This is a genomic window from Sphingomonas sp. (genome assembly GCF_024508665.1).
GTDB lineage: Bacteria > Pseudomonadota > Alphaproteobacteria > Sphingomonadales > Sphingomonadaceae > Sphingomonas.
Genome location: NZ_JANINP010000002.1, coordinates 461,374 through 552,301 on the forward strand (window position 1 = coordinate 461,374; position 90,928 = coordinate 552,301).

Consider the following 90,928-nt stretch of genomic DNA (forward strand, 5'->3'; position numbering starts at 1 on the left):
CAAGGAAATTCGCAAGCCCAAGAAGCCGGAGCCTCCCAAGGTCAACGCTTCCAATCCCTCGACTAAAGGCACTCCGATCAAGCAGCCAGTCTGATCGCTACTCGGGATTTCGACGCCGGCCTTCGGATCAGCAATCGGTCCCGCAATCGGCGCCGTGCTCGATCTGGATCGTGGTGTGCGCGATGCCGAAGCGATCATGGAGCATCTTCGCCGCGTCCCCGAGGAATGCCGGCCCCCGTTCTTCCGTCATCACCAGATGCGCGGTCAGCACCGTCTCGGTGGTTGACATCGGCCAGATATGGAGGTCGTGGGTCGCGCTGACGCCGGGCATTGCCGCCAGGGCGGCCTTGACCTCGTCATAGTCGATCCCGCGCGGGACGGCGTTCAGCGACATTTCGATCGTTTCGCGCAGCAGGCCCCAGGTTTGCCAGAAGATGATCGCCGACACGATGATCGATACGACCGGGTCGATCCATTCCAGGCCGGTGAACCAGATCACCACGCCGGCCAGCATCACCCCCGCCGAGACCGTAGCGTCGGCTGCCATATGCAGATAGGCGCCGCGCAGGTTGATGTCCGATTTCTGCCCGCGCGCGAACAGCCAGGCCGAGGCCGCATTGACGAGGATGCCGGCAGCGGCGACCACAACGACCACCGCGCCCTTGACCGGAGCGGGATCGCCGATCCGCGTTACCGCCTCGAACACGATCGCGCCCATCGCCATCAGCAGCAGCAATGCGTTGATCAAGGCGGCCAGGATGGTCGAGGCCTTGAGCCCGTAGGTGAAGCGCTTCGACGGACCGCGCCGCGCCAGGGTGGCGCCGCCCCAGGCGACGCATAGCCCGAACACGTCGGACAGATTATGCCCGGCATCCGCCATCAGCGCGACCGAATGGGCAATGAAACCCAGGCCGAATTCGACGACGACGAAGAGAATGTTGAGCGTGATGCCGATCGCGAAGGCGCGATCGAAGGTCAGCGGCCCGTGACTATGGCCGCCATGGCCGTGACCATGACCATGACCATGACCATGACCATGACCATGACCATGCTTATGGCCATGGCCGTGCTTATGACCATGGTCGTGCTTATGGTCGTGGTCATCGCCGTGAGCGTGATTATGGTCGTGCGGCCCGTGCATGATGGCTGCCTAGCATCCCATGGGCAGGAGATACTAGGACGCCGGACTGTCATCGCCGGAAAGTTTCTGCCACAGCGTCACGATTGCCGATGCAGCCCATAAAGCTTCCTGTCGAAACGGTTCTCCCGCAGCTGCTCGCCGCGCTTGAATCCAGCGCCAATGCCGTGCTCGTCGCACCGCCCGGCGCGGGCAAGACGACCGCGGTCGCGCCCGCCTTGCTCGGCCAGAGTTGGTGCAGCGGGGAGATCCTGCTGCTCAGCCCCCGACGTATCGCGGCACGCGCGGCGGCCGAGCGGATGGCGGCGCTGGCGGGCGAGCCGGTCGGCAAGACGTTCGGTTATGCGACGCGGATGGACAGCAGGCGCTCGGCCGCGACGCGCGTGACGGTGGTCACCGAGGGCATCTTCGTCGCGCGGATTCAGGCGGACCCCGAGCTCGCCGGCATCTCGGCCGTGCTGTTCGACGAGGTCCACGAACGCAATCTCGACAGCGATTTCGGCCTCGCCTTGGCACTCGACGCGCAAAGTGCGCTACGCCCCGACCTCCGGCTCGTCGCCATGTCGGCGACGCTCGACGGCGCGCGCTTCGCGAAGCTGCTCGGCGACGCGCCGGTGATCGAGAGCGAAGGACGCAGCCATCCGCTCGACCTGCACTATCTCGGCCGGCGCGGCGAGGCGCGGATCGAGGATGAGGTCGCCGCCGCGATCCGGCTGGCGCTGCGCGAGGAGCAAGGCGGCGTGCTCGCCTTCCTTCCCGGCGTCGCCGAGATCGAGCGCACCGCCGATCGGCTCGGCGACTTGCCCGGTGTGCGCCTCCACCGCCTCCACGGCACGATCGCGCCGGCCGACCAGCGCGCCGCGATCGCCGCCGAGCCCGACGGGATGCGCAAGCTCGTGCTGGCGACGAGCATCGCCGAGACCAGCCTCACGCTCGACGGCATCCGCGTGGTGGTCGATTCCGGACTCGCCCGCCGCCCGCGCTACGATCGCGCCGCGGGGATGACGCGACTGGTCACCGAACGCGCCAGCCAGGCCGCCGCGACCCAGCGCACCGGCCGCGCCGCGCGGCAGGGGCCCGGCGTTGCCTATCGCTTGTGGGAAGAAGCGGCGACCGCCGGGCTGCCGCGGTTCGACCCGCCCGAAATCCTCGAAGCCGACCTGTCGGGTCTGGTGCTCGATTGCGCGATCTGGGGAGTCGCCGATCCGCGCGCCCTGGCCTGGCTCGACCCGCCGCCCGAAGCGGCGGTGGCGGAAGGGCGCGCTCGCCTCGCCATACTCGAGGCGCTCGATAGCGATGGCCGGCCTACGGCGCATGGTCGCGCGATCGCCAAACTGCCGATGCCGCCGCGGTTAGCGCACATGCTGGTACGCGCGGGGGAGATGGGGCTGGCGAACGAAGCGGCGGAGATTGCGGTCCTGCTGGGAGAACGCGGGCTAGGTGGCCCGGGGACCGATCTCGAAACGCGAGCCCGCAGGTTCCGAACGGAGCGAGGGCGGCGTGCGGAGAGTGCGCGTAAGTTGGCCGAACGGTGGGCCAACTCCATTCCCCTCCCTTCCAGGGAGGGGTTAGGGGTGGGTGGACGTATCCCGACACACGCCCCCCAAGTTTCAGCACCGCGTCCCGCCCGGACGCCACCCACCCCCGGCCCCTCCCTGGAAGGAAGGGGAGTTGCTGTAGCCATCGCCCTCGCCTTTCCCGACCGCGTCTCGCGTCGGCGCGATGCCTCGGGCGAGCGCTGGGCCTCGATCGGCGGGCGCGGGTTCAAGCTCGATGCGACCGATCCGCTCGCCACCGCGCAATGGCTCGCCGTCGCCGAGACGCAAGGGGTCGCCGCCGGGGCGCGCATTCTGTCGGCGGCGGCGATCGATCAGGCGACGGTCGAAACCTTATTCGCGGACAAGATTGAAACACGCCGCACCCTCGCGTTCGATCCCGCCACCGGCGGCGTCGAGGCAGTGCGCGAGCGCCGGCTGGGCGCGATCGCTTTGTCGCGCGGACCGGATAGCAATGCCGATCCGGCCGCGGTCGCCGCCGCCCTGGTCGAGGGGGTCCGCGAGCATGGTCTGCACCTGCTGCCCTGGGGCGAGGCATCGACCGCGCTTCGCGAGCGCGCGGCGTTCGCGGCCGGGCACGGCTGGGACGGGGCGCTGGACGACGAAATGCTCGCCGCCCGTCTCGACGACTGGCTTGCCCCCTTGCTCGACGGCAAGCGCCGCCTGTCGCAACTGGGCGACGCCGATCTTGCCGAGGCGTTACGCAATCTCGCCGGCTGGGACGCGATGCGCGCGCTCGATCGTATCGCGCCCGCGCGGCTCGAAACGCCTGCGGGATCGAGCCATGCGATCGATTATGCCGCCGAGGCCGGCCCGACCGTCGAGCTTCGCCCCCAGGCCTTGTTCGGGCTCGCCACGCACCCGATCGTGGCCAATGGCGTGCCGCTGGTGCTCAGCCTGACGTCGCCGGCCGGACGCCCGATCCAGACGACGCGCGATCTGCCCGGTTTCTGGGCGGGGAGTTGGGCCGCGGTCGCCAAGGAAATGCGCGGGCGCTATCCCAAACATCCCTGGCCCGACGATCCGGCCGCCGCCAACCCGACGCTGAGAACCAAAAAAGCCGATGCAAGGTTCGGAAAGTCAGGATAAGGGAAACGCCATGCCTACCGCCCGTATCTATCAGCGTCCCAAGAACGCGATGCAGTCCGGACGTTACCGGACCGATCGCTGGATTCTCGAATTCGAGCCTGCCGAGGCCAAGCGCCCCGATCCGCTCACCGGCTGGGCCGGATCGGGCGACACGCGCGAGCAGGTCCGGCTGACCTTTCCCACCGCCGAGGCCGCGCAGGCCTATGCCGAAAAGGTCGGGCTCGCCTTCCACGTAGTGCCGGCGCCGACGCGCACGCTCAAGCTTCAGAGCTACGCCGACAACTTCCGATGAGCCTTCCCATTGCTACGCCCAGGGGCGTGGTGCGGCGCTGGATCGCGGCCTTCAATGCCGCCGACCCCGATGCGCTCGCCGCGCTCTATCATGACGACGCCACCAATCATCAGGTCGCCCTGCATCCGGTCAAGGGTCGCGACGCGATCCACGCGATGTTCGTGAAGGAATTCGCAGGCACTCAAATGGAATGCCTGCCGGTCAACCTGTTCGAGGACGGCGAATGGGCGATCCTGGAATGGAAGGATCCGCAGGACCGGCTCGGCTGCGGGTTCTTCCACGTGATCGACGGCCGTATCGCGCTCCAGCGCGGCTATTGGGACAGCGCGACGTTCGCCGCGCCCAAGCGCCGGGCGCCGGTGAAGAAGACCGCCGCCAAGCCCAAGCCGAAGGCCTGACCCCGCGGCATTATCCGTTCATCGGTCCCCGAGCTCGATCCAGACGGGCGCATGGTCGCTCGTCTTCTCCCAGGCCCGCACGCGCTTCTCGACGCGCGCATCGACCAGCCGCGGCGCCAGGTCGGGACTGAGCAGGATGTGATCGATCCGCAGGCCGGCATCCCGTTCGAACGCACTGCGGAAATATTTCCAAAAGGTATAGATGTGCTCGCCGGGATGGCGTGACCGCAACGCGTCGGTCCAGCCCTGTTCCAGCAGAGCTGCATAAGCCTGCCTGACCTCGGGCGCGAACAACGCGTCGTCCAGCCATCGTTCGGGTTTGTAGACGTCGAGTTCGGTCGGCATGACGTTGAAGTCGCCGGCAACCACCACCGGCACGCCCGCATCGCGCAGGGACTGGGCATGCCGGGCGAGCCGCTCGAACCAGCGCAGCTTGAAATCGAATTTGGGTCCGGGCCGCGGATTGCCGTTGGGCAGATAGAGGCACGCGATGACGATGCCGTTGATCGCAGCTTCGAGATAGCGGCTCTGGTCGTCCGTGCGGTCGCCGGGCAATCCGCGCCGGGTTTCGTGGATCTCGCCTATCCGGCTGAGGATCGCGACGCCGTTCCAGCTTTTCTGGCCGTGCCAGATGGCATTGTAACCCAAGTCCTTCAGCGCCGCTTCCGGGAAGCGGTCGTCCGGCGCCTTCAATTCCTGAAGGCAAACCACGTCCGGCCGGTCCTCGGACAGCCAGCGCAGGAGGACGGGGAGGCGCCCATTGACCCCATTCACATTGTAGGTCGCGATCCGCATCAAGCGTCCGCCTTCGACTTCGGCACCACGCTTATCTTGCCGCCACGTTCGAAGGTCGCGAGTTCCACGTCTTCCACTCGCGCCGTCTGTTCCATCCGCAGCCCCTCGATCAGGTCATCCTCGCTGAGATGATTCCAGTGCAACGCCGCGCGATCGATCTTGCCGTCGCGAACCAATGCGACCGGACGTCCCTTGATGAAGCGAGCCAGCAGGTTCGAGTGCACCGTCGCCATGGCCAGCAGGCGATGCAGCACGACGAGCAGCAACGTCGCGGCCAGGGTCGGCACGAACGGCGCCTTGCCGGTCATCGCGCGGCTGATGTTCGATCCCACCACGATCGCCACGAAGATATCGAGCGGTGTGAGGTTCGAGAAGGTCCGCCGGCCGGCAATACGGATACAGAGGATGCCGTAGGGCAGCAGCAAGAGCGCGCGGGTGCAAAACTGCCATGTCGAGCCGCTGCCGTCATCGGGTCCGATCAACGCGGTCAACCAAGACGTCACTGTTGCCTCCCTAGCTTTACCTAGCTGGACGGCAGGACCACCATTCCGATGACCGCCGCCGCCATCACGGCGGTGCTCGCCCAGCCGAACAGCTTCAACGTTCTGGATGCCGTAAAGTCGCCCATGGTCGACCGTCGGGAGACGACCAGCATCGTTCCGATCAGGATCGGCACGGCAACGACGCCATTGATCACCGCGCTCCAGAACAGCGCCTTGATCGGGCTGATCGGCGACCAGTCGATGCCGACGCCCAGTGCCATCGCGACGCCGATCACGGCATAGAATAATTTGGCCTGGTGCGGCCGGAGCTCGAGACCCGTTTCGGAGCCGGCGGTCTCGCCGATCGCATAAGCGGCGGATCCGGCGAGCACCGGCACCGCGAGCATGCCCGTGCCGATGATGCCGAGGCTGAACAGCGCAAAGGCGAAGTGACCGGCGATCGGCTCGAGCGCCTTGGCCGCGTCGGCCGCGGTCTGGATGTCGGTCTTGCCCGAGGCATGGAGCGTGGCCGCGGTGCCCAGAATGATGGCGATGGCGACGAGATTCGAAATCGCCATCCCGGCGAACGTGTCGTAGCGCATGCGGATTTCGGCGTCCGCGGCCTGCTCCGGGGACTTTTTGAGCGGCTCGCGCTCATCGACGACGTCGATCTCCTCGACTTCCTGCGATGCTTGCCAAAAGAAGAGATAGGGGCTGATCGTCGTGCCGAAGATGGCGACGATCATGGTGATCGCCGCTGTTCCAGGGATGGTCGGGACGACCATGCCGTGCAGCGCCGCGGCCCAATCGACCTTCACGATGAAGATGAGCGCCACATAGGCGAGCAGCACCATCGTCAGCCATTTCAGGAAGGACGAATATTTGCGGTAGGGAATGAAGAGCTGAAGCAGCAGCGACACGATCGCGAAGCCGATCGTGAAGAAATGGCCGCCGCCGCCGGCGACCAATTGGGCGGCATCGCCCATCGCGGCGAGATCGGCGCCGATATTGATCGTATTGGCCACGAACAGCAGCCCGACCAGGATCATGACGACCCATCGCGGCATCACGCGGCGCAGATTCCAGGCGAGCCCGCGTCCCGTCACCCGACCGATACGCGCGCTGATCAATTGCACCGCGCTCATCAACGGATAGGTCAGCACCATCGTCCACAACAGCACCGGTCCGAAGGCGGCGCCGGCTTGCGAATAGGTGGCGATGCCGCTTGGATCGTCATCGGCCGCGCCGGTGACCAGTCCCGGACCGAGTTTTTCGAAGAATTTCTTGAGCGCCATGCCGTTCCCCTGATTTATATTAGCGGTACAGCATTTGACGGGCGCATCCGGTTCCACCGCGGCGATCGATCGACGTCCGCGGGTTTCGCAATGGTGGCGGTCGACCCGGGAAATCCGGCACTGCGATGCTTGCCGCAGCGCACAGAGCGGGACGAGGCACGGCATGACTGGTCTTGTACTTGGCTGGGCCGTACAAATTCTTCGAATGTCGAGTCATGGCGCCGCCCCCGCCAACCTGCTAGCGCTTCGCCATGCCGCTCACCGCCGCTGCCTCCGCACGAGAAATCCTGGTCCGCCTGCACGACGTGATGGCGGCGCGATCATCCGCGCAGGCGAAACTCGACGCGGTCGCGCGGATCATCGGCGAGGCGCTGGATAGCGAGGTCTGCTCGATCTACCTGCTGCGCGAGGGGCTGCTCGAACTCTATGCAACGCGCGGGCTCGACCAGGCGGCGGTGCACGTGACCAAGCTGGCGCTGGGCGAAGGCCTGGTCGGCACGATCGCCAAGAATGTCGAGACGCTGAACCTGGACGAGGCGGCGTCGCATCCCGATTTCGCCTATCGCCCCGAAACCGGAGAGGACGAATTCCACAGCTTCGCCGGCGTGCCGATCATTCGCCGCGAACGCGCGGTGGGCGTGCTGGCGGTGCAGCATGCCGAACCGCGCAAATATGACGATGTCGAGATCGAGGCGCTGCAGACGGTGGCGATGGTGCTCAGCGAGCTGATCGCCAATGCCGGGCTGATCGACCAGCGCGGGGACGGTGCGACGCGCCCGCAATCGACGGCGGCGACGCGGCTGGAGGGCCTCAAGCTGGTCGAGGGGATGGCGATCGGCCATGCCGTCTATCACCAGCCGCGCATCACCATCGAACATACAGTCGCCGAGGATATCGAGGCCGAGCGTCACCGCGTCTATGCCGCCTTCGACAAGATGCGCGAGCAGATCGACCGCATGGCGCAGCAGGCCGAATTCGGTCTGGACGGCGAGCATGAAGAGGTCCTCGAGACCTACAAGATGTTCGCCTATGACGAAGGCTGGTCGCGGCGGATCAACGAGGCGATCGATTCCGGACTGACCGCCGAGGCGGCGATCGAGCGCGTCCAGCAACGCACGCGGATGCGCATGCGCCAGATCGGCGACCCCCTGCTCCAGGACCGGATGCATGACCTGGAGGATCTGTCCAACCGCCTGCTCCGCATCGTGTCGGGGCAGATGGGCACCGCGGCGCAATTGGGCCTGAGGCAGGACACGATCCTGATCGCGCGCAATCTGGGTCCGGCCGAATTGCTCGAATATGACCGGCGACGGCTGAAAGGTGTTGTGCTCGAAGAAGGCTCGCTGACCGCGCATGTGACGATCGTCGCGCGCGCGATGGGCGTGCCGGTGCTCGGGCGCGTGCGCGGCGTCCGCCAGACGATTGCCGACGGCGACCTGTTGCTGCTCGACGTGACCGAGGCCGGGTCGGTGCTGGTCCGGCCGTCCGCCGCGATGGAAGAGGCGTTCGACGCCAAATTGCTCGTCCGCCAGAAGCGGCGCGCGGCGTTCGCTGCGCTGAAGTCGGAAGCGCCCGTCACACTCGACGGCGACCGCCTGACGGTGATGGTCAATGCCGGGCTGCGCGACGATGTCGCCGCGCTCGACGTGACCGGCGCCGACGGGATCGGCCTGTTCCGCACCGAATTCCAGTTCCTGGTCTCGGCGACCCTGCCGCAGCGCGAACGGCAATTGCGCCTGTACAAGGACGTGCTCGACGCGGCGGGCGACAAGCCGGTGGTGTTCCGCACGGTCGATATCGGCGGCGACAAGGCCCTGCCCTATCTCAACCATCATGACGAGGATGAGGAGAATCCGGCGATGGGCTGGCGCGCGCTTCGGCTCGCGCTCGAACGCGGCGGGTTGATGAAGGCGCAGGCGCGCGCGCTGATCGAGGCGGCGGCCGGCCGTACGCTCAACGTGATGTTCCCGATGGTCAGCGAAGCGTGGGAGCTGGACGAGGCCAAGGCCTTGTTCGAGGCGCAGCGCGAATGGCTGGGCAAGCGCGGCAAAAGGCTGCCGACCGAGATCCGCTATGGCGCAATGCTCGAAGTGCCCGCGCTGGCCGAGCAGCTCGATTTGTTGCTGCCCAACATCCAGTTCCTGTCGGTCGGCACCAACGACCTGACCCAGTTCCTGTTCGCCGCCGATCGCGCCAATCCCAAGCTCGCCGAGCGTTACGATTGGCTGTCGCCGTCGATCCTGCGCTTCCTGAGGCGCGTGGTGACGCCGTGCAACGAAGCGGGCGTAGCACTGACCGTGTGCGGCGAGATGGGCGGGCGGCCGCTCGAGGCGATGGCCTTGATCGCGCTGGGCATCGAGCGGCTGTCGATCACCCCGGCGGCGGTCGGGCCGATCAAGGCGATGGTGCGCAGCCTCGATCGTGGCAAGGCGATGCGCTTCATGGACGAGTTGCTGGCCAGGCCGCCGCGCGGCCTGCGCGCCGCGTTGGCCGGCTGGGCGGCCGAAAACCATGTCGAATTGGCCTGAGCCGGGGGCGAAACGCGCTAACGCGCCGTTGACAGTCTTACCCGCTTTGGCCGACAGCCGGTACCGGCGGGTGGCCATCCCCAGGTCGCAAACCCCTACCCGCCGGAGAAGGTGATGGACGAGGACGAAGCGGCGGGCGCTCCCGATCAGGCGTCGCTATTCCCCAAGACCGTAGGTGACAAGCTGCGCGAGGCGCGCGAGGCACAGGGACTGACCCTGGCCGACATCGCCAGCCGGACGCGCGTGCCGATGCGCCATCTGGAGGCGATCGAGAACAACCGGATGGAGGGTATGGCCTCGCCGGCTTACGCCATCGGTTTCACCAAGACCTATGCCCGTGCCGTCGGGCTCGACGATCGCGCGATCGCCGCCGAATTGCGCCAGAGTCCGCAGATGCCGCTGTCGCCGACGACCCGGTTCGAGGAATATGAGCCGACCGACCCGCGCCGCGTGCCGTCGAGCGGAATCGCCGGCATCGCCGCAATCATCGCCCTGCTGCTGCTGGTCGGCGTCGGCATCTGGTACGGAACGACGTGGCTGCGCGGCACCGGCGAGGAACCCGTGCCGCTCGCCACGCCCGAGCCGTCGCCCAGCATCGCCGCCGCACCCGAGGCGACTCCGGCGCCGGTCGCCGGCGGCCAGGTCGTGCTGACCGCGACCGATGCGGTCTGGCTGCGCGTCTATGACGCGACGGGCAAGACGCTTATCCAGAAGACGATGCAGCCGGGCGAGCAATATTCGGTGCCGACCGACGCCGCCAATCCGATGATCAATATCGGCCGGCCCGACAAATTGCAGGTGACGATCAACGGATCGGCCGTGCCCGCGCTGGGTGACGGCAAGCGCCCGATCAAGGACATGCCGATCAGTGCCGCGGCGCTGCAGGCGCGCGGGACTGCCGCCGCTCCGGCCGCTTCTGCGGCTGCGCCGACTCCGCCCGCCGCTGCTTCGACACCGAGCGCGACATCGACCAAGCGCCCCGGAGCGAACGACGTGCCCGACTTCTTCCGCAAGCCGAGCGACAAGCCGACCGCGTCGGCGACGCCGCGCCCGGTGGCGACGCCGGACCCGGTATCCTTGCCCGCCGCGGCACCAACATCGGCGCCTTAGGCCGGAGGGGCGAAACCCCGCGTGCGGGGAGTCAAATCGGGCAATGACGCCAACCACATATAGTGGCGCGGGCGCGCGTTCCGCGTTAGGTTAACCATAGCGGGTCATTCTGGGGACAAGTATGCGTAGTTTGTTGACGACGGTCATGATCGCGGCGGCCGGACTGGCGATCGCGGCACCGGCGCACGCGCAGGACCGGTCGGTCGATGCGCGGCTGGGCCAGCTGGAAAAGCGGATGAACACGGTCGAACGCGTCGTGTCGCGCACGTCCGGGCCGCTGATCCAGCCCGAAATCGGTCCCGACAACCAGCCGGTCACCGCCCCGGGCACCCCCGCCAGCGCGCCGCTCGCCGATCTCGAACAGCGCCTGACCTCGGTCGAATCCGAATTGTCGAGCTTCACCGGGCGGCTGGAGACGGACGAGCACAAAATGCAGCAGCTCGAAGCCGATTTCGCCGCGTACAAGCGCGCGACCGATGCGCGGCTGAAGGCGCTGGAGGATCGCGGCGCGGCCCCGGCCGGCGATGCCGATTCCGCCGCGGTCGCCGACGGCCCGGCGCCGGCTCCGGTCAAGTCGGGCCCTAAGCCCTCGGCCGGCTCCGCGCCCAAGCCCGCCCCTGCCGCCGGCGACCCCGATCGCGCCAAGGCGGTCGCCGCCGTGCCCAAGCCCGCCGGCAAGGACGCGGTCGACAAGGCAATGTACGCCTATAATTACGCCTATCGCTTGTGGCAGGCGCAATTCTATCCCGAGGCCGAGGCGCAATTGCAGGGTTTTGGGACCAAATATGCCGGTCATCGCCTGGTCAGCCGCGCGCAAAACCTGCTCGGCACGATCTATATGGACGACAACAAGCCCAATCTGGCCGCGCAAATCTATTACGAGAATTATTCCAAGCTGCCCGATGGCGAGCGCGCCGCCGACAGCCTGCTCAACCTGGCCAAGGCGCTGACCGTGCTCAAGAAGCCGCGGACCGACATCTGCCGCGTCTATACCGAGCTGAACGACGTCTATGGCTCCAAGCTGACCGCCGCGCAAAAGGCCGATGCGGAAAAGGGCCGTGCCGCCAACCGATGCGCCGCCTGAGCTGACGCGCGCGATCGACCCGGCGACGCTCGCGCGGTTCGCCGCCGATCTGTCGGCGCTGTGCGACCCGGCGCGCGACCGCGTGCTGGTCGCGGTATCGGGCGGGCCCGACAGCCTGGCGCTGCTGTTGTTGACTCACGCCTTGCTCGGCGATCGCTGCGTGGCGGCGACGGTCGATCATGGATTGCGCCCCGAAGCGGCGGACGAGGCGGCGTGGGTCGCCGATCTCTGTGCGGCGCGCGGCATCGACCATGCCGTGCTCAGCGGTCCCCTGCCCGAGCGGGCGGGGCACACGGCCAATCTGTCGGCGAGGGCGCGGGCGCTGCGCTACGAATTGCTCCAGGCCCATGCCGACGCGGTCGGAGCCACCCATATCGCCACCGCGCACCATGCCGACGACCAGGTCGAGACGCTGATCATGCGGCTCAACCGCGGCGCCGGGGTCGGCGGGCTGGCAGGGGTACGCGCGAGTGGTCAGAGGATGGGCGGACGCGTGATCCGGCCGCTGCTCGGCTGGCGTCGCACCGAGCTGGGCGCGATCGTCGCGGCGGCGGGGATCGTCGCGGTCGAGGATCCGAGCAATGTCAGCGACCGGTTCGACCGCGCGCGGCTGCGCAAGCAACTCGCCGCCATCGACTGGATCGACCCCTTGCGAGTCGCGGCGAGCGCCGCCGCCTTGGCCGATGCCGAGGACGCAATCGCCTGGATGGTGCGTCAGCTTGGGACGGATCGTATCGCGGCCGACGGTGATTCGCTGACGCTCGACCCCAGCGGCTTGCCGTTCGAGCTGGTCCGCCGGCTGGTCGAGCAATGCGTCCGCCAAATGGACGCCAGCGCGGAAATCCGCGGCTCCGCATTGGTACGGATGGTCAAGGCGCTGGAATCGGGCGACACTGCGATGCTGGGCGATGTGACGGCGGTGGCGCTGTCGCCCGCGGCGTGGCGCTTTCGCAAGGCTCCGCCGCGTCGATTGCTCTGATCGACGTTGTTCCATTGCCATTAAGGCTTGGTGCCTTATCTTTAAGGGCACGAAAGGTATCTCGCGACGATGAACGACAACGACAAGCAGCCCGGCCAGGACGGCGGCGGCAACAACTGGGCCCGGAACCTGTTGCTCTGGGTGGGTATCGCGGTTGCGCTGGCGGTGCTGGTGGCCATGCTCGGCGACCGCGCGACGACCCCGGCGGGCCAGCAATTGTCCTATTCGGGCTTCGTCGCCAAGGTGAAGGACGGATCGGTCAAGAAGGTCGAGATCGCCGGCACCGCGATCAAGGGCACGATGAAGGACAATTCGACCTTCACCACCAATGCCGGCGTGCCCGATCCGCAATTGGTCCAGCGCCTGATCGACAACAATGTCGAGGTCGTCGCCAAGCCCGAGGAAACGCCCTCGATCTGGCAATATCTGCTCGTCCAGTCGCTGCCGTTCGTGCTGATGCTGGCGATCGCGTTCTTCGTCATCCGCCAGATGCAGAAATCGTCGGGCTCCGGCGCGATGGGCTTCGGCAAGAGCCGTGCCCGCATGCTGACCGAGAAACAGGGCAAGGTGACGTTCGACGACGTCGCCGGCATCGATGAGGCGCGCGAGGAATTACAGGAGATCGTCGAGTTCCTGAAGGACCCGACCAAGTTCGCCCGCCTGGGCGGCAAGATCCCCAAGGGCGCGTTGCTGGTCGGATCGCCCGGCACCGGCAAGACGCTGCTGGCGCGCGCGATCGCGGGCGAGGCGGGCGTGCCGTTCTTCACCATCTCCGGCTCGGACTTCGTCGAGATGTTCGTCGGCGTCGGCGCCAGCCGCGTGCGCGACATGTTCGAACAGGCCAAGAAATCGGCGCCGTGCATCGTCTTCATCGACGAAATCGACGCGGTCGGCCGCCATCGCGGCGCCGGCCTGGGCAATGGTAACGACGAACGCGAACAGACGCTCAACCAGCTGCTGGTCGAGATGGACGGGTTCGAGGCGAACGAAGGCATCATCATCATCGCCGCGACCAACCGGCCGGACGTGCTCGACCCCGCGCTGCTGCGCCCGGGCCGGTTCGACCGCCGCGTGACGGTGCCGCTGCCCGATATCGAGGGGCGCGTGCAGATCCTCCAGGTCCATATGAAGAAGGTGCCGCTGGCCCCCGACGTCGATGCGCGCACGCTCGCGCGCGGCACGCCGGGCATGTCGGGCGCCGACCTCGCCAACCTGGTCAACGAAGCCGCTTTGATGGCGGCGCGATTGGGCAAGCGCTTGGTCGCGATGGCGCAGTTCGAGCTCGCCAAGGACCGCGTGATCATGGGCACCGAGTGGAAATCGCTCGTCATGACGCCCGAGGAAAAGAAGATGACCGCCTATCATGAGGCGGGGCATGCGCTGGTCCGCATCCATGAGCCGGCGTCGGATCCGATCCACAAGGCGACGATCATTCCGCGCGGCGGTGCACTGGGCATGGTCGTGTCGATGCCGGAGCGCGACAATTACTCCTATCATCGCGACAAGATGTACGCCGACCTCGCCACCGTGATGGGCGGGCGCGCGGCCGAGGAGATCATCTTCGGCTACGACAAGGTCTCGTCGGGCGCGAGCGGCGACATCAAGCAGGCGACCAAGCTCGCCCGCGCGATGGTGATGCGCTGGGGCATGTCCGACAAGCTCGGCCCGCTCGAGTACGAGGAAGAGCAGGGCGAGACGTTCCTGGGCTATTCGCAGACCCAGCGGCACAATATGTCGAACGAGACCGCGCTGATGATCGACAGCGAGATCAAGGCGCTGATCGACGGCGGCCACAAGCGCGCGACCCAGGTGCTGAGCGAGAATATCGACCAGCTCCACCGCGTGGCGGGCGCGCTGCTCGAATACGAAACGCTGACCGGCGACGAGATCAAGGCGATCGCCGCGGGCGAGGACATCAACCGGCCCGACGCGGGTGCTACGACCTCGACCCTGCCGAGCAGCGGGACGTCGATCCCGAAGACGCGGCGACCGTCGGGACCGTTCGGGAATCCGGCTCCGGCTGGGGCGTAAGGTTCAGCGATTGTAGTGATGCGAGAGGCCCTTCCCGCGCGAGCGGGGAGGGCTTTTTTTTTGTTTGCGAACTCGATATCGCAACTTGCCGGCTGTCGTAGTACGGATCCATATGGGATATGACTTCTTGAGCTGCACGTCGGAGGATCGCTAGGCGGACCAGACGTTGGCTGGGGCCTTGGTGATCCAGCAGTGCAGCCAACGTAATTGCACAGCTGCGTGCAATCCGCGGTGCCCTCAACGGCAGGTAAGCGCGCTAAAGGCGGTCGTTGGACGGCCTGGCCGCCGGTCCCGAAACCGGCCATTCGTTCAGGCTTGCGATTAACGTCGGCTACTGGGTGGTTAGCTGCCATTGACCCCGCGAGTGTCGGCGATACCGTGGCGAAATGCTGACAAAGCGTCTTTTCCGGTTTGGCTATGAAACTCCCGGCCAAGCTGAGAGAAACGCTAAGCATGGCTGGGACGACGAGGACAGCGCCGGTGTCTGGATCGCCAGCGTCTCAGAGAAGGAGGCAATGCAGTGGGGTCGCGCTATCGCAGAGCAGTTTGTTTCGTCATTGTTCGCGCAAGGCGGCAACGCATACTTGTGGACGGGTGATGGCTTCGCCCATTGGATAGAAGACGACCCCGCGATCTTAGCAGCCGCCGGCGATCTACCGGTTGTGACGGTCGGCGAGATGCCTGATTTCGACGCGATGCGGAGCAGTGTCTAGCATCCGCAAATGGGTCGGGAGCGGCCATTGTCGCCGATCCGGATTTGATTGACTGCTTCGCGCCCCATCGTCGGTCGTTCAGCGATCGGCTGCGTTCGCTGAACGCTGACCCTCGTGCCGCTGCCGCAGAGTGTCGGCCATTAGGTAGAAAGCGGTCGTTGGGCGGTCCCCCGAGGCGCTATCATCCCCCGATCGCGGGTGCGCGTGCGAAAACCCTGCCAGTCGCCAATTCAACCTCGGAGGTTTGACTTCTCAGCACCGCCGCCCGCAGCGCTTTGTCAGGGTGAAGGTGCTTTAACCGACAAATCACATTGGCAGCAATGGAACGGCGGCTTTGGGGATCGCATGACGGACGTGTGCGCTGTTTTTGCCATGAATCAAGCGGCGATGCGGGAGCCCGCCTTCTTCAAAAGGTCGGTGAAGTCCAGCATCAGAAATAGCTCCGCATCATCGCTCGTATTGGTGGTTCGACTGTTGCAATTGGTTATATTGCCAGCATGGCAAATCACGAGCATCCGACCATCAACGATTTCCTCGCCCGGCTCTACACGATCCGCGATGATGCCGGTGCCCGCGCGAAGGCGGAGGCGAACGCGATCTCGACGCGCAACGCCGCGCGGGGCTTGCTCCGATCAGGAGCTACGCTGAAGGCAATGGCCGAGCTGATCGAGAAGGAGTTCGATGCGGCCCTTAGCGAGATGCTGGCGGCGCTCCGCCATATGAAGTCGGTGCCGGACATCGACTATCAGGCCTGCCGGGATCAGGCATTCTTCCGGGCACGCGACCTTCTTCCCGTGCTGCGCGGCGCAGCCGAGCTGGATAAATGGATCAACATGATGGGGCGCGGCACGGCCGGAGACGTAATCAACAAGCGCGTGGAGGCTCTGCTTCCCAAGATCGATTACCGCTTCCGGCAATTTGATGTCGGCCTGGATCAGGTCCGGGTTGCGAAAGGTGAGCCGGAGTCACCGGCGGCGTCGGCAGAGTCACCCGTGCTACCGGCTGACCCGCCAGTTGCTGCACAGCTTGAACATGAGCCCCGCCCGTATCAGGTGGCGCTGTCGTTCGCGGGTGAGCAGCGCGAGTATGTGCGCGACGTTGCCCGCGCTCTCGCTGCCCGCCACGTCGCCGTCTTCTATGATGAGTTCGAGGCAAATACCCTCTGGGGCAAGGATGGCGCCGAGCACTTCCACCAGATCTACTCGCGCGGCACCCAGTATGTGGTGATGTTCATCTCGGCCGAGTACGTCGCAAAAGCATGGACTCGTCAGGAGCGGCGCTCGGCGATCAGCCGTCAGATAAAGGACGAGGCCGAATATATCCTTCCTGTCCGGTTCGACGACACGGCGGTGCCCGGGCTCCCCGATACAATCCAATACCTCTCGGCGGGACGCTACACACCGGCCGCGCTCGCGGTCGAAATTGCGAACAAGGTCGGGGTCGGACCGACGTCGGGCAAGGCGTCCGACGTGCCTCCGCCTACGTCCGGGGCCATGTCTGGCGAGGTGACGTTCGACTACGGCGCGTTCAACGGCCGGTACGTCATCGGCACCGGCGCAACGGCATTCGAGACCCAGTGGAGCAAGGGAAGCGACACCAGCATCCATCTCTACAACGACCCCCAATCGATCCATGGTATCGCCGTTGCGCGCGGGGCGACCGCCATCGAGCAGATCACCGATGCGTCCGCTTATGACTTCACCTCCCGCTCGCGCACCCTCCAGACCGGTGAAATTGCAGTCCTTCGCAATACCAACGGCTTCTTCGCGGCGGTCCAGATCCTTGGAGTCGATGACGGCGCGCGGGGGGCTCCAAGTGATGCGCTGACCATGCGGTATTTGATCCTTGCCCTAGGGGAGCATGATTTCAGTGCGCGGATTGGCGCGGCGACGATGGCCTGAGTGGATGAGCGGAGGATCACAGGTGTCGGCAACGCGCCCATCGCCTGCCGAAACCGTCGCCGGCATGACGACGAAAGCCGATAAGATCCGCGCGCTCGCGCTCGCAGGATATCTGCGGACCGAAATCGCGACCCACCTCGACATCCGATATCAGCATGTCCGTCAGGTTCTCGAGCGATCGGGGATCGATCTCGGCCGATCACGAGGCAACTCCGCTGGCGCTGCGCCGGCAGCACGAAAGGCGGTGGTAGAAGCTGTCGCATCGACGGCGAAGGCGGCTCTCCCCTATCCGGTGGAGCGGCTGATCGCGGCCGGCTTCTCGCGGCTCGGCCAATGGGCGCTGGTCGGCGATGGCGCCTTTGAGCTTGATTGCATCGTTCCGGCCGACCCTGGGGTCTATGTCTTCGTCGTCGACGGTGTCATCCGGTATATCGGCCTGACCCAGCGCGGCTTGCGCGGGCGCATGGGGCACTATGTCCGAGGTCACAGCCGTCAGCGCACAAGCGCGCGCGTGAAAGGCTTGATCCTTGCCGCCCTAGGCGCTGGCAGCCGCGTTGAAATCCTGATCGCAACCCCGGAAGCCACGGAATGGCGGGGGCTTCCAGTGTTGACGGCCCCCGGCCTTGAGGCCGGACTTATCCGAATGATCCAGCCCGACTGGAATATGCAAGGGATCCGGGCCCGATCCGGCGAACCGAAAACAGACTCGCTTGACGAGGAGTCTCAGGAACATAGCAGGAGTAAGTGAGTCTCTGTGACCGATGCCCACCAAGCCGTCTTTTTCTGACGGTCTGCGGAGCGATCCATAGGCAGCTTCTGTCAGGAGCTGACCACGGTAGCTGATTTGAACGACTGACGCCGGTCGCTAGCCGACACCGGCGCGCTGAGTGTGAGAACGGCAGTTATCCCGGTTCGATTGCCCGAAACCCGCCTGTCGGAAGACGGCCCAAAACGAGACATCCGAATTACGGTGACTGAATTACGGTCAATCCGTAACGCCTCCCCATCGGCCCGCACCCTCGCCCTTCCACGTCGCCACAAACACATCCCGATACGCCGGCCTCCTCGGGTCGATCGGCCGGATCGGCGTCACGCCGTGCAGCACGCGGTGATCGTCCAGCAGCACGGCGTCGCCCGGCGCCGCCAGGGTGAAGCGGTCGATCTGCGGCTGGCCGGCGATGCGGATCTCGGTCACGCCTTCGTCGGCGTTCACTCGATCGATCAGCATCACCAGCACCCAGTCGACGCCGTCGCGGTGCATTCCCTCCGGGGTTGGGCGGCCCGCTTCGTGCGCGGTCGCCTCTATCCGGAACTGGTGGAGCTCGACATGCCAAAGGCGGGCCGCGTCGCCGCCGCCGGCGCGCTCGAAGCAATCGGTCGCGCCGCGGAGCAGGTGCCGCATCATCGCGCTGTCGACGATGCCGTCTTCGATCGGTTCGAACCAGCGCTGAACGTCGCCGTTCAGCCGATTATAGTCGCGGCTCTGATAATGCGGCTGGTGCGGCTTTCGCGCGATCGCATCCGGCGTGATCGCCAAAGCGGCGTGGCGCCGCCGGCGATAGCGGCCGCCATCGGCCATATAGCGATCGAGCCCGAGCCGGTTCCACGATTGGGCGAAGTCCCGCCATTCCGGATCCGACGCCGCCGCCGGCAACCAGTCGATCGCGCCCGGCGCCGGGCGAACGAAGCCCTGTGCCGCCAGCTCGCCGGCCAGGCGCTGGTCGGTCTCGTTCCCGATCGTCTCCAATGGTCGAGGCACGGTGCGGTCCCCTATCGATGGCGCGCCCCGGTCATCGAGGCGCGCCGCCCGCCATATAATCCTTCGTGCGGCCAGATCATGGCGGACGCGGACCGGTGGCCGCATTCGGCCGCCCGATTGACCGCGGCGCGCCTCAGTGTATTAAATCATTATGGCACTACGAATTGACCGCGTCCCGGTGCCATTGCGGGACGCGGGTACGCCCGATTTCCACCGGCCGCGACAGGGGAGCCTGGCCGCCGATCGCCGCCGCGACACTATCTGCTGATGCCAGCCCGGAGGGTGAGATGGATCGTCGACAATTTCTGGCAAGCGCCGCAAGCATCGGGATCGTCGGCGTCTGGGCGACGCGATCGGCCGCCGCGCCGTCGCGCGTCGCGTGGCGCGAGGACCGCGCGCTCTATCCCCAGGGCGTCGCGTCGGGCGATCCCGACGACCATAGCGTGGTGCTGTGGACCCGGCGGCCGTTCGATCGGGGCGATCGCCACGCGCTGACCGTCGAAGTCGCGATGGATGCGGACTTTCGCCGCGTCGTCGCGACGGCGCGGGTGCCGGTGCTGGCGGCGGCCGACTGGACCGGCCGCGCGCTGGTCGGCGGCCTGTCCCCGGCGACGACCTATTGGTACCGGTTCACCGACGACAGCGGTGCGGGCAGCCGGGTCGGGCGCACGATCACCGCCCCGCGCGCGACCGATCCGCGCCCCGTCCGCTTTGCCTTCGTGTCGTGCAACAGCGTCAACGAGGGCGCGCAGAACGCCTATCGCCGGATGATCTGGGAGGATGAGCGCGCGCCCACCGACCGCAAGCTGGGCTTCGTGCTGCATCTGGGCGACTTCATCTACGAGGTCGTCGAATATCCCGACGAGGTGCCGCATCGCTATTCGCGCACCGTCTATGACCTTGGCCGCATTCCCGATGCGCGCAAGGTCAGCAACTTCCACGTGCCGACCAACCTGGCCGGCTATCGCCATGTCTATCGCGCGCATATCGACGATCCCGACATCCAGGACGCGCGGGCCCATTTCCCGTTCGTGTGCATCGGCGACAATCACGAATTCTCGTGGCAGGGCTGGCAGAGCTTCATCAAATATGGCGGCAAGATCGAACCCGCGCAGCCGCTGCGCGTCGCCGCCAATCAGGCGTGGTGGGAATATATCCCGTCGCGCGTCCGCAAGGCGTCCGGCGCCGGGCTCGACCAGTTCGGACCACCGGTGGTGGCGAAGGCGCCGATCGAGACGTTCGACGATCACGGCTTCGGCACCGAGCCCAATAACCGCATCGCGGTGGGCAGCATGACCGCCTATCGCGCGCTGCGTTACGGCCGGCACGTCGACCTGATCCTGACCGACTTCCACAGCTACAAGGCGGCCGACCCGACCGACCGGCCCGAAGCGGCGGCGCTCGATTCGGGCGATTATCCGGTCCTTCCGCAGGAATGGATGGAGATCGTCGACGGCGGGAGGGACTATGCCGGCGGCAAGCCCCCCGCGACGATCGCGATCGGCGACAAGACCATTCCCAATTTCCGCAAGGACGAGCCCGCCTATACCGTGCTCGGCCGCGAGCAGAAGGCGTGGCTCAAGGACCGGCTGACGCGATCGACCGCGACCTGGAAGATCTGGGGCGCGACCAACGGCACGCTCGACATGCGGACCGATCCGCAGAACCTGCCCGCCGGCCTAATCAAGGCGCCGTGGCCGGGCAAGGGGTATGGGACCTTCGGCAGCGGCGACTTCAGCGGCGCGTTCGCCGAGCGCGCGGAAATCTATGACATGGTGCGCGACCACAAAGTGTCGGGGTTCGTCACCGTGTCGGGCGACCGCCACAGCTTCTGGGCGGGCTATGCCGCGCCGGCCCTGCCGCCCGCGGGGTTCGCGCCGGTCGGGATCAGCTTCATCACCGGATCGATTTCGGCGCCCGGCCTGGGCGAGGCGGCCGAATATTTCAAGGACTCCCCCACCCTGCCGCTGTTCGTGCGCAAGCCGGCGGGCGGGGCGCCCGAACACACGATCAACCTGACGATCAAGCGCGGCGTGCGCAGCGCGCTGGAATATGCGGCGAGCGGCGACATCGCGAAGGCGCGCGCGCTGACCAATCCGGACGTCGCGCCGCACCTGGAGTTCGTCGACATGGCCGGGCATGGCTATGCCGTAGTCAGCGCCGGACCCGACGCGATCGACACCGAGTTCGTCTGCATCGTCCGCCCGATCGCGCGCGCCACCACGCCCGACGGCGGCCCGCTGCGATACCGCGTGTCGCACCAGGCGCGGCTGTGGCAGCCGGGCACTCCGCCGAAGCTCGAGCAGCGGGTGATCGAGGGAGACGCCAAATTGTCGATCTGACGGTATCGGCGGCGGGCAGTAAGACGATCAGGCGCCTGGCCGAACATCGGCGAACCTTATGGCCCGGATCGGTTATGGCCATCCAACCCCAAGCAACCGCGAGTCACGATTGGCCGGGTTATGCTCAGTCTGCCTTTGCCGCCAGCGGCGCTGCCCTGGTGCGCATCACCTTCATCGGTGGGGCGCCATCGATGAAGGTGAAGCTCGAAAAATCCGGTGCGAACTCGACCGTGACGCCCAACGATTCGGATCGGAAGCGCGTGGGAGAGAGCGCGACCAGACGTTCGGATGCCGAGGCGGGGGCCCCGACGAACCTTGCAAACAATCCGTCCGGACGGGCTTCGAGGTCGACGTTCAACCCACTACCTGCAAAACGCCCGGCAGCTTTGGAAAGCTGGGCGAACGATAACGTCCTTTCCTCGGTCGCCGGTACTACAATGTCCGGCCAACCATAGTCGGCCGCAACGGCCCGGACGACTTCATTCGTCAACCGCCGGCCGTCTCCGCCATTGGTCATCACAACGATGCCATCGCCCTTGCCGACATAGCAGACCATGAAGGATTCGAAACCCGGGTTTACGCCATCGTGGCCGAAGCGGGGGACGCCGTCCCCGTAAAGAGCAAGTCCGAGCCCCCAATTGTCCTTCACTGGCGTCATCATCACTCGCGTCATGGCGGGCGACAGGCGGTGACCCTTTTTGCCCGAGGCAGAGGCCTGCAAGTCGATCAGCAGGCGAGCGAGATCGCCCGCGGTTGTCCACAAGCCCGCCGGCGCGAGCTGGGGCATGACTTCATAATTGCCCGGCATGGGTTTGCCCCAGGCCGAACCGAATGCCATGTCGGCGCGGATCGCCGGCGAGGGCGGCATGGCGAAGGCGCTGCGCGTCATGCCAAGCGGACCCAGTATTTCGCGTTGCGCAAGGTCGGCGAAGGACATTCCGCTCACGTCCGTGAGCGCGAGTTGCGCCACCATGTAACCGCCGCCGGAATATTCGAACTGCGCGCCCGCTGGCAGTATGCTGCGAACGGGCGGGCCATCGGCACCTTCCAGGATCTGAACGGTGGTGGGGAGCGTCGCGCCGGGCCGATATCCGTGATCGAAACCGTGAACGTTCAGCCCGGCCGTGTGGCTCAGCAACTCGCGAAGAGTGACGCCGTTGGGGGCCAGTTTCTCGTCCTTCGGCAGTTGCCAGGACCGAAGCGATTCGTTGATGTTGCGATCAAGACCGATCTTGCCTTGCTCGACCAGCCGCAGCGCTATCACCGCCGTCACCACCTTGCTGATCGACGCGGCTTGAAAGGCGGTGTTGGGAGTGACCGGCGCGCAACTTGTAAGATCACGAACACCCCAGCCGCGCGCCCAGGCGATCTTGCCGGCGTGGAAGACCGCGACGCTGATCCCAGGCACATCGTACCGGCGCATCTCCTCCCTGAGAGTCAGCGGTTGGTCGCCGGGCTTGATGACCGGAGGGCGCAGGTTCGTTTCGACATTGCGGGTATGCGCATTGCTCGGTCCGCCGGCCGCGAGGGTAGGCGCGGCACACGGTGTTGGCGCGGACTGTGCCATCGCGGGGCTGCAAGCGGCCGTGCTCAGCAACAAGGCGCAGAAGATCATTCGTGCGTGTGGCATCGTCTGGGTCTCCAACAATCTGAGGGTTAGGCGAAGGAAGAGGCCGGGAAGCGCTTCGGCCCTGAAGTGCTAGCGGGTCATGACGGCGGCAAATTGAGGTCGGCGTGCCAACGCCCCAGGCCGGCGATCAACGTCAGTTCGATCCCCAGGACTCCGCCCAGCGTGACGGCTTGGCCGACGTCCAGAAACAAGCTGCCCATGAAGAGGATCTGTGTCGTGATCGCGGCGAGAATGGCGGCGCCAACCGATGTAGCTCGCCCCCAGTCGCGCTCGAGCATCAGCCATGCGAGACGCAATTGCGCGCCCCCCGATAGAAGCAACAACAGGGTCACCGAAGGTGCCGCCACGCGAAAGGCACCATCGACCAGGAGTTTCTGGCCGGAAGTCATGCTGGCGCCCAGGGCTCCTTGCTCCCCGAACAGATGAGGCAGCCCAAGAATCGCGGAGCTGATTTCGATTGCCGCTATCGGTACCATCACAGCCAGCGCCAGCGCGTAATTGGTCAGGACGAATCGCCCTTCCTCCCGCATCGGCATTTGGCGCAACGCAGCCGTCAAACATCCAATTGCGAACGTCAGCGGGCGACGGTCCTCGACGGCGGCATCGAACTCCGCCCGCATGGCTTGCGCCCACTCATGCCGGTCTTTCCCCAGACATCGGCATGCGAGCGTCATCAACGCACGGGATAGAGAGAGCATCATATCCGAACGGCTTTCGCCGATAGCGTGCGATCACTCAACGCGACGTCCTGACTCAGCGAATATCCCATGGCGGTCAGACGATAAGCATGACGCGCGGGGCGGCCGGGCTGGGCGGGCTCACGCCATTCCGCCTCTACCAGTCGCTGGTCCGTCATCCGCATCAACAGCGGATAGAGCGTGCCCGAAAGCAGTCCGGTCTCTTTCATCAGATCGTAGCCGTGGTGCCACTGTCGATCGGACAGAGCATCAAGGAGCGCGATCATTTGCTTCGACGGTCGCCGCTGTCGTGCCATTCCTCATTTTCAACATATGTAGATTTAATAGTCAAGCGCCGTCGCTTCGTGGCGGCGAGCGGTGTCAGAAACTCGCGATCGAGCTGAATGAAAGAGGGTGGGCGGAAGCGATCTTTGCAACGCCGTCTGGCTAGCGGCGCGACCAGCTTGACTTCCTTTCTCGAACTTACGTTAACGTAAGACAGTCCTCGCGGCGCCAACGCCGCGGGCAGAACATATCGGGGAGGATCGCCGACCATGCGGATCAAACACCGTCTCGCCTTCGCCTTGTGCTTCGCCGCTGCATTGGCCCCTGCCACCACCGCTTCCGCCTGGTCGAACCAGGGGCATATGGTGACCGGGGCCATCGCCTATGACGATCTGGCCAGGACCGATCCCGCGCTGATCGCGAAGATAGAGGCGATCATGGCGGACCATCCCGACAAGGCGCGGTTCGACCGGGCGCTGGCGGGGTTTTCGGGCGAGGCGCGGACCCGGCGCTTGTTCGAGCTGATGGCGCGCTGGCCGGACGATGCGCGCAAGGGGCCCTATGATCATCCCGGCTGGCATTATTGGCTGCGGCTGGTCCCGTCCCAGGCCGATCCCGCCAAGGTCCCGCCGGCGTTGCTGGCGATGAGCACCGGGGAAGCGGTCGAGGCCTATCGGCTCAACCTGGCGACCGTGCGCGATGCCTATGCGCCGGCGGCGGATCGCGCGGTGTCCTTGTGCTGGCTGTTCCACCTGGCGGGCGACATCCAGCAACCGCTGCATGGCGGGCACCTGATCTCCGCCCGCTTTCCGTTGAGCGACCGCGCGGGCGAAGCCGGCTTCGTGCGGCCGGCCGAGGGGGCGGCGGCGACCAATTTGCACGCTTATTGGGACGACACCGTCGGCGGGGACGGGGATGACGACGCCAATGTCGAGGCGGTGCGCGTGCGGCTAGACCGGGCCTGGCCGCGATCGGCGCTGAGCGAATTGAGCGGCAAGGCTGATGCCGATGCGTTCCGGTCCTGGGCGGACGAGAGTTTCGGGCTGGCGCGATCGGTCGTCTATAAGGGCGGCACCTATGAAGGCGCGGCGACGGCGGCCGCGGCCTTGCCGGTCCCGCCGGGCTATGGCGATGCGCGCCGCACCACCGGCGAACGCCGCGTCGCGCTGGGCGGCCATCGCATCGCCGATGCGGTGCGGGCGGCGTTGGGCAAATAGGGCAAGATCGTCCGTCCAAGCCCGCGCCAAGTCGATCATAAATCGGCGATTATTCCTTTCCCGACAGGAGCGGTTCAGGATCTGGAGCGTAGTGGACTCCCGAAGGATGGCCGATATGCGCGCTCGCTCCGTCTCCGTTCTGTTGTTCGGCGTGCTCGCCACGCCCGCTTTGGCTGCGCCGGCGGCGCAAGAGTCGGCGGCCTGGGTGAACCGCCTGACCTGGGGCGCGTCCGCGGCGGATACCGGGAGCGACAAGGCCGGTAGCGGCCATTGGCTCGACGCCCAGCTCAAGCATCTCGACGACAGCCTGCCGCCCGAGGCCGCCGCCCGGATCGCGGCGATGCGGATCAGCCGCGAACCGCTGGCGGCCTTGGTCGTCGAGCAGGATGCGGCGATCCGCTATGCCAACAAGCTGCCCGATCCCGCCCAGCGCGACGCCGCGCGCAAGGCCTATCAGCAGGGCATGAACGCGCTGGCCAATGAAGCGGCGACGCGGTCGTTGCTGCGCGACCTCTACGCGCCCGACCAATTGCGCGAGCAATTGACCTGGTTCTGGTTCAACCATTTCAACGTCCAGGCACAGAAGCGCGATATCCGCGCGATGGTCGGCGATTACGAGGACACGATCCGCAACCATTCGCTGGGCAAGTTCCGCGACCTGTTGGAAGCGACGCTGAAGCATCCGGCGATGCTGCGATACCTCGATAACGACCAGAACGCGGCCAACCATATCAACGAGAATTACGCGCGCGAGATCATGGAGCTCCACTCGATGGGCGTCGGGTCGGGCTACACGCAAAAGGACGTGCAGGAACTGGCGCGGATCCTGACGGGGGTCGGGGTCGACCTCAGCCCCAATGCGCCCAAGCTCAGCCCGCAGCGCCAGGCGCTCTATGTTCGCGCCGGATTGTTCGAGTTCAATCCCAACCGCCACGATTTCGGCGACAAGCAGTTCCTCGGTCATACAATCAAGGGCAGCGGCTTTGGCGAGGTAGAGGAAGCGCTCGACCTGATCGCGCGGTCGCCGGCCACCGCGCACCATGTCTCCGAGCAACTCGCGACCTATTTCATGGGCGACACGCCGCCCGCCGCGGTGGTCGATCGCATGACCGCGACCTGGCAAAGGAGTGACGGCGACATCGCGCAAGTGCTGCGCACGATGATCCGCGCGTCCGAGTTCCGGCAATCGCTCGGTACCGTGTTCAAGGACCCAGTCCATTATGCGATCTCGTCGGTGCGCCTGATGTACGGCGACAAGGTGATCGTGAACGCGCAGCCGATCATCGGCTGGCTCAACCGCATGGGCGAAGGCCTGTATGCGCGCGAAACGCCCGACGGCTATCCGATGACCTCTGCCGCCTGGACCGGACCCGGCCAGATGTCGGTTCGGTTCGAGATCGCGCGGCAGATCGGGGGAGGCGCGGCCGGGTTGTTCAAGCCCCCCGTTCCTCCCGCCGCCGTGGCCGCCGTCGGCATGGGAGAGGCGCCGACGATGATGGCGCCCGGGATGACATCCGCCACGCCGCCCGCCGCCACCGCGCCGCTCGCGCAGCCGCCCGTTCCCATACCGGCACTGCCCAGGCTGCAGACCGCCGCCTATTACAGCGCCGTCGCGCCGGCACTGGGCGGGCAGACCAGGACGGCGCTGACCCAGGCAAGCTCGCCGCAGGAATGGAATGCCCTGTTCCTGTCATCGCCCGAATTCATGCATCGCTGACGCAACGGAGAAGGCTCATGTTGCTCGATCGCCGTGACCTTATCGCCGGTGCCGCCGCATTGGCGCCGCTGATCGTCGCCGGGCGCGCCTTTGCCGCGCCGCAAGCGGGCAGCCGGATGCTCGTCGTGTTCCTGCGCGGGGCCTATGACGCCGCCAACATCATCGCGCCGACCGGAAGCGATTTCTATCACGCCTCACGCCCGACGATCGCGCTGGGCAAGCCCAATCCGGCCGACCCCAATGCGCCGATCGCGCTCGACGCCGACTGGAGCCTGCACCCGGCGCTCAAGGACTCGATCTATCCGCTGTGGCAAAAGAAGCAGATCGCCTTCGTGCCGTTCGTCGGCACCGACGATATGAGCCGCAGCCATTTCGAGACCCAGGACACGATCGAGCTCGGCCAGCCGATCGGCGGCCACCGCAACTACAATTCCGGCTTCATGGCGCGGCTCGCTTCGGCGCTGGGGCAGGACAAGCCGATCTCGTTCACCGACCAGCTTCCACTGTGCTTTCGCGGCGGGCCGGTGATCCCGAATATCGCGCTGGCGGCGGTCGGATCGAAGCCCGCCGTGCCGCCCAAGGACGCCGCGCTGATCACCGCGATGTACAAGGGGCAGCGCAGCGGCGCGAACGACCTGGGCAGCTCGGTCGCGGAAGGGTTCCAGGTGCGCGACACCGTGTTCAAGACGGTCGACGAGGAAATGAAGGAAGCCAGCCGCGGCGCGGTCAGCCCCAAGGGCTTCGAACTGTCGGCGCGGCGGATCGGGCGGCTGATGCGCGACCAGTTCAACCTCGCCTTCGTCGATGTCGGCGGGTGGGATACGCACGTCAACCAGGGCGGCGCGCAAGGCTATCTGGCGACGCATATCGGCGAGCTTGGACGCGGCCTCGCCGGCTTCGCCGATGAGATCGGCCCCGATGCCTGGCGGAACACTACCGTCGTCGTCGTCTCCGAATTCGGCCGCACGTTCCACGAGAATGGCGACAAGGGCACCGACCACGGCCATGGCAGCATCTATTGGGTGATGGGCGGCGGCGTGAATGGCGGGCGCATGGCCGGGCCTCAGGTCGCGCTGTCGCAAGCGACGCTCAACCAGGGCCGCGACCTGCCCGTCCTGACCGATTACCGGTCGATGATCGGCGGGATCGCTGCGCGGCAATTCGGCCTGGCCGGCGACCGGCTCGGCGCTGTGTTTCCCGCAGCCAAACCGGTCGACTTGCGCCTCATCTGATCAACTTCAGGGTCGGGAAGCGCGCTTCCCCACGCGCCGCCTCTCTCTCACTCGATGATCATGCCGACGACGTGCCAGGCACCGTCCTCGCGCTCGAGCGTGACGCTTTCCACCGCGTCAGGCTTGTTGGCGTAGTGGGCTCGGAACTTCACGACTTCATAGCCATAGGGTGGCGCGGGAAGGTTCTCCTCGCTGAGGAAGGTCCGCGAAATCACCGCGCCCAGCGAGGCGCGCATTTTTTCGGACACGTCAGTCCAGACTTGCGCAGTATTCAGCTTGCGGAACGCGCTTCCAGTCGCGCGATAACTGTCGTCCCAGCGATTCTGGTCGACCAGCGCCAGCCATTGTCGCGTGACGTCCATGACTTCAGCATTGGGTTTGGCGTCGACGGCGACGGGCGCCGATGGCGGCGCTGACGCGGCCTGGGGCAAGGCGACGAATGCCAATAGTCCGAGAGCAAAGGTCATGAGCAACACTCCGATGACGATCCAGGGATGGCGGGCAATCCGCCCTGCGCCGCTGACCGGCGCCCTTCCCTGATCCACGCCAACGCGGCTCGCGGCTTCCCCGATTCTTGCGTCCCCCAACAAATCGGGGGTCAGTGCGCCCGGCTCGCCACCTTCGGATTCGAACAGCAAGCGCGCGGCTTCGCGGCTGCTGGACACTGCCATCTTGCGGCGCGCGTCGCGCAATCGCTCGTTGATCGTGTGGACCGAGAGACCAAGGCTGCGCGCGACCGATTTGGCGTCGTGACCGCGGACGATCAGGCGCAGCGTCTGCTTTTCCTTCTCGGTCAGGGCGCCAAAGCCGTCTTTCACCGCCATGTTCATATCGCACCGGCCTAAGCCGGGCGCACGGTAGCAGCTACCCCAAAAAATTCGTACCTTCAGCAGCGTGGCTCGGGCAATCGCCTACGCCACCAGCACCTGTCCGTTCACCCGCACGCCATCCAGCCGCAGGTCGCGGGTGTGCGCTATCACGTTGCGCTCGCGGGCTTTCCCGACCGTCACGTTGCGGATCAGCACGTCCTGGACCGGCGCCGCCTCAACCCCGACGATGCGCAGCGCGCGGCCGGTATTGTGGCAGTCGACGCGCTCGACGGTGAATTGTTTGTAAGTAGGGGGCGCGTTGCCGCTGCGCGAGCGATGATAGGCGGTGGTGAAATCGATCAGTGTGTCGCTGTCGCGCACCTTCACGTCGCGCACGCGGACCTGGGCGATGGTGCCGCCGCGATCGAGATTGGCCTTGAAATACAAAGCCTGTTTGGCGTGGTGGACGTCGAGCCGCTCGGCGAAGATGTTGGAGGCGCCGCCCGACATCTCGCTGCCGATCGCGATCGCGCCGGCGATATGGGTCGACATCTGGCAATCGCGGATGACGACGTTGCGGGTCGGCAGCCCGACCCGCCAGCCGTCCTGGTCGCGGCCCGATTTGATCGCGATGCAATCGTCGGAGACATCGAAACGGCAATGTTCGATCAGCACGTCCTGGCACGAATCGGGATCGCAGCCGTCGGAATTTAGGTGGTGGCTGATCACCGTGACGTTCCGCACGATCACGTTGGTCGAATAGACCGGATGGATCGTCCAGAACGGCGAGTCGACGAATTTCGGTCCGTCGATCAGTACGTTGGTGCAGCGGAAGAACTGGACGAAGGGCGGGCGCAGGAAATGGCCGGGGCCGAAGCGGCGATCGGCGACGGGCGTCCCCGCCTCCCCCATGTCGCGCAGTGCCGCCTTGTCGCGATCCTGGCGAGGGCGCCATTGGAAGAAGCCCTGCCCGCCCTGGCCGTCGCACACGCCCGGTCCGGTGATCGCGACATTGGTGCAATCGCGCGCATAGATCAGCGGCGAGAAATTATAGACCTCGGTCCCTTCCCAGCGGGTGAGGACGACCGGCAGCGCGATCTCGCCCGGCTTGCCGAAGCGGAGCACGGCATCGCGTTCGAGATGGAGTTCGACATTCGAGCGGAGATGGATCGCGGCGTTGACCCGCCACAATCCGGCGGGCACGAGCACCCGGCCGCCGCCCGCCGTGGCGCAGGCGTCGATCGCGGCCTGGACGGCGAGGTGCGCCGGCGCGCCTTCCCTGGCGCCGTGATCGAGGATCGAGAAGATCGCGGCGGGGAAGACCGGCGGCCGCATCCGCGCGACGATCGCATCGGCAATGGCCCAGTCGGGATCGAGCGCAGGATCGGCGGCAGTGGCGGGAAAGCCGCCGGGAATGATGGCGGCATGCCCGATCCCCGCGCGTCCGGCAGCGGCAAATACGCACGAGCCCGCGACGAACGCGCGGCGATTGACCATCAAACCCCACCCTCTGCCCGGCATTCCACGACGACCCAGGCCGTCGCGGCCCATCCGGACCCAATAAGTGTCGGTCGGCGCGCCCGAATTGGCGACGCCCCAGAGCGACGGATGCGACCCCGCGCCGACCGATCTTGACCGGCCCGCCTCTCTCGCATGCCCCCACCGCCGCGAGTACCCAGGCAACTGACCGAACCTCGATATGCGCGACCTTACCAGCCCGGCACAGTCCGGAAAAGTCCGGAGGGGCGACGCGGCGCGACGAACTTGTTGCTTGCCGGCTCTTTTTGCACGCCCGGGCGCGCGATCAGAACTTCAGCCGCGCCGAAACCTGAAACGAGCGCGGCGGCAGATAGCTGAACTGGTCCGCCTGGCCATAGCCGCTCTGATAGGACTTGCCGTTGATCGTGACGGTCGGCGCCCCCGACGAACTGTTGGCGATCGCGGTCACCGCGCGGCTGTTGAACACATTGTTGACGGTGACGCCCAGGCGCAGGTTCTTGCCGATTTCCTGGCTGATCGCGAAGTCGCCGATGCTGTAGGGCCTGATGCGATAGAGGCGCAGGTCCGGATTGCCGCTGAATTCGGTGGCATATTGCGGTCCGGTATATTTCTGGTTGAACGACAGGCGGAAACCGCCGTTGCGATAGATGAAGCCGGCCGCGGCGGTGGTGAACGGCGCCTTGGCGATCTGCGCCCCGGTCGTCACGCTGCGCGCGTAATTGTACGATCCGTTGGCGAACAGGGTCAGCCCGGTCACAGGCATGTAGCTGACCTGGCCCTCCACGCCCTTGTAGCGAACCTGGCCGATATTCACGAGCAGGGTCGTGTCGCAGCCGGTGGTCGTGCACGTGCCGATCTTGTTGTTGACGTTGATGATATAGGCATCGGCATCGACCGAAATCTTGTTGCCGTGCCATACAGTGCCCACCTGGTAATTGGTCGTGGTCTGCGGCTTCAGGCTGTCGAGCGCACTCGAAAGCTGGCCTGAGGACGAATAGAAGCTCGACAGGTCGGGAACGTACATCCCTTGCGCATATTGGCCGTAGAACGACCAATTGCTCATCGCCTGCCAGTTGATCGTCAGGAACGGCAGCGTCTTGGTCCAGGTCGCCGAAGTGTCGAGCGGCAGGCGCGTCTTCTGGTTGACCGCGGCGTCGATCGAACGGTTGAAATGGACGTATTTGACGCCCGGCGTGATCGACAGGCTGTCGATCGGGCGGAACTCGAATTCGCCGAACAGCTGATATTGGTTCCACTTGGAATGCTGGAGGTAGTTGATGTTGGCCAACGTCGTCGGCGGCAGCGCATTCTGCGCCGTCGTGCCGTTGCCGTTGTTGAACTTCTCGTTGTAGCTCGGCTGGCCGGTCGTGAGATCGAAGTCGATATTGTGGCGATCCGTCACGGCATATTCGTACCAGCCGCCGACCCGGATCTTGCCCATCGAGAAATCGTAATCGACCTGGCCGATATAGCCCCAGACTCGATACTTGTTCATCTTGCTGTAGCCGAGAATGTCTGTGGCTGGCCCGGCCACCGCCTTGTACGGCGAGGCGGGCGTGCCCGCGCCGGAGAATCCACTGACGACGTTGCCGGTATTTCCCGACCAGGTGTTGTTGGTATAGCCGTACATATACGCACGGTTGTCCATCGAGAAGCCCGACCCGAGGTCGCTCTGCAGACGCAGATAGGAGAAATCGGTGGTCTTGTCGGTGCGGTTGTACTTCCAATAATCCTGCTGGGTCGGATCGTTGCCCAGGCCGTAATTGCGGCCATAGACGCCGACGTTCGAGCTCGCGGCGCAATTCTCACCCGACAATTGGGTCAGTGCCTTGCCGTCCGGCCCCAGCGCAGCGTTGGAAAAGCCCGCAATACCCTTGGTCGCGCTGCCGCAGGTCGCGCCCTTCAGCACGTCCGACTGGTAATAGTAATTGCGGTTCCATGTGCTCATCACGGTCAGCGTATTGGCGCTGCCGATCGGGATCACCGCCTTGCCATAGAGGTTCTTCGACCCGACCGGCGAATAGGTCAGCGCACCGTCCGACCGCATATACTGCCCAGTCAACACCACACGCGCGCCGCCCAGGCTGTCGATCTTGCCTGATTGAAGCTCGGCGCGCGCGACGAAGGTGTTCCAATTGCCCAGGATCGCCTCGACCTGCCCCCCCATCTCATCCTTCACGCCACGCGAATAGAGATTGATGTTGCCGCCGAAACTGGCCTGACCGAGCTGGCTGGCATTGCCGGGGCCGCGATCGACCACGACGGTCTCGATCGTGTTCGACGGGAAGAATGAGGTCGAATGGTGCGTGGGGTTGTTGGTGTCGGCGAACGGGATCGAATCGTAGGTGACGTTATATTCGCCGTCCTGGAAGCCGCGGATCGTCGCCTTGGTCTCGCTCAGGCCATAGCCGTTACCCGCGCCCGAGATCGAGACACCAGGCGTCAGCGCGATCAGCTCGTTGAAGTCTGAAGTCGCGGTGGCGTTATCGATATAATCGCGGCTGACCGCCGATTGCGGCTGCGTCGTGGTCAGCGACGCGGTGATCGGCGCGCTTTCGGCGGTGCGCGATCCGGTGACGATGATGTCGGACGAGGTCAGCGATTGCTTGTCGTTCGCCTGTCCCTTTTGATTGGCGCTGGTCGACTGGTCGTCGGTCGCGGGCACCGACGCATCCTTGGCCGTGCCGGCATCGGCATCCTTCGCGGCGACCGTCGTGGCGTCAGGCCCGGCGATCGCATGGGCGGGAAGCAGGAAGGCGCTGGTCGCGGCGGCGGCGAGCAAGGTGGCGCGGAAAGCAGTTCGGTTCATCATCATCCCCAGTTCGGCAAGTAGGTCGGTTACGGTCGAGCGAGTTCGCGGCGCGCGGCGGCGACCTGGTCGGCAAGGCGCGGATCGGCGAGCAGCCGGTCGGCGATCATCACCGCGACGCCATGGCTGGCTTCCAGATCGGACTGGAAATGGACACCGCAGATTTCGCGGCTGAGCGAATAGTCCTGCGCCCGCGCGATGATCGCCGGGGCGCGGTCGGGCATCAGCCGGGCGAGCGCCCAGCCGACCGACCAGGCCATGCCGCCATGGCCGCTGGGATAGCTGCGATCGGCGACCTTCCCCTTGCCGCAATGCGCCATCCGCGGATCGACGCCATAGGGCCGCGGCCGACGGAAATAGTCCTTGCCCGCGCTGACCACGCGGTTGGTCTCGCGTTGGATTCGCGTGAGCAATGCATAAGTGGCCGGAAGCTGAGCGAGGTCGCGGCCCGCCGCCTGATCGAACGCCGTCGGATTTTCGGTTTCGCCGTCGCGCTCGGCCTGGGCGAGGCGCTCGGGCGAAGCGGCGGCGCGCAGCGCCTTTACCTGCTGAAGCTCGAGCGTTTCGAGCGGCGAGTTGCGCTGCGGCGGCGGGGCGAAGGTGCGGGCAGGCGCGAATTCGGCTGGATCGAGCAACGGCGGCGCAGCATCCTTCGTCGCGGCGGCGCCGGCCGTATCAGCCATTTGCGGTGGCAACGGACTCGCCTGGACGCACGACAGGGCAAGGCCCGCCGCAAGCGCGGACGGCACCAGATATCTGGCGATCATAATGCTTCCCTTTTCACCCATGGGACCGCCAGCGCCCGGAGGCGCCGAGGTCATGTGGGGCCGCTAGGGGCGCGCGATGACGGTTCCGTGACTCCCCGGCTCCCGACCGGGCCGAAAATGCCAACATTGCAAACTTAGAATTTTGGCATCACCCGCTTGTCACATCCCCGGTGTCAAACCCGCCTGCCGCCCGATCCGGGCGCGGTCACCGTTCATGCTGGGAATCCAAAACGATGCGTCGCTGGCACAAGCTGCTTGCCCCCTGGTTCGCGCTCATCCTGTTCGTCATCGCCTTCACCGGAGCAGTGACCCAGGCCACCGCCATCCTCGACACGCCACCGGCAAAAGCCACCATTGCGGTTGGAGGCAAGGCCGATCGCGCCAAACCGGCCAAGGACGAAAAGCGCACGGCGCTGGGCGGCTGGAACCACTGGTTCAAGAAGCTGCATTCGGGCGAATCGCTCGGCCCCGTCGGCATCGCGCTCAACCTGGCTGGCGGATTGGCGGTGCTGTTCTTCGCCGGGTCGGGGGTCTGGATGTACCTGACGATGTGGCTCAAGCGGCGGCGGGCGCGGCGGTTGCGAGCAGGCTAGGCGGATCGTTCGCGGGAATGCGCACGCGCACCTCGAGCCCCGGCGCGGCATCGGCCAGGTCGATCCGCCCATGATGGAACCGCACGATCGCCTGCGCGATCGCCAGCCCCAGTCCACTGCCGCGCGTCGCCGACGCGCTCGCGCCACGCTCGAACGGGCGCGTCACCCGAGCCAAGTCGGCGGCGGCCAGGCCCGGCCCATCGTCGCGGATCGTGATCACGGCCCCGCCAGCGTCGCGTTCGAGCGACAAGCGCGCGCGTGTCCCGGCGGGCGTGTGCGTGGCAACATTTTCGAGCAGGTTGATCAGCAACTGGTTGATCAGGTCGGCATCACCGGTGATCGCGATGTCGTCGAGCCGCCCGACTTCGAGCGTGCCGCCGCGATCGGCGATCACCGGGTCCATCGTGTCGGCGACATCTTCGATCAGCGGGCGGAGCGACAGCGTGCCCATTGCCGACGGGTGTCGTCCGGTCTCGATCTCGGCGAGGCGCAACAGCGCGTCGAAGATTGCGATGATCGACGCGCATTCGCGTTCGGCGCGCTCGAACGTGCCCGACAAAGCGGGGTCGCCATCGGCGGCGCCTCGCGCAAGCGTGCCGCGCAAGCGGGTCAGCGGCGTGCGCAGATCGTGGGCGAGATTGCTCGAGAACAATCGTTGCGCGCGGACCAGTTCCTCCATCCGGTCGATCATGCGGTTGAGGCTGTCGGCCTGGACCGCGAACATGCCGTCGAGCCGGTCGGTCGGAATGCGCCGGCTGAGGTCACCGGCGGCGATGGCGTCGGCGGTGCCTTGCGTTTCGGCGAGCCGGCTGGCGGTCAGGCGCGCGAACAGGAAAGTCGCCGATACGCCCATCACCAGCGCGACCAGCGAGATCGCGAGTACCACGCCGGGAAGCAGCGCATGGAGGCTGGCGGCCGCCTCGCTATGCTGGACTATCACCAACAGGCTCCCGCTCGGCAGCCGCGTGGCGAGCGCGCGTCCCAGCTGATAGCTGCGGCCGCCGCCCAGGAAGCGCACGTCGGAAAAACCCGGGCGCGGCGGCGCGATGTCGAGCCGTCCCGCTGTCCGCGTGCCATCGCGCGAGAACAGCACATAGGTGCGCTCGCTGAGCACCTTGCGGCGTTGCCAGTCGAGGATCTTGGCCGCCACCACGGCGTCGTCGGCCCCGCGCCCGTCAGCCGGCGCGAGATATTTGGCGGCGTGATAGCGCAGGGACGTGTCGATGCGGCTCGATACCCAGGCGTCGGCGGCGCTGAAACCGATCATTCCGACCGCCAGCATCGCAATCGCGAACGCCGTACCGACCTGGATCGCGAGCCGGCCGACGCGCGGGGATCGCGACAATGCGTTGGGGATCAGGCGCACCGATCCGACCGCAAGATATAGCCGGCGCCGCGCTGGGTCTCGATCGGATCGCAGCCGAGGCCCAGCAACGCGGTGCGCAGCCTGCTCATGTTGCTTTCGACGATGTTGGTGGTCGGCGAAAAGGAATAGGCCCAGACGCTTTCGAGCAGCATCGACCGCGTGACGAGACGATCGGCATTGCCCATCAGATGCGCGAGCAACGAATATTGCTTGCGGTTGAGTGCCGCCGAGGCATCGCGATAGCGCGCGCAGTGACTGCTCGGGTCGAGCTCGAGCCGGCCGACCTGGAGCCGCGATCCTTCGGGCCGCGACACGTTGCGGCGCGCGATCGCGCTCAGCCGCGCGGCGAGCTCGTCCATGTCGAACGGCTTGGCGAGATAATCGTCGGCACCGACCTCGAGCCCCTCGATCCGGTCCTTGACCGAGCCCAGCGCGCTCAGCATCAAGACCGGCACGGCATTGCCCTGGCGCCGGACGTGATCGATCACCGACAGGCCGTTGATATCGGGCAGCAGCCGATCGAGCACGACCGCGTCATGCGGCCGCCGGTCGAGCATCAGGATCGCCTCGGACCCGGTCTGGGCGAGCGACGTCTCGTGGCCGTGCAGGCTCAGCCCGGCAGTGATATGCTCGGCGATCACCGGATCGTCTTCGACTATCAGGAAGCGCACGCCCGTCTCCACCGTCCGGATCGGTGGTTGCGGCGCGCATGTGACACGCTCATGTCATGGCCGTGACCGTTTCGGGTCGGTTATGCTCCGTCGGACGGCGGTTGGGGCGCGCCGAACCCGGCCCGCTCGTTGGAATCCTGTCGCAATAGCGCCCGCCCGCCCCAGAACAGACCGAAGCCGATCGCGAAGGGAATGCCGCCGACCAGCAGCGGCAGCATGATGATCGAGGGGTCGCGCATCGCCTCGCCGAACCCCATGAACACCACCACCAGCGAACACAGCCCGCTGCACGTCATGAGCAGGATACCGACGCCGAGCAGCAGGCCACCAAACAATTGCTTCATATGCCCGCCCTCGCTTTGGCCACCACCGCGGCACCCTCGGCGCCCGGTCGGTAGAAAGTGTTGTAGGTGTCGAACGGAATGATCTGTTTGTCCGGCGTGACGAAATGAACGCAGCTGCGCTTCACCGTCGCCAGGTCGAAATTATAGCGGTCGAGGAATTGCAGGATGACGACGCGGAAGCTGTTGGCGTAGCCGAGCTGCTCAGGCACCAGCGCCTGGGGCAGGCAGCATAGCACGCCGGCCAGTTTCTCCTCGGTATTGCATTGCGTGGTCGCCAGGCTGAGCAGGTCGAGCACCCCCTGGCGCAACGCCGGATAGGCCTCGTAGCTGATCGTGTTGGGACCGTTGAGGATCAGCTCGCGCGGCAGGAGCGAGGTGATCGGCGTCACGCTGCGGCCGGCGCGCAGGCCGTAGCCGATACAGATCTGGTCGGGATTGCACGGCAAGGGGATCATGTCTTCCGTCCCGAACACGCCTGCTTTCACCACTTCGCGGCGGATCTGCGAGAGCAGGATGCGGTTGGCCTTGGCGTCGAAACCTTCGTTGCGGCCGGCGTCCTGGACCGGCTGGAACGTGACGCCGCGCACGCACGACCAGTCGAGCGCATGGTCGACGATCGCGGCGACTTCGTGATCGTTGACCCCGCGCTTGACGACCGCGACGAGGGTAGTTGAGAGCCCAACGCGTTCGAGTTGTTCCAGTGCAGCCTGACGGATGCGCGAGAGGCGCGCGCCCCGCAGGTTCATCAGCGCCTCGTCGTCCATGCTGTCGAACTGGAGATAGACTTCGAGCCGCGGCGCGTAGCTGGCGAGACGATCGACGAATCCCGGCTCCTGCGCGATGCGCAGGCCGTTGGTGTTGATCATGACATGGCGGATCGGGCGGCGTTTCACCGCGTCGAGCACATCGAAGAAGCGCGGATGCAGCGTCGGCTCGCCACCCGATAGCTGGACGAGATCGGGTTCTCCTTCGCTCTCGACCAATGCGTCGAGCATGCCCTCGATCGCCTCGAGCGGCAGATGCCCGCCATGCATGTCCTCCGCATCGGCGAAGCACACGGGACAAGCGAGGTTGCACGCCGAGTTGATCTCGACGATCGCAAGGCAACTATGCTGCTCGTGATCGGGGCAGAGACCACAATCGAACGGGCAGCCCGCCTCGGTCCGGGTCTGGGTGCGCAAGGGGCGGTCGCCGGGCTTGAGCCAGTCCTTTTGCGAGCGCCAATAAGCGAGATCGTCGCTGATCAGCGTCTTCTGCACGCCGTGCGACCGGCAGCGCTTGAGGTACCAGACGCACTCGTCCTCGATGATGACCTTGGCGGGCACGATCTCCAGGCAAGTTTCGCACAGGCTCGTGGTCTGGCCGTGGAAGATATAGGGCGCGGCCTTACGATCGGGCGGGGAGTGGAGCGGCGCGTCCGCGAGCGATCCAGAGGAGTGCATAGGCGCTGAGTCCGATCATCACGAAGTGGAACACGTTGAACGGGCCGATCAGCGTTGGATAGGGCTTGAGGAACTCCCAGGCAAATCGCTGAACGGCATAGGCCAGGACGAAAGCGTGGAAGCCGTGCTCGACCGCCCAGCGCCGGCGGCGGACCAATGCGCGCCAATAGACCGCCAGGAACGCCGCCATCGCCAGCGATTCGTAGATCTCGACCGGATGACGCGAGACGCCGTCGCCAAGATCGACGCCCCAGGGAAGGCCGGTCGGCACGCCGTAGGTCTGGTCGCCCAAGCCGGCGAACAGGCAGCCCCAGCGCCCAACGATGATGCCGAGCGCCAAGGGGATGACGAACGGCCCGCCGGTCGATCCGCGCACGCCGCGCGCCCATTTCCACAGTTCGACCGCAATGATTGCTCCTGCCAGGGCGCCGGCGATCGAGTGCGACACGACCGGACGTGCATCACGCAAGGTATTGAGCGACCCGAGCAACCAGGCGCCGAGCGCACCGCCGACCGCGAGACTGACGAAATAACCGGGCTCGGTCTGGCGCGCGAGCCCGTCGACGCTGGTGCGGCGATGGCGATAGACCCAGCGCGCCCCGATGAACGCCGCGATCCAGGCGGCGAGATCGCCGACATAATGATACCAGGGCGCGGTCGGGACGTGGAGCACGCCGGTCGATACCATGGTTCGGCGCGATGTTCAGCGCATTCAGCCCGAACGGGCCCCGCGCCTTCCCGCCTTTCGCGGATTTCCTTGACCATGGTCAAGGAAACGACCGCCCGACGGACCGATCCTCCCGCTCTGTCGAGGAGCAAGGTTCATGTCGTTCTCAGGATCGCAAATGTTTCAGATGGCCGTCGTCGCGATGATGGTGCTGTTCATGATCGTGCTCGGCTATGAGACGATCGCGCAAGCGCTGGCCAATGTCAGGGAAAAGAATTCCCGGTAGGACTGCCCGTCCGGGGGAAGCCCTTGACGGCGGCCGGTGTTTCGCCGCGGAATAACGGTTACGAGGCGCGGTCGGGGCGAGGATGGGGCAACTCCCTGTCCCCTTGCGGGAGAGGGAAGCCCGCCGGCTTTGCCCGTTACTCCCAGCTGATCGCGTCGTTCGAAAATCCGTCGCGCTGCACGCGGACGACGCAAAAGCGCTGCCCACTCGGCGCGCGCATCACCACCCAGCGTTCCATTTGTGTGTCGATCGTCGCGCCGAGTTTCTGGAGGCGCGCGACCTCGGCGGGAATGTCGTCGGTTTCGATGTCGAGATGGATCCGGCTGTCATGCTCGACGCGCTGGATCTGCACGCTGATCTGCCCTTCAGGGGTTGCCAGCATCCGGTAATTGCCCCGCGTGCCGGGATGGTCGGGGTCGATCGGTCGACCGAGCGCTTCCGCCCAGAAATGCGCGGCGGCGTCGATATCATCCGTGTTGCAGTCGATAAGAATGCCATTGATGCGCGATCTATGCACGACACGACCTCCAGTGCGGGTAAGGGGACAGGCGGCGTCCGCCACATCATCGCAGGCAGTTTAGGCCCATTTGTCCGTGATTTACAAATCAACGTCGAGCGCGTGCGCATAAACGGAGCTTATCGATCTCCGCTCCCGCGGTCCTATCGCATGATCGCGCGCAGCTGGTCGGCGGCGGCCCTGAGCGCGCTGCTATCCTGTTCGGCCTTGGCGACGGTCATCCCGCCCGTGAACAAGGCGATCACGACATTGGCGAAAGCATCCGGATCGGGCGCGTAGGAGGCTCCGCCCAACTCCTGGTCGCGGCGGATGCGGTCGGCGATCGCCTCGCGCCAGACGCGATATTCGCGCGCCAGCGCGTTGCGGAGGTCGGCATCGGCCAGCGACAATTCGAGCACGAGGTTACCGAGCGGGCAGCCGGAGACCGCGCCTTGCGCATCCAGTGCAGCACCGACCGTGTCGAATGCCTGGAGGATACCGGCCGCCGCACTCGGCGCGTCGCGGACGGTAGCCACCCAGGTTTCGCCCAGTTCGGTGGCGACCCGCTCACCGATCACCGCCAGCGCGAGCGCTTTCTTGGTCGGGAAATGATGGTGGAGCGCACCGCCCGTGACCCCCGCCGCCCGTACCAGATCGTGCGTACTGGTCGCCGCGAAACCCGACGATTGGAACGATCGCGCCGCGGCGTCGAGCACGCGATTGCGCAAGCCGATCGGATCGTTGGTGCGGATTTTCGATCTGGCCATGCCGCCCTTCCTTTCCGCCCGCCATATCGCCCCAGTCGAAACCGGACAACCGGTTGGTTCCTGGGTCGGCCGCAATGCAACCTTTGCGAAGGATTAACCATGCGGGTCCATCATCATCCCGATAGGATGGATGAGGGCATGTTCGGCCGCACGACCACATTTTCGGAAAAGCCCAAAAGGCGCCCGGCCCTACCCAACGACGTGAGGCTGTCGCTTGACGATGTCGATCGCTACGTCGTCGCCGCGGCCCGGACGCGCGGCTATCCGGAGGATTTCCTGACCCACGCGGCGCGACAGGTGCGCTTCCTGGAGGCGCGCGGATTGCCGGGCTTTGCCTCGTTCCGGCGCGAAATGCTCGAGCATGGCACCGAGACACTGGCCCAGCGCGGACGAGTGGTCCGCCCGGATGGGCAGAGCGGCGGGCAATGTCCGATGATCGATGCGCTGCGGATCGCCGAACGGTTCGACCGGATCGTCGCGCTGCCCCCGGGCCGCGAGGCGGATTATCCGATGCCTTCCAATCCGTTGCTGGCGGTGCCGATGCTGGCCGAATGTGCCGGACGCCACTGCATCATCATGATGACGACCTTCTATATCCACGAGCGGTCAGGGGCGTATGTGTTCGTCGACGGAGATCGCGCAGCGCTGCACGGGTCGTACGGCGCGCTGTTCGAGGCGGATTCGTGGGGCATTGCGCGCTTTCCCGAGGAAACGCACGGCACGCCGCCGCTGCGCGAAGCGCATGTCGAGGCGATCGACTTTCCGGCGGACGCACTGCGCGACCTGATGACGCTGATCGAAAGCCAGCCGTAATCGGAGCTACACGCCGCTCCGCAAAAAGGGACGAACGGCGCCGGCGGTTGGCGCTCTCTATTCCATCAGCCCCAGGCCGAGCAGCAAAATCCCGAACAGGGTCAGCGTGATCGAAGCGAAGATCAGCAGCGCGAAGGTGCGCCACAACGCCGAGAACCAATTGAGCTGATAAGCGCCGCGCAGCTGGAAGAAGATGTGCACCGGCGGACCGAAAGCGATCATATTGCCATAGAGCCAGGCGGGCGCCCCGATCATCATCAACAGCGATATCGTGGTCGCGAGCAGCATCATGAAGGCCAGCGAATAGGTCACGAAAATTGCGTGGTCGTAGAGCTTGAAGCGGCGGCGCCACAGGAACAGCAGCGCCACGAACGGCACCGAGATCGGGATCAGTGCCCAGCTATATTTGTAGGCAGAGGATTGCAGCTTGTAGAGCGCGAGTTCGGGGTTCTTTTGCGCCTTTCTGATACCCTCGTCGAGCGAAGGCCAGCCGGTATCGATCTTGCCGATATTCTCCCGGACGGTCGCTTTCCCGCCCATCGCGAGCGCGGCGCGCGTTGTCTGCAGCGCCTTGAGCGAGGTCCGATAGCCGGTGATATCGTCCTGGTCATCCTCATCGGCCTTGCCCGCGGCGATGCGCTTCTCGATCCGGTCGATCTTGGCCTGCGTGCTTGCGATCTCGCCATCGAGCTTGGCCAGTTGCTCGCCGGTGGTCGCGGGCGGGGCGTCGAAGTTGAAGTCCTTGCCGCCTCCCAGTGAGTGGAAGGTCGCGAACATCAGGAAGACGAAGAACAGGAACATCGCCAGCGGCGAGACGAAGCGCGCGCGCTCGCCGTCGATATAGCGCCGCGTCAGCCCGCCCGGATGGGTGACCAGCATCGGCAGGGTGCGCCACACCTTGCCTTCGAAATGGAACACGCCATGGAGCAGGTCGTGCCCGATCGAGGTCAGGGTCTTGTGGACGTGTCCGTTCTGGCCGCAGGCATGGCAGAACGATCCGATCAACGCGGTGCTGCAATTGAGGCAGACGCCATGCGCATCTTGCCCGCCTCCATGTTCGCCCGCCTTCGGTTCGACCGCGCGCCCGATCAGCGCGCCGGTCGCGATATCGCTCGCTGCCGCAAATTCCCCGCTCATGGCGCGATGGATAGCATTGGCCGCACAAAAGGCGATAGCGCTTTGGCCACCGGTGTCGGCATGATAATTGAGCCGCCATGGAAACGACCGTCGACATCGAAATCGATCCCGTCGCGCTGATCGCGTCGATGGGTCGGCACGCGCGATCCGCGGCCCTGGTCCTCGCCGGACTGTCGAGCGCGGACAAGGCGCGCGCGCTGGAAGCGATGGCACAGGCGATTCGTGATGCGGAACCGGATATCCTGGCCGCGAACAAGATCGATATGGCCAATGGCAGCGCCGCCGGCCTGTCGGCGGCGTTGCTCGACCGGCTGAAGCTGACGCCCGAACGCGTCGCCGCGACGGCCGATGGGGTCGCCACCGTGGCGACGCTGAAGGATCCGGTCGGCGAAGTCATCGACGAGATCGAGCGCCCCAACGGCCTCAAGCTGGCGCGCGTGCGGGTGCCGATCGGGGTGATCGGCATCATCTACGAAAGCCGGCCCAACGTGACCGCCGATGCCGCCGCGCTCTGTATCGGATCGGGCAATGCGGTGATCCTGCGCGGCGGCTCCGAGGCGATCGAGAGCAACCGTGCAATCCACGCCGCATTGGTCCGCGGACTGGAAGCGGCAGGCTTGCCCGCCGAAGCCGTGCAATTGGTGCCGGTGACCGACCGCGCCGCGGTCGGCGCGATGCTGGCGGGCGAAGGCGTGATCGACATGATCGTGCCGCGCGGCGGCAAGGGCCTGGTCGCGCGCGTCCAGGCCGAGGCGCGGGTGCCGGTGCTCGCGCATCTCGACGGGATCAACCACATCTATGTCCACGCCTCGGCTGATCAGGCGATGGCCGAGGACATCGTCGTCAATGCCAAGATGCGGCGCACCGGCGTGTGCGGCGCGATGGAGACATTGCTGATCGACCGCGATTATCCGCATGCCGGACAGCTGATCCAGAAATTGCAGGCGGCGGGATGCGAGGTCCGCGGCGATCCCCTGCTCCAGCAACTGGTGCCCGGCGTCGTGCCCGCGGACCGCGAGGATTGGGACACCGAATATCTCGACGCGATCGCCTCGGCCCGTCTGGTAAGCGGGATCGAGGAGGCGCTGAGCTTCATCGCCGCGCACGGATCGCATCATACCGACGCGATCGTCGCCGAGGACGAACGCGTCGCCGAACGCTTCCTGTCCGCGGTCGACAGCGCGATCGTGCTGTGGAACGCCTCGACCCAATTCGCCGATGGCGGCGAGTTCGGCCTGGGCGCCGAGATCGGCATCGCGACGGGACGATTGCATGCGCGCGGCCCGGTCGCGCTCGAGGGGCTGACGACTTATAAATGGATCGGGCGGGGGACGGGCCAGATCCGGCCGTAACGCAGCGGTTGGCCGGACGAACCCGGCCGAGTCGTTACCTCAAGCGTAAGGCGGGCGGTGACGGCCCATCGGGCTGGTAGTGAAGATCTCGCAGCCGGTTTCGGTGATGCCGATCGAGTGTTCGAATTGCGCCGAGAGCGAACGGTCGCGCGTGACCGCGGTCCAGCCGTCGTCGAGCATCTTCACGTCGGGCCGTCCGGCATTGATCATCGGCTCGATGGTGAAGATCATTCCGGGCTTCAATTCGGGACCGGTGCCGGGCCGCCCGTAATGCAGGACGTCCGGGGCATCGTGATAGACGCGGCCGACGCCGTGGCCGACGAAATCCCTGACCACGCCATAGCGATGGCGTTCGGCGTGCTGCTGGATGGCATGGCCGATATCGCCCAACCGATTGCCCGGCCTGGCCTGCTCGATCCCGCGCATCAGGCATTCATAGGTTACGTCGACCAGCCGCCGGGCCTTCACCGACACGTCGCCGACCAGATACATGCGGCTGGAATCGCCGTGCCAGCCGTCGACGATCGAGGTCAGGTCGATATTGACGATATCGCCGTCCTTGAGCGTCCGCGGGCCGGGGATGCCGTGGCACACGACATGGTTGATCGAAATGCAGCTGGTATGGGCGTAGCCGCGATAGCCGATATTCGCAGGAATGGCCCCGGTGGCCACGATCGCGTCATGGGCGAAGACGTCGATCGCCTCGGTGCTGACGCCGGGTTGCACGACGTCCGCCAGGGCATCGAGCACCGAAGCGGTCACCTGTCCCGCCTCGTGCATCGCAGCGAAATCGCTGGCGTCGTGGAGCTTGATCGCGCCGGTGCGGCGATCGGCGCCTTTCGCCGCCGCGGCGACATAATGGGTCATTGAAGGTCTCTACTGTCCTAACCGGCGCCCGACGCGCGGTCGCCCGTGAACTATGCCCCTCGACGAGCGGGTGCAAGGTAACGGCATCGGGCGGCGCCGCGGCGACTACCGCATCCTGACCAATATCTTCGACTTGCAGAGGACGCGGCCGACCAGGCAGCCCGAACCCTTCAGCGTATTGCGGTCGACCAGCACGATAGTGCCGGAAAGCGTCTTGTTGAGGTCCGGGACGAACACCTTGCCGCGCCAATTGCCCGCCGAATCCTGCCTGAAATCGCGAAATACCTGAATGCCGATCAGGTCTTGCGTACCTCCACGCCGCGCGTCCGCGATCGCCTGATCGCTCGCCCAGACGACCTTGCCGCACAGCGAGTCGCCGCAATGGCGGATCTCGATATGCATCGTGTCGCGAACGTTACGCCACGTGCCGATCGCCGCTTCCTCATCGCTGGCGCTGGCTCCGGAAAAGGCCAGCAGGCTCAAGATGACAGCCAGGATCGCGCGCGGCATTCAGTTCCTCCAGATCGTGGGATAGCGGGTGCGATATAGCGTTGGCGCCTCCGACGGCCAGAGCAGGATATCTAGGATGATATCAAGTCATGGCATCGCATAGCTACGAATGGCTGCCGAAAGGTGCGTTGGGCGCCGTTTTGATCTACAGGCGAAGGATGGCAGACGACACGATCATCCAGACACCCGATGGCCCGATGACCTGGGCCGAGTGGAAGAAGAAGAATCCGATCCAAATTCCGTCGCGCCGCACCAAGGGCAAGGACCTGCCGAACAAGATCAAGCGCCGTACGGGCGACTGACACTGCATGCGTCCTGTCGAGACGTTCGAACTCGTCCTGGCCCTGCTGGTCGGCGTCGTCGCGCTGCATTGGGCGGCGCGGCGGCTGAAGTTGCCGCCATCGACCGCCTTGCTGGTCGGCGGCGGTGCGCTCGCGTTCATCCCGGGATTGTCGCCCGTCGCGCTCGATCCCGAACTGGCGCTGGTGCTGTTCCTGCCGCCGTTGTTGATGGACGGTGCCTATTTCACCGCGTTCGGCCGGTTCCGGCGGCATTTGCCGGGAATCCTCTCGCTCGCCATCGGCGCGATCGTGTTCACGACGCTGGCGGTCGGAGTCGTCGCGCACTGGCTGGTCCCCAGCCTGCCCTGGGCGGCGTGCTTCGCTCTCGGCGCGATCGTCTCGCCGCCCGACGCGGTGTCGGCCCGCGCGGTGCTGCAGAACGTGAAGCTCCCCCGCCGTCTGTCGGCACTGGTCGAGGGCGAAAGCCTGCTCAACGACGCGACCGGGCTGGTGCTGTTCCGTTTCGCCGTGGCGGCGACCTTGAGCGGCACGTTCAGCGCCGGCGCCGCGGTCGCCAGTTTCGCCCTGCTCGCGCTGGGCGGCGTGGTGGTCGGGCTGGCGGTGGCCGCAGCCTGGCTGTTCGTGGTCAAGCGCCTGAAGGACCAGACGCTGATCATCATGGCCAACACCCTGATGTGCTGGGTCGCCTACATCGCCGGCGAGCGGGCCCACGTCTCCGGAGTGATCGCGACCGTGGTCGCCGGACTGATGCTCGGCTGGTACCAGCATATCGTCTTTTCCGCGCCGGTGCGGCTGCGTGGCAGCGCGTTCTGGCAGACGATGGTGTTCATTCTCGAAGCGATTGTCTTCATCCTGATCGGCTCGTCGCTGCGTGGGGTGCTCGATCGCGTCGGCGGGTTCGAAGCGGTCACGGCGACGATGACGATCCCGATCCTCGGGGTCATCCTCACGATCGTCGCGGCGCGCTTCGCCTGGATCTTCACCAGTGACGGCCTGCTCTCCGCTCTCCGCGCGATGGGATTCGCACGCGCGCGACCGCTCGGCGTGCGTCAGGCGACGATATTGAGCTGGACCGGGATGCGGGGAGTGGTCACGCTGGCGGTCGCGCTCTCCCTGCCCGCGGCGATGCCCGGGCGCGACCTGATGCTGGTCACCGCCTTCGCGGTGATCTTCGCCACGGTCGTCGTGCAGGGCGCCAGCCTGGGCTGGCTGATCAGGTGGGTCGCACCCGAGGACAAGGACCCGCCGGCGAAGATGACGATGGCGGAAACCGAAGCGGCGATCGCCAGCGCGCGCAACGCGGCGGTCGAGGCCAATGCCTATGACGAGAACGGAACGCTGATCCACCCGCAATTGCTCAAGCAATCGCACAAGCGGCTGGAGGCGATCCAGCGCTACGCGGCGGATGCCGAGACGTTCATGGAGAATGTGCGCCCGCATTTCGACGTGATCCTCACCTCGATCGCCGCGGGCCGCGCCGAACTGATCCGCGTCCACCGCGCGGGGCAGATCGAGGACGAGGTATTGCAGGAGCTCGAACGCGATCTCGACGTCGAGGAGCTGGGGATCATCCTGCAACGCGGTGAGTAGCGGCGATATCAGCCCACTATTCCCGTATTTCTCCCCTCAGACCCCACTCACCACCAAGCTATAAACGATCTTGCCCAATGCCCCGAGCAGCAGCACTCCGCTGGCCGCGAACTGGATCAAGAAGCCGGTGCTGCGCTTGCCCGGATCGGCCATATAGCCGGCGGCGTAGACCAGCCGCCCGGCGATCCACACCAGGCCCAGCCCGGCAGCGACATATTCATTCCAATAGATCGCGAACAGCCACAGGCCTCCCAGGAACAGCGGCAGCCCTTCGAGCGTGTTGAGGTGCACTCTGACCGCGCGTTCGAGCAGCGGGTCGCCGGTCATTGCCGGCGCGGCGATGCCCGATTTGCCGCGCGCGCGGCCGACCTGCAGGCTCATGTAGAAATAGACCAATAGCGCCACGATCGTGACGATCGCGGTCCAGCGATGTTCCATCATCGAATGTCCCCCGGATACTGGGCAGCGCTTGTGCCGCCCTTCGTGCGTGATCCTTATCTCGGCATGCCGCTCAGCCCACTCGCCTGGCGCAGCGCGTTCCCGTCGAGGCGATAGCCGTCGAGGAACACCGTCCGGACGTGGCGGAGATTGGTGAGATCCTTCGACACGTCGCCATCGACCAGGATGATATCCGCGGTCTTGCCCGGCGCGATCGACCCGACGCCGCCATCCATCCCGGTCATGCGCGCCGGGATGATCGTCGCGGTCTGGAGCGATTCCGCATTGGTCAGGCCGGCCTGTTGATAGAGTTCGAGTTCGCGCACCAGCTCCAGGCCATAGCCATCGGTGCCCGCGACGATGCGGACGCCGGCCTGGTGAAGCCGCCCGACCAATTGGACCATCTTGACGAAGCTCTTGCGGAAATCGTCGCGCGTCAGCCCGCCGAACAGCGGATAGCCGGAAATCTTCCAGCCCCGCACGACCGCAGGCGGCGCGACGTCGGCGAACGGCGCATATTCGGGCGACAGCGCGCTGCCGTCCGAGGTCATCAGCGGCTCCCACACGGTCAGGGTCGGATCGATGATCGTCCCGCGCTTCGACAGTTCGGCGTAGAAGGCCTTCATCGCCGGCGAGTCGAGATCGACGTCCTTGCCGTATTTCGCCGGCCCTTCGAGCCGCGCGGCGGTATTGGCCTTGTCGACCACTTCCTGCGGCATCGCCTGCATCATGATGAAGTTGATGTGGGTGACCTCGTCATAGCCCGCGCGCACCGCGTCGAGCGGGCGCATCCCGGCCGGCACATGGCCATGGACATGCAAGCCGAGCTTGTGCGCCTCGCCCGCCGCCGGGGCGATCCAGGCCGGGTTCATCGAGGTGTAGAATTTGGCGCCCCACAGTCCCGCCGCCTTGATCTTGTCGACCGCGGCGACCGCCTCGGCCGCCGACGAGACGGTGAGCGCACCCTGGGCGGCGAGCGGGTCCTTGCGGTCGATGATCACCGAGATCTTGCCGTCGGGCGCGAGCAAGTCGCCCGCGGCACGGCGTTTATAGATGCTCAGCGCGTCCTCGATCAGCGACCCCGGACTGCGATAATTGGTCATGCCCGTCGCCACGTTCTGGAGCAGGCTCCAGTCGTCGCCGACATGCTGGTGCGAATCCCACAGGCCGGGCAGCAACGTCTTGCCCTTTCCGTCGATAATCGTCGTCCCCGCAGGCGCCTTGAGCGACCCCGCCGCGCCGACCGCGGCGACCTTGCCGTTCGCGATCAGCACCGCGCGGTCGGGCAGATATTTGCCCGCGACCGAATCGAACATCAGCACATTGTCGACCAAAGTCGCACTGCGGTTCGCCGGCTTCAGGAAATCATGCGCCACATCGCGGACCATCGCCGCGGTCGCCTTGTCCTGGAGGTCCTTGAGCTTGGGGCCGTTGCTCTCATAGCCTTCGGGCAATAGCGAGATCACACCGGCATTGCCGAAGAAATGGTTGTCGCTGTCCAGCCAGACCGGCGACGGACTGAAACCATAGCCGGTGATGAAGGCCAGCTTGATCGTCTTCTTGCCTTGCGGGCCATCGACCTCGACGGGCTGGCCGATCTTGATGCTGGCATGGCCGCTCGGCAGCAGGTCGATACCCTTGGCGCCGGCGGCGACGAGCGCGTTTACGTCCATCTCGCTCGCAAGCCAGGGGCCGCCATAGGTGCTGTAGCGCCTGTCGGCGAACGGCGCGGAGCCCGAATCGACGGCAGTCTTCCAATGCGCGACGCCACCCGCATCGACGTCGAAATTCTCGGTCGCGTCGCCCGAATCGGTGAAGCCGCGAATGGCGATCGCCGAGGGTCGTTTATCAGGTGCCAAGGTCACCAGCTCGTCCGTCTCGGTGACCCAGCCACGCAACGTCATCGACATGCGATACGCGACCTTGCCGTCGGGCGTCGTCCACGACCAGATGTCGCCATGCTTCCCGGCGATCGAACTGATCGTGAAGTGCCGAGCGCCCGCCGGCGCGACCATCAGCTCTTCCTTGGGTGTCGATGCGGCTCCGGCGATCGAGGCGGTGGCGACGAGCAGTGACGCGAGCAGAATCCGGCGCATGTTATTCCCCCTTGCAGGCGGGGTCGAGACTGACGCGGTCCGCCCGGCGAGGCAACCGGATATCTGCCGCGCCGTCTTCCGGTCCAATGGCGCCCCCCCGTTCGCCTCGGACTTGGCCGTAGGTCCGGCCTATGCCGATAGAAACACCACTCCGGGAATGGCGGTGCCATAGGCGGCAGCGCCGAGCCGTCCGTCCTTTTCCAGCCGGAGTCGAGCCACATTCCCCGAACGCTGGTTGGCGACCAGCATTTCTCCACGCTCCTCCAGCAGCAGGAACAGGCGTGGGCCACGCCCCCCGGATCCGGCGTGCTGCAGGAGCTTCAATCCGCCATCCGCGCCGATCGCGAACACAGCGATGCTGTCGTGACCGCGATTGGAGACGTACAGCCGTGTACCGCTCTTATTGACCGCAATGTGGGCGGCGGTCGAGGTTCCGGAGAACGCCGCCGGCAACGTCGAAAGGACCCCCTTGGCGGCAAAGCTGCCGTCCGGAAGGACCTCAAGGGTCGTCACGGTATTGGCCAATTCCGAAACCAGATAGGCGATCCGCAAGCGAGGGTGGCGCGCAAGATGGCGCGGACCCGACCCCGCCGGCGCCCGATAGGCGAGCGACGTTGATATGATCGCGCCCGACCGCGGATCCACCGCGTGCGCGAAGATGGCATCCGCGCCCAGGTCAACCGCGTGGAGCAGCTTCCCGCCCATCGCAAAACCCACCCAATGCGCATGGGCGCCCGCCTGGCGCGCGCGGTTGGGACCGCTGCCGGTATGTACCGCAAGCTGCGCTTCGCCCATCGGACGACCGGTGGTGCGATCGATCCGCCAAACGGCGACGCTTCCACTAGAATAATTGGCGACGGCCAACAGGCCGCCGTCCGGACTGAGGGCCGCATGGCAGGGATCGGCACCCTGCGTGGAGAAATCTCCCAGAAGCCGGAACCCACGATCGTAAACGCCGAGCCGGCCCTTTTCCTGTTCATCGAGCAAGTATCGAATGCCGGTCGCGCTCGCGCGCACGCCGAACGACGCGTTGCGGATCGTGTCCAGCGGATGCCCCGCTACCCAACCGCTCGGCCTCGCCATCAAAGGCACAAGGCCGGGCCCGCCTTCTTGAGCATAGGTGCCGGCGATCAGTTCGCCCGTCTTCTCTGCCAGCAGCCTGGAAGGGAGCGCGCCGAGCGCTATTGCGGTTCCGACGAGCGCGCGCCGGGAAAAGAGCAATGCGGAAGCAGGCATAGGTCGTACGGTCACGTTGGTTCCTCGGGTGAACTTGTCTGGACGATCATCGCATCGATCCTGACGATGGGGCCGCGCTATTCGTCGGCCGCATTCCTCTCCGTCCAGGCCGGGCATTCCTTTGCGAGCAAGAAGCCATAATTGGTCGGACAGGTTCAACCTAATTATCTACGGCGCTGACGATCGGAAGCCTCTTTTCGTAGCGGCAGAGCAAAATCTGTCATACAGAAATTTCGATCGAAGCTGGCGGTAAAGAATAGAATTCTGTGGGAGGGGAAGAGGCATGCCTCAGCACATTGCCTGCGCGAAAACGGGTCGCTCGCCGATCCGATACGGGCACCCTTAACCATGACGCCGGAAGATATTCGCCTGATCCTGTCGGCCGTCTCGGGGATCGGCCTGTCCGTCCTGCTGATCGTCAAGGGCCGGCTTCACCCCTTCATCGCGCTGCTATGCGGCGCGTTCGTCGCCGGCTTGGGCGCCGGCATGTCCCCGGTCGCCACGGCGGCGGCGGTGCAAAAGGGCGGCGGCGACATTCTCGGCGGAACGGGTCTGGTCGTAGCGCTGGGCCTGTCCTTGGGCGCGATGCTGCAACTGTCGGATGGCGCCGCGTCGCTGGCGCGGCGTGGCCTGAGGCTCGCGGGCAACGCCGGCGCGCCCTGGGCAAGCCTGTTGGTGGCATTGGTCATCGGATTGCCGCTGTTTTTCGAGACGGGGCTGGTGCTTCTGCTGCCCATCCTCGCAACCGCCGCCGCGAACCTTCCCGGCGACGCAAACGCCGACGCCGGCAAACTGCGGCTGATGCTTCCTGCCCTGGCCGGCCTTTCCGTCGTTCACGCCTTGGTGCCGCCGCACCCGGGGCCGCTTCTGGCCGTCACCGCGCTCAGTGCCGATCTCGGCCGGACGATTCTCTATGGCCTTGTCGTGGCGGTCCCGACCGCGATCATCGCCGGCCCGTTGCTGTCGCGATTGACCGCACGGGGGATCGCGCTGAGCGCCCCCTCGATCGAGCTGAGCGAGCCTCTGCAAGCCGCGCCGGCATTGGGCATATCGCTCGCGGTCATCCTGATGCCGGTCGTGCTGATCGCGGCCGGCCAGATACCGGCCGTGCTGCCGGCCAGCGCCGCCGCGTCGGTCGGTTGGCTCACCTTCGCGAGCAACCCGGTCTTTGCGCTGCTCCTGACCAATATCGTCGCATTGCCGCTCCTGTTCGGGCGCCGGGTAGGCGACGCCGCAGTGCAAAGGACGATCTGGACGGACGCGATGAAACCGGCGGGTACGATTCTGTTGTCGATCGGCGCCGGCGGCGCGCTCAAGCAAGTGCTGGTCAGCGCCGGACTGTCGGACTTGCTGGCGAAGGTGGCGGCGGGCGGCGCTTTATCGCCGATCGTGCTCGCCTGGCTCGTGGCGGTGGGCATTCGGCTGGCGACGGGCTCCGCCACCGTGGCGACGATCACGACTGCCGGCATCATGGGCGGAGTCGTCGCGAAGAGCGGCGCGTCGCCGGAATGGGTGGTGCTCGCCATCGGTGCCGGATCGGTGTTTTTCTCGCACGTCAACGATCCCGGCTTCTGGCTGGTAAAGGGATATCTCGGCACGAGCACGGCGGACACGTTCCGCACATGGTCGGTACTGGAGACGGTCGTGTCGGTCGTCGGACTGGCCTGTGTGCTGGGCGCGAGCTGCCTGCTGTGATCAGATTGGACCGACAATGACGCCGTCAAAAGCCCGAAGAGCCAAGGGATGAGCGAGGGCCGAGCAGCCGATCGCGCCTATACGGGTATCGTCGAGATCATCAATCGCGACCAGCTGGAGATCGGCGATCGTTTGCCGTCGGAAGCAAGGCTGGTCGAGATGTTCGGGATCTCGCGTACGATCGTCCGCGAAGCGCTGGTCCGGCTGGGCTCCGACGGCATCACCGAAGCGCGGCGAGGTGCTGGTTCGTTCGTCAAGCGGCGTCCGTCGGAGCGGCTGGTTGCGCACATGCCGATGGAGGAACTCTCCGCCACGCTGGGCAGCTATGAGGTGCGGTTCGTTCTGGAGGCGGAAGCCGCGCGGCTTGCCGCCGCACGCCGCTCCGCTGAACAGATGCGGGCCATCGACCAGGAGATGGCCCGGCTGGAAAAGGCGCTGTTGTCGAGCGGACCCGCGCATCTGGAGGACATGGCCCTCCACCGGGCAATCGTACTCGCTACCTCCAACCCCGCTTTCGTCTCGGCGTTCGACCATATGTTCGCGGACATGGATCGCGTGATGAAGGCGGGTATCGACATATCGCGGTCGCGACCTCCGGAGACGATCGATGCCATGCTGTCCGAACACCGGATGATCGTCGAAGCGATCCGGGTTCAGGACGCAGACGGAGCGGCGCTGGCCATGCGCTGGCATCTTTCGCAAGGCCGCAAGCGGCTGATGCCCTGACACCTGCCGAGCGCCGAAGACGGGGAGCTGCAGAATGGGTCCGAAGACAGCCGGTGGAGGCCGGCGACATCCGGCGCCGATCGACGGGAGAAATCTCCTTTCCTGACCAACCGCTCGCTCCAGGAAAGCCCGCTACATATCGGTATCGAAATGATATTTTTCCGTTTTCCATCGACATCCGGGAACGGAACCGTTCGGGAGGGGTTGGCGCCTAAAAGAAGATAACAAGCAAGGGTGGCCTATATGGGGAAGGCACTGAGCGTCGCTGCGGTCGCGCTCGCCTGCACCGCGACGAGCGGACAGGCGAAGAGCGGGCCGCAAACGTCCGGGACGTCCCGCTACGCGGTGGAGATCAGCGGCGTCGTTCCGGTGATCTGCCGTGCCGAAACCGACATCGCCGTCATTCCTACCGGACCGGGCGAGGTATCACTCGGCGCGCTCAAGGAATTCTGCAACAACCCCAATGGCTATGAGGTCTATGCCGATTATGCGCCGGCGTTGGCCAAGGCGAGCCTGTCGATCGACGGGCACAAGGTGCCGCTGAACGCATCGGGGACCACCCGGATCGACACATCGAACCGCGCCCGCGTCGTGACGCGCAACCTCTCGCTGACGCTACCCGAGGGCGTGCCATCGAGCACGATCGCATTTCGCATCGTCGCATTGCAGCGGTAGTTTATGGAATAAGCGCCGTGCGGGCATCGCACGAGAAATCGCTCGAATTGACATCCACTCGACTGTTGAGATGCCGCCGGTCACCTTCGCGCCGCCTCCTCCAATCGCCGCCGGCGATGGGGCGGTCTCAGCGATGCACGACAACGACAAGCGCAGGTTATTTCGGCGGATAACAATGGATGTTGAGCTTGCCGCCATCCGTGATGTCGATGCGAGGTTCGGGAACCCCGCCAGGGGATTGTGAATCGGTCTTCCAAACGCCGCTCCAACCCCATTGCGCATAGTTGCCGCTGGTGAAGACGAATTTACCGGTACCGGCGCTATACGAGTAAAATCCCGTCTTGCCGCTCGCGGTGTAGCTCGATCGCGATAGGACCAGATCTCCGATGCCTTGGCCCGACTGCATGCAGATATATTTGCCCATCGGGGGCTGAGAGGGGATCGCCGCTTTTGCCGACTGTCCGCCGATGGCGACGACATGACAGTTCTGGATATTGATGCGCTCGGCCCCCGCGATGTTTGCGTCGCCTTCCACGGTGACGGCGGCGCCATCGGGTACCGAGCGGAGTTCGCTCATGCGCTCGGGCTCGAACAGGCAAAGGACCGACGCCGTGTATCGCGACGGATCGGCATAGAGCCGCATGCTGTTGCCGCTGATCCCGATCCGTCCCGGCAGACTGGTCACGCGCACGAACTTCCCGTCATATCGCGCGACGGCAAGGTCGTGATCGCGGGAAGCAATACGAAGGACCTCCTCCGGCGTGGTCGTGACCATTGACGTGTTCGAACGCGAATCGGTCGCGCGCGTGCCGGGCGTCGTCGACACGGCGTTGCTCGCTGGCGAAGCGCGTCCGGGGACGTCGGGCATCCCCCTTTCCGGCGCGCCGTTGAAGACGCGAAGATCGGCGAAATCGATTTCGAGGTCCTGCATGAACGACCCGGTGTTCATGTTCGACGTGACCAAACATTGGTCGCCGCCATAGCTGTGACCCTTGACGACGCCTGGCCAGCGCCGATTCAGGTGCACGAACTCCACCTTCTGGCCGGCGACGCAGAGCTCCTCGCCTGCGGCGGCTTCCTGACCATCGCCTGCCGCGTTTACTGCAGCCGGTGCACCGGCATATCCCGGGTTCGCTGCGCTACTGGCGAAGAGCGCCGCGATCATCATCACATTCCAAATCCCCAACGGTCTTCCCCCCTAGGCCGACGCGCGGACGCGATAGCCAGGCCCCCGCCGAACCTTCCGCGCTCCGCATCGCGAAAGGTTCGTTATCTCCAGGAGGCGTCATTGCGATTGGCATTTTTTGACATTCTGCGGCTCGGTCGGGGCGCGGAACTGCACTCCTTGGGCCGGAGCATTCTGGCTTAGGGCGAAGAAGGGAGCGGCAGGGACGAGAGAAGTTGCGCAATGCGAGAAGAAAGGGCGCCGGATCGCTCCGACGCCCTTTTCGCTACGCTCTACTCACCTCTCCTCGAGCCCAAGCCCAGGGAGAAATTCCGATCAGGCGCTGGCGTGGGTCCGGCCACCGCCGCCTTGGCCACCACGTCCGCGGCGGCGATTGCCGCCCCGGCCACGTGGGGCATAGGGGTTGGCCGGCCGTGCTTCGTGCGTCTTGCGCGGCGGACGAACGCCACGCGGACCACGCGGACGCTCGTCGCGTTCCTGCTGCGCAGTGACCGATTGCTTCGAGCGGGTCGAGGCGATCTTCGCCGCCTCCGCCAGAAAATTCTCCGGCAGCGCCTTGAGCGGAATCTTCTGACGCGTCAGCTTTTCGATGTCGCGCAGATAGGGACGCTCGTCATCCGCCACGAAGCTGATCGCGATGCCGTCATTGCCGGCACGCGCGGTGCGGCCGATGCGGTGAACATATTGTTCGGGCACGTTGGGCAACTCGAAATTGATCACGTGGCTGACGCCCGACACGTCGATGCCGCGCGCGGCGATGTCGGTCGCGACCAGGACCGGCACCTCGCCCGACTTGAACGCGGCCAAAGCGCGCTCGCGATTGGCCTGGCTCTTGTTGCCGTGGATCGCGTTCGCCGCGATGCCGTTGCCGCCGAGCAGCCGTACGACGCGGTCGGCGCCGTGCTTGGTACGGGTGAAGACCAGCACGCGGTCGATCGCCGGATCGCGCAGGGTCATCGTCAACAGCGCCTGCTTCTCCGCCTGATTGACCAGGGTAGCATATTGATCGACGCGCTCGGCGGTGGTCGCCGCCGGCTTGATCGAAACCAGCGCCGGATCCTTGATAAACTGGTCGGCCAGTTCGCGGATCGACTGCGGCATGGTCGCCGAGAAGAATAGAGTCTGACGCTGGCGCGGGACCAGCTTCACGATCTTCCTGAGCGCGTGGATGAAGCCGAGGTCGAGCATCTGGTCGGCCTCGTCGAGCACCAGGGTCTCGATCAAATTGAGGCTGACGAAACGCTGCTCGATCAGGTCGAGCAGACGGCCCGGCGTGGCGACCAGGATGTCGACGCCGCGCGCCATGTCCTGGCGGTTCTTGTTGATGCTGGTGCCGCCGAACACGGTCGCGACCGACATGCGGCTGAACTTGCCGTAAGCGCGGGCGCTCTCGGCGATCTGGCTGGCGAGCTCGCGGGTCGGGGCGAGCACGAGCATGCGGCAATGCGTCGGCAGGACGCGCTTGCCGCTTTCAACCAGGCGCTGGATCGACGGCAGCACGAACGCGGCAGTCTTGCCGGTGCCGGTCTGCGCGATGCCGAGCAGGTCGCGCCCTTCGAGCACATGGGGAATGGCCTGCGCCTGGATCGGCGTCGGCGTGGAATAACCTTTGGCCTCGAGCGCACGGACGAGCGGCTCGGCAAGGCCGAGATCGGTGAAATTGGTCATGGAAACCTTATGCAAAAATGCCTCTCGCACGTCCGGTGGACGCACGGGCGGCGGGGTTGAATTGACACCCCGCGTGACTTGGGAAGCCTGTCGCTTGAACGACCGAGGCGGAGCCTGAACCCTAGCCGTGAAGCATAGGTTCGATCACGCTGCGTAACGCCTCGATGGCCGCGATGTATTTGCTGCAGCGCAAAAAGTCAAGATTGGGGGCGTTTGGGTCTGTTTCAGCTCTGCTGAAACAGTTGCGGTGCCGGCCCGCAGCGAAGCTGCAAAGACTCTAAGCCGCCTCGAGTTCCTCGAGAAAGCTCGTCAGATGCGTTTCGAGCGAGCGCGCCCGGTTGCCCAGCGCATCGGCCATGTCGCGCATCCGGGTCGCGTCGTCGCCGGTCGCGCTGGCGACATCGAGGATCGCACGCACGCTCTGATCGATATGGTCGGTCGCGAGGCTCGCTTCGGCGATGTTGGTCGAAATATGCAGCGTGGCGGCACCCTGGTCGTGGACCGCGGCGGCAACGGTGTCCGACAGGGTATCGACCGCGCCCACCGCCGCGACCATGCCCCCCTGCGCGAGCGAGACCTGGTCGACGGCATGGCGGATATGGGTGATATATTTGCCGATATTGCCCGCCGCGACGCGGGTCTGGGTGGCGAGCGATTTAACCTCTCCGGCGACGACCGCGAAGCCGCGTCCCGCTTCGCCGGCGCGCGCCGCCTCGATCGTGGCGTTGAGCGCGAGCATCGTGGTGCGCTGCGCGATATCGACGATCAGCGCGGTGACCGACCCGATCTGGTCCGCCGCCCCGGCCAATTGGCCGACTTGGCGCGTACCGTCGGAGACCAGGCCGACCGCCGCGCGCGTGGCGCGCTTGGCCTCCGCCATCTGCCGTTCGACGCCGTGGAGCGAATCCGCCAGCGCACCGCCGCGATCGGCAATCTCGGCCATGTGGATCGCCGCCTGTGACGCCGCGGCCGCGGCATTCGCCGTCGCGCCACCGATCTGGTCCGCGCGCTCGGCCATACGACCCGACGTGCTTACCACCAGAGTCGAAGCGCCGGCCAGGTCGGTGGCGAGGTCGCGCGCCGCGGCCTTGAAGCGTTCTCCCGCTGCCTGGATGCGGTCGGCGCGCGCCGCCCGTCTGGCGACTGCGGCGGCGTTACGCTCGGCCGCCATGCGCAACAGGCTGGGCTGGTCGAGGACGCCATCGAACCGGCCGGCATGGGTCAGGATCACGCCTTCACCACCACCGTCGCGATGCCAGGCGCGCAGGATGGCGGTGATCCCCGCCGCGCGGTCAACCGTCGGGCAGGACCGGACATGTTGGGCCAGATTACCGCCATAACTGGGGTTGGAGAGCAAAGCGAAGCCGAACGGGCTGAACAGCAACCGGCGGATGTCGCGATCGAGCAGCGCCCCGATGGGCGCCCCCGCGGCATCGACCACTGCCAATATCCTGAGCTCGGGTGCGTGGCGGAATACCTCGACCGCAGCGAGCAACGTCGAATCCGCGCCGATCGACCGCCGATCCGCGACGCGGCCGGCGCCCGATTGTTCGCCGTCGTCGTTCCACAACACCCCGCGACCCATTTCACCCCTTTCGTTACGGGGGCGACCTAGGGCGATCGAGGTTAAGCGGGGGTTAGGCTAAAGTGACAGTCCCATGACATGGAACGATTTTTATAGCTTAGCGGCCAAGATCCCGGTTGCGCAGCATCGCCACGACCATGAAGCCGATCACGGCGAGCCAAGCGAGGCCGGCGATAGACGCGATGATCGTGCTGCCGCCATGGAACAGGCGCCACAACACGACGCCCGACACGATCGCCAGCCCGCCGATCCGGCCCCATAACCGCGCCCTGCCGTGAAGCAGGATCTCGATCGCCGCGAGGATCGCGAGCAAGATCGCGACGATTGCCAAGGTCAGCAGCGATTCCTTGAGCGCGGCGAGGAGCGCTTCGCGGTGCCAATTGTTGAATACCGATCCGGCGATCACCAGCACGACCGCGATCGCGATCAGTCCGGGCGGGATGCGGCGATTGGCACCGGGCTCCGCCATCTCAATAGGCGCAGACCGAGAAGTCCTCGCCGACCCAGCAGGCGCTGTCCCGGCGCGAGCGGATCGCACGGCCCCAGCGCGAATTGATGCCGTCGCGCGTCAGTCCGCGAACGTCCGCCACGCCGCGCTGGGTAACGTAGACGGTGACGCTCACCACGCCCTCGCCGAACGACCGGCCATGGGCGGGGCTCAAGGTGAAGGTACCGCCGCGCGCAACGACATATTGGCAGGGTCCGCGATAGCTGGTTCCTTCGGAATCGATGACGCAGCGCGCGATCCGGGCCTGGGCGGGCGCGGCAGCGATTGCGGCGGCGACCAGGAGCGAGGCGAAAGCGAGCTTGCGGGTGATCATTGGACGACTCCCTGTATCGGACGGGCTGGAGGAAATACCCAACCCGCCGCACCGTCAATGGACCGCGGGTTTGCGCGCGCCTTCAACCATCCCTATGTGACGCTTCCAAGACGGGCACGCACGCCCGCCAGCGAAGGAGACTGACCTTGGACAAGACCGCGATCGCCCGATCCGTTTCTCTTGCCCAGGTGCCCTATGTCTTCGTTCGCAACCGTGGATTCGCTGTCGCTCTCGACGCCTGACGGCCGTCCGCTCTTTTCCGATCTGACCCTTTCCTTCGGCCGCCAGCGCACCGCGTTGGTCGGGCGCAACGGCTGCGGCAAATCGACCCTGCTCCGCGCGTTGGCGGGCGAGGTTGTACCGACTTCGGGAAACATCGCACGCGCCGGCAGCGTCGCCTTGCTGCGTCAGGACTGGCCGGACGATACGATCTCCATCGCGGCCGCACTGGAGGTCGCCGGACCACTCGCCTTGCTCCGCCGGATCGAAGCCGGCGGCGGCGACGCCGATGATTTCGCCGCCGCCGATTGGACACTCGAGGAGCGGATCAGCGACGCGCTAACCGGGCTCGGCTTGTCCGGGCTCGATCTCGATCGCCCGCTTGCCACCCTGAGCGGCGGACAGCGGACGCGGATCGCCATCGCCCGTGCCGTGATCGCGGCGCCCGATCTGCTGTTGCTCGACGAGCCGACCAACAATCTCGATGCCGATGGCCGCGCGGCGATCGCGACTCTGATCGCCGGGTGGAAAGGCGGCGTGGTGCTGGCGAGCCACGACCGCGCACTGCTCGAGACGATGGATCGTATCGTCGAGCTGACGCCGATCGGCTGCCGGTCGGTTACGGGCGGCTGGTCCGATTTCGTCGCGCTGCGCGATGCCGATCGCGAGCGCGCCGCACAGGCGCTCGACCGCGCCGAGGCCGGACTGCGCCAAGCCGAACGGGGCGCGCAGGAACAGCGAGAGAAGAAGGCACGCCGCGACAAGGCCGGCCGCGCCTTCGGTGCCTCGGGCAGCGTGCCGCGAATCGTCGCGGGAATGATGAAGGAACGCGCCGAGGGCAGTGGTGCGCGCGAGGGAGAGACGGCGCGACGACTGATCGGCGAGGCGGAGGCGGCCCGATCGACCGCCCGCGAGCGGGTGGAGGTCGTGACGCCGCTCCGTATCGACCTGCCGCCGAGCGGCCTCTCCTCTTCGCGCGAATTGCTCCGGATCGAGGACGCGGTGATCGCGCGCGGCGACCGGCGGATCGGTCCGCTCAGCCTGACCATCCGTGGCCCCGAACGCGTCGCGCTGACCGGACCGAACGGCACGGGCAAAACGAGTATGTTGCTGCTCGCGGCAGGTGCGATCGCGCCGGTCGACGGGACGGTGACGCGGTCCGACCGCATCGCCTTGCTCGACCAGCATGTCGGGTTGCTCGACCGCGACGCGACGATCCTCGCCAATCTCCGCGCGCTCAATCCCGAGCTCGGCGAGAATCAGGCTTATGCCGCGCTCGCCCGCTTTGCCTTTCGCAATCAGGCGGCGTTGCGCGTCGTCGGGACCTTGTCCGGCGGCGAGCGCCTCCGCGCCGGGCTCGCCTGCGTCCTGTCCGCCGCCCGGCCGCCGCAATTACTGCTGTTGGACGAGCCGACCAACCATCTCGATCTCGACTCGATCGAGATGCTCGAAGCGGCGCTGCGCGGTTATGACGGCGCGCTGCTGGTAGTCAGCCACGACCCCGCCTTTCTCGAGGCGATCTGGATCGAACGAGAAGTTGCGCTGACTTAGAGCATAATAATGGAATCGGCTGGATCCATCTTAATTACCCTCACCCTTCCGGCGCTTCGCGCCTCCCTCCCGTGTTGGGTCGGCCATGCCCCCGGCATGGCCTAAACAGCGCGGGGCGCTGTTTACCCAACGCGCCCGATGGGAGAGGGAAGGGGCCCACCGCCGCAGGCGGTGGGAAGGGTGAGGGTGAACGAATCAGGTCAAAATTCACTCCGCTCTACGCAAGTCCGAGTCGAGACTCAGATCATTTCCTTGAGCGGTACCGCCGCATCCGCAAGCCGCTCCGGATCGATCACCGCGCCGATTTCGACCAGCTTGCGGCCCTGGACGTAATCCTTGGTCGCGTTGACGCAGTCGAGCGCGATCACCTTGCCCTGTTTCAGGTGCACGACCGAGAAGCTGCGCGTCGCCGGGTCGCCACGCACCACCGCCTGATCGTAGCCGATCGAGAGGCCGATGGTCTGAAGCTTGAGATCATATTGGTTCGACCAGAACCACGGCGTCGCTTCATAGGCGACATCCTCACCCATGATCGTCTTGGCCGCGACCGTCGCCTGATCGGTGGCGTTCTGGACGGACTCGAGGCGCACCTCCGCTCCACCGGCGAAGCGGTTGGCATGGAGCGCGCAGTCGCCGACCGCGAAGATATCCGGCAGCGAGGTGCGGCATTGCGCGTCGACGCGCACGCCGTTGCCGCCCTCGGCACCGGCGGCGATCAGCGGCTCGACCGCGGGCACGATGCCGATCCCGACCACGACCAGATCGGCCGGAACCACGCCACCGTCGGCAAGGCGCACGCCGGCAACCTTGCCATCGCCTTCGATCGCGGTGACCGCGACACCCAGGCGAACGTCGACGCCGTGCGCGCGATGCTCGGCCTCGTAGAAATGCGAGAGATCCGGACCGGCGACGCGTGCCATCACGCGGTCGAGCGCTTCGAGCAGAGTCACTTTCTTGCCGAACTTGGCAAGCACCGCCGCCGCTTCGAGCCCGATGAAGCCGCCGCCGATCACCACCGCGTTCCGCACATCGGGCAGTTCGGCGATCATGCGATCGGCATCGGCACGGGTGCGCACGGTATGGACACCGGCCAGATCATGACCCTGACAACTCAACCGCCGGGCGTGGCCGCCCGCCGCCCAGACCAGCTTGCCATAGCCGATCTCCGCGCCATCGGCGGTGGTGACGCGATGTGCGACCGGGTCGACCGCGACGACGCGGCGGCCGGGCAGCATCGTCACCTGCCGTTCCTCCCAGAAAGCCGGCTGGCGGATCAGGATGCGCTCAAAGCTCTTGTCGCCGGCGAGATATTCCTTGCTGAGCGGCGGGCGCTCATAGGGCAATTCGGGCTCGTCGCCGAGGAGCGCGATCGACCCATCGAACTTGCTTTGCCTGAGCGCGATCGCCGCCTGCGCACCGCCGTGGCCCGCGCCGACGATAAGGACGTCAAACTGTTCCATCGGAATCCGTTAGGCACAAACACCGGGTCGCGCCAGCGCGGCGATGTATCGCTTGCCCTAGCTCCGCTATAGGCGGCGCGGCAGTCACCGGACCGCCGCGCCGGCCTTCACTAGAACTTCGACCCGATCCGGACCCCGACGGTCTGCGGCCGGATCGGAACGATATACGGCCGCTGTCCGCAGCTGCCGCACTCCTGGAAGCGGGAGAGCTGGCCGCGGGTGTCGAAGGCATTTTCGATGAAGACTTCGAGGTTGAAGTTCTTGAATTCCGCCCCGAGCGCGAAGTCCGCGGTAGTGAATGCTTTCAGTCGGCCGAGCAATGCCGCCGGATTAATGATGTTACCGGTTCCCGCTTCGTAGATCGCTGTACGAATGTCGGACGACGCCGAGCTCTGGTACGATACGACGGCCTGGCCGTAGATCTTCGCGTCACCAACCGGAGCGGTATAGCGCGCCGTCCCGTTGAGCTTGACCTTGGGCGTGATCGGCAGGCGCGTGCCCTTCCGCGCCGAGATGATGTTGCCGTTGCCGGTGTCAGCGCACGTGAAGGTGGGGTCGTCGAACAGGCACAGATTCTTGGTAGTCTTGGCATCGGTATAGGACCCCGACGCGGTCAGGCTGAGCCCGCCCAAGGTCAGCGCGCTGTCGAATTCCGCACCCCAGATTCGCGCATTGGGGCCGTTATGGATCTCGGTGAAGCTGTTCTGGCCGAGGAACGAGAATTGGAACTTGTCCCAGTCCTGGCGATAGAAAGCCGCATTGAAGCGGAGCTTGCCGCCCAGCCAAGTGGTCTTCGCGCCGAGCTCGTAATTGGTCAGGAAGTCCGCGGCATAGGGCGCTACGTCGACGCGACGATTGATGCCCCCTGGGCGGAAGCCGCGCGACACCGTGCCGTAGAACAGCAGGCCGGGCTTCGGCTTCCAGCCCAGGTTGAAGCGATAGGTCACGCCCTGGCCGGATGCTTCGACGGGGATGACACCCCCATTGGTATAAACGCCAAGGTTGGTACACGGTGCTCCCGCCACCGCTGGCGGTAACAGGGTCGTCGCTCCGCCGGTGGCGAGTGCATCGCGCAGACGTTGTCCGCCGGTGGTGAAACACTGGATGAAACCGGTCCTCGAGCTTCCCGCGCCATTATAGGGTGAATCGGTATAGCCGCTGCCCGGATTGCGGCCGAAACCGAAGAAGCCGATCAGCGTGTTGTCGTAGATGAACGCGCGCCCGCCGGCGGTGAACGTCAGCGTCGGCGTGATGTCGTAGCTCGCTTCCCCGAACATCGCGTAATCCTTGTCGACGCGATGCTGCTGGGTCAGCCACAAGGTGCCCGGCCAGCCGTTGACCGAAAGATCGGTAGCGAGACCCGGAATCTGATAATCCTGATGGATGAAGTTGCTCTGGCGCTGATAGAAGGCGCCGGCGACGATACGGAACCGGTCGGTCGAGGGCGAGGCGACGCGGAATTCCTGGCTCATCTTCTTGAAGTGATCGGTACCCACGACGCGCTGACGCGGATCGATCGTGTTGCCGTTATGATCCTGATAATAGAAATAGCCGGCTAGGCCGCCAACCGACGAATAGAGATTGTCATAGGCTTCCGCGTAATCGGTATAGTCGCTCGACTGCAGGTCCTTGCGATCGAGATAGGCCGCGGCATAGGTCACGTCCCAATTGCCGACCTTGCCCTCGATCGTCAGCCCGGCCTGCCAGAATTTGTCGCGGCGATATTCCGGATAGAAATGCTGGACCTGGAGGTCGCCGACCTTGGGATCGAAGCCGTACGATCCATGGCTGCGCGTGTCCTGGTAGAGGAAGCTCGGCGTGATCGTCCAATTGCTATCGAGATCGACCTTGAGCGCGGCGCGGCCACCCCAAATCTCGGTGTCGTTATAGTCCTTCTTGACGAAGGCGTTGTTGTTGACCGTGATACCGCCATCCGGCCGGATCGTATCGTTGGGCTGGGACGCGACTGCAGGAGAGGCGCCGGCGAGGAAGCTGCGCGTGCCCGGCACGTTGTCGATAAAGCCGGCGTCCTTCTCGTAATAACCGACCGCACGGAACGCGATGTTGGGCGACAGCGGCAGGTTGATCATCCCCTCCGCCTTGCCGCCCCAGCCGCCCTTGCTGACCTTGTTGCCCTCGAGGTCGACGCGGCCATAGGTGCCGGACGTGTCGGGCTTGTTGGTGATGATGCGGATCGTACCGGCTTCGGACGAGGCGCCGTACAATGTGCCCTGCGGGCCCGACAGGCTCTCGATGCGCGCAATGTCGTAGATATGGACGTCGAGATTGCCGCCGATCGTCGTCACCGGCTGTTCGTCGAGATAGACGCCGACCGAGGGCAACGAGCCCGAATGGTTGCCGTCGCCGCCCGACGCGACGCCGCGCATATAGACGACGTTGGTGCCCGGCGTGCCGCCCAGTGCCTGGAACGACACCGACGGCAGCGACGCGACGTAATCCTGGAAATTCGAGATATTGAGCTCGTCGAGCTTCTTGGTGCTCAGCGCCTGGACGCTGATCGGCACGTTCTGGAGGGTCTCCGACCGCTTCAGCGCGGTGATGACGATGTCGCCGTTCTCAGCCTGATTGCTGGCCTGGCCGTCGGGCGCCGGCGGGGCGTCCTGTGCCAGGGCCGGAGTGGCGGCGAGTGCTGCCGAGGCGAGCAACGCACTGACGACAAGACGACGGCGAAGGAGTGACATGGAAAGCCCCTTTTGCGTTTTTGTTACGGCAGCGTGTTAGCGGGCGCAGCATTCGTCAAGCGAAGAGCAGGGGGCACGATATTTACATGCCGACGCGTTGCGTTTTTACAACGCGGCCGGAGCGGCCGGATAAGCGTCGAGCACGTCGCCCAATGCGGATTTGAGCGGATCCAGCCACGCGTCGAATGGCTTCCAGGCCTCTGTACCTTCACGGAAAATAGGCTGCCGGACCTGTTCCGAACTGGCCGTCCGCACCGCTCGCTCGGTTTCGTGGAACGCCAGACAGGCCGGTTCGAACTCCAGCCCGCAATAATCGAGCAACCGGCGCACTTCGCGCTCGGTATGGTCGACCATATCCTCGTAGATCACGCGATGGACGCGGCCCGGCAGCACGCGATCGACATACGCCATCAGCCGCACATAGTCGCGGTAATAGCGCCCCATATCCTCCAGTGCGTAGCTGAACGCCTGGCCGCGCGCGAAATGCTGCTTGAAATTGGAGAAGCAGCAGCCGAGCGGGTGACGCCGCGCATCGATGATCTTCGCCTTGGGCAGGATCAGGTGGATGAACGGCAGATGCGCCCAGTTGTTGGGCAATTTGTCGATGAAGAACGGCCGGTCGGTGCGGCGCTGAATGCGCGTGCGCTTGAGATATTCCTCGCCCAGCGCACGCAGCTTTTCGGGAGGGAAATCGGCCATGCCTTCGGGGTAATTCTGGTCGCGCCGCGCCAAAGCGGGGATGTCGGGTAGCTCCGACGTGCCCTCGACCAGGCTGTGGCTCGACAATATCTGTTCGATCAGCGTCGACCCGGCGCGCGGCATGCCGAGGATGAAGATCGGGTCGGGCGCGTCGCACCCTTGCCCGGCGCGCTCGGCCAGGAAACCGGGCGTGAACAGCGCGATCGAGCGGTCGACGAAGCGTTCGGTCTCGTCGGCCTCATAGACCAGCTTCGTCCGCCGCAGCGCGTTGCCCGCCTCATAGTGACGGAAGGCGGCCTCGGCCTGACGGCGATCCTCGAACGCCTTGCCCAACGCAAAGTCGAGGTGGAAACGGTCCTCGTCCGAGATTTCCGGATCGGCGAGCGCGCTTTCCATCGCCGCGATATCCGCATCGTCGAACTTGACCGTCTTGAGATTGGCGAGGCTCCACCAGGCCTCTCCCAAGGCCGGCATCAGCGCGAGCGCGCGGCGATAGGCCGCAATCCCGTCCTGCTGGCGCCCGACCGTCTTGAGGATATGCCCATAGGTCATCCACACGCGCGGCTGGTTGGGCGCGTCCTTGAGCACCCGGTCGTACAGTGCGATCGCGCCGTCGAAATCGCCGATCCGCCCGAAGGCCGCCGCCTGAAGATTGGCGTGACCGGGATTGTCCGGATCCTCGGCGACCACGCGCTCGAGTTCGTCGATCGCCTCGCCTGGACGGTTAAGGCGGTAGAGGACCAGCGCGAGGTTGGCGCGCGCCGCGGTGAACGCCGGCGACAGTTCGATCGCACGGCGCAGCAATGCCTCGGAATCGCGATAGCGCCCGATCCGCCCGGCAAGCTCCGCCAGCATGCGCATCGCCGCGACGTCGAACGGATCGTCCTTGAGATGCTGTTTGAGCAAAGGTTCGGCGACGTGCAGTGCATTGTCGTTGAGCGCCATCGCCGCCTCGACCAGCCGCGGATGATAGCGCCCGGCCATCGCCATATTGCCCGTTCTGCCTGGTGCCTCGTTTGTCATGCAGGGGTACCCTAAGGCGCACATTCGAGGCCCGCAACGTGCCCAATAAAGCCCCTCCCCTTCAGGGGAGGGGTTGGGGGTGGGGCAGTGCCTCAAGCAAGTCGCCAAGAGGATCAGCCCCACCCCAACCCCTCTCCTCAAGGGGAGGGGCTAAAGCAGTTCTCCTAGCGTAGCCCGTTCCAACGTGCTTTGCTGCGCACGAGGGGAGCCGCGATGGACACCAGCGACAAAAGGCCTTTCGGATTCTGGACCGCAACGGCGCTCGTCGTCGGCGGGATGATCGGGTCCGGCATCTTCATGATGCCGGCCGCGCTCGCGCCGTTCGGCTGGACCGGATCGATCGCCTGGATCGTCAGCATCGCCGGTGCGCTCGCCATCGCCTATACGATCGGCCGCATGGCGCAGGCCATGCCGGAGGCGACCGGCGCGGTCGCCATCACTGGTGCAGCATTGGGCGAACTGGCGGGCGTGCTCGTCGGCTGGAGCTATTGGGTATCGGTATGGTGCGCCAATGCCGCCATCGCCACGGCCGCGACGTCCTATCTCGCCGCTATCGTCCCACCGCTCGATGCGACGCCATGGGCCGGCGCGCTGACCTCGGTCGCGCTGCTGTGGTTGCTGACCTTGCTCAACCTCGCCGGCGCGCGGGCGGCGGGACGGTTTCAGGTGGTGACGACGATCCTCAAGATCACGCCGTTGATCGCGGTCATCGTCATCGCGCTGTCGCTGGGTGTGCGCGGAGAGGTCCATCTGCCCGCATTTCCCGCGGAGCAGGCAGTGATTGCCAGCATCGCCACCGCCGTCACGCTGACCCTGTTTCCTCTGGTCGGCTTCGAATCCGCCGGGGTCGCCGCCGAGCGCGTGCGCGATCCCGAGCGCAACATCATGCGCGCGAGCATGGCGGGCACGATAGGCACGGGCTTGCTCTACATCCTGGTCTGCTCGGCGATAGTGCTGATCCTGTCGCCGGACGCAGTGACCAAATCTTCCGCGCCGTTCGCCTTGTTCGTCGGCCAGTTCTGGGGATCCGGCGCGTCGCAAACGATCGCCCTGTTCGCCGCCATCGCCGCGATCGGCGCGCTCAACGGCTGGGTCCTGATCCAGGGCGAGGTGCCGCTGGGCATGGCGCGGGCGGGCTTGCTGCCCGGCTGGTTCTCCAAGGTGTCGGCGCGGGACGTGCCGGTGCGGGTGCTGCTGCTGTCCTCGACGCTCGGAACGGTGCTGCTGCTCTTTACCGCCAGTCCCACCCTCGGCGGCGTGTTCCAGTTCATGGCGATCCTGGCGTCGTGCGCGACCCTCTGGCTCTATCTCGCCATTTGCGTGGCCGCACTGGTCCGCCGCATCGCGATGCCGACCGCGGCGATCGGCGTGGCATTCTCGCTGTTCGCCTTCTGGGGCGCCGGATGGGAAGCGGCCGGACTCAGCGTGATACTGATGCTGACCGCGATCCCGCTCTATTTCCTGCGGCCCAAGGCAACTCTGGGTGATGGTATTGACTTGGTCCATTGACCCTCACCCTTCCCACCGCCTGCGGCGGCGGGCCCCTTCCCTCTCCCGTTGGGCGTGTTGGGTAAACAGCGCCCCGCGCTGTTTAGGCCATGCCGGGGGCATGGCCGACCCAACACGGGAGGGAGGCGCGAAGCGCCGGAAGGGTGAGGGTGAATAAAGATCGATAAGCAGATCTCAGCATGTCCTAGCCGAACAGCCGGCCTAGCACCGACCGGTCGCGCAATATCTCGTGCGCCGCATTGTGCCCCGGCGCGCCGGTGACGCCACCGCCCGGATGCGTGCCCGCCCCGCACATATAGAGGCCTTTGATCGGGCTGCGGTAATCGCCGTGGCCGAGCACCGGGCGCGCCGCCCAGAGCTGATCGAGCGACATGTTGCCATGCATGATGTCGCCGCCGATCAGCCCGAACTTGCGTTCGAGGTCGAGCGGCGAGTGGATCTGGCGCGCGATGATCGACGCCTTGAAATTCGGCGCATGGTCGTTGACCGTGTCAATGATCAGATCGGCCGCCGCCTCGCGCTCGTCGTCCCAGGAACGACCGTCCGGAAGCGTCGGCGCGAATTGCTGGCAGAACAGGCTGGCGATGTGCATCCCCGGCGGCGCCAGGCTGTCGTCGACCGAGGTCGGGAGCTTCATCTCGACGATCGGCTTCTTGGACCAGCCGTGAGCCTTCGCATCGGTGAACGCCTGGTCCATATAATCGAGCGTCGGCGAGATGATGATGCCGCAGGTGTGATGCTCGGCCTTTTCCTTGCCCGGAAGCACGGTGAAATCGGGCAATTCGCTGAGCGCGACGTTCATCCGGAAGGTGCCCGATCCGGCCTTGAAGCGGTCCATGCGATGCGCGAATTCGGGCGGCAGATCGGCGCGGTCGACCAATTGGCGGAAGAGCAAGGCCGGGCCGGCGTTCGACGCGACGATCGATGCGGCGATCTCCTCGCCGCTTTCGAGCACGACGCCGGCGACCTTGCCGCCATCGACGAGCACGCGCGTGACCGGCGCTTCCAGGCTGATCTCGACGCCTGCCTCCTCGCAGGCTTCGGCCATGTATCTGGTGATCGCGCCCATGCCGCCGACCGAATGGCCCCACATGCCCTTCTTGCCATTGATCTCGCCGAACACGTGATGGAGCAGGACATAGGCCGATCCCGGCGTGTCCGGGCTGGCATAATTGCCGACCACCGCGTCGAAGCCGAACGCGGCCTTGATATATTCGTTCTCGTACCAGCCATCGAGGAAATCTCGCGCCGACTTGACGAACAGGTCCATCACGTCGCGCTGCGCCTCGATCGGCATGCCGGCGAGCTTCTTGCCCTGTGCGGCGGCGGCGATCAGCGCGCGCAGGCCGCCGCCGGCATTGGGCGGCGTCTTGAGCGAGAGGTCGCGCAGCACATCGGCGACGCGCTCGAGCGCTTCCTCATATTTCGGGAAGGTATCGGCATCCTTCTGGCTGTAGCGCGCGAATTCGGCCCGCGTCCGATCCTCGCCGCCGCCGAGTTTGAGATAGCCGCCTTCGTGCGGGAAGAAGTTGCTGATCGTGCGTTCGATGATCCGCCAGCCGCGTTCGTGCAGGCGCATGTCCTTGATCACCTTGGGCCGCAGCAGGCTGACCGTATAACTCGCGGTCGAGTTGCGGAAACCGGGATGGAACTCCTCGGTGACCGCGGCGCCGCCGACGATGTTCCGCCGTTCGAGCACGCGCACCTTGAGCCCGGCGCGCGCGAGGTAGAAAGCGCAGACCAGGCCGTTATGGCCACCGCCGATGATCAGTGCGTCGTATTTCTTGGTCACTACAAGCCCTCTCCCTTTGGGAGAGGGTTGGGTGAGGGCAGCTACTGCCTCACCGAACTGCCCTCACCCTTCCGCCGGCTACGCCGGCTCCCTCCCTCTCCCAAGGGGAGAGGGATTAATTTCTAAACTTGTCGCGGCCTTCGCGACCATCCCCGTGCCGGCGCGCGGTGCAGCCGTGCTTCCGGGATGATGTGGCGGATCTTCCTGGCGAAGCTGCGCAGGCACACTTCGCTCGCACCGATCGGGCCCGCCGCATAGCTTTGCGAGGCCATGCCTTGCTGGACGCGCTCGATCAGCCATGTATCCTCGGCATTGACCACGCGATTGATCCGCCAATTGGCATAGCGCACCAGCTTCATCTCACGCCGGCCGTCAGGCAACGCGAACGCCATCTCGCGCAATAGGCTGGTGGTCGGCGTCAGCGGCAGCCATTGCATGAAGTCGATCTGATCGGCGTAGAGGTCGAACGCCATGTTCGGCCACAGCTTGTAATACAGCCACAACCGCTGGTTCGCTTCCGGCAGGTTATCCACGCGCGGCAGATACTTCTGATAGAAGCGCTCCCAGACGTTGTCGGACACGCGATCGACAATCTGGCCCGACATCTTGTCGACCCAGGGCTGCGCCTCGATCGCATAGCTCTTGCCGAACAGGCGGGTCAGCCCGTCATGCGCGACCGGGATGTGGAGGTTGTCCGAATAATTATCTCCGACATTCTTCCAATTGACCTGGCGCTCGCGCAACCGGACCGGGCTGATGCAGCGCATGTCCTCGAAACGATAAGGCGCGATTTCGTGGTCGTAGGGCGCCATCATCGCCGCGACTGACGGGCCGCCATCGTCCTGCAACCGCACGAAGACGAAACCACGCCAGATCTCGACATCGACCGCGGCGAGCCCGTTGTCCTCCAGCCGCAACGCGGGATAATCGCCTTTCATCGGTACGCCCGACAGTCGCCCGTCGGTTTCATAGACCCAGGCGTGATAGGGGCAGACCAGCTTCTTGGCGCACCCAGTCGGCCCTTCGACCAGCCGCATCGCGCGGTGGCGGCAGACGTTTGTGAAGGCGCGAACCTCACCGTCCTGACCGCGCATCGCGATCACGCTTTCGCCGAGATAGTCGAGCGTGTGAAAGGCGCCGGGCCGGGCGATATCGCTCTCATGACAGACGATCTGCCAGGACGGGCGCAGCACCCGCGCCATCTCGACCTCGAAATATTCGGGATCGGTATAGAGCCAGCCGGGCAGGCTCCAATCGGCGTCGGGATCATGGTCCTCGATGTCGGCGTAGCGATGCGCCATGACTAATCCCCGATTGCTTGTTGTACGATCGTATAATAAGGAACCCGCTATTGCAACTACCGTCATGCCAGGCTTGTCCCGGCATCCACTGTGCATCATGCAGCGGCGGAGAGATGGAGGAGTGGACCCGGCACAAGGCCGGGTGAGGAACGATGACCAAACCCGCTTTCTCCCGCGCCGAACCCGATGCACGACGCCAGAGCCTGATCGAGGCGACCGCGCGCGTGCTGGCGCGCGACGGTGCGACCGGGGCATCGGTGCGGCCAATCGCGGTAGAGGCGGGAGTCTCGCCCGGCCTGATCAATCACTATTTCGCCGGGATCGACGCGCTGATCGCCGCGACCTATTCCTGGGTCGGCGAGCAGGTCGGCAACGCGCTCGCCGCCGCGGTCGCCGCCGCGGGGAGCGATCCGCGCGCGCGCCTGACCGCCTATGTCACCGCGAGTTTCGCGCCTCCGATCGCCGACCGCGCGCTGCTCGCGACCTGGATCGCGTTCTGGAGTCTGACCGGCAAGCCGCAGATCGCCGAGCGCCACGATGCGATCTACGCACGCTATCGCGAGGATCTGGAGGCGTTGCTGGCCGAATGCGGGATCGCGCCCGCCGACCGCCGCCTGACCGCGATCGCGATCACCGCATTGGTCGACGGGCTATGGCTAGAACTCTGCCTGTCACCCGACAGCTTCACAGCCGACGAGGCGCGCAGCCTCGCCGAACGGCAACTGGGGTCTGCACTCAGTTGCCGTGAGGATCGTGATTGCCCGCAGGAGCCCGCCGACGAGGAGCGCAGCGCGGACGCGTAGCTGAAGCTACGCGCAAGCAAGCGACGACGCTCGGCGAACTCCTGCGGGCAACCGCGAAGCGGCGGGCCGATTTTGCCGCCCGGACGTCGTCGCGCGTCGGTCCCGATGCTACAGGCATCGCTCCCTCCTTGCTCCTCGCCGGACACCAAAATCGGCTCCGTCACGACCTCGCGGTAACTGAGTGCAGACCCTGACAAGCTATTTCGTCAGATCGGCAAACAGCGATAGATAGTAATCGATCCCCGGCGTGATGTTGCTGATCGGGGTGCGTTCGTTCAGCCCATGGCTGAAATCTTCCGATTCCTTGATGAAGGTTGGGCTGGCGCCATAGCTCGGCACATTGTGGTACCGGAACCACATGCTGTCCGACGCGCCCGACGACATGGCCGGGAAGACCGGCACACCCGGATAGACCTTGCCCATCGCGCGATTGACCGCGGCGATGAAATCGGTGCGCATCGGCGAGGCGTCGTTCGCGACCGAGCCTTCGGTCACGTCCTTGAACGCGATCGCAGGATCGCCAGCGACTTTCTGCAGCTCGGCCATGATGTCGGCGGGCTTATGGCCGGGGAAGATGCGGCAATTGATGTTGGCCGTCGCCTTTTGCGGCAGCGCGTTCAAGGCATGACCGCCATTGACCATCGTCGGCACGCAGGTCGTGCCGATCCGCCCGACCGTGCTCGGGTTGTTGCGCAGCACCGCCAGCGCTTTCTCGTCGTTGGGATTGGCGACGAACGCCTTGAGCGCGGCGCCGACCTCGGGCTCCTCATAGGGCGCCGCCTTGCTCAGCGCCTCGCGCGTCAGGTCGCTCAGCTCGGGCTTGAAATGATAGGCGCCGATCTTCTCGAGCGCGGCGGATAATTGAACGATCGCATTGACCGGGCGTGGCGCCGAGGAATGGCCGCCGGGGTTGGTCACCGTCAGCTCGAAATCGGCATAGGTCTTTTCGGCACCCTGCCAGGTCCAGTATTTGGGCTTGGCGGTCGCCTCGTCGAGAATGCCGCCGCCGCCATCGATATTGAGCACGAGATCGGCATTCTTCAGCTTGTCGGCGATGATCGCCGAGGTCTTCATCCGCGTTTCCTCGTCGCCCGAAAATTCGATGATGATCGTACGCTTGGGCTTGTAGCCTTCGCGCCGCAGTTCGTTGAGCGCGGCGATCGCCATCGTGCCGTCGAGCTTCATGTCGGTGGCGCCGCGGCCGAACAGATAGCCGTTCTCGACCACCGGGGTGAAGGGATCGCGCTGCCAGTCGGACGGCTTGGCCTCGACCACGTCCATATGGCCCGAAATGACCAGCGGCTTGAGTTTGGGGTCACTGCCCGGCCATGTCGCGATCAGATAGGCGGTGTCGTCGACCGCGGTGATCTCGACATCTTTGTCGGCGAACCCGCCGGCGACCAAAGCGGCCTTGTAGAGCGCCGCCACTTGCGGCGTCTGGTTGTTCGGACCGGCGACCGAGCGCAACGCGATGGCCTTCTTGGCGAGCTCGAGCGCTTCGCTGTCAGCCTGAGGATGCCCGGCGGTCTTTGGCGCCGCCGCGCCCGCCGTTGCCATCAACGCCGCCGCCATCGCGGCCAGTCCGAACTTGTTCATCAACGACCCCTTTGTTGTACGATTGGACTGTCGACCATCCGCCGCCGCGGAGCAAGCGTAACAATCGTGCGCGGGAAATCACCAATTCGGATGTTTTTCACCATAATCGCGGTGACTTGCGGCCCGCCGTCAGTACTTCATTAACGAACGTTCTTCAGAATGGGCTGCGGCGGATTGCGGTGAGCGGGGGTTTCCCGCGAAGGGCACCGCCAGCCGGCAGCGTACCGGGCAGGACGAAGCTGGAGCGACCGCCGAATGTGGGCGATCGCCGATACCGTGGGGATGACGCTCGAAGTGGAGGGCCGCATGTTCGAATCGCATGACGATGCGCCTCTGGCCAATGCGCGGTCGAGCACATCCGTGCCTGATGAAGAACGTCGTCATGGCACCCGCCACATCGCGGTCATGCGTGTCGCCAAACTGCATACGCGCCACGGCGAGGAACTGTGCCTCGTCCGCAACATCTCGCCCGGCGGGCTGATGGCCAATATCTGGTCGGACCTGGCGATCGCCGATCTGCTGACCGCCGAGTTCAAATCCGGGCACCGCGCCTCGGGCCATGTCGTATGGCGGCGCGAGAATCGCATCGGTGTGCAGTTCGACGAGGAAATCGACGTGACCATGGTGCTCGGCGGGGACGAAGACCCCGCGCCGGGCTTCCACGCACGCGCACCGCGCATCAACATCGCGGCGCGAGGCCGGCTGCGCTGCGGCGCGCATTATTATGCCGTCGACCTGCGCGATATCTCGCAAGGCGGCGCGCGCATCACCTCCGCCGATCCCAATGTCTGGGAAAAGATCGACGGGCCGATCGTGTTGTCGGTTACAGGCCTGCCGCCGATCGAAGGCACCGCGCGCTGGCACGATTCGAGCAATGCCGGACTCGCCTTCAACAGCCCGATCCCGCTCGACGCGATCGCCCGCTGGATCGCGGCGAACCGCGGTTGATGATCTAGGGTGCGGGATCGGGCTTGAACCCGATCTTGTCGAGCGCCGGCTGAATTTCGGGGTTGGACATGAACAACCTCCACAACAAGCCGGTCCGGTAATTCTCGATCATCGCCACGGTCTGAGCCTGATCGAGCGCCATATAGGCTTCGTCATAAAAGCCCTGGCTCTCGTTGAACGAATCCGAAAAGCCGTAGGTGCCGTAGATGCGTGACCCAAGGTCGCGATAATAATGGCGTAGCGCCTTCAGCGACTCCTCGGGCGTGTAGGGCATCGAGCCGAGCGCGGCATGGACCGTGATCGTGCCGTTATCGTCGCGCGGCTGGGCACGGCCGCCGCCGGTATTGACGCCCGCCGACTGGCCCCATGCGTCGTCGCCATAGCCGGCCCATTTACGCGGATTGTCGATCGCATAGGCGTGGCTGATCAGCGCGATATCACGGTTGTTCTTGAAATAGTTGGTATAGGCGTCGCGCTTGCCCCGCGGATCGAAGCCCAGGAACGAGAATTGGGTGAAGAACAGTTCGGCGCCGTTTCCTTCGCCGACCTCCAGCTTATAGCCGTAATAATTGTGGCCGTTGACGAAATGGTCGCCGTCAGTGGTCCGGCTCCAACCCTGGCGATACTTGAGCGCCAGTGGCGAAGTGCCGGCCCAGCCGGTGTGCCACAGGCTCGCCGGCACGGGGTGCGTCGGCGACGCGATGCCGAGCAGATAAGCGATCGCCGATTCATTCCAGCCGATCAGCGGGTGGTTGATGTGGAAGCCGTAATCGGGCGACCAGTGCCAATAGAGAAAATCGCTGTCGGGACGCTGACGGTACCAGTCCCATTCGATCCCCTTCCACAGGGTCGTGATAGTGTCGCGAATCTCACGCTCGGCGGCGGTGTTGCGGGCAAAATATTGCCGGGCGGTCAGCAGGCCCTGCATCATGAACGCGGTTTCGATCAGGTCGCCGCCATCGTCATATTTGCCGAAGGCGGGCATCACCTTGCCGGTATTGCCGTTGAGGAAGTGCGGCCACACGCCGTGGAAGCGGTCGGCGCCCTTCAGGAAGCGAACGATCTTGAGCATCCGCTCGGTGCCCTGATCGCGTGTGACGAAGCCGCGATCGATGCCGACGATCAACGCCATCACGCCAAAGCCCGACCCACCCATCGCGACCTGGTCGGGATTGCCTGGGGTGATCTCCAGCCCCAATCCCGCCTTGGGATGCGCGCCATCCCAATAATAGCGAAATTGCGCCTGCTGGATCATCGACATCAATTGATCGTCGGTCATCGCATGCGTCTGCGCCGCGGCGGTCGGCGTGGCCGGGCTCTCGTTGCCGGCAGCGTCGACCGCGGTGATGCGGTAGATTGCCTTGACCCCCACCGGACCGACGAAGTCCTGATAGCGGTTCCAGCCGACCCGCTGGCTCGCCACCCATTCGAACGGCTTGCCGCCGACCGACCGGTAGATGCGATAGCTTTCGGTGTCGGGCGACGGGCTGGGCATCCACGCCAGTTCGACATGGCGTTCGAATCCGCGCGCGGTGAGCGCGGCCGGAGCGGTCGGCGGGCTGCTATCGCCGCTTACAGCATTCTCGATCCGGATATCGTCGATCACCATCGAATGCGGGCGACCGTCGTCCAGCCCCTGGACGATGGTCAGCCGTGCGAACTGACGCGGATCGAACGTCTCGTCGCTGGTACCCCGCGTCGTACCTTTGAAATCGGCGAAGGGCAGGACGAGTTTGGTCCAGGTCTTCGCCGCGATCTTGGGCAGTGAGCCGATCAGGTCGATCGCCGGGTTGCCCGCGCCCTGCAGATCGCCGAGCATGATGCGCGGACTCGATCCCGCGTCGATCTCGCTGTCCGAATATACCCAGAAGGTCAGCGCATTGCCGCTGAAATCGGTCTGTGTTCCCCAGATTCGCGCGGTCTCGATTGACGCCCACCAATTGCCGCCCTGCTTCGACGTCCAACTCAGCCGGATCGCATTGGGCGGAGAATGCGTCAGCTTGGTCTCGAGCGGCAGCTTGCCGTTGACCAGATCGATCCGACTCGGCGCCACCGCCTCCCCAGCCGAGTAGAGGTACCATCCGGTCCCGCGCGTATTGTCGAACACGACGTGGCGCTCGTAAACCGAGTTGGCGAGTGCGGCACCCCCGAGCGACAAGGCGGCGGCGCCGGCGACCAGGCGGGCAAGTCTCATATTATCCTCTGCGACCCTTGATGAAGATGTTGGCGGTCAGTCTGCCCAGCCGCGGATCGGCGCTGAACGCCATGTCCGGCGGGATGATTCCCGAATGGAGCATCGACCCGCGATAGATGGCGAGGCGATCGCGCACGCCCTCGACCTGGCCGATCTGCTCGTAATGCTGGTTGGATCCGGCCGTATAGCCGGACAGGTCGGCATTCACCCGGCGTGCGGTGGCCACGAAGCGGTCGACATTGCGGTCGTCGACCAATTCGATGCCGGTCGCGCGCTGGCGGAAGAACGCCGTGCCGGGCGTGTCGCTGAGATAATGGAGCACCGCGAGATAATCGGGATCGGTCGAATCGAAATGCGGCGCGCGCTGCGCTGGATCGAGCGTGTTCGGTGCGGTCGTCACCATCGAAAAGCTCGCCCCGAGCAATTCGAACGTATCGACGTCGAAGCCTCCGCCGATGAACGGCCCTGCTGCCTCAAGCAACCGCTCGACATAGCCATAGGCCTTGTCCCCGACCGCGATCGGCTGTCGTAGTCCGGGATAATAGGTCCCGACACTTGACGGGAACGGCGCCATAGCCGCAGCCAACTCGACCACCTCGTCCACCGCGCCGGTGAAGTCGTCCACCACGACCACCGGGCTCCGGGCCTCGCCCAAGCGGCGCAGCTGGGGGTTCACGGTTGGATCGCGATCCGCGCTCCCCTGGGAAGGTCGGGAAGCGAGAAGCGCAGCGTGCCGTCGGCAACCCGCGCGGCGATCTTCTTCGACCCCATCCTGACCGTCGGTACGCCGCCCTTCCAGCCGTGGATCACCACGTCGAACCCGATCCACCAGGGTTTGTAGCTGCCGATCCGCGGATCGAAACTAAGCGCGCCCGCATCGCAGCGGATCGCCTGGCGCAGGAAGCCGCCACGCTGATAGGCGAAGCTGACCCCGTCATCGAGATAGAGCGATCCGGCGCAATCGCTGCCCGGATAGACGTTGATCTCCATCGCGCCCTTTGGCGTCTCGGCGGTCGACTGGACCAGCGGCTGTTTCGGGATGATCGCGCCCGGGCGGACGAACACCGGCAGCCGATCGAGCCGCGGTGTTTCCTTGACCGAGGCGCCCTGGACCTGCTCGCCGGTCCAGTAATCGTACCAACCGACACCGGGAAGGCCGATATCGTAGGGTGCGGCCGATTCCCAGGTCGGCGGCTGCGCGATCAGCAGGTCGCGGCCGAGCATGAACTGGTCCTCGGTGCCGCCGACGCGGTCGCCGCCCTTCACCACCGCCGGGTATTCGAGCACGACCGGGCGCATCAGCGGCAGCCCGGTGCGGCTATTCTCCTCGGCCAAGCCGTAGAGATAGGGCATCAACCGATAGCGTTCCTCGATATAGCGCCGACGGATATTCTCCTGCTGCGCGCCGTGCACCCACACTTCCTGCTCGGGTTTCCCCTTCTGGTAATGGTCGCGCATGATCGGGTTGAACGCACCGACCTCGATCCAGCGGGTGAGCAATTCAGGGGACGGCGCGTTGCCGGCGAAGCCACCGATATCCGCGCCCGAATAAGCAAAGCCCGATAGGCCGAGGCTGACCAATTGCGTGGTCGACAACGAGAGATGCGCCCAGCTCGACGTGTTGTCGCCGGTCCAGGTCGCCGAGCAGCGCTGGCCGCCGGCGTACGAGGCGCGCGTCATCACGAACGGCCGGCGGTCGGGCGCAAGCTTCTTCACCCCTTCATAGGTGGCGCACGAATTGAGCATGCCGGTAATGTTGTGCGTCTCCGCCTGGGTCGCCTTGCGCGTCCTGAAGCCCGGCGAGTCGATCGTGTTGACCACGTCGATCGGCATCGTCTTGGTCGGCGAGTTGAACACCGCCGGCTCGTTCATGTCGTTCCAGAAGCCGGCGACACCCATGCCGACGAACTCGGCGTAATTGCGGCCCCACCAATCACGTGCCTTGGCCTGGGTGAAGTCGGGGAACACCGCCGGGCCCGGCCAGACCGGGCCGACGAACGGCGTGCCGTCGGGGCTCTTCATGAACACGTCCGCCGCCATCCCGCTGTCATAGGGCGCATAGCCCTGGTTCGGCGCATTCGCGATGTGGAGATCGGTGATCACCACCAATTTCATCTTCATCGCGTCGAGCTTCGAGACCAGCCCGGGCAAATCAGGATAGGCCTTCTTGTCGACCGTGAACGGGCGGTTGCGGTCCTGATAATCGATGTCCAGCCACAGCACGTCGGCCGGAATCTTGTCGTTGCGCAATCGGTCCGCGATCCCCTGCGCCTGGACCTGGGTCATGTAGCTCCAGCGCGATTGCTGGAAGCCCAGCGCCCATTTCGGCGTAAGCGGCGCCGGGCCGGTCAGATAGGCATAATCCTGGACGACGTCCTTGGGCGTGGCCCCGGTCATCACATAATAATCGACCCCGCCGCCCTCCGCGCCGAACGAAAAGGCCGCGCGCTCGGACTTGCCGAGGTCGATGAAGCCGCGCCAGGTGTTGTCCATGAACAGGCCGTAGGTGCCGCCCGCCTCGTTCAAGCCGATGACGAACGGGATCGACTTGTAGATCGGGTCGGTCGCCGGCGTGTAACCGAACTGATCGGTGTTCCAGAAGGTATAGGCGCCGCCGCGCCGGTCAAGCGGCCCGGTCTTGTCGCCCAGGCCGAAGAAATGTTCGTCATTGGGCATCGCCTTGCGGATGCGGAAACCGCCATTGTCGAAGCGGATCGGGGTGCCGGGCGCATCGGCCAGGATCGTCTTGCCGGCGAGGTCGGTGATGGTGATGGCCAGCGTCTTGTCATCGACGCGGACGATCAGTTGCGACGTCCGGATCTCGGTTGTGTCGCCCTTGTCGCTGATCTGCAGCGGCACGCGCGTTTCGCGCGATTGCGGCAGGACCGCCCAGGACGCGTCCTCCGGCAGGCTCCCCTCGCCCGCACGGACACGGATGATGTCGGCGCGCGGCGCGCTGATTTCGATTTTGATGCCGTTGGCCGAGGCGGTGTAATGGTCGACGGACTTCGCCGCCGCCATGCCCGGCAGGGCCAGTGCGGCGGTGGCGAGGATCAGGTGCCTTAGACGCAATTTATGCTCCAGCCTTGAGGACGAAGGTGGCGGGGGTGCCCGCCGTCGCATTGGGCGCGATCCATACATCGAACGCGCCGGGCTCGGCATAGCTCTTCTTGTCGGGATGGACGAAGCCAAGATCGGCGCGGCTGAGCGTGAAGCTCACGGTCGCGCTTTGCCCGGGCGCGAGATCGAGATGCTTGATGCCCTTGAGCGAGCGCACCGGCTGGGTCAGGCTCGCAACCTTGTCGTTGATATAGAGCTGCGCGACCTCGTGCATCGGCCGCGTGCCGGTGTTGGTCACAGTCGCTGTGACGGTGACGGAACCGGCCCAGGGGATGCCCGCCGCGCTGACACTCGTCGCCGAATAGCTCGCCGCCGAATAGGTCAGGCCGTAACCGAACGGATAGAGCGGCTCGTCGGTCACTTCGCGGTAGCGCGCCTTGTAGGCCTTGTCGTCGGTCAGCTGCGGACGCCCGGTGCGGCGGTGGTTATAGTAGAAGGGCTCCTGTCCCGAGGCTTGCGGGAAGCTCACCGGCAGGCGCCCCTGGGGCGCATAATCGCCGAACACGACATCGGCGATCGCATTGCCGGTTTCCGACCCCAGGAACCAGGTCGCCATGATCGCCGGCGCGTTCTTCACCGCGCCGGTCAGCGCCAGCGCGCGGCCGTGGCGGAGCAGCACGACGATCGGCTTGCCGGTCGCGGCGACCGCCTCGGCCAGCGCCAGTTGCGGCGCGGGAATGCCGATATCGACACGCGCCTGCGCCTCGCCCGACATACTGGCGCTCTCGCCGAGCAAAAGCACGACGACATCGGCGTCCTTCGCCAGCCGTACCGCTTTGTCGATCTCGCCATCGATCGGCGCCTCATAGTCCGAGCCGCGCGTCACGCTGAGCTTCGCCTTGCCATCCAGCGCGGCGCGGAACCCTTCCTCGACCGTCACGCAGCTCTCGTAATCGGGGAAATTGGCCCAGGGGCCGGGATAATCGCCTTTCTGGCTCACCGCCGGGCCGATCAGCGCAATCTTGCCCTGCTTCTTGAGCGGCAGCAGATTGCCCTCGTTCTTGAGCAGCACCATCGATTTGCGTCCCGCCTCGCGTGCCAGCGCGATCGCGTCGGGGCGGCGGACGTCGCGCGCCTCGCGCACCAGGTCGAGCGAACGATAGGGGTTGGCGAACAGCCCCATCGCCTTCTTGACGTAGAGCACGCGGCGAACCGCTGTATCGACCACCGACATCGGGATGCGGCCGGTCTTCACCAGATCGGGCAAGTGCTTCCAATAGAGGCCCGATTGCATCGAGATGTCGCATCCCGCGGTCAGCGCCTTGACCACCGCGTCGGGGCCATCGGCGGCATAACCGTGCAGGATCAGCTCCTCTTCCGATGTGTAGTCGCTGACCACCAGCCCCTTGAAACCCCATTCGCCGCGCAAAATGTCGGTCAGCAGGTAATGGTTAGCGGTCGACGGCACCCCGGCAATGTCGTTGAAACTCGACATGGTGGTGATCGCGCCGGCATCGAACGCCGCCTTGAAGCCCGGCAAATGGATTTCGCGCAGCGTCGTCTCGGGGATGTCGGCGGTGTTATACTCCATCCCGCCCTGCACTGCGCCATAGGCGGCGAAATGCTTGGGACAGGCGAGCATCGAATCGTCGCCGCGAATGTCCGGACCCTGGAAGCCGCGGACGCGCGCGCGGGCGAATTGGACACCGAGCCAGGTATCCTCGCCCGAGCCTTCGACCACGCGCCCCCAACGCTGGTCGCGTGCGACGTCGACCATCGGCGCAAAGGTCCATTGGATGCCCTTGGCCGACGCCTCGACCGCCGCCGCACGCGCGGTGCGCTCCGCCAGGCCGGGGTCGAAGCTCGCCGCTTCCCCCAGCGGCACCGGGAAGGTGGTCTTCATCCCATGGATGACGTCGCCGGCGAAGATGAGCGGGATCTTGCTCGGGCTTTCCTCGATCGCGACCTTCTGCAACTCGCGGCCGATCCTCGTGCCGATGCCGTTGAACAGCCCGACGATCTCGCCGCGGCGGATACGGGCCTTGAGTTCCTCCAGGCCCTGCTGGGCGATGCCGGGATTGAGCACCGGTCCCTCGGTCCGCGCCGCCAGCGGGTCGGAATAGATCGACAGCTGCCCCGCCTTGTCCTGAATGCTCATTCTGGCGATCAGCCGCTCGATGAACGGATCGGTCGCCGGGACCGACTTGGCGAGCGCGGGGACCGCCGCCGACACCATGGCGACCGCTGACGCGCCCTTCAGGAGATCGCGGCGGGAAGGGTGAACGTTCACATCTTGCTCCTGTGTCGCGCCCGGCTTCGGGCAAAAAAGGGGGAGGCAGCCCGGCCGGACTCCCTCCCCTCATTGTAACCGCAAGGTCCCCCGACCTCGCGAAATCAGAACTTGTACTTGATGCCGGCCTGGAACTGTCGTCCATCGTTGCCGACCTGACCGTTCTCGATCAGCGGCGCCGGGTTGCCGCTACCGGCGCCCCAGGTCGAATAGGTGCGGTTGAGCCAGTTGAAGGCGTTGAACACCTCGAAATCGACGGTCACTTCCTGGCCGCTGCCCGGCGGCAGTTCGAACTTCTTGGCAATGCGCAGGTCGAGCCGTTTGTAGCCGATAAACGGCTTCGGATAGTAGACGCCGCCGAAATTGCCCTGGCAGCACGCCCCGTCAGGTGGATTGTCGAATGTGATGTGACCGAAGGACGGTCCCGACTCGAGGTCCAAAGTGCCCGACAGAATGAACCCGAACGGCGCGCGATACGAACCCGTCGTGATGAACTTCCACTTCGGCACGCCATTGACGTAGTTCCAGCCGAACGCATTCTGCGACGTCGCGTTGAACACCTCGTCGCCGTTCAATTCCATCGCATCATTGCTGCGCGCCGATTGCACGGTCAGCGAGGTCTGGAAACCCCACACGCTCTTGTCGGTAAACGGTTTTTCGAGCGTCAGGTAGATCGCGTTGTAATCGGCAGAGCCGTTCGACTGGCCGATGTCCAGCTTGCCGTTAAACCCGGGAAGCTGGGCGTTCTGCGCGGCGCAAATGCCGGTAGGTACCGCCGACCCGTCCGCGTTTTTAAGCGAGCCCGGGCTATTATCCTGAATCCAGGCGTTGCCGCCGTTGGTGCACCCAGTGACAAAGCCGTTCGCGTCGCGGGTCACGTAACGCGAATACCAGCCATTTTCGAAGTAATTGGCGCGCACGAACTGGAAGATGTTGTGCGAGCGAATGTGCGAGAAGGTCAGCGAGGCCTGGATTGCGCCGAACCGCTTGCGGACGCCGAAATCGATCTGGTCCGAGAACGGCATCGGCGTCTTGTTGTTGAGCAGGAAGACGCTGCCGCCGGTCGCGCCCGAATTGAGGTTCGTTGCAAGCGCGCGGAGAGCGCTCGGGTCGCGATAGCTGTTATTCCACGCGACGCAGCCGCCTGGCGGAGTCGGACCGGTGCAGAATGGCACCGTGGCAATGAAGTTCGAATTGGTCAGCGACTCAATCACCCCTTCGATGAACAGGCTGCGATCGAAATACCGGCCAACGCCGCCGAAGATGACGAGGTCACGGTCGCCCTTGACGTCGTAGGAGAAGCCGAGGCGCGGCTGGATCATGCCCCATTCGGTCTTCCGGTTGTGGCCATTCGAAATATAGTCCTCGGGGTTGATCCCGGCCGCTTTCCAGCCCTGATAGCTACGTAGCGCGTTCGCGATCTTGTCCGGCGTGACGTAATCGTTGTTGAGCGGGTTGGTCTCGTAATCCCAGCGCACGCCGGCATTGAAGGTCCAGTGCGCGTCAGGCCGCCACTCGTCCTGTACGTACACGCCGAATTGCGAATCCTTACCTTTCAGTGTCGGAGTCGGCGCGATGTTAATGCGCGCGCCATACGGCACAGCGGTCGCAGGGTCGAAATTCCCGCCCGGACCCGGGTTATAAAAGAAATACGTGCCGTTGAAATGGTCATTGACCGTACGCGCCATGTCGTAGCTGACGAACTGTCCCCCGGCTCGGATCGTATGCTGACCGGCGCGATAAGTCAGATCGTCCTTGACCGTCCAAGATTTGGTGCTGTCCCCTTGGACGAACGAATTGGTGCCGAGTTGCGCGTATGTCGAGAAGTCAGGATTGGTGGCGAAGTTGGAGACGATGAACTCAGGCCCGGTGCCGACCGACGGGGTCGACTGGGTCGATTTGTCGTAAGCGACATTGAACTGATTAAGCAGATTGTCGCCTGAGTATTTCCAGTTGAACTGATAGCGGTCCTGATGCGTCAGGATCGTGCGACCGTGGCTCGACGTGGCGTTGGCGTCGATGTCGCTCAGATTGTTCTCGCGGCGAATGAACGCTTCGATGTTGAACGTGTTGCGATCGTCGGCGAGCAGGGTGAGCTTTCCGAAATAAAGCCCCTGCTTGAAATCCTTGTTGTGCGAGATGTTGATCTGCGATCCGAGGTTCGCCGGCGGGTTGATAAGGGTGCCTGTCGCGGCCGGGAGGTTCTCGATCGTTCCTTCGCCGGCGAGGTAGAAAAACAGTTTGTCCTTGATGATCGGACCGCTGAACTCGCCACCGAACTGCTTGCGATTATATTCGGGCTTCGGAACCTTGTTCTTCTTGTCGAAATAGGGCTGCGTAATGAACGAGTTCGGCTGGACCTCTAGGAAGAACGAGCCATGGAACTCATTGCCACCCGTCTTGGTAATCGCAGTGACCAGCGCCGATCCGACCTGGCCGTTCGACGCATCGAAATTCTGCGTCTCGATCTTGTATTCCTGGATCGCCGACTGCGGGAACGGGTTACCGATGCCGAAATTCTGACCGAAAATGCCACCGTGATTGATCGGGTTTTTAAGGCTCATCCCGTCGATCAGCACGTTGGTATTCGACGCGCTGGTCGCGCCGGCCTGGATCTGTGCAGTGCCGCCCGGCGCGACGTTGATGCCTGGCGCGAGCGCAGCGAAGCTCAGGAAGTTGCGCTGGTTCTGCGGAATATTCTCGATCTGGGCGGGCGTGATGTTGGTCGAGACGGTAGGGGTGCGCACCTCGCGGCGGGTGATGCCGGTGACGATGATGTCTTTCCCAGCGCTTTCGCTTGCCGGCGGGGCGAAATCGGCGACGGCAGTCTGCCCGATCAATACCTGCACCTGTTGCGGCTCGCGGCCATCGACCGAAACGGTCCAGGTCGACGGCCGAATGCCGATGATCTGGTAATTGCCACCCGCATCGGTTTTGCCGCTCAGTTTCTGCCCGGTATTGGCGTCGGTCGCGGTGACCACCGTACCCGCAGCAACACCCTCGACATGACCTTCGATCGTGCCGATGTCCGACTGCGCTTGGGCAGGACAGGCCAATACGACCGCGACGGCCAGCGCCGACACCGACATGGCGCCGCGACCGAACAGAACAGAATTACGGAACATGCCCTTCTCCCTCCCAATATGCCGGCTCTTACGGCCGGATCACGCTTAGCGTTCGCGCCGAGCGGCACGAATCGATGACCATCCTGGCTCTACGTCGAACTGTAACCGGTTACAACATCCAATGTAACTGGTTACATCCCGGCAACGACATCAATTCACGCCTGTGGCAAAAAAGCCCCAGTCAGCTGAAGCGCACGCCGACCTTGACGGCGGGGGATGCCCCGCGCAGCCGGGCGATGAACTCGGCATGTGGCAGCAGGCGCTGCGCGGTGTCAGCGATCACTTCCTCGATATCACGCAGGTGCGCGAGCGCCTGGTCGTCGGGGATCAGGTCGACCATCGGATCGGGGCGCGCGGCAATCCCTTGACCGATCAGCACCTGAACCCAGCTTTCCTCGCGAAACAGTTCCGCCTTGCCGTGGGTGAAGAACCGTCCCGACGAGGCGAACAAGTCGAGCCGTGCCGCCAGGCTGTCCGGTATGTCCATCGTCCGCAGATAATCCCAATAGGGTGAATCCGACCGCTGCGTGACCTTGTAGTGCGCGATGATGAAGTCGCGGATATCGGCATATTCGAGATCGGTCTGAAGATTGTATTCGGCGATGTCGGCGGCGTCGAACTTGGTGCCGGGAAACAGAGCGATCAGACGATAAATCGCGGTCTGGATCATGTGGATGCTGGTCGATTCGAGCGGCTCGAGGAATCCGCTCGACAAACCGATCGCGACGACATTCTTTTCCCAGGCGCGGATCCGCTTCCCCGGTCTGAAACGAATCTGCATCGGGTCGCGCTGGGGCGCGCCGTCGAGATTGGCGAGCAGGATCGACGCAGCCTCATCGTCGGAGATGTGGTTGCTCGAATAGACGTGGCCGTTGCCGATCCGATGCTGGAGCGGAATACGCCATTGCCAGCCGCTTTGGCGCGCAGTGACACGCGTATACGGCGTCATCGGCGACACGCTTTCGCACGGTACCGCCAGCGCGCGGTCGTTGAGCAGCCACTGGTTCCAGTCCTCATACCCGATGCCGAGTGCCTGGCCGATCAGCAGGCCGCGCATCCCCGAGCAATCGACGTACAGGTCGCCATCCACCTCGCGGCCATCCTCCAGCCGGACATGGGTGACGAATCCAGTTTCGGGATGAAGCGAGACGTCGACGATGCGCCCCTCTATCCGCTCGACGCCGTCCTTTTCTGCGCGCTTGCGCAGATAGGCCGCGAACAGCGAGGCGTCAAAATGATAGGCGTAATCGATGTCCGCGAGCGGCGAGTTGGGGTTGCTCGTATCCGGCTGGGCGAAACGGTTGAGATAGGCCGCGACGGTGTTGATGGCGTAATGGTCGAGCGACTTCACTCCAGGGCGCCCCGCCATCTTGAGCCAGAATTGATGCGTGTGCAGCCACAGCAGGTCGGAACCGATCGCGCCGAAGCCGTGGAAGTAGCGGTCGTTACCGTTCTTCCAGTTGACGAAGTCGATGCCGAGCTTGAACGCCGCCTGGGTCTCGCGGATCATCTCCGCCTCGTCGATGCCGGCAAGCTGGATATAGGTACGCAGCGCCGGGATCGTCGCCTCGCCGACCCCGATCGTGCCGATCTGCTCGGATTCGATCAGCCGGATCCTGTAGCCAGTGAATAGTCGCCCCAATAACGCGGCGGTCATCCACCCGGCGGTGCCGCCGCCGACGATGGTGATGGTCTTGAGCGGCGCATTGGGCGCGGTCATGCGGGTGATCCTCCGGGCGGCGCTCGGTAACGGCACCTTGCTGCCTGTATTAGCCCAGTCATCCTGCCCCGGTAAACGGTTACATCAGCGGCCGGCCTGCGCCCTAGCCTTCGCTGCGCATCGAATAGCGCAACTGGTCGAGGAGCGGCTTGATCAGGAACGACAGGATCGACCGGTTGCCGGTCTCGACGAACGTTTCTGCCGGCATCCCCGCCTTGAGCGCGATCTGCGGCGCCCGGGCCAGCGCGTCGGCGTCGAGCCGCACCTTGATCCGGTAATAGCTCTGTCCGCTGCGCTGGTCGGCGGTCAGATCGGGAGAGACGAAGATCAGCTTGCCGGGGATGTCGGGCGTGGTCTGGCGGTTGAAGCCCGAGAAAGTGACGCGCGCCGCCTGGCCGACGCGGACCTGGTCGACATCCTGCGGGCGGATCCGCGCCTCGACGATCATGGCGTCACGGTCGGGCACGATCTGGAGCAAAGGCTGGGTGGCGGGCACCGCGCTGCCGATCGTGGTAAAAGCGATCTTGTCGACCACGCCCGATTGCGGCGCGCGGATCTCGCTGCGGTCGCGCGTGTCGCTCGTGGTGGCGACGCGCACCTGCTGGTCGTTGAGCTGACCGACCACCTCGGCAAGCTGGGTGCCCGCGTCGCTGCGGATCTGCTTGTCGACGTTGAGAATCTGTTCGTTCGCCTCGGAGATATGCGCGCGCGCCTCGGCGATGTTCGATTCGAGCGCGGCCTTGCTGCCCTTCATCTGGACCGCGGTGCGTTCCATCTCGTTGAGGCGATTGATCGTCACCAGCTGGCGGTCGTGGAGCTTGCGCAGCCCCGCCAGTTCGGGCTCGATCAGCGTCATCTGGCTTTCGATCGCCGCGATCTGCGCCTGATAGCTGGCGATCTGTTCGTCATATTGGCGCACGCGCTGGTTGAGCAAAGCGATCGAACCGTCGCGCTCGCGCCGGCGCAAGGCGAACAATTGCCGCTCGCGCCCCATCGCTTCCCTGGCGCGCGCGTCGGCCTTGGTGGTGAGGTCGGGCGGGAACTGGATCGAAGAGGCGCCGTCGCGCTCCGCTTCCAGCCGCGCGCGCCGCGCCAGCAATTGCTCGAGACCCAGCGCCGCGGACTCGGCACCGACGGACGACACGCCTTGGTCGAGCCGCATCAGCAGCTGCCCTTTGACGACGTGATCGCCGTCGCGGACCATCAATGCCTTGAGGATGCCGCCGGTCGGATGGATCAGCGTCTTCACGTTCGATTCGACCGCGACCTCGCCCGAGCCGACCACCGCGCCGCCGACCTGGAGGATCGCCGACAGACCGAAGAAGCCGAGCAGCAGGGCGGCGATCAGGATATAGGCCCGCCGTGTGCGGAGACGCAGCCGCTCGGCACCCGGATCGGGCTCGGCATCGGGCCAGAACGCGTGGAGCGGAACCTGCGCAGTCATTGTCCCGCCTTCTTGCTGACGACCAATCCGCCGGGTCCCTTGCCGCCATTCCCACCGCGCGCGACCGGATCGGACCGTGGCGTCTGCTGTGGCGGCGGCGCGAGCTTGGCCAGCACCTCGTCGCGCGGCCCGAACGCCTGCGCGGTGCCGCCACGCATCACAAGCAACAGGTCGACCACGCTCAATATCTCGCGGCGATGGGCGACCAGCAGGACGATGCCGCCGCGCGCCTTCACGCCCGCGACCGCACGCGCCAGCGCGACCTCGCCATCGGGATCGAGGTTCGAATTGGGTTCGTCGAGCACGACCAGGAACGGATCGCGATAAAGCGCCCTGGCGAGCGCGATACGCTGGCGCTGGCCGGCCGACAATTGCAGGCCGTCCTCGCCGACCTGAAGGTCGTATCCGCCCGACAATTGCACGATCATCTCGTGCACGCCTGCTGCCTTGGCCGCCGCGATCACCACGTCGGACGGCGCCCCGACCTCGAACCGGGCGATATTCTCGGCGATCGTTCCGGCGAACAGTTCGACCGATTGCGGAACATAGCCGATCGAGCGACCCAGGGTCTCGCTATCCCATTGCTGGATCGCCGCCGAGTCGAGCCGGACCGAACCCTTGGCCGCTTTCCACACGCCGAGCACGCCGCGCACCAGCGACGACTTGCCAGACGCGCTGGGGCCAATGATCCCGACGACTTGTCCGGCCTGCGCCTGGAAACTGACTCCGGCAACATTGGTGACCTGACTGCCCGGCGGCGTCAGCGAGAGATTCTCGACGGTCAGCGACTTGGCCGGCGGCGGCAATTCGGTGCGCTCGCCGACCGGCGGCGGGACTTGCCCGAACAAGGTGTCGAGCCGCGCCCAGGCCTGGCGCGCGCCGACGAAATGCTTCCAATTGGCGATCGCCGCATCGACCGGCGCCAGCGCGCGGCCCGACAGGATCGAGCTGGCGAAGATGATCCCCGCGGTCGCCTTGCCGTCGATCACCAGCATCGCTCCGACCGTCAGCACGACCGACTGCAGCACCATCCGTGCCACCTTGCTGATCCCCGACAAAGTCGCGGTGGCGTCGGTCAGCGTCGCCTGCTGGTCGAGATAGTCGTGATGGATCCGCCGCCATTGCAGCATCAGCCGGTCGCGCATGCCGAGCGCGGTGATGATCTCGGCATGGCGCCACTGGCGATCGGCGAGCAGGCGCCGCTTCGCCGCCGCGCGCGCCACCGCCGCGACATGACGGCCGCTGACACGCTCGGCCACCAGGGTCAGCGCGGCCAGGCCCAGCATGCCGACCAGGGTCACCACGCCGAGCCAGTAATGCACCGCGGTCAGGATGATCAGGAACAGCAGGATCCAGGGCAGGTCGATCAGCGCCGGCGGCCCCGCGCTGGCGATGAACGCGCGCAATTGATCAAGGTCACGCACCGGGCTGACCTGTTCCTTGGCCTCGGGCCGTTCGAGCGCGATCCGCGCCTCGATCGCCTGGACTCGTCCCGACAGCGAGCGGTCGAGCGATGCGGCAACGTCGGCCAGCATCTTAGACCGCATCACGTCGAACACGCCGTAAAAGGCATAAGCGATTAGGATCATCGCGAAGACGCTGAACAGGGTCGGCAGGCTCTGCGCCGGCAACACGCGGTCATAGACCAGCATCAGGTATAGCGAGCCGGTAATCGTCAGCAGGTTGATGAACGCGCTGAGCGCGACGATCGCACCGAACCCACCGCGCAGCTTCGCCAGCGCGGCGCGGATTTCTGATTCCTTACTGCCCCCCGGCCGCAACATCGCACGCTTTCTACAGATCGGCCACGTCAATAGACGTAGAGCTGAACGAATCCAATGGGATCGTTACGCTGCCAGAGTCGGAGGAGACGATTCCACCTCACGCGATTGCGCCGCGGCAATGCCGCGCGTGGCGATGGAGTCGGTCGCGCCAACATCATCGCCGTGACGCGCCTTATCGCTCACCCGTGGAGCATCGAGACCGCGGCGCCGCCGCCATGCCATGTGGCATCGGTGCCGAGGTCGG

The 90,928-nt window shown here is 65.3% G+C and carries 72 protein-coding genes; 27 read left to right on the plus strand and 45 right to left on the minus strand.

Annotation, left to right across the window (positions count from 1 at the left end; genetic code table 11):
- Positions 1 to 127 precede the first annotated feature (127 nt).
- Complete coding sequence (locus tag Q0L25_RS04910; protein ID WP_296612068.1) at positions 128 to 1,141, minus strand: cation diffusion facilitator family transporter; 1,014 nt, start codon at positions 1,139 to 1,141, stop codon at positions 128 to 130.
- An 89-nt stretch (positions 1,142 to 1,230) separates the two neighbouring features.
- Between Q0L25_RS04910 and hrpB the strand changes: the two genes are divergently transcribed.
- The 3 genes from hrpB to Q0L25_RS04925 are packed head-to-tail and all read left to right on the plus strand — an operon-like array spanning position 1,231 to position 4,473.
- The gene (hrpB, locus tag Q0L25_RS04915; protein ID WP_296612070.1) at positions 1,231 to 3,783 is read left to right on the plus strand and encodes an ATP-dependent helicase HrpB; all 2,553 of its coding nucleotides are present in this window, start codon (positions 1,231 to 1,233) and stop codon (positions 3,781 to 3,783) included.
- Between the two features lie 10 nt (positions 3,784 to 3,793).
- Positions 3,794 to 4,075: an ETC complex I subunit gene (locus Q0L25_RS04920; RefSeq protein WP_296612072.1), complete on the plus strand. Its 282-nt coding sequence runs from the start codon at positions 3,794 to 3,796 to the stop codon at positions 4,073 to 4,075.
- Positions 4,072 to 4,473 (plus strand): nuclear transport factor 2 family protein, encoded by a 402-nt coding sequence (locus Q0L25_RS04925; RefSeq protein ID WP_296612073.1) that lies wholly within the window; start codon positions 4,072 to 4,074, stop codon positions 4,471 to 4,473. The genes Q0L25_RS04920 and Q0L25_RS04925 overlap by 4 nt, the downstream gene beginning before the upstream one ends.
- Positions 4,474 to 4,491: 18 nt before the next feature.
- On the opposite strand, the gene xth is transcribed toward Q0L25_RS04925, so the two are convergent.
- From xth to Q0L25_RS04940, 3 genes are read right to left on the minus strand one after another with little or no spacing between them, the layout of a single operon-like run.
- Positions 4,492 to 5,268: an exodeoxyribonuclease III gene (gene xth, locus Q0L25_RS04930; RefSeq protein WP_296612075.1), complete on the minus strand. Its 777-nt coding sequence runs from the start codon at positions 5,266 to 5,268 to the stop codon at positions 4,492 to 4,494.
- Positions 5,268 to 5,771: a DUF421 domain-containing protein gene (locus Q0L25_RS04935; protein WP_296612076.1), complete on the minus strand. Its 504-nt coding sequence runs from the start codon at positions 5,769 to 5,771 to the stop codon at positions 5,268 to 5,270. The genes xth and Q0L25_RS04935 overlap by 1 nt, the downstream gene beginning before the upstream one ends.
- A gap of 20 nt (positions 5,772 to 5,791) precedes the next feature.
- Complete coding sequence (locus tag Q0L25_RS04940) at positions 5,792 to 7,045, minus strand: NRAMP family divalent metal transporter (protein WP_296612078.1); 1,254 nt, start codon at positions 7,043 to 7,045, stop codon at positions 5,792 to 5,794.
- A 251-nt stretch (positions 7,046 to 7,296) separates the two neighbouring features.
- Here Q0L25_RS04940 and ptsP point away from each other — a divergent pair, with 251 nt between their 5' ends.
- The 8 genes from ptsP to Q0L25_RS04980 all read left to right on the plus strand — a co-directional run bounded on the left by ptsP (position 7,297) and on the right by Q0L25_RS04980 (position 18,139).
- Complete coding sequence (gene ptsP, locus Q0L25_RS04945; RefSeq protein WP_296612079.1) at positions 7,297 to 9,573, plus strand: phosphoenolpyruvate--protein phosphotransferase; 2,277 nt, start codon at positions 7,297 to 7,299, stop codon at positions 9,571 to 9,573.
- Between the two features lie 114 nt (positions 9,574 to 9,687).
- Positions 9,688 to 10,683 carry a helix-turn-helix domain-containing protein gene (locus Q0L25_RS04950; protein WP_296612081.1) on the plus strand — a complete coding sequence of 332 codons (996 nt, stop codon included), beginning with the start codon at positions 9,688 to 9,690 and terminating at the stop codon, positions 10,681 to 10,683.
- Positions 10,684 to 10,804: 121 nt separating this feature from the next.
- The gene (locus Q0L25_RS04955; protein WP_296612083.1) at positions 10,805 to 11,767 is read left to right on the plus strand and encodes a hypothetical protein; all 963 of its coding nucleotides are present in this window, start codon (positions 10,805 to 10,807) and stop codon (positions 11,765 to 11,767) included.
- Positions 11,742 to 12,746: a tRNA lysidine(34) synthetase TilS gene (gene tilS / locus Q0L25_RS04960; RefSeq protein WP_296612084.1), complete on the plus strand. Its 1,005-nt coding sequence runs from the start codon at positions 11,742 to 11,744 to the stop codon at positions 12,744 to 12,746. Before Q0L25_RS04955 ends, tilS begins: the two co-directional genes overlap by 26 nt.
- A gap of 69 nt (positions 12,747 to 12,815) precedes the next feature.
- Complete coding sequence (ftsH, locus tag Q0L25_RS04965; RefSeq protein WP_296612086.1) at positions 12,816 to 14,777, plus strand: ATP-dependent zinc metalloprotease FtsH; 1,962 nt, start codon at positions 12,816 to 12,818, stop codon at positions 14,775 to 14,777.
- A 386-nt stretch (positions 14,778 to 15,163) separates the two neighbouring features.
- A complete protein-coding gene (locus Q0L25_RS04970; RefSeq protein WP_296612087.1) occupies positions 15,164 to 15,490 on the plus strand; it encodes a hypothetical protein in 327 nt (108 codons plus the stop codon).
- A gap of 497 nt (positions 15,491 to 15,987) precedes the next feature.
- Complete coding sequence (locus Q0L25_RS04975) at positions 15,988 to 17,391, plus strand: TIR domain-containing protein (protein ID WP_296612088.1); 1,404 nt, start codon at positions 15,988 to 15,990, stop codon at positions 17,389 to 17,391.
- 64 nt (positions 17,392 to 17,455) lie between these two features.
- The gene (locus tag Q0L25_RS04980; RefSeq protein ID WP_296612090.1) at positions 17,456 to 18,139 is read left to right on the plus strand and encodes a GIY-YIG nuclease family protein; all 684 of its coding nucleotides are present in this window, start codon (positions 17,456 to 17,458) and stop codon (positions 18,137 to 18,139) included.
- Positions 18,140 to 18,376: 237 nt separating this feature from the next.
- Here the strand turns inward: Q0L25_RS04980 and Q0L25_RS04985 are convergent, their stop codons facing one another.
- The gene (locus Q0L25_RS04985; protein ID WP_296612091.1) at positions 18,377 to 19,150 is read right to left on the minus strand and encodes a 2OG-Fe dioxygenase family protein; all 774 of its coding nucleotides are present in this window, start codon (positions 19,148 to 19,150) and stop codon (positions 18,377 to 18,379) included.
- A gap of 287 nt (positions 19,151 to 19,437) precedes the next feature.
- On the opposite strand from Q0L25_RS04985, the gene Q0L25_RS04990 reads away from it, so the two are divergent.
- Positions 19,438 to 21,492 (plus strand): alkaline phosphatase D family protein, encoded by a 2,055-nt coding sequence (locus Q0L25_RS04990; protein WP_296612092.1) that lies wholly within the window; start codon positions 19,438 to 19,440, stop codon positions 21,490 to 21,492.
- A 124-nt stretch (positions 21,493 to 21,616) separates the two neighbouring features.
- On the opposite strand, the gene Q0L25_RS04995 is transcribed toward Q0L25_RS04990, so the two are convergent.
- From Q0L25_RS04995 to Q0L25_RS05005, 3 genes are all read right to left on the minus strand, one after another.
- Positions 21,617 to 22,915, minus strand: a complete 1,299-nt coding sequence (locus Q0L25_RS04995) for a serine hydrolase (protein ID WP_296612094.1) — start codon at positions 22,913 to 22,915, stop codon at positions 21,617 to 21,619.
- A 284-nt stretch (positions 22,916 to 23,199) separates the two neighbouring features.
- On the minus strand, positions 23,200 to 23,823 hold the full coding sequence (locus Q0L25_RS05000) for a hypothetical protein (protein ID WP_296612096.1): 624 nt from the start codon (positions 23,821 to 23,823) through the stop codon (positions 23,200 to 23,202).
- Entirely contained in the window at positions 23,820 to 24,086 is a 267-nt protein-coding gene (locus tag Q0L25_RS05005; RefSeq protein ID WP_296612098.1) for a PadR family transcriptional regulator, read from the minus strand. Before Q0L25_RS05005 ends, Q0L25_RS05000 begins: the two co-directional genes overlap by 4 nt.
- A gap of 267 nt (positions 24,087 to 24,353) precedes the next feature.
- Between Q0L25_RS05005 and Q0L25_RS05010 the strand changes: the two genes are divergently transcribed.
- The 3 genes from Q0L25_RS05010 to Q0L25_RS05020 all read left to right on the plus strand — a co-directional run bounded on the left by Q0L25_RS05010 (position 24,354) and on the right by Q0L25_RS05020 (position 28,250).
- Complete coding sequence (locus tag Q0L25_RS05010; protein ID WP_296612100.1) at positions 24,354 to 25,301, plus strand: S1/P1 nuclease; 948 nt, start codon at positions 24,354 to 24,356, stop codon at positions 25,299 to 25,301.
- A 115-nt stretch (positions 25,302 to 25,416) separates the two neighbouring features.
- A complete protein-coding gene (locus Q0L25_RS05015; protein ID WP_296612101.1) occupies positions 25,417 to 27,018 on the plus strand; it encodes a DUF1800 domain-containing protein in 1,602 nt (533 codons plus the stop codon).
- Positions 27,019 to 27,035: 17 nt separating this feature from the next.
- Complete coding sequence (locus tag Q0L25_RS05020; protein WP_296612103.1) at positions 27,036 to 28,250, plus strand: DUF1501 domain-containing protein; 1,215 nt, start codon at positions 27,036 to 27,038, stop codon at positions 28,248 to 28,250.
- Positions 28,251 to 28,297: 47 nt separating this feature from the next.
- Here the strand turns inward: Q0L25_RS05020 and Q0L25_RS05025 are convergent, their stop codons facing one another.
- From Q0L25_RS05025 to Q0L25_RS05040, 4 genes are all read right to left on the minus strand, one after another.
- Entirely contained in the window at positions 28,298 to 29,080 is a 783-nt protein-coding gene (locus tag Q0L25_RS05025) for a DUF4019 domain-containing protein (RefSeq protein ID WP_296612105.1), read from the minus strand.
- Positions 29,081 to 29,161: 81 nt separating this feature from the next.
- Positions 29,162 to 30,556, minus strand: a complete 1,395-nt coding sequence (locus Q0L25_RS05030; protein WP_296612107.1) for a glycoside hydrolase family 28 protein — start codon at positions 30,554 to 30,556, stop codon at positions 29,162 to 29,164.
- A 307-nt stretch (positions 30,557 to 30,863) separates the two neighbouring features.
- Positions 30,864 to 33,371, minus strand: a complete 2,508-nt coding sequence (locus Q0L25_RS05035) for a TonB-dependent receptor (RefSeq protein ID WP_296612109.1) — start codon at positions 33,369 to 33,371, stop codon at positions 30,864 to 30,866.
- Between the two features lie 26 nt (positions 33,372 to 33,397).
- Complete coding sequence (locus Q0L25_RS05040) at positions 33,398 to 34,135, minus strand: phosphatase PAP2 family protein (protein WP_296612111.1); 738 nt, start codon at positions 34,133 to 34,135, stop codon at positions 33,398 to 33,400.
- 170 nt (positions 34,136 to 34,305) lie between these two features.
- On the opposite strand from Q0L25_RS05040, the gene Q0L25_RS05045 reads away from it, so the two are divergent.
- Positions 34,306 to 34,728, plus strand: a complete 423-nt coding sequence (locus tag Q0L25_RS05045; RefSeq protein WP_296612112.1) for a PepSY domain-containing protein — start codon at positions 34,306 to 34,308, stop codon at positions 34,726 to 34,728.
- Here Q0L25_RS05045 and Q0L25_RS05050 read toward each other — a convergent pair.
- The 7 genes from Q0L25_RS05050 to Q0L25_RS05080 all read right to left on the minus strand — a co-directional run bounded on the left by Q0L25_RS05050 (position 34,691) and on the right by Q0L25_RS05080 (position 40,767).
- Positions 34,691 to 36,094 (minus strand): HAMP domain-containing sensor histidine kinase, encoded by a 1,404-nt coding sequence (locus tag Q0L25_RS05050; RefSeq protein WP_296612114.1) that lies wholly within the window; start codon positions 36,092 to 36,094, stop codon positions 34,691 to 34,693. The two genes, Q0L25_RS05045 and Q0L25_RS05050, sit on opposite strands and share 38 nt — an antisense overlap.
- On the minus strand, positions 36,085 to 36,765 hold the full coding sequence (locus Q0L25_RS05055; protein WP_296612116.1) for a response regulator transcription factor: 681 nt from the start codon (positions 36,763 to 36,765) through the stop codon (positions 36,085 to 36,087). The genes Q0L25_RS05050 and Q0L25_RS05055 overlap by 10 nt, the downstream gene beginning before the upstream one ends.
- Positions 36,766 to 36,845: 80 nt before the next feature.
- Positions 36,846 to 37,109 carry a hypothetical protein gene (locus Q0L25_RS05060; RefSeq protein ID WP_296612118.1) on the minus strand — a complete coding sequence of 88 codons (264 nt, stop codon included), beginning with the start codon at positions 37,107 to 37,109 and terminating at the stop codon, positions 36,846 to 36,848.
- On the minus strand, positions 37,106 to 38,551 hold the full coding sequence (locus tag Q0L25_RS05065) for a radical SAM protein (protein WP_296612120.1): 1,446 nt from the start codon (positions 38,549 to 38,551) through the stop codon (positions 37,106 to 37,108). The genes Q0L25_RS05060 and Q0L25_RS05065 overlap by 4 nt, the downstream gene beginning before the upstream one ends.
- Complete coding sequence (locus Q0L25_RS05070; RefSeq protein ID WP_296612122.1) at positions 38,496 to 39,239, minus strand: prolipoprotein diacylglyceryl transferase family protein; 744 nt, start codon at positions 39,237 to 39,239, stop codon at positions 38,496 to 38,498. The genes Q0L25_RS05065 and Q0L25_RS05070 overlap by 56 nt, the downstream gene beginning before the upstream one ends.
- A 401-nt stretch (positions 39,240 to 39,640) precedes the next feature.
- Positions 39,641 to 40,021, minus strand: a complete 381-nt coding sequence (locus tag Q0L25_RS05075; RefSeq protein ID WP_296612124.1) for a VOC family protein — start codon at positions 40,019 to 40,021, stop codon at positions 39,641 to 39,643.
- Positions 40,022 to 40,164: 143 nt separating this feature from the next.
- Positions 40,165 to 40,767 (minus strand): TetR/AcrR family transcriptional regulator, encoded by a 603-nt coding sequence (locus Q0L25_RS05080; protein ID WP_296612126.1) that lies wholly within the window; start codon positions 40,765 to 40,767, stop codon positions 40,165 to 40,167.
- A gap of 99 nt (positions 40,768 to 40,866) precedes the next feature.
- Here Q0L25_RS05080 and Q0L25_RS05085 point away from each other — a divergent pair, with 99 nt between their 5' ends.
- Positions 40,867 to 41,580 (plus strand): hypothetical protein, encoded by a 714-nt coding sequence (locus Q0L25_RS05085; RefSeq protein WP_296612127.1) that lies wholly within the window; start codon positions 40,867 to 40,869, stop codon positions 41,578 to 41,580.
- A gap of 57 nt (positions 41,581 to 41,637) precedes the next feature.
- Here Q0L25_RS05085 and Q0L25_RS05090 read toward each other — a convergent pair whose 3' ends face one another.
- The gene (locus tag Q0L25_RS05090; RefSeq protein WP_296612129.1) at positions 41,638 to 42,717 is read right to left on the minus strand and encodes a DUF3667 domain-containing protein; all 1,080 of its coding nucleotides are present in this window, start codon (positions 42,715 to 42,717) and stop codon (positions 41,638 to 41,640) included.
- Positions 42,718 to 42,794: 77 nt separating this feature from the next.
- Between Q0L25_RS05090 and Q0L25_RS05095 the strand changes: the two genes are divergently transcribed.
- Entirely contained in the window at positions 42,795 to 44,069 is a 1,275-nt protein-coding gene (locus tag Q0L25_RS05095) for a glutamate-5-semialdehyde dehydrogenase (RefSeq protein WP_296612131.1), read from the plus strand.
- Between the two features lie 39 nt (positions 44,070 to 44,108).
- Here Q0L25_RS05095 and map read toward each other — a convergent pair whose 3' ends face one another.
- Complete coding sequence (map, locus tag Q0L25_RS05100) at positions 44,109 to 44,936, minus strand: type I methionyl aminopeptidase (protein WP_296612132.1); 828 nt, start codon at positions 44,934 to 44,936, stop codon at positions 44,109 to 44,111.
- A gap of 105 nt (positions 44,937 to 45,041) precedes the next feature.
- The gene (locus Q0L25_RS05105) at positions 45,042 to 45,446 is read right to left on the minus strand and encodes a DUF2147 domain-containing protein (protein WP_296612134.1); all 405 of its coding nucleotides are present in this window, start codon (positions 45,444 to 45,446) and stop codon (positions 45,042 to 45,044) included.
- A 158-nt stretch (positions 45,447 to 45,604) separates the two neighbouring features.
- Between Q0L25_RS05105 and Q0L25_RS05110 the strand changes: the two genes are divergently transcribed.
- A complete protein-coding gene (locus Q0L25_RS05110; protein ID WP_169803458.1) occupies positions 45,605 to 45,748 on the plus strand; it encodes a hypothetical protein in 144 nt (47 codons plus the stop codon).
- A 6-nt stretch (positions 45,749 to 45,754) separates the two neighbouring features.
- On the plus strand, positions 45,755 to 47,338 hold the full coding sequence (locus tag Q0L25_RS05115) for a Na+/H+ antiporter (RefSeq protein WP_296612138.1): 1,584 nt from the start codon (positions 45,755 to 45,757) through the stop codon (positions 47,336 to 47,338).
- A gap of 36 nt (positions 47,339 to 47,374) precedes the next feature.
- Here Q0L25_RS05115 and Q0L25_RS05120 read toward each other — a convergent pair whose 3' ends face one another.
- From Q0L25_RS05120 to Q0L25_RS05130, 3 genes are all read right to left on the minus strand, one after another.
- Positions 47,375 to 47,776, minus strand: a complete 402-nt coding sequence (locus Q0L25_RS05120; protein WP_296612140.1) for an MAPEG family protein — start codon at positions 47,774 to 47,776, stop codon at positions 47,375 to 47,377.
- Between the two features lie 56 nt (positions 47,777 to 47,832).
- Entirely contained in the window at positions 47,833 to 49,872 is a 2,040-nt protein-coding gene (locus Q0L25_RS05125) for an amidohydrolase family protein (protein ID WP_296612142.1), read from the minus strand.
- Positions 49,873 to 50,001: 129 nt separating this feature from the next.
- Positions 50,002 to 51,123 (minus strand): lactonase family protein, encoded by a 1,122-nt coding sequence (locus Q0L25_RS05130; RefSeq protein ID WP_296612143.1) that lies wholly within the window; start codon positions 51,121 to 51,123, stop codon positions 50,002 to 50,004.
- Between the two features lie 333 nt (positions 51,124 to 51,456).
- Here Q0L25_RS05130 and Q0L25_RS05135 point away from each other — a divergent pair, with 333 nt between their 5' ends.
- The 3 genes from Q0L25_RS05135 (at position 51,457) to Q0L25_RS05145 (ending at position 54,204) form a co-directional block, all read left to right on the plus strand.
- Positions 51,457 to 52,803, plus strand: coding sequence for a gluconate:H+ symporter (locus Q0L25_RS05135; RefSeq protein WP_296612145.1), 1,347 nt, complete (start codon positions 51,457 to 51,459; stop codon positions 52,801 to 52,803).
- A 48-nt stretch (positions 52,804 to 52,851) separates the two neighbouring features.
- Complete coding sequence (locus tag Q0L25_RS05140) at positions 52,852 to 53,529, plus strand: FadR/GntR family transcriptional regulator (protein ID WP_296612147.1); 678 nt, start codon at positions 52,852 to 52,854, stop codon at positions 53,527 to 53,529.
- A 243-nt stretch (positions 53,530 to 53,772) separates the two neighbouring features.
- Positions 53,773 to 54,204 carry a hypothetical protein gene (locus tag Q0L25_RS05145; protein ID WP_296612149.1) on the plus strand — a complete coding sequence of 144 codons (432 nt, stop codon included), beginning with the start codon at positions 53,773 to 53,775 and terminating at the stop codon, positions 54,202 to 54,204.
- A gap of 157 nt (positions 54,205 to 54,361) precedes the next feature.
- Here the strand turns inward: Q0L25_RS05145 and Q0L25_RS05150 are convergent, their stop codons facing one another.
- From Q0L25_RS05150 to Q0L25_RS05170, 5 genes are all read right to left on the minus strand, one after another.
- The gene (locus Q0L25_RS05150; RefSeq protein ID WP_296612151.1) at positions 54,362 to 55,369 is read right to left on the minus strand and encodes a hypothetical protein; all 1,008 of its coding nucleotides are present in this window, start codon (positions 55,367 to 55,369) and stop codon (positions 54,362 to 54,364) included.
- A gap of 336 nt (positions 55,370 to 55,705) precedes the next feature.
- On the minus strand, positions 55,706 to 57,058 hold the full coding sequence (locus Q0L25_RS05155) for a DEAD/DEAH box helicase (protein WP_296612153.1): 1,353 nt from the start codon (positions 57,056 to 57,058) through the stop codon (positions 55,706 to 55,708).
- 277 nt (positions 57,059 to 57,335) lie between these two features.
- Positions 57,336 to 58,643: a methyl-accepting chemotaxis protein gene (locus tag Q0L25_RS05160; RefSeq protein ID WP_296612155.1), complete on the minus strand. Its 1,308-nt coding sequence runs from the start codon at positions 58,641 to 58,643 to the stop codon at positions 57,336 to 57,338.
- Positions 58,644 to 58,740: 97 nt separating this feature from the next.
- On the minus strand, positions 58,741 to 59,112 hold the full coding sequence (locus Q0L25_RS05165) for a hypothetical protein (protein WP_296612158.1): 372 nt from the start codon (positions 59,110 to 59,112) through the stop codon (positions 58,741 to 58,743).
- A gap of 1 nt (position 59,113) precedes the next feature.
- Positions 59,114 to 59,464, minus strand: coding sequence for a hypothetical protein (locus Q0L25_RS05170; protein WP_296612160.1), 351 nt, complete (start codon positions 59,462 to 59,464; stop codon positions 59,114 to 59,116).
- Between the two features lie 195 nt (positions 59,465 to 59,659).
- Between Q0L25_RS05170 and Q0L25_RS05175 the strand changes: the two genes are divergently transcribed.
- The gene (locus Q0L25_RS05175) at positions 59,660 to 61,234 is read left to right on the plus strand and encodes an ABC-F family ATP-binding cassette domain-containing protein (RefSeq protein WP_296612162.1); all 1,575 of its coding nucleotides are present in this window, start codon (positions 59,660 to 59,662) and stop codon (positions 61,232 to 61,234) included.
- A 239-nt stretch (positions 61,235 to 61,473) separates the two neighbouring features.
- Here Q0L25_RS05175 and Q0L25_RS05180 read toward each other — a convergent pair whose 3' ends face one another.
- From Q0L25_RS05180 to Q0L25_RS05190, 3 genes are all read right to left on the minus strand, one after another.
- Positions 61,474 to 62,694 (minus strand): FAD-dependent oxidoreductase, encoded by a 1,221-nt coding sequence (locus Q0L25_RS05180; RefSeq protein ID WP_296612164.1) that lies wholly within the window; start codon positions 62,692 to 62,694, stop codon positions 61,474 to 61,476.
- A 110-nt stretch (positions 62,695 to 62,804) separates the two neighbouring features.
- Complete coding sequence (locus tag Q0L25_RS05185) at positions 62,805 to 65,396, minus strand: TonB-dependent receptor (RefSeq protein WP_296612166.1); 2,592 nt, start codon at positions 65,394 to 65,396, stop codon at positions 62,805 to 62,807.
- A 105-nt stretch (positions 65,397 to 65,501) separates the two neighbouring features.
- Entirely contained in the window at positions 65,502 to 67,085 is a 1,584-nt protein-coding gene (locus Q0L25_RS05190) for a tetratricopeptide repeat-containing sulfotransferase family protein (RefSeq protein ID WP_296612234.1), read from the minus strand.
- 246 nt (positions 67,086 to 67,331) lie between these two features.
- Between Q0L25_RS05190 and Q0L25_RS05195 the strand changes: the two genes are divergently transcribed.
- Entirely contained in the window at positions 67,332 to 68,627 is a 1,296-nt protein-coding gene (locus Q0L25_RS05195) for an APC family permease (protein ID WP_296612167.1), read from the plus strand.
- A 184-nt stretch (positions 68,628 to 68,811) separates the two neighbouring features.
- On the opposite strand, the gene Q0L25_RS05200 is transcribed toward Q0L25_RS05195, so the two are convergent.
- Together Q0L25_RS05200 and Q0L25_RS05205 are read right to left on the minus strand one after the other, a co-directional pair.
- A complete protein-coding gene (locus Q0L25_RS05200; RefSeq protein ID WP_296612168.1) occupies positions 68,812 to 70,419 on the minus strand; it encodes an NAD(P)/FAD-dependent oxidoreductase in 1,608 nt (535 codons plus the stop codon).
- A gap of 122 nt (positions 70,420 to 70,541) precedes the next feature.
- Positions 70,542 to 71,720: an aromatic ring-hydroxylating dioxygenase subunit alpha gene (locus tag Q0L25_RS05205; RefSeq protein ID WP_296612170.1), complete on the minus strand. Its 1,179-nt coding sequence runs from the start codon at positions 71,718 to 71,720 to the stop codon at positions 70,542 to 70,544.
- A 152-nt stretch (positions 71,721 to 71,872) separates the two neighbouring features.
- Here Q0L25_RS05205 and betI point away from each other — a divergent pair, with 152 nt between their 5' ends.
- Complete coding sequence (betI, locus tag Q0L25_RS05210) at positions 71,873 to 72,523, plus strand: transcriptional regulator BetI (protein WP_296612171.1); 651 nt, start codon at positions 71,873 to 71,875, stop codon at positions 72,521 to 72,523.
- A gap of 198 nt (positions 72,524 to 72,721) precedes the next feature.
- Here betI and Q0L25_RS05215 read toward each other — a convergent pair whose 3' ends face one another.
- Positions 72,722 to 74,119, minus strand: a complete 1,398-nt coding sequence (locus Q0L25_RS05215) for a M20/M25/M40 family metallo-hydrolase (RefSeq protein WP_296612173.1) — start codon at positions 74,117 to 74,119, stop codon at positions 72,722 to 72,724.
- Between the two features lie 255 nt (positions 74,120 to 74,374).
- Between Q0L25_RS05215 and Q0L25_RS05220 the strand changes: the two genes are divergently transcribed.
- The gene (locus Q0L25_RS05220; RefSeq protein WP_296612174.1) at positions 74,375 to 75,067 is read left to right on the plus strand and encodes a PilZ domain-containing protein; all 693 of its coding nucleotides are present in this window, start codon (positions 74,375 to 74,377) and stop codon (positions 75,065 to 75,067) included.
- Between the two features lie 4 nt (positions 75,068 to 75,071).
- On the opposite strand, the gene Q0L25_RS05225 is transcribed toward Q0L25_RS05220, so the two are convergent.
- From Q0L25_RS05225 to Q0L25_RS05265, 9 genes are all read right to left on the minus strand, one after another.
- Positions 75,072 to 77,261, minus strand: coding sequence for a glucoamylase family protein (locus tag Q0L25_RS05225; protein WP_296612176.1), 2,190 nt, complete (start codon positions 77,259 to 77,261; stop codon positions 75,072 to 75,074).
- A 1-nt stretch (position 77,262) separates the two neighbouring features.
- The gene (locus Q0L25_RS05230) at positions 77,263 to 77,937 is read right to left on the minus strand and encodes a DUF6445 family protein (RefSeq protein ID WP_296612177.1); all 675 of its coding nucleotides are present in this window, start codon (positions 77,935 to 77,937) and stop codon (positions 77,263 to 77,265) included.
- Positions 77,934 to 80,333, minus strand: a complete 2,400-nt coding sequence (locus tag Q0L25_RS05235; protein ID WP_296612179.1) for a glycoside hydrolase family 31 protein — start codon at positions 80,331 to 80,333, stop codon at positions 77,934 to 77,936. The genes Q0L25_RS05230 and Q0L25_RS05235 overlap by 4 nt, the downstream gene beginning before the upstream one ends.
- A gap of 1 nt (position 80,334) precedes the next feature.
- A complete protein-coding gene (locus tag Q0L25_RS05240) occupies positions 80,335 to 82,611 on the minus strand; it encodes a glycoside hydrolase family 3 N-terminal domain-containing protein (RefSeq protein WP_367184080.1) in 2,277 nt (758 codons plus the stop codon).
- Between the two features lie 104 nt (positions 82,612 to 82,715).
- Complete coding sequence (locus tag Q0L25_RS05245) at positions 82,716 to 85,736, minus strand: TonB-dependent receptor (RefSeq protein WP_296612180.1); 3,021 nt, start codon at positions 85,734 to 85,736, stop codon at positions 82,716 to 82,718.
- A 181-nt stretch (positions 85,737 to 85,917) separates the two neighbouring features.
- Positions 85,918 to 87,456, minus strand: coding sequence for a tryptophan halogenase family protein (locus tag Q0L25_RS05250; RefSeq protein ID WP_296612183.1), 1,539 nt, complete (start codon positions 87,454 to 87,456; stop codon positions 85,918 to 85,920).
- A gap of 103 nt (positions 87,457 to 87,559) precedes the next feature.
- On the minus strand, positions 87,560 to 88,900 hold the full coding sequence (locus tag Q0L25_RS05255) for an HlyD family type I secretion periplasmic adaptor subunit (protein ID WP_296612185.1): 1,341 nt from the start codon (positions 88,898 to 88,900) through the stop codon (positions 87,560 to 87,562).
- Complete coding sequence (locus Q0L25_RS05260; protein WP_296612203.1) at positions 88,897 to 90,684, minus strand: type I secretion system permease/ATPase; 1,788 nt, start codon at positions 90,682 to 90,684, stop codon at positions 88,897 to 88,899. Before Q0L25_RS05260 ends, Q0L25_RS05255 begins: the two co-directional genes overlap by 4 nt.
- A gap of 63 nt (positions 90,685 to 90,747) precedes the next feature.
- A partial coding sequence (locus Q0L25_RS05265; RefSeq protein WP_296612206.1) for a hypothetical protein occupies positions 90,748 to 90,928 on the minus strand: 181 nt, incomplete at its 5' end.

Coding starts and splice junctions, on each gene's coding strand:
- Q0L25_RS05215 (WP_296612173.1), bottom strand. CDS start 74,119: ATGAACAAGTTCGGACTGGCCGCGATGGCGGCGGCGTTGATGGCAACG.
- ftsH (WP_296612086.1), top strand. CDS start 12,816: ATGAACGACAACGACAAGCAGCCCGGCCAGGACGGCGGCGGCAACAAC.
- Q0L25_RS05225 (WP_296612176.1), bottom strand. CDS start 77,261: ATGAGACTTGCCCGCCTGGTCGCCGGCGCCGCCGCCTTGTCGCTCGGG.
- Q0L25_RS05115 (WP_296612138.1), top strand. CDS start 45,755: ATGCGTCCTGTCGAGACGTTCGAACTCGTCCTGGCCCTGCTGGTCGGC.
- Q0L25_RS05160 (WP_296612155.1), bottom strand. CDS start 58,643: ATGGGTCGCGGGGTGTTGTGGAACGACGACGGCGAACAATCGGGCGCC.
- Q0L25_RS04925 (WP_296612073.1), top strand. CDS start 4,072: ATGAGCCTTCCCATTGCTACGCCCAGGGGCGTGGTGCGGCGCTGGATC.
- Q0L25_RS05140 (WP_296612147.1), top strand. CDS start 52,852: ATGAGCGAGGGCCGAGCAGCCGATCGCGCCTATACGGGTATCGTCGAG.
- ptsP (WP_296612079.1), top strand. CDS start 7,297: ATGCCGCTCACCGCCGCTGCCTCCGCACGAGAAATCCTGGTCCGCCTG.
- Q0L25_RS05110 (WP_169803458.1), top strand. CDS start 45,605: ATGGCAGACGACACGATCATCCAGACACCCGATGGCCCGATGACCTGG.
- betI (WP_296612171.1), top strand. CDS start 71,873: ATGACCAAACCCGCTTTCTCCCGCGCCGAACCCGATGCACGACGCCAG.
- map (WP_296612132.1), bottom strand. CDS start 44,936: ATGACCCATTATGTCGCCGCGGCGGCGAAAGGCGCCGATCGCCGCACC.
- Q0L25_RS04990 (WP_296612092.1), top strand. CDS start 19,438: ATGGATCGTCGACAATTTCTGGCAAGCGCCGCAAGCATCGGGATCGTC.
- Q0L25_RS05020 (WP_296612103.1), top strand. CDS start 27,036: ATGTTGCTCGATCGCCGTGACCTTATCGCCGGTGCCGCCGCATTGGCG.
- Q0L25_RS04995 (WP_296612094.1), bottom strand. CDS start 22,915: ATGCGCCGGTACGATGTGCCTGGGATCAGCGTCGCGGTCTTCCACGCC.
- Q0L25_RS04920 (WP_296612072.1), top strand. CDS start 3,794: ATGCCTACCGCCCGTATCTATCAGCGTCCCAAGAACGCGATGCAGTCC.
- Q0L25_RS04970 (WP_296612087.1), top strand. CDS start 15,164: ATGCTGACAAAGCGTCTTTTCCGGTTTGGCTATGAAACTCCCGGCCAA.
- Q0L25_RS05030 (WP_296612107.1), bottom strand. CDS start 30,556: ATGGTCAATCGCCGCGCGTTCGTCGCGGGCTCGTGCGTATTTGCCGCT.
- Q0L25_RS05205 (WP_296612170.1), bottom strand. CDS start 71,720: ATGGCGCATCGCTACGCCGACATCGAGGACCATGATCCCGACGCCGAT.
- Q0L25_RS05070 (WP_296612122.1), bottom strand. CDS start 39,239: ATGGTATCGACCGGCGTGCTCCACGTCCCGACCGCGCCCTGGTATCAT.
- Q0L25_RS05165 (WP_296612158.1), bottom strand. CDS start 59,112: ATGGCGGAGCCCGGTGCCAATCGCCGCATCCCGCCCGGACTGATCGCG.
- Q0L25_RS05145 (WP_296612149.1), top strand. CDS start 53,773: ATGGGGAAGGCACTGAGCGTCGCTGCGGTCGCGCTCGCCTGCACCGCG.
- Q0L25_RS05190 (WP_296612234.1), bottom strand. CDS start 67,085: ATGGCGATGGCCGGGCGCTATCATCCGCGGCTGGTCGAGGCGGCGATG.
- Q0L25_RS04955 (WP_296612083.1), top strand. CDS start 10,805: ATGCGTAGTTTGTTGACGACGGTCATGATCGCGGCGGCCGGACTGGCG.
- Q0L25_RS05180 (WP_296612164.1), bottom strand. CDS start 62,694: ATGGAACAGTTTGACGTCCTTATCGTCGGCGCGGGCCACGGCGGTGCG.
- Q0L25_RS05150 (WP_296612151.1), bottom strand. CDS start 55,369: ATGATCGCGGCGCTCTTCGCCAGTAGCGCAGCGAACCCGGGATATGCC.
- Q0L25_RS05245 (WP_296612180.1), bottom strand. CDS start 85,736: ATGTTCCGTAATTCTGTTCTGTTCGGTCGCGGCGCCATGTCGGTGTCG.
- Q0L25_RS05065 (WP_296612120.1), bottom strand. CDS start 38,551: ATGCACTCCTCTGGATCGCTCGCGGACGCGCCGCTCCACTCCCCGCCC.
- Q0L25_RS04950 (WP_296612081.1), top strand. CDS start 9,688: ATGGACGAGGACGAAGCGGCGGGCGCTCCCGATCAGGCGTCGCTATTC.
- Q0L25_RS05125 (WP_296612142.1), bottom strand. CDS start 49,872: ATGCGCCGGATTCTGCTCGCGTCACTGCTCGTCGCCACCGCCTCGATC.
- Q0L25_RS05015 (WP_296612101.1), top strand. CDS start 25,417: ATGCGCGCTCGCTCCGTCTCCGTTCTGTTGTTCGGCGTGCTCGCCACG.
- Q0L25_RS04910 (WP_296612068.1), bottom strand. CDS start 1,141: ATGCACGGGCCGCACGACCATAATCACGCTCACGGCGATGACCACGAC.
- Q0L25_RS05035 (WP_296612109.1), bottom strand. CDS start 33,371: ATGATGAACCGAACTGCTTTCCGCGCCACCTTGCTCGCCGCCGCCGCG.
- Q0L25_RS05010 (WP_296612100.1), top strand. CDS start 24,354: ATGCGGATCAAACACCGTCTCGCCTTCGCCTTGTGCTTCGCCGCTGCA.
- Q0L25_RS05120 (WP_296612140.1), bottom strand. CDS start 47,776: ATGGAACATCGCTGGACCGCGATCGTCACGATCGTGGCGCTATTGGTC.
- Q0L25_RS05105 (WP_296612134.1), bottom strand. CDS start 45,446: ATGCCGCGCGCGATCCTGGCTGTCATCTTGAGCCTGCTGGCCTTTTCC.
- Q0L25_RS04940 (WP_296612078.1), bottom strand. CDS start 7,045: ATGGCGCTCAAGAAATTCTTCGAAAAACTCGGTCCGGGACTGGTCACC.
- xth (WP_296612075.1), bottom strand. CDS start 5,268: ATGCGGATCGCGACCTACAATGTGAATGGGGTCAATGGGCGCCTCCCC.
- Q0L25_RS05260 (WP_296612203.1), bottom strand. CDS start 90,684: ATGTTGCGGCCGGGGGGCAGTAAGGAATCAGAAATCCGCGCCGCGCTG.
- Q0L25_RS05060 (WP_296612118.1), bottom strand. CDS start 37,109: ATGAAGCAATTGTTTGGTGGCCTGCTGCTCGGCGTCGGTATCCTGCTC.
- Q0L25_RS05185 (WP_296612166.1), bottom strand. CDS start 65,396: ATGTCACTCCTTCGCCGTCGTCTTGTCGTCAGTGCGTTGCTCGCCTCG.
- Q0L25_RS05220 (WP_296612174.1), top strand. CDS start 74,375: ATGTGGGCGATCGCCGATACCGTGGGGATGACGCTCGAAGTGGAGGGC.
- Q0L25_RS04980 (WP_296612090.1), top strand. CDS start 17,456: ATGACGACGAAAGCCGATAAGATCCGCGCGCTCGCGCTCGCAGGATAT.
- Q0L25_RS05195 (WP_296612167.1), top strand. CDS start 67,332: ATGGACACCAGCGACAAAAGGCCTTTCGGATTCTGGACCGCAACGGCG.
- Q0L25_RS05025 (WP_296612105.1), bottom strand. CDS start 29,080: ATGAACATGGCGGTGAAAGACGGCTTTGGCGCCCTGACCGAGAAGGAA.
- Q0L25_RS05135 (WP_296612145.1), top strand. CDS start 51,457: ATGACGCCGGAAGATATTCGCCTGATCCTGTCGGCCGTCTCGGGGATC.
- Q0L25_RS05085 (WP_296612127.1), top strand. CDS start 40,867: ATGCGGGTCCATCATCATCCCGATAGGATGGATGAGGGCATGTTCGGC.
- Q0L25_RS05095 (WP_296612131.1), top strand. CDS start 42,795: ATGGAAACGACCGTCGACATCGAAATCGATCCCGTCGCGCTGATCGCG.
- hrpB (WP_296612070.1), top strand. CDS start 1,231: ATGCAGCCCATAAAGCTTCCTGTCGAAACGGTTCTCCCGCAGCTGCTC.
- Q0L25_RS05250 (WP_296612183.1), bottom strand. CDS start 87,456: ATGACCGCGCCCAATGCGCCGCTCAAGACCATCACCATCGTCGGCGGC.
- Q0L25_RS05155 (WP_296612153.1), bottom strand. CDS start 57,058: ATGACCAATTTCACCGATCTCGGCCTTGCCGAGCCGCTCGTCCGTGCG.
- Q0L25_RS05000 (WP_296612096.1), bottom strand. CDS start 23,823: ATGATGCTCTCTCTATCCCGTGCGTTGATGACGCTCGCATGCCGATGT.
- Q0L25_RS05255 (WP_296612185.1), bottom strand. CDS start 88,900: ATGACTGCGCAGGTTCCGCTCCACGCGTTCTGGCCCGATGCCGAGCCC.
- Q0L25_RS05005 (WP_296612098.1), bottom strand. CDS start 24,086: ATGATCGCGCTCCTTGATGCTCTGTCCGATCGACAGTGGCACCACGGC.
- Q0L25_RS05170 (WP_296612160.1), bottom strand. CDS start 59,464: ATGATCACCCGCAAGCTCGCTTTCGCCTCGCTCCTGGTCGCCGCCGCA.
- Q0L25_RS05090 (WP_296612129.1), bottom strand. CDS start 42,717: ATGAGCGGGGAATTTGCGGCAGCGAGCGATATCGCGACCGGCGCGCTG.
- Q0L25_RS05175 (WP_296612162.1), top strand. CDS start 59,660: ATGTCTTCGTTCGCAACCGTGGATTCGCTGTCGCTCTCGACGCCTGAC.
- Q0L25_RS05040 (WP_296612111.1), bottom strand. CDS start 34,135: ATGATCGCCAGATATCTGGTGCCGTCCGCGCTTGCGGCGGGCCTTGCC.
- Q0L25_RS04975 (WP_296612088.1), top strand. CDS start 15,988: ATGGCAAATCACGAGCATCCGACCATCAACGATTTCCTCGCCCGGCTC.
- Q0L25_RS05080 (WP_296612126.1), bottom strand. CDS start 40,767: ATGGCCAGATCGAAAATCCGCACCAACGATCCGATCGGCTTGCGCAAT.